General features: G+C 65.5%; 102 protein-coding genes, 2 tRNA genes and 2 pseudogenes (1 of these 106 cut by a window edge). 40 read left to right on the plus strand and 66 right to left on the minus strand.

The window, feature by feature from the left end; genetic code table 11:
* Positions 1-595 (minus strand): annotated as a pseudogene (locus AB4Y36_RS00005) (hypothetical protein); the annotation flags it as partial.
* A 90-nt stretch (positions 596-685) separates the two neighbouring features.
* A complete protein-coding gene (locus tag AB4Y36_RS00010) occupies positions 686-1,930 on the minus strand; it encodes an aminotransferase class I/II-fold pyridoxal phosphate-dependent enzyme (RefSeq protein ID WP_368682274.1) in 1,245 nt (414 codons plus the stop codon).
* 136 nt (positions 1,931-2,066) lie between these two features.
* Here AB4Y36_RS00010 and AB4Y36_RS00015 point away from each other — a divergent pair, with 136 nt between their 5' ends.
* Positions 2,067-2,945 carry a LysR substrate-binding domain-containing protein gene (locus AB4Y36_RS00015; RefSeq protein ID WP_069269346.1) on the plus strand — a complete coding sequence of 293 codons (879 nt, stop codon included), beginning with the start codon at positions 2,067-2,069 and terminating at the stop codon, positions 2,943-2,945.
* A 35-nt stretch (positions 2,946-2,980) separates the two neighbouring features.
* Here AB4Y36_RS00015 and AB4Y36_RS00020 read toward each other — a convergent pair whose 3' ends face one another.
* From AB4Y36_RS00020 to AB4Y36_RS00035, 4 genes are all read right to left on the minus strand, one after another.
* Positions 2,981-3,631, minus strand: coding sequence for a hypothetical protein (locus AB4Y36_RS00020; protein WP_069269347.1), 651 nt, complete (start codon positions 3,629-3,631; stop codon positions 2,981-2,983).
* 218 nt (positions 3,632-3,849) lie between these two features.
* Positions 3,850-4,545, minus strand: a complete 696-nt coding sequence (hutC, locus tag AB4Y36_RS00025) for a histidine utilization repressor (protein WP_368682048.1) — start codon at positions 4,543-4,545, stop codon at positions 3,850-3,852.
* 59 nt (positions 4,546-4,604) lie between these two features.
* The gene (gene hutH / locus AB4Y36_RS00030) at positions 4,605-6,140 is read right to left on the minus strand and encodes a histidine ammonia-lyase (RefSeq protein WP_368682049.1); all 1,536 of its coding nucleotides are present in this window, start codon (positions 6,138-6,140) and stop codon (positions 4,605-4,607) included.
* Positions 6,141-6,264: 124 nt separating this feature from the next.
* A complete protein-coding gene (locus AB4Y36_RS00035; protein ID WP_368682275.1) occupies positions 6,265-7,197 on the minus strand; it encodes a LysR substrate-binding domain-containing protein in 933 nt (310 codons plus the stop codon).
* Between the two features lie 115 nt (positions 7,198-7,312).
* Here AB4Y36_RS00035 and AB4Y36_RS00040 point away from each other — a divergent pair, with 115 nt between their 5' ends.
* Positions 7,313-8,227, plus strand: a complete 915-nt coding sequence (locus tag AB4Y36_RS00040; protein WP_368682050.1) for an NAD-dependent epimerase/dehydratase family protein — start codon at positions 7,313-7,315, stop codon at positions 8,225-8,227.
* A 106-nt stretch (positions 8,228-8,333) separates the two neighbouring features.
* On the plus strand, positions 8,334-8,516 hold the full coding sequence (locus tag AB4Y36_RS00045; protein WP_069262451.1) for a hypothetical protein: 183 nt from the start codon (positions 8,334-8,336) through the stop codon (positions 8,514-8,516).
* 75 nt (positions 8,517-8,591) lie between these two features.
* On the opposite strand, the gene AB4Y36_RS00050 is transcribed toward AB4Y36_RS00045, so the two are convergent.
* The 3 genes from AB4Y36_RS00050 to AB4Y36_RS00060 are packed head-to-tail and all read right to left on the minus strand — an operon-like array spanning position 8,592 to position 10,158.
* Positions 8,592-9,332: a DUF899 domain-containing protein gene (locus AB4Y36_RS00050; protein WP_368682051.1), complete on the minus strand. Its 741-nt coding sequence runs from the start codon at positions 9,330-9,332 to the stop codon at positions 8,592-8,594.
* 35 nt (positions 9,333-9,367) lie between these two features.
* Positions 9,368-9,772 (minus strand): SRPBCC domain-containing protein, encoded by a 405-nt coding sequence (locus AB4Y36_RS00055; protein ID WP_368682276.1) that lies wholly within the window; start codon positions 9,770-9,772, stop codon positions 9,368-9,370.
* Positions 9,706-10,158 carry an ArsR/SmtB family transcription factor gene (locus tag AB4Y36_RS00060; RefSeq protein WP_368604914.1) on the minus strand — a complete coding sequence of 151 codons (453 nt, stop codon included), beginning with the start codon at positions 10,156-10,158 and terminating at the stop codon, positions 9,706-9,708. The genes AB4Y36_RS00055 and AB4Y36_RS00060 overlap by 67 nt, the downstream gene beginning before the upstream one ends.
* A gap of 140 nt (positions 10,159-10,298) precedes the next feature.
* Here AB4Y36_RS00060 and AB4Y36_RS00065 point away from each other — a divergent pair, with 140 nt between their 5' ends.
* Positions 10,299-10,694 (plus strand): hypothetical protein, encoded by a 396-nt coding sequence (locus AB4Y36_RS00065; RefSeq protein WP_368682052.1) that lies wholly within the window; start codon positions 10,299-10,301, stop codon positions 10,692-10,694.
* A gap of 120 nt (positions 10,695-10,814) precedes the next feature.
* Here AB4Y36_RS00065 and AB4Y36_RS00070 read toward each other — a convergent pair whose 3' ends face one another.
* Both AB4Y36_RS00070 and AB4Y36_RS00075 read right to left on the minus strand, forming a co-directional pair.
* Complete coding sequence (locus AB4Y36_RS00070; protein ID WP_368682053.1) at positions 10,815-12,218, minus strand: NCS2 family permease; 1,404 nt, start codon at positions 12,216-12,218, stop codon at positions 10,815-10,817.
* A gap of 269 nt (positions 12,219-12,487) precedes the next feature.
* A complete protein-coding gene (locus AB4Y36_RS00075) occupies positions 12,488-12,664 on the minus strand; it encodes a hypothetical protein (RefSeq protein WP_368682054.1) in 177 nt (58 codons plus the stop codon).
* A gap of 62 nt (positions 12,665-12,726) precedes the next feature.
* Here AB4Y36_RS00075 and AB4Y36_RS00080 point away from each other — a divergent pair, with 62 nt between their 5' ends.
* The gene (locus AB4Y36_RS00080) at positions 12,727-13,791 is read left to right on the plus strand and encodes a PRC-barrel domain-containing protein (protein WP_368682055.1); all 1,065 of its coding nucleotides are present in this window, start codon (positions 12,727-12,729) and stop codon (positions 13,789-13,791) included.
* 11 nt (positions 13,792-13,802) lie between these two features.
* Complete coding sequence (locus tag AB4Y36_RS00085; RefSeq protein ID WP_141710589.1) at positions 13,803-15,053, plus strand: MFS transporter; 1,251 nt, start codon at positions 13,803-13,805, stop codon at positions 15,051-15,053.
* 214 nt (positions 15,054-15,267) lie between these two features.
* On the opposite strand, the gene AB4Y36_RS00090 is transcribed toward AB4Y36_RS00085, so the two are convergent.
* The gene (locus tag AB4Y36_RS00090) at positions 15,268-15,741 is read right to left on the minus strand and encodes a DUF3331 domain-containing protein (protein ID WP_083245099.1); all 474 of its coding nucleotides are present in this window, start codon (positions 15,739-15,741) and stop codon (positions 15,268-15,270) included.
* A gap of 762 nt (positions 15,742-16,503) precedes the next feature.
* Positions 16,504-17,412: a LysR family transcriptional regulator ArgP gene (locus AB4Y36_RS00095; protein WP_069262457.1), complete on the minus strand. Its 909-nt coding sequence runs from the start codon at positions 17,410-17,412 to the stop codon at positions 16,504-16,506.
* 144 nt (positions 17,413-17,556) lie between these two features.
* Between AB4Y36_RS00095 and AB4Y36_RS00100 the strand changes: the two genes are divergently transcribed.
* The 4 genes from AB4Y36_RS00100 to AB4Y36_RS00115 all read left to right on the plus strand — a co-directional run bounded on the left by AB4Y36_RS00100 (position 17,557) and on the right by AB4Y36_RS00115 (position 21,429).
* A complete protein-coding gene (locus AB4Y36_RS00100) occupies positions 17,557-18,174 on the plus strand; it encodes a LysE/ArgO family amino acid transporter (protein WP_342945549.1) in 618 nt (205 codons plus the stop codon).
* A gap of 347 nt (positions 18,175-18,521) precedes the next feature.
* The gene (locus AB4Y36_RS00105) at positions 18,522-19,514 is read left to right on the plus strand and encodes a hypothetical protein (RefSeq protein WP_069262459.1); all 993 of its coding nucleotides are present in this window, start codon (positions 18,522-18,524) and stop codon (positions 19,512-19,514) included.
* A 206-nt stretch (positions 19,515-19,720) separates the two neighbouring features.
* A complete protein-coding gene (locus AB4Y36_RS00110; protein WP_368682056.1) occupies positions 19,721-20,470 on the plus strand; it encodes an electron transfer flavoprotein subunit beta/FixA family protein in 750 nt (249 codons plus the stop codon).
* Between the two features lie 23 nt (positions 20,471-20,493).
* A complete protein-coding gene (locus AB4Y36_RS00115; RefSeq protein ID WP_368682277.1) occupies positions 20,494-21,429 on the plus strand; it encodes an electron transfer flavoprotein subunit alpha/FixB family protein in 936 nt (311 codons plus the stop codon).
* Positions 21,430-21,533: 104 nt separating this feature from the next.
* Here the strand turns inward: AB4Y36_RS00115 and AB4Y36_RS00120 are convergent, their stop codons facing one another.
* The 13 genes from AB4Y36_RS00120 to AB4Y36_RS00180 all read right to left on the minus strand — a co-directional run bounded on the left by AB4Y36_RS00120 (position 21,534) and on the right by AB4Y36_RS00180 (position 35,471).
* A complete protein-coding gene (locus AB4Y36_RS00120; protein ID WP_368682057.1) occupies positions 21,534-22,337 on the minus strand; it encodes a CoA ester lyase in 804 nt (267 codons plus the stop codon).
* A complete protein-coding gene (locus AB4Y36_RS00125; protein WP_368682058.1) occupies positions 22,334-23,713 on the minus strand; it encodes an MmgE/PrpD family protein in 1,380 nt (459 codons plus the stop codon). The genes AB4Y36_RS00120 and AB4Y36_RS00125 overlap by 4 nt, the downstream gene beginning before the upstream one ends.
* 45 nt (positions 23,714-23,758) lie before the next feature.
* Positions 23,759-24,937: a CaiB/BaiF CoA transferase family protein gene (locus tag AB4Y36_RS00130; RefSeq protein ID WP_368682059.1), complete on the minus strand. Its 1,179-nt coding sequence runs from the start codon at positions 24,935-24,937 to the stop codon at positions 23,759-23,761.
* 15 nt (positions 24,938-24,952) lie between these two features.
* Complete coding sequence (locus AB4Y36_RS00135; protein ID WP_368682060.1) at positions 24,953-26,116, minus strand: acyl-CoA dehydrogenase family protein; 1,164 nt, start codon at positions 26,114-26,116, stop codon at positions 24,953-24,955.
* A 37-nt stretch (positions 26,117-26,153) separates the two neighbouring features.
* Positions 26,154-26,999, minus strand: a complete 846-nt coding sequence (locus AB4Y36_RS00140; protein ID WP_368682061.1) for a MaoC family dehydratase N-terminal domain-containing protein — start codon at positions 26,997-26,999, stop codon at positions 26,154-26,156.
* 158 nt (positions 27,000-27,157) lie between these two features.
* Positions 27,158-27,946, minus strand: a complete 789-nt coding sequence (locus AB4Y36_RS00145; protein WP_133183498.1) for a citryl-CoA lyase — start codon at positions 27,944-27,946, stop codon at positions 27,158-27,160.
* A gap of 33 nt (positions 27,947-27,979) precedes the next feature.
* Entirely contained in the window at positions 27,980-28,849 is an 870-nt protein-coding gene (locus tag AB4Y36_RS00150) for a MaoC/PaaZ C-terminal domain-containing protein (RefSeq protein ID WP_069262468.1), read from the minus strand.
* Positions 28,850-28,870: 21 nt separating this feature from the next.
* The gene (locus tag AB4Y36_RS00155; RefSeq protein ID WP_368682062.1) at positions 28,871-29,662 is read right to left on the minus strand and encodes an enoyl-CoA hydratase/isomerase family protein; all 792 of its coding nucleotides are present in this window, start codon (positions 29,660-29,662) and stop codon (positions 28,871-28,873) included.
* Positions 29,659-30,795 carry a biotin/lipoate A/B protein ligase family protein gene (locus AB4Y36_RS00160; RefSeq protein WP_368682063.1) on the minus strand — a complete coding sequence of 379 codons (1,137 nt, stop codon included), beginning with the start codon at positions 30,793-30,795 and terminating at the stop codon, positions 29,659-29,661. Before AB4Y36_RS00160 ends, AB4Y36_RS00155 begins: the two co-directional genes overlap by 4 nt.
* On the minus strand, positions 30,792-31,967 hold the full coding sequence (locus tag AB4Y36_RS00165; protein WP_368682064.1) for a phenylacetate--CoA ligase family protein: 1,176 nt from the start codon (positions 31,965-31,967) through the stop codon (positions 30,792-30,794). Before AB4Y36_RS00165 ends, AB4Y36_RS00160 begins: the two co-directional genes overlap by 4 nt.
* 47 nt (positions 31,968-32,014) lie before the next feature.
* On the minus strand, positions 32,015-33,214 hold the full coding sequence (locus tag AB4Y36_RS00170; RefSeq protein WP_368682065.1) for an acetyl-CoA C-acetyltransferase: 1,200 nt from the start codon (positions 33,212-33,214) through the stop codon (positions 32,015-32,017).
* 59 nt (positions 33,215-33,273) lie between these two features.
* Entirely contained in the window at positions 33,274-34,566 is a 1,293-nt protein-coding gene (locus tag AB4Y36_RS00175; RefSeq protein ID WP_368682066.1) for an acetyl-CoA hydrolase/transferase family protein, read from the minus strand.
* Positions 34,566-35,471, minus strand: a complete 906-nt coding sequence (locus tag AB4Y36_RS00180; RefSeq protein WP_368682278.1) for an SDR family NAD(P)-dependent oxidoreductase — start codon at positions 35,469-35,471, stop codon at positions 34,566-34,568. The genes AB4Y36_RS00175 and AB4Y36_RS00180 overlap by 1 nt, the downstream gene beginning before the upstream one ends.
* Positions 35,472-35,764: 293 nt before the next feature.
* Here AB4Y36_RS00180 and AB4Y36_RS00185 point away from each other — a divergent pair, with 293 nt between their 5' ends.
* A complete protein-coding gene (locus AB4Y36_RS00185; protein ID WP_342945534.1) occupies positions 35,765-36,667 on the plus strand; it encodes a LysR substrate-binding domain-containing protein in 903 nt (300 codons plus the stop codon).
* Between the two features lie 41 nt (positions 36,668-36,708).
* On the opposite strand, the gene AB4Y36_RS00190 is transcribed toward AB4Y36_RS00185, so the two are convergent.
* The 4 genes from AB4Y36_RS00190 to AB4Y36_RS00205 all read right to left on the minus strand — a co-directional run bounded on the left by AB4Y36_RS00190 (position 36,709) and on the right by AB4Y36_RS00205 (position 43,497).
* On the minus strand, positions 36,709-37,866 hold the full coding sequence (locus tag AB4Y36_RS00190; protein WP_368682067.1) for an acyl-CoA dehydrogenase family protein: 1,158 nt from the start codon (positions 37,864-37,866) through the stop codon (positions 36,709-36,711).
* Positions 37,867-37,935: 69 nt separating this feature from the next.
* Entirely contained in the window at positions 37,936-39,468 is a 1,533-nt protein-coding gene (locus AB4Y36_RS00195) for a class I adenylate-forming enzyme family protein (RefSeq protein ID WP_368682068.1), read from the minus strand.
* Between the two features lie 269 nt (positions 39,469-39,737).
* Complete coding sequence (locus AB4Y36_RS00200; RefSeq protein WP_368682069.1) at positions 39,738-41,111, minus strand: MFS transporter; 1,374 nt, start codon at positions 41,109-41,111, stop codon at positions 39,738-39,740.
* A 46-nt stretch (positions 41,112-41,157) separates the two neighbouring features.
* Positions 41,158-43,497 carry a cytochrome P450/oxidoreductase gene (locus tag AB4Y36_RS00205; protein ID WP_368682070.1) on the minus strand — a complete coding sequence of 780 codons (2,340 nt, stop codon included), beginning with the start codon at positions 43,495-43,497 and terminating at the stop codon, positions 41,158-41,160.
* A gap of 163 nt (positions 43,498-43,660) precedes the next feature.
* Between AB4Y36_RS00205 and AB4Y36_RS00210 the strand changes: the two genes are divergently transcribed.
* Positions 43,661-44,545, plus strand: coding sequence for an IclR family transcriptional regulator (locus AB4Y36_RS00210; RefSeq protein ID WP_368682071.1), 885 nt, complete (start codon positions 43,661-43,663; stop codon positions 44,543-44,545).
* 65 nt (positions 44,546-44,610) lie between these two features.
* Here AB4Y36_RS00210 and AB4Y36_RS00215 read toward each other — a convergent pair whose 3' ends face one another.
* Positions 44,611-45,852 carry a cytochrome-c peroxidase gene (locus tag AB4Y36_RS00215; RefSeq protein WP_368682072.1) on the minus strand — a complete coding sequence of 414 codons (1,242 nt, stop codon included), beginning with the start codon at positions 45,850-45,852 and terminating at the stop codon, positions 44,611-44,613.
* A 76-nt stretch (positions 45,853-45,928) separates the two neighbouring features.
* The gene (locus AB4Y36_RS00220) at positions 45,929-47,806 is read right to left on the minus strand and encodes an alkaline phosphatase family protein (RefSeq protein ID WP_368682073.1); all 1,878 of its coding nucleotides are present in this window, start codon (positions 47,804-47,806) and stop codon (positions 45,929-45,931) included.
* 273 nt (positions 47,807-48,079) lie between these two features.
* Between AB4Y36_RS00220 and AB4Y36_RS00225 the strand changes: the two genes are divergently transcribed.
* A complete protein-coding gene (locus tag AB4Y36_RS00225; protein ID WP_368682074.1) occupies positions 48,080-49,441 on the plus strand; it encodes an NYN domain-containing protein in 1,362 nt (453 codons plus the stop codon).
* Positions 49,442-49,737: 296 nt separating this feature from the next.
* Here the strand turns inward: AB4Y36_RS00225 and AB4Y36_RS00230 are convergent.
* The 9 genes and pseudogenes from AB4Y36_RS00230 to AB4Y36_RS00270 all read right to left on the minus strand — a co-directional run.
* Positions 49,738-49,971 (minus strand): annotated as a pseudogene (locus AB4Y36_RS00230) (hypothetical protein); the annotation flags it as partial.
* Between the two features lie 64 nt (positions 49,972-50,035).
* Positions 50,036-50,842 carry a DUF4239 domain-containing protein gene (locus AB4Y36_RS00235; RefSeq protein WP_069262483.1) on the minus strand — a complete coding sequence of 269 codons (807 nt, stop codon included), beginning with the start codon at positions 50,840-50,842 and terminating at the stop codon, positions 50,036-50,038.
* A complete protein-coding gene (locus AB4Y36_RS00240) occupies positions 50,839-53,079 on the minus strand; it encodes a cation:proton antiporter (RefSeq protein WP_342945525.1) in 2,241 nt (746 codons plus the stop codon). Before AB4Y36_RS00240 ends, AB4Y36_RS00235 begins: the two co-directional genes overlap by 4 nt.
* Positions 53,080-53,091: 12 nt before the next feature.
* Complete coding sequence (locus AB4Y36_RS00245) at positions 53,092-53,679, minus strand: lactate utilization protein C (RefSeq protein ID WP_368682075.1); 588 nt, start codon at positions 53,677-53,679, stop codon at positions 53,092-53,094.
* The gene (locus AB4Y36_RS00250) at positions 53,666-55,060 is read right to left on the minus strand and encodes a lactate utilization protein B (protein ID WP_069262486.1); all 1,395 of its coding nucleotides are present in this window, start codon (positions 55,058-55,060) and stop codon (positions 53,666-53,668) included. The genes AB4Y36_RS00245 and AB4Y36_RS00250 overlap by 14 nt, the downstream gene beginning before the upstream one ends.
* Positions 55,057-55,800 carry a (Fe-S)-binding protein gene (locus AB4Y36_RS00255; protein ID WP_069262487.1) on the minus strand — a complete coding sequence of 248 codons (744 nt, stop codon included), beginning with the start codon at positions 55,798-55,800 and terminating at the stop codon, positions 55,057-55,059. Before AB4Y36_RS00255 ends, AB4Y36_RS00250 begins: the two co-directional genes overlap by 4 nt.
* A gap of 120 nt (positions 55,801-55,920) precedes the next feature.
* On the minus strand, positions 55,921-57,132 hold the full coding sequence (locus tag AB4Y36_RS00260) for a porin (protein WP_368682076.1): 1,212 nt from the start codon (positions 57,130-57,132) through the stop codon (positions 55,921-55,923).
* A gap of 139 nt (positions 57,133-57,271) precedes the next feature.
* Positions 57,272-58,726: an APC family permease gene (locus AB4Y36_RS00265; protein WP_342945523.1), complete on the minus strand. Its 1,455-nt coding sequence runs from the start codon at positions 58,724-58,726 to the stop codon at positions 57,272-57,274.
* Between the two features lie 310 nt (positions 58,727-59,036).
* Positions 59,037-60,053 carry an AraC family transcriptional regulator gene (locus tag AB4Y36_RS00270; RefSeq protein ID WP_368682077.1) on the minus strand — a complete coding sequence of 339 codons (1,017 nt, stop codon included), beginning with the start codon at positions 60,051-60,053 and terminating at the stop codon, positions 59,037-59,039.
* A gap of 207 nt (positions 60,054-60,260) precedes the next feature.
* Here AB4Y36_RS00270 and AB4Y36_RS00275 point away from each other — a divergent pair, with 207 nt between their 5' ends.
* From AB4Y36_RS00275 to crcB, 5 genes are all read left to right on the plus strand, one after another.
* Positions 60,261-62,243 carry a primary-amine oxidase gene (locus tag AB4Y36_RS00275; protein WP_368682078.1) on the plus strand — a complete coding sequence of 661 codons (1,983 nt, stop codon included), beginning with the start codon at positions 60,261-60,263 and terminating at the stop codon, positions 62,241-62,243.
* Positions 62,244-62,250: 7 nt separating this feature from the next.
* Positions 62,251-63,231 (plus strand): hypothetical protein, encoded by a 981-nt coding sequence (locus AB4Y36_RS00280; protein WP_368682079.1) that lies wholly within the window; start codon positions 62,251-62,253, stop codon positions 63,229-63,231.
* A gap of 83 nt (positions 63,232-63,314) precedes the next feature.
* The gene (gene styD / locus AB4Y36_RS00285) at positions 63,315-64,754 is read left to right on the plus strand and encodes a phenylacetaldehyde dehydrogenase StyD (protein ID WP_368682279.1); all 1,440 of its coding nucleotides are present in this window, start codon (positions 63,315-63,317) and stop codon (positions 64,752-64,754) included.
* A gap of 123 nt (positions 64,755-64,877) precedes the next feature.
* Positions 64,878-65,624: an SDR family oxidoreductase gene (locus AB4Y36_RS00290; protein WP_368616082.1), complete on the plus strand. Its 747-nt coding sequence runs from the start codon at positions 64,878-64,880 to the stop codon at positions 65,622-65,624.
* Positions 65,625-65,804: 180 nt separating this feature from the next.
* On the plus strand, positions 65,805-66,185 hold the full coding sequence (crcB, locus tag AB4Y36_RS00295) for a fluoride efflux transporter CrcB (protein ID WP_342945518.1): 381 nt from the start codon (positions 65,805-65,807) through the stop codon (positions 66,183-66,185).
* A gap of 67 nt (positions 66,186-66,252) precedes the next feature.
* On the opposite strand, the gene cfa is transcribed toward crcB, so the two are convergent.
* Positions 66,253-67,416, minus strand: a complete 1,164-nt coding sequence (gene cfa, locus AB4Y36_RS00300) for a cyclopropane fatty acyl phospholipid synthase (RefSeq protein WP_083245106.1) — start codon at positions 67,414-67,416, stop codon at positions 66,253-66,255.
* A gap of 234 nt (positions 67,417-67,650) precedes the next feature.
* Here cfa and AB4Y36_RS00305 point away from each other — a divergent pair, with 234 nt between their 5' ends.
* Complete coding sequence (locus AB4Y36_RS00305; protein WP_368682080.1) at positions 67,651-68,067, plus strand: HIT family protein; 417 nt, start codon at positions 67,651-67,653, stop codon at positions 68,065-68,067.
* A gap of 36 nt (positions 68,068-68,103) precedes the next feature.
* Here AB4Y36_RS00305 and AB4Y36_RS00310 read toward each other — a convergent pair whose 3' ends face one another.
* Both AB4Y36_RS00310 and AB4Y36_RS00315 read right to left on the minus strand, forming a co-directional pair.
* Entirely contained in the window at positions 68,104-68,775 is a 672-nt protein-coding gene (locus AB4Y36_RS00310; protein ID WP_368682081.1) for a nitroreductase, read from the minus strand.
* Between the two features lie 86 nt (positions 68,776-68,861).
* Positions 68,862-70,067 (minus strand): porin, encoded by a 1,206-nt coding sequence (locus AB4Y36_RS00315; protein ID WP_368616080.1) that lies wholly within the window; start codon positions 70,065-70,067, stop codon positions 68,862-68,864.
* A 220-nt stretch (positions 70,068-70,287) separates the two neighbouring features.
* On the opposite strand from AB4Y36_RS00315, the gene AB4Y36_RS00320 reads away from it, so the two are divergent.
* Positions 70,288-70,378 (plus strand) — tRNA-Ser (locus AB4Y36_RS00320).
* Positions 70,379-70,491: 113 nt separating this feature from the next.
* Here the strand turns inward: AB4Y36_RS00320 and AB4Y36_RS00325 are convergent.
* From AB4Y36_RS00325 to acs, 4 genes are all read right to left on the minus strand, one after another.
* Positions 70,492-70,854 carry a hypothetical protein gene (locus AB4Y36_RS00325; protein ID WP_083245108.1) on the minus strand — a complete coding sequence of 121 codons (363 nt, stop codon included), beginning with the start codon at positions 70,852-70,854 and terminating at the stop codon, positions 70,492-70,494.
* Between the two features lie 390 nt (positions 70,855-71,244).
* Positions 71,245-73,263, minus strand: a complete 2,019-nt coding sequence (locus AB4Y36_RS00330) for a VC_2705 family sodium/solute symporter (RefSeq protein ID WP_342945487.1) — start codon at positions 73,261-73,263, stop codon at positions 71,245-71,247.
* The gene (locus AB4Y36_RS00335) at positions 73,260-73,625 is read right to left on the minus strand and encodes a DUF4212 domain-containing protein (RefSeq protein ID WP_083245109.1); all 366 of its coding nucleotides are present in this window, start codon (positions 73,623-73,625) and stop codon (positions 73,260-73,262) included. The genes AB4Y36_RS00330 and AB4Y36_RS00335 overlap by 4 nt, the downstream gene beginning before the upstream one ends.
* A gap of 100 nt (positions 73,626-73,725) precedes the next feature.
* Complete coding sequence (gene acs / locus AB4Y36_RS00340; protein WP_069262501.1) at positions 73,726-75,708, minus strand: acetate--CoA ligase; 1,983 nt, start codon at positions 75,706-75,708, stop codon at positions 73,726-73,728.
* Between the two features lie 333 nt (positions 75,709-76,041).
* Between acs and AB4Y36_RS00345 the strand changes: the two genes are divergently transcribed.
* The 9 genes from AB4Y36_RS00345 (at position 76,042) to AB4Y36_RS00385 (ending at position 83,847) form a co-directional block, all read left to right on the plus strand.
* Complete coding sequence (locus tag AB4Y36_RS00345) at positions 76,042-76,938, plus strand: DMT family transporter (protein WP_368682082.1); 897 nt, start codon at positions 76,042-76,044, stop codon at positions 76,936-76,938.
* Between the two features lie 203 nt (positions 76,939-77,141).
* A complete protein-coding gene (locus AB4Y36_RS00350) occupies positions 77,142-77,786 on the plus strand; it encodes a TIGR00645 family protein (RefSeq protein ID WP_069262503.1) in 645 nt (214 codons plus the stop codon).
* A 53-nt stretch (positions 77,787-77,839) separates the two neighbouring features.
* A complete protein-coding gene (locus tag AB4Y36_RS00355) occupies positions 77,840-79,363 on the plus strand; it encodes a fumarate hydratase (protein ID WP_069262504.1) in 1,524 nt (507 codons plus the stop codon).
* Positions 79,364-79,564: 201 nt separating this feature from the next.
* Positions 79,565-80,044 carry a bacterioferritin gene (gene bfr / locus AB4Y36_RS00360; RefSeq protein ID WP_069262505.1) on the plus strand — a complete coding sequence of 160 codons (480 nt, stop codon included), beginning with the start codon at positions 79,565-79,567 and terminating at the stop codon, positions 80,042-80,044.
* Between the two features lie 70 nt (positions 80,045-80,114).
* Positions 80,115-80,975 (plus strand): glutamate racemase, encoded by an 861-nt coding sequence (murI, locus tag AB4Y36_RS00365; protein ID WP_256094518.1) that lies wholly within the window; start codon positions 80,115-80,117, stop codon positions 80,973-80,975.
* A 365-nt stretch (positions 80,976-81,340) separates the two neighbouring features.
* Entirely contained in the window at positions 81,341-81,595 is a 255-nt protein-coding gene (locus AB4Y36_RS00370; protein ID WP_028208420.1) for a bacterioferritin-associated ferredoxin, read from the plus strand.
* Positions 81,596-81,883: 288 nt separating this feature from the next.
* A complete protein-coding gene (locus AB4Y36_RS00375; RefSeq protein WP_342945483.1) occupies positions 81,884-82,615 on the plus strand; it encodes an energy transducer TonB in 732 nt (243 codons plus the stop codon).
* A gap of 47 nt (positions 82,616-82,662) precedes the next feature.
* Positions 82,663-83,409, plus strand: coding sequence for a MotA/TolQ/ExbB proton channel family protein (locus tag AB4Y36_RS00380; protein ID WP_069262508.1), 747 nt, complete (start codon positions 82,663-82,665; stop codon positions 83,407-83,409).
* Between the two features lie 18 nt (positions 83,410-83,427).
* The gene (locus tag AB4Y36_RS00385; RefSeq protein ID WP_028208423.1) at positions 83,428-83,847 is read left to right on the plus strand and encodes a biopolymer transporter ExbD; all 420 of its coding nucleotides are present in this window, start codon (positions 83,428-83,430) and stop codon (positions 83,845-83,847) included.
* A gap of 417 nt (positions 83,848-84,264) precedes the next feature.
* Here the strand turns inward: AB4Y36_RS00385 and AB4Y36_RS00390 are convergent, their stop codons facing one another.
* Complete coding sequence (locus tag AB4Y36_RS00390; protein ID WP_368604877.1) at positions 84,265-85,305, minus strand: LysR family transcriptional regulator; 1,041 nt, start codon at positions 85,303-85,305, stop codon at positions 84,265-84,267.
* A 121-nt stretch (positions 85,306-85,426) separates the two neighbouring features.
* Between AB4Y36_RS00390 and AB4Y36_RS00395 the strand changes: the two genes are divergently transcribed.
* The 4 genes from AB4Y36_RS00395 to hemP all read left to right on the plus strand — a co-directional run bounded on the left by AB4Y36_RS00395 (position 85,427) and on the right by hemP (position 87,788).
* Entirely contained in the window at positions 85,427-86,308 is an 882-nt protein-coding gene (locus AB4Y36_RS00395) for a pirin family protein (protein ID WP_069262509.1), read from the plus strand.
* A 136-nt stretch (positions 86,309-86,444) separates the two neighbouring features.
* Positions 86,445-86,843 carry an OsmC family protein gene (locus AB4Y36_RS00400; protein ID WP_069262510.1) on the plus strand — a complete coding sequence of 133 codons (399 nt, stop codon included), beginning with the start codon at positions 86,445-86,447 and terminating at the stop codon, positions 86,841-86,843.
* A 38-nt stretch (positions 86,844-86,881) separates the two neighbouring features.
* Positions 86,882-87,358: an SRPBCC family protein gene (locus AB4Y36_RS00405; RefSeq protein WP_069262922.1), complete on the plus strand. Its 477-nt coding sequence runs from the start codon at positions 86,882-86,884 to the stop codon at positions 87,356-87,358.
* A 169-nt stretch (positions 87,359-87,527) separates the two neighbouring features.
* On the plus strand, positions 87,528-87,788 hold the full coding sequence (gene hemP / locus AB4Y36_RS00410) for a hemin uptake protein HemP (RefSeq protein WP_069262511.1): 261 nt from the start codon (positions 87,528-87,530) through the stop codon (positions 87,786-87,788).
* A gap of 276 nt (positions 87,789-88,064) precedes the next feature.
* Here hemP and AB4Y36_RS00415 read toward each other — a convergent pair whose 3' ends face one another.
* The 6 genes from AB4Y36_RS00415 to uvrB form a co-directional block, all read right to left on the minus strand.
* The gene (locus tag AB4Y36_RS00415; protein WP_069262512.1) at positions 88,065-88,472 is read right to left on the minus strand and encodes a heme-binding protein; all 408 of its coding nucleotides are present in this window, start codon (positions 88,470-88,472) and stop codon (positions 88,065-88,067) included.
* Positions 88,473-88,614: 142 nt separating this feature from the next.
* Positions 88,615-90,042, minus strand: a complete 1,428-nt coding sequence (locus AB4Y36_RS00420; protein ID WP_368682083.1) for a 4Fe-4S binding protein — start codon at positions 90,040-90,042, stop codon at positions 88,615-88,617.
* The gene (locus AB4Y36_RS00425; protein ID WP_368682084.1) at positions 90,039-90,884 is read right to left on the minus strand and encodes an FTR1 family protein; all 846 of its coding nucleotides are present in this window, start codon (positions 90,882-90,884) and stop codon (positions 90,039-90,041) included. The genes AB4Y36_RS00420 and AB4Y36_RS00425 overlap by 4 nt, the downstream gene beginning before the upstream one ends.
* 66 nt (positions 90,885-90,950) lie before the next feature.
* Complete coding sequence (locus AB4Y36_RS00430; RefSeq protein WP_069262515.1) at positions 90,951-91,304, minus strand: cupredoxin domain-containing protein; 354 nt, start codon at positions 91,302-91,304, stop codon at positions 90,951-90,953.
* A gap of 82 nt (positions 91,305-91,386) precedes the next feature.
* A complete protein-coding gene (locus AB4Y36_RS00435; RefSeq protein WP_069262516.1) occupies positions 91,387-91,935 on the minus strand; it encodes an iron transporter in 549 nt (182 codons plus the stop codon).
* Positions 91,936-92,254: 319 nt separating this feature from the next.
* A complete protein-coding gene (gene uvrB / locus AB4Y36_RS00440) occupies positions 92,255-94,336 on the minus strand; it encodes an excinuclease ABC subunit UvrB (protein ID WP_069262517.1) in 2,082 nt (693 codons plus the stop codon).
* 344 nt (positions 94,337-94,680) lie between these two features.
* On the opposite strand from uvrB, the gene AB4Y36_RS00445 reads away from it, so the two are divergent.
* The gene (locus AB4Y36_RS00445) at positions 94,681-95,880 is read left to right on the plus strand and encodes an amino acid aminotransferase (protein WP_069262518.1); all 1,200 of its coding nucleotides are present in this window, start codon (positions 94,681-94,683) and stop codon (positions 95,878-95,880) included.
* A 123-nt stretch (positions 95,881-96,003) separates the two neighbouring features.
* Here the strand turns inward: AB4Y36_RS00445 and AB4Y36_RS00450 are convergent, their stop codons facing one another.
* Positions 96,004-97,284: a patatin-like phospholipase family protein gene (locus AB4Y36_RS00450; RefSeq protein ID WP_069262519.1), complete on the minus strand. Its 1,281-nt coding sequence runs from the start codon at positions 97,282-97,284 to the stop codon at positions 96,004-96,006.
* Between the two features lie 29 nt (positions 97,285-97,313).
* Positions 97,314-98,117, minus strand: coding sequence for a 3-hydroxybutyrate dehydrogenase (locus tag AB4Y36_RS00455; protein WP_368682085.1), 804 nt, complete (start codon positions 98,115-98,117; stop codon positions 97,314-97,316).
* 261 nt (positions 98,118-98,378) lie between these two features.
* Between AB4Y36_RS00455 and AB4Y36_RS00460 the strand changes: the two genes are divergently transcribed.
* A complete protein-coding gene (locus AB4Y36_RS00460; RefSeq protein WP_069262923.1) occupies positions 98,379-99,350 on the plus strand; it encodes an aldo/keto reductase in 972 nt (323 codons plus the stop codon).
* Positions 99,351-99,545: 195 nt separating this feature from the next.
* Positions 99,546-100,391 carry a 23S rRNA (adenine(2030)-N(6))-methyltransferase RlmJ gene (locus AB4Y36_RS00465; protein WP_069262521.1) on the plus strand — a complete coding sequence of 282 codons (846 nt, stop codon included), beginning with the start codon at positions 99,546-99,548 and terminating at the stop codon, positions 100,389-100,391.
* Between the two features lie 29 nt (positions 100,392-100,420).
* Here the strand turns inward: AB4Y36_RS00465 and AB4Y36_RS00470 are convergent, their stop codons facing one another.
* From AB4Y36_RS00470 to cueR, 3 genes are all read right to left on the minus strand, one after another.
* Entirely contained in the window at positions 100,421-100,810 is a 390-nt protein-coding gene (locus AB4Y36_RS00470) for a hypothetical protein (protein WP_368682086.1), read from the minus strand.
* A gap of 183 nt (positions 100,811-100,993) precedes the next feature.
* Positions 100,994-101,143, minus strand: a complete 150-nt coding sequence (locus tag AB4Y36_RS00475; protein WP_083245111.1) for a DUF3563 family protein — start codon at positions 101,141-101,143, stop codon at positions 100,994-100,996.
* Between the two features lie 297 nt (positions 101,144-101,440).
* Complete coding sequence (cueR, locus tag AB4Y36_RS00480) at positions 101,441-101,866, minus strand: Cu(I)-responsive transcriptional regulator (RefSeq protein ID WP_368682087.1); 426 nt, start codon at positions 101,864-101,866, stop codon at positions 101,441-101,443.
* Between the two features lie 161 nt (positions 101,867-102,027).
* On the opposite strand from cueR, the gene AB4Y36_RS00485 reads away from it, so the two are divergent.
* Together AB4Y36_RS00485 and AB4Y36_RS00490 are read left to right on the plus strand one after the other, a co-directional pair.
* A complete protein-coding gene (locus tag AB4Y36_RS00485; protein ID WP_069262524.1) occupies positions 102,028-102,231 on the plus strand; it encodes a heavy-metal-associated domain-containing protein in 204 nt (67 codons plus the stop codon).
* An 11-nt stretch (positions 102,232-102,242) separates the two neighbouring features.
* Complete coding sequence (locus AB4Y36_RS00490) at positions 102,243-103,169, plus strand: dTDP-4-dehydrorhamnose reductase family protein (RefSeq protein ID WP_368682088.1); 927 nt, start codon at positions 102,243-102,245, stop codon at positions 103,167-103,169.
* A 4-nt stretch (positions 103,170-103,173) separates the two neighbouring features.
* On the opposite strand, the gene AB4Y36_RS00495 is transcribed toward AB4Y36_RS00490, so the two are convergent.
* From AB4Y36_RS00495 to AB4Y36_RS00515, 5 genes are all read right to left on the minus strand, one after another.
* Entirely contained in the window at positions 103,174-106,656 is a 3,483-nt protein-coding gene (locus tag AB4Y36_RS00495; protein WP_368682089.1) for an error-prone DNA polymerase, read from the minus strand.
* A 34-nt stretch (positions 106,657-106,690) separates the two neighbouring features.
* A complete protein-coding gene (locus AB4Y36_RS00500; protein ID WP_368682090.1) occupies positions 106,691-108,289 on the minus strand; it encodes a DNA polymerase Y family protein in 1,599 nt (532 codons plus the stop codon).
* A complete protein-coding gene (gene imuA / locus AB4Y36_RS00505) occupies positions 108,198-109,055 on the minus strand; it encodes a translesion DNA synthesis-associated protein ImuA (RefSeq protein ID WP_368682091.1) in 858 nt (285 codons plus the stop codon). Before imuA ends, AB4Y36_RS00500 begins: the two co-directional genes overlap by 92 nt.
* A gap of 272 nt (positions 109,056-109,327) precedes the next feature.
* Entirely contained in the window at positions 109,328-110,950 is a 1,623-nt protein-coding gene (locus AB4Y36_RS00510) for an NAD(P)/FAD-dependent oxidoreductase (RefSeq protein WP_342945468.1), read from the minus strand.
* Positions 110,951-111,122: 172 nt separating this feature from the next.
* Positions 111,123-111,199: transfer RNA gene (locus AB4Y36_RS00515), tRNA-Pro, on the minus strand.
* Positions 111,200-111,362: 163 nt separating this feature from the next.
* Here AB4Y36_RS00515 and sixA point away from each other — a divergent pair.
* Positions 111,363-111,827, plus strand: a complete 465-nt coding sequence (gene sixA / locus AB4Y36_RS00520; RefSeq protein ID WP_342945467.1) for a phosphohistidine phosphatase SixA — start codon at positions 111,363-111,365, stop codon at positions 111,825-111,827.
* A gap of 240 nt (positions 111,828-112,067) precedes the next feature.
* The gene (locus AB4Y36_RS00525) at positions 112,068-112,886 is read left to right on the plus strand and encodes a GNAT family N-acetyltransferase (RefSeq protein WP_069262530.1); all 819 of its coding nucleotides are present in this window, start codon (positions 112,068-112,070) and stop codon (positions 112,884-112,886) included.
* A 109-nt stretch (positions 112,887-112,995) separates the two neighbouring features.
* Here AB4Y36_RS00525 and ppx read toward each other — a convergent pair whose 3' ends face one another.
* On the minus strand, positions 112,996-113,470 hold the 3' end of the coding sequence (ppx, locus tag AB4Y36_RS00530; RefSeq protein WP_342945989.1) for an exopolyphosphatase. 1,148 nt of this gene lie beyond the right edge of the window; only the last 475 of its 1,623 coding nucleotides appear in the window; the start codon falls outside the window, past its right edge; the stop codon is at positions 112,996-112,998.

Here is a 113,470-nt window from a genome sequence, read left to right on the forward strand (position 1 = left end):
CGTCCTTGCCGCTCGCGACCACGCGCAAGGTCGCGAGCGCGAGTTCCAGATCAATTTCACTCCAGGCGACCACCCCGGTCGCATGGTCCCGCTCTTGCGCGAGCGCGTCGGCGCAAGCGTGCGCCACGAGCGGCGCGAGCGCGCGCACCGGCGGCACCCGCGCGGCCCGCCAGCGGCGCGCGCCGGGCGCGAGGCCCGCGGCTGCGGCCTGCTCGTCGAGCCAGCCAGGGTCGTAGTGGAACGAGAGGCAGCGGTCGCCCGCCGCATGACGGTGGCCGCATTCGAAGCAGGCGCCGGTTTCCCCGAGCATGAGCGCGCCGGGCGTCATCAGCGCGCGCGCGTTGCCGCTGCGGTAGCCGAATACGCCCGCCGCCACGACGGCGAGGCACGCGCTCGTGTGGCGCTCCTCGTAAGGCCGGTCGCCGGGACCGAGCGTGCAGACGACGTCGTCGACCGACCAGCCGGCGCCCGCCCCGAGCGGGCGCGCCGTGGGCGCACGGCCGCTCGCGGCACGGCCTTCGCGCTCGCGCTGGGCGAGCGCGCGTTGCAATGAAACGGCGAGACCTTGCACGGCAACCTCGCGTGAAGTTGGCACGTTCGTTGGCTACGTTCGTTGACTACGTTCGTAGGCTACGTCTGCCGTTGTAACACATCGCCGCGAGCGTCGCCGGAGCGGCCCCGGCCGCTATCGCCGCCGTTCCTCGATGGCGCGCAGAAGCGACAGCGCGATGCCCTCGGCGGCAAGGCGCACCTCGTCGAGCGCCGGAAACGACGGCGCAATCCGCAGATGACTGTCGTGCGGATCGACGCCATACGGAAACGCCGCGCCCGCGGGCGTGAGGACGAGTCCCGCCGCCGCCGCGAGTTCGACCGTGCGGCGCGCGCAACCCTCGGGCGCATAAAGGCTGATGAAATAGCCGCCGCGCGGCACGTTCCAGCTCACGCCGGGCACGCCGGCGAGGCGCGCGCGGAACACCGCGTCGACCGCATCGAACTTCGGCTTGAGCAGCGCCCGATGGCGCGCCATCAACCCGGTGAGCGTCGCGCGGTCGCGCAGGAAGCGCACGTGGCGCAGCTGGTTGAGCTTGTCCGGCCCGATCGTGCGCACGGCTGAGTGCTTTTGCCACCAGGCCACGTTACGCGGCGCAGCGGCGAGCCACGCGAACGCCCCGCCGCCGAAGGTCACCTTCGAGAACGACGCGAACATCAGCGCGCGGTCTGCGTGGCCCGCCGCCGCGCAGGCTTCGAATACATCGAGCGTCGTGTGCGCTTCGTCGCTCAGATGGTGAAAGCGGTAGGCGTCGTCCCAGAAGAGCCGGAAATCGGGCGCGGCGGGCATGGCGGCCAGACGCCGGATCACCTCGTCGGACCAGATCGCGCCCGTCGGGTTGCTGTAGAGCGGCACGCACCACATGCCTTTGATCGACGCATCGTCGCGCACGAGCGCTTCTACGCGGTCCATGTCGGGGCCGTCCTCGTGCATCGGCACGGCGATCATGCGCACGCCCAGCGCTTCGCAGATCGCGAAGTGGCGGTCGTAGCCCGGCACCGGGCACAGGAATGCGATCTCGCCCTGCGCTCGCCATGGCGCGCCCACCTCTGCGCCCTCGCCCGCCGGCACGCCGTGCAGCAGCGCGAAAGTCAGCGCGTCGTGCATCAGTTCGAGGCTCGAATTACCCGCCGCGATCACCTGGGCGGCCGGCACGCCGAGCAGCCCGGCGCCCAGCTCGCGCGCCTCGGGCAAGCCGCTCGCCAGGCCGTAGTTGCGGCAATCGAAGCCATCGCGCGCAAGATAGCCCGCCTGTGCGGCTTCGTCGATGAGCGCCTGCGAGAGGTCGAGCTGTTCGGGCGAAGGCTTGCCGCGCGACATGTCGAGCCGCATCTGCAGTTGCTGGAATCGTTCGTAGGTCAAATCGACGGGCGGCGACATCAACATGGGCTTCTCCAGAAAGCGAAGGACGATGCGAAGAACAACGCGAAGGGTCGGTACGGCCCCAGTATCGGCGCGTCCCCGCGTTCAGACAAACGCGTTATATTGAAGCCTTCGATCAATTTTTCTTATACCAATGAAGACCCTCGACCTCGACGTGCTGGCCATGGTGGTGGCCGTCGCCGACGCCGGCAGCTTCGTGCGCGGCGCCGCGCTCGTGCACCGCTCGCAGGCGGCGCTCAGCATGCAGATCCGCGCGCTCGAGGAATCCATCGGCAAGCCGCTCTTTATCCGTGCACCGCGCAGCGTCACGCCCACGCCCGACGGCCAGACGCTCATCGCCTACGCGCGGCGCATGCTCGCGTTGCGCGACGAAGCGTGGGCCTCGCTCGCGCACCCGGAAGTGACGGGGCGCGTGTCGATCGGCGTGCCCGACGATTACGCGTCCTCGCTCATGCCGCCGGTCCTGCGCAAGTTCTCGGCGAACTGGCCGAAGGTGGAGATCCAGGTGATCGGGCTGCCGAGCAGCGCGCTCCTGCCGCTCCTGAAGGACAACAAGATCGACCTGGCCTGCATCACGCGTACGCGCGGCCTCGCGGGCGAGTTCATCCGCTTCGAGCCGATGGTGTGGGCCGCGCCCCCCGCGGCGGTGAGCGCGGCGAGCGGACGTGAGATCTGGCGCGAGCGGCCGTTGCCGGTCGCCCTCTTCGGCGGCGGCAGCGTCGCGCACACGAACGCGATCCAGGCGCTGGAGCGCGCGAAGATCGCCTATCGCACATCGTATGAAAGCCCGAGCCTGATGGGCCTGTGCAGCATGGTGGCCGCGGGTCTCGCCATCGCGCCGCTCGCGCGCTGCGCGGTGCCCGAGACGTTCGTCACGCTCGGCCGCCAGCATGGCTTGCCGGCACTGCCCGAACTGGAAGTGGTGCTCGCGCGCAGCGCACGCTCGAACCGTCCGCCGTGCGACTTTCTCGCCGACCAGATCCTCGCGGAACTGCGCGTTCAGGAGCGGTGATCTTCCGACGATGCTTCGGGCAACGAATCAGTCGATCAATCGTCGCCCAGCCGCGAAAGCAACGCGTAGAGGCGCGAGACATGCCGCAATAGCATTTCGCGATGCTTCTCGATCTGTTCGAGGCGGCCTTCGAGGTCGGCGCGCACGCGCTCGTCGGGGTCGGCGTAGTTGATCACGTCTTCGATACGCGAGCGCAGCACCGCGGGCTCGACCGGCGGCACGCTCAGGTAGCGCTCGAGCTTGCGCACGTCCTGCGCGGCGAGATCGCGGATCTTGCGCGTGCCCGCGAGACGCCGGTGCGCCTCGGGCGTCGCCGTCGCTTCCTCGCGCTTCGCGCCCTGGCCGAAGATCGGCTCGACGCGCAGCACAGGCGCCTTGCGTACCGGATGCGCGGTGCCGCGAAAGCGCGCGCGTGGCGTCTCGCTCGCGATCGCTTCGCGCGTCTCGTCGGGCACCTCGGCGCTGTCGTGCTTCACGTCCATCCAGCCTTCTGGCAGACCCGTGACGGCTTCCACGCCGCGCACGAACTCCGCGCTGAAGTCGCGCTGGCCCGACACGATCAGCTTCATGTAGCTCGCGGAAAACGTCATCATGCGCGCGAGCCGGGTGGCCGACCCGACCTCGCGCGTGAGCAGCGCCAGATTGGCACGCCACATCGGCATGAGCGTGGCGTTGGCATCGTCCATTGCGGAGCTCCTCCTTCGTTCGCGTCATCTGCCAATGATAAAGGCTGCGGCGCACCACGCGCGCTTTCGCGGGCCGTCTGCCCCATACGCGCGCTATCGTTAGCAATAGGGTCAGCTAACGGTAAAGGGAGCAAGGCACATGCCGACGACTGTCGGCCATGCACGGGGAAATGACTGAGGAAATGACGGCGAGCGGCGCGGCCGGACCTTGGCAGGCCTTAGAAATGGCCCGTGAAGCGGTAACGGCTGCCCGGATGCCAGAGATTGGCGACCGAGGCGACGAGCCCACGCGAGCGGGTGCGCCGGTGCAATACGAGGCACGGCTCGGCCTCCCCCATCGCGAGGCGCGCGCGCGTCTGCGCCTCGGGGGCGAGCGCCTCGATGCGATACTCCACGCCCTGCAGCGGCGCGACATGCACGAGGTACTGGTTCGGCGTAATGTGCGTGAAGTCCTGCGCCGCGTAATCGGGCGCGACGGCGGGATTGACCCAGCGCTCTTCTAGCTGCACGGGCTCGTCGTTTTCGAAGTGAAGCACCCGCGAGTTGAACACCTGATCGTTCGCGGCGAGCCCCATTTCGACGGCGAGCGCCTCGTCGGCGCGATGCACGCCGATCTCGAGCACCTCGGCGCGGTAGCGGTGCCCGCGCGCGAGGATTTCGTCGGAGATGCTGCGAATGGCGACGAGCGTCGATTCGTACTTCGGCCGCGCGACGAAGGTGCCCGCGCCCTGCACGCGCGTGAGCACCTGTTCCGCGGTGAGTTCGCGCAGCGCCCGGTTCACGGTCATGCGCGCGACCTTGAACTCGCGCGCCAGTTCGTTCTCCGAAGGCACCTGGTCGCCCTCGCTCCACTCACCGGCGTGAATGCGCGCGAGGACGAAGTCCTTGATGCCCTGGTATGCGGGAGCGTTCATCGCGTTGGCCCGTGCTTTGGCTTGGCGTCTGCTTGTGCGTGATCGCGCGTGCTTGCGCTTTACTGCGCCTCGGATTCGAATGCCAACGGGCTGTGCGAAGCGATGGCACCGTTCTGCACGAGACGCGCAATCGCTTCGATATCCGGCGCGAAATAGCGGTCGAGGTCGTAATGCGGCACCTCGGCGCGCACCGACTGCATCACGTGCGCGAGCGCCGGGCTCGTGTGGTGCGGCGCGCGCAGGTCCACGCCCTGGGCCGCGGCGAGCAGTTCGATCGCGAGGATGTTGGCCGTGTTGTCGGCGATGTCGGCGAGCTTGCGCGCGGCGAACGTCGCCATCGACACGTGGTCTTCCTGGTTTGCCGAGGTCGGCAGCGAATCGACCGAAGCCGGATGCGCGAGCGTCTTGTTTTCCGACGCCAGGGCAGCCGCCGTGACGTGCGCGATCATGAAGCCTGAATTCACGCCGCCGTCCTTCACGAGGAAAGGCGGCAGGCCCGAGAGCGTGGCGTCGATGAGCAGCGCGATGCGGCGCTCGGCCAGCGCGCCGATTTCGGCTGCGGCCAGCGCGAGATTGTCGGCGGCGAAGGCCACCGGTTCCGCGTGGAAGTTGCCGCCCGAAAGCACTTCGTTCGTTTCCGGGAAGATCAGCGGATTGTCCGACACCGCGTTCGCTTCGATGAGCAGCACCTGCGCTGCGTGACGCATCTGGTCGAGACACGCGCCCATCACCTGCGGCTGGCAGCGCAGCGAGTACGGGTCCTGGACCTTGCCGCAGTCGCGGTGCGAGAGGTTGATCGCCGAGCCTTCGAGCAGCGTGCGATAGGCCGCGGCCGCCTCGATCTGGCCGCGATGGCCGCGCAGTTCGTGAATGCGCGCGTCGAACGGCTTCACCGAACCTGCCGCCGCGTCCACGCAGAGCGCGCCCGAGACGAGCGCCGTGCGGTAGAGGTCCTCGATCGCGAACGTGTTGTAGAGCGCAAGCGCGGCCGAAGCCTGCGTGCCGTTGAGCAGCGCGAGACCTTCCTTGGCCTGCAGCGCGAGCGGCTTGAGGCCCGCAGCCGCGAGACCGGCTTCGGCGCTGGCGCGCTCGCCGCGGATGAACACTTCGCCGATGCCGAGCAGCACCGCCGACATATGCGCGAGCGGCGCGAGGTCGCCCGAGGCGCCCACCGAGCCCTTCACGGGAATGAGCGGCAGCACGTCGGCGTTGAACAGCGTGATGAGCGCGTCCATCACTTCGCGGCGGATGCCCGAATAGCCGCGGCCCAGGCTCGACAGCTTCAGCGCCATGAGCAGACGCACGACCGGGCGCGACATCGGCGCACCCACGCCCACGGCGTGCGAGAGCACCAGATTGCGTTGCAGCAGTTCGAGCTGGTCGCTCGGGATATGCGTGCTCGCGAGACGCCCGAAGCCCGTATTGATGCCATAGGCGGGCTCGCCCTTCGCCGTGATCTCGGCGACGGCGCCTGCGCCTGCGTCGATGGCCGCGAAGCTGGCCGGATCGAGCTCGAGCCGCACGGCCTCGCGCGCGATCTGGCGCAGTTGGGGCAGGGTCAGATGGCCGGGCGTGAGGCGAAGGGTCGGGAGCATGGTCGAATCCTGTCTATACAAGTCGCGAAAGTGGCCGAAGTCTAGCCTGGCGCGCCTGTCTATACAACTCCCCTTTGCGGCCCGTGTAGCCTGGGACTATCCATGAGAGCGCCGCCGGCGCGCGTCACGCGTCGAGTTGCAGCCTGCCCCCGATAAACGCGAGAAAGCATTGCACGCGTGCGGCGAGCGCCGCGCTGCGGTAGTAGACCGCGTGGATCGGCTGGCGCGATTCGATCAGCGCGTCGTCGAGCACGGTGACGAGGCGGCCCGCCTCGCGGTCGGCCGTCGTGAGGAAGTCGGAGAGGCACGCAATGCCGCTGCCGGCGAGCGCGAGCTGGCGGATCGTCTCGCCGCTCGAGGCCAAAAGCGCGGGCGCGATCGTGTAGCCGGGCTCGGTCGCCTGGGTCTTTGCGGCCGTGTGCGTTTCGTCGCCGGCCGCCAGCCGCAGCGGCCAGCCGTTCAGATGCGCGGGCGCCGTAAAGCCGATCAGCCGATGCTCGCGCAACGCGGCCACGCTGCCCGGCGTGCCGTGTGCCGCGAGATAGCCGGGACTCGCGACGATGCGCAAACGGCTCGTGCCGAGCGAGCGCGCGTGCAGCGTGGAGTCCTGCAGCGTGCCGATGCGAATGGCGATATCCACGCGCTGCTCCAGCAAATCGACGATGCGCTCGTTGTTCGTGAGTTCGAGTTCGATCTCGGGATACGCGTCGGCGAATGCCGCGACGTGCGGCACGATGCAGTGAAGCATGAACGGCGTGGCCGCATCCACGCGCAACCGCCCGGAGGGACGCTCGCGGTGGCGCGTGACGGCCTCCTCGGCGTCCGCCAGCGCCGCGAGAATGGCGCGGGCGCGATCGAGGAACAGCTCGCCCTCTTCGGTGAGTTGCAGGCGTCGCGTGGTGCGCAGGATCAGCGCGACACCGAGCTGCTTTTCGAGCCGCGTCAGCGCGCGGCTCACGCCCGAGACGGTCTGCTCGAGTTTTTCGGCCGCGGCGGTAATCGACCCCGCATCGATCACGGTGACGAAAACGAGCAGTTCGTCGGTCGACGTCTTCATCGTGGACATTCTTGATCCGCAGTCAATATTCATTTGAGACTAACACGGTTTTTGCAAAACCCGGATGTCCCGATACTGGCTTCCATCGCAATCAAGACAGGATCAGGAGCCCTTTATGAAAGTCTTCGTGACAGGCGCAGGCGGATTTATCGGCGGCTCGATCGCGGCGCATCTCGTGCGCGCGGGCCACACGGTGCGCGGTCTCGTGCGCAGGCCCGAGCAGTTCGCCGACCTCGAAAAGCTCGGCATCACGCCCGTACAGGGCGATCTCGACGACCGCGCGACGCTGATGGGGCAAGCACGCGACGCCGACGCCGTGGTCAACGCGGCGAGCAGCGACCACCGCGGCGCGGTCGAGGCGCTCATCGACGCGCTCGAAGGCTCCGGCAAGACGCTCCTGCATACGAGCGGATCGAGCATCGTGGGCGACGCGTCGGGCGGCGAGGCGACCGCGCACATCTATCGCGAATACGCCCTGCCCGAGCCGACCGCCGACAAGGCGCCGCGCGTGGCGATCGACAATCTCGTGCTCGCGGCCGCCGCGCGCGGCGTGAAGAGTGCCGTGCTCTGCAATACGCTGATCTATGGCGTGGGCGCGGTGCCGGGCGCCGCGAGCGTACAGTTGCCGCGGCTCGTCCGCCAGGCGCAGAAGAGCGGCGTGATGCGTCACGTGGGGCGTGGCCTGAACATCTGGTCGAACGTGCATGTCGACGACGTCGCCGAACTGTATCGCCTCGCGCTCGAAAACACGCCCGCGGGCACGTTCTACTTCGTGGAAAGCGGCGAAGCGAACTTCCGCGACATGACCACGGCGCTCGCAGACGTGATGGGTCTGGGCGCGCCGCAGGACTGGCCGCTCGAAGCCGCGATCGAAGAATGGGGCTACGAAATGGCGTCCTACGGCCTCGGCTCGAACAGCCGCGTGCGCGGCGAGCGCGCCCGTACGCTGCTCGGCTGGCAACCGCGGCGCACCTCGGTCACGGACTGGATCCGCAACGAGATGCTAAAAGCGCCGATCGCGCAAAAATAAGTGTTGTAGCGCACCTAATTGTTGCGTATCCGTAAGGTCGCTCCGCTAGAATCCGAGCGTCTTGCACTCGCCGCCGGCGCGCTGCGCGCCGGTACCGGATACGCCGATGCTCCTCGCGCTGAACTTCTACTGGCTAACCAACCTGCTGGCCATCCTGTTCATCGTCGCGTGCCTCTACGACACGCGCTACGACGAATATGGCACGCTGACGCTCGCCGCCGGCGCGATGGGACTCGTCGTGATGGCGATCGAAGTACTGCTGCGCCCCGCGTTCGACATGTCGCTGTAACGCGCTCTTTTCACGATTCATTCGCGACCGGCGCCGCTTTCTTTCGTTGCGCTAACGACTGTCCGCCCAGCGCATCTACTGCTTCTCGTGCGCACAGCACGACGCCGGCGCGGGCGCGTCTTCATAGCGATCGTGGTGGCGCATCCACTCGCGCATATCCTTCTCTTCGTTGCGTCCCTTTGCGGTCAACTCCAGCATCGCATAGGTGCCGATCAACATCTCTCCACCGCGCGCGTAGGTCGAATACGTGTGATACACGTTGCCCGCTTCGTCGCGATAAAACGCGCTGACGCCGGGCAGCTCGTCGCTCATGTAGTCCTGCTCGATGTAGTTGTAGATCGCCTTGCCGCGCGCCTTGTCGGCTTCGCTGAACGATACGTGATAGTCGAAGTTGAAGTCGCTCGCATGCGACGAAACCCACGGAAAACGCCAGCCCATGCGTTGTTTGAACGCTTCGATCTGCGCGAGCGGCGCGCGCGAAACGGCCACGTAAGTCACGTCGTGATGCTCCAGATGCGGCAGCATGCCGTCCACGTGATCGGACAGGAACGAGCAGCCCGGGCACCCCTCTTCCCACTCCGGCCCGAGCATGAAGTGGTAAATGATCAGCTGGCTGCGCGGCCCGAATAGCTGCGCAAGCGTGCGCGGGCCTTGCGGTGTCTCGAATGTATAGGTCTTCTCGACCTTCACCCACGGCAGTGCCTGGCGCTTGGCCACCAGCGCGTCGCGTGCGTGCGTGAAGGCGCGCTCTTCGGCGAGAAGCGCCTTACGGGCCTCAAGCCATTCGGTCTGCGAAACGATCTTGTGCGATTCCATCTTTCGATTCCTCCTTGCGCTTGAATGAGCGCCGTTCAGTCGAACAGCGCCACCAGTTGATCGATCGAACTCGTCCAGCCCTCGTTGTGCGAGTCGCGCGCCGCCTCGTCGAAGAAGCGTTCGTGCTTGAGCGTGAGGTCAGTGGCGGACCCGTCGGCGCGCAGCGTCACCGTGACGAGCGACTCGCGCTCCGGTGTACTGCGCCACGCCCACGTGAAGACGAGCTTTTCGTCGGGCACGACTTCGAGATACGTGCCGCTCACATCGTGGTCTTCGCCGTTTGCACCGCGCATGATCACGCGAAAGCGCCCGCCCTCGCGCACGTCGGCTTCGGCGTGAATGCAGGTGGTATCGAACGGGTGCATCCAGCGCATCAGTTGCGACGGCTGCGTCCACGCCGCGTAGACCTTCGCGGCCGTGGCGTTGAGACGTCGCCGGATGGTGAGGCTGGGAGCTTGCGGGGCGTTGCCAGGTCCGGCTGCGGGTTGGGTAGACATGCATCTTCCTCCACGAAAGCGGCGAGTCGATCGAGCGTTTCACTCCAGAAGCGTTGATAGTGCGCGAGCCACTGCATCGCGTCCTCCATCGGCCCGGCGGCGAGCCGGCACGCCACGGTGCGGCCGGTCTTCGCGCGCGTGACGAGGCCCGCCTGAGCGAGAACGTCCAGATGCTTCATGACCGCGGGCAGCGACATCGCAAATGGCTGTGCGAGCGCGCTCACCGAGAGCTCGTCGTGCTGCGCGAGGCGCGCCAGCAGCGCGCGCCGCGTGGGATCGGCGAGCGCCGCGAAGGTGCGGTCGAGGGTGGCGTCTTCATACTTAACCATGTGGTTTAGCATAGACGACGACCGAGCGATGTCAAGAGATGCGTAAGTCGTCCGCGAGCGGCGGTGCGCACGGCCGCATCGGCGCCACTAGAATGGCGATTTCTGCGCGCCGCGCCCCGCTATCTCCGCCCCATCACGCCATGCCGTCCAAAATCCGCAACTCACTGCTCTGGATCTTCGACGCCTTCGAGCGCGAGGCCGGCTATATCCGCAAGCCGATGTTCGGCTGCGACGCCGCCTATCTCGACGGCCTGCTGTGCCTCGTGGCCGCCGACCGCGACCCGCCCTTCAACGGCGTGCTGGTCTGCACGTCGCGGGAAAACCATGCGTCGCTCATCGAAGCGATGCCGGCGTTGCGAGTACACCCCGTGCTCGGCAAATGGCTCTATGTGCCGCAAGCCGATGCGGCGTTCGAAGATACGGCCGCGCAGTTGAGCGCGCTCGTGCTCGCGCACGACCCGCGCATTGGCGTGGAGCCCAAGCCACGCAAGCCGCGCAAAGCGGCCAAGGCTCGCAACAGCGTGCTGCCCGGGTAGCGCGCCAGAACATAGCGCGCAAAAGCCACACGGCCCGCGCCGCCGTGAAGCGACGCGGGCCGTGCAGCCGCCCGGGCGGGCCGCCATGGCCGCCGGGCGAATGACCGGGTCATCCGATGATCAGATGGCCCAGCCGCCCAGGTAGAACGCGGCCAGCACGCCGGCGATCACCACCGTGCCCACGTTCAGCTTGCGGATCTCGCCGCTCACCACGCGGCCGATCACGAGCGTGCAGAAGCCCAGCATGATGCCCGTGACGATGTTCGCCGTAAGCACGATGAACACGGCGCATACGAGACCCGACATCGCGTCGACCATATCGGCCATGTCGAGGCGGCTCACGCTCGAGAGCATCATGAGGCCGACGTACATCAGCGCGGGCGCCGTCGCATACGAGGGCACGAGGCCCGCGAGCGGCGCGAAGAACATCACCGCGAGGAACAGCACGCCCACCGTGGCGGCGGCGAGGCCCGTCTTCGCGCCCGCGGCCACGCCCACCGTCGATTCGATATAGGCCGCCGCCGGCGCGCCGCCCAGGAAGCCCGAGAAGATCGAGCTGACCGAGTCGGCCGTGAGCGCGCGCCCGCCGTTGACGATGCGCCCGTTCGCGTCGAGCTGGCCCGCCTGCCCTGCCACGGCGCGGATCGTGCCGGTCGCGTCGAACACGGCCGTCATCACGAGCGCCAGCACGCTCGGCAGCACGGCGAGCGAGAGCGCGCCCTTGATGTCCATCGCGCCGATCAGCGAGGCATGGCCCGGCGCCGACAGCGAAGGCCACGCGAACACGCCATGAAAGCTCACGGCCGGATCGATGGCGAGACCGAGCGCGGAGATCGCGACGATCACGATCAGGATCGAGCCCGGCACGCGGCGGTGCACGAGGCCGAAGATCGCGGCGAGGCCGACCACGGAAAGGATCACGGGCAGCGAGGTGATATGGCCGAGCGAGACCGGCAGGCCCGCGCCCGGATTCTTGACCACGAGGCCCACGTCATTGGCGGCGATCAGCAGCAGGAAGAGGCCAATGCCGATGCCCGTCCCATGCGCGATGCCGTGCGGCAGGTTGCGCAGGATCCACGAGCGCACGCCCGTCATCGAAATGCCCGTGAACACGAGGCCCATGAGGAACACCGCGCCGAGCGCGACTTCGGGCTTCAGGCCCTTGCCGAGCACGAGGCCGAAGGCGGTGAACGCCGTCAGCGAAATGGCGCAGCCGATGGTGATCGGCAGGCGCGCCCACAGGCCCATGAGCAGCGAGCCGAACGCCGTGGTCAGGCACACGGCCACGAACACGGCGCTGGTGTCGAAGCCCGCCTTGCCGAGCATGCCCGGCACGACGAACACGGAATAGACCATCGCGAGGAAGGTGGTGACGCCCGCAATCGTCTCCTGACGCAGCGAGCTGCCGCGCTCGGCAATGTCGAAATAACGGTCGATGAAACCCGAGGCCGGGCCCAATGAATCCGGGGACTCGACTTCGGCGGCGGTCGCACCGGCGAGCGGCTGCGCGTGGGGTTCGATCATGGTGAGTGCCTCCTTTATCAGCATGCTGAAACGGTTCACGGCTCACCAGCCCGATCCGTCATCAGGTTCGTCTCGAATTGAATTAGTCGTGTCGACGCGTTGCCGGCGCCTTCTTCCACTTCCAGGCGCTCATCGTTTTGACATCTCTTATGGATGGAGCGAAGGTTAGGCGAACACGATTTGCGCTCCCATCGCACGAACCGCATTGCGTTCATGCCGCGATGCTTATATGCCCGTGTACAGGCACGGCGCGGAGGCCGGCCCCGCGTTTACACCTGGGCGTGAAGCGGGCCGTTGCCGCGCGCGCCGGGGCCGGTTTCGTATGACGAAGCGCGATCGTCCCGGCGCGGCGCTTGCGGCGAGTCGACCAGCCGGCCGCCCACGCCGGTCGCCTTGACGCCGTCATGAATGCGGATTGGGCCGGTGCGCGGGTTACACTCACGCATCCCGACCCGGTTTCCCCCTGCCGCGCGCGCGTCGCGACGGCTGCTCCAAGGAGTTTCAGTAGATGAGACGCGGCTTCCTGCGTTGCGCACGTCCCGTTTTTCACTTCCCGTACGCCCTTACGCTGCTGATGCTGCTCACGCTCTCGGGCTGCAGCCTGTTCCGGCCGGCCCCGCCGCCCGAGCCGGAAGCGCCCGTAGCCACGGAGCCCGAGCCGGCCGCGAGCGAGCCCGAGGCCGCATCCGCGCCCGAGATGGCGAGCGAGCCGGAAGCGGGGGGCACGGCGAAGCCGGCGCCGAAGAAGCCGCGCCCCGCGCCGGTGCACCGCCGCCGTCCCGCGCCGGCGCCGCCCGCGCCCGCCAGCGCCCCGCCGGCGCCACCCCCCGCGCCCATCGTGCAGGTACGCACGCTCGAGCGCGGCACCTTCCGCACGCTGCTCGACAGCGAAGTGCAAAAGACCGACGGCAAGGTCGTGGGCCGCGCCGTCGACATGGTCACGGGCCCCGGCGGCAAGCCCGTCGACGTCGTGGTGAACCTGCAGGGCTTCATGGGCATTGGCGACCGCAAGGCCAACTTCCCGTGGAGTGGTGTGCGCGTGAATACCCAGGCGAAAACGCCCGCCATCACGCTCGCCCTGCCGGCCAGCCAGCTGCAGGTTCCCGACCGGCCCAAGGCCGGTGCGCCGCAGCCCGGCAACCCCGAGGCGAGCGCGACGCGCCTGCCCATGCTCGACGCGGACGTGGAACGCGCCAACGGCGGCAAGGTCGGCCGCGTCGTCGACGTGCTGCTCGACGGCAGCGCCGCCCCGCAGGCCGTCGTGCTCGACGTGAGCGGCACGCTCGAGAAACGTCATACGATCGCGGCCGACTGGTCGGCGCTGCACTTCGTCACGAAGAACAACACGCTCGAAGCGCAGCTCGAAATGAGCGACCAGCAGGTGGATGCCTCGCCGCCCTACGCACCCGACCAGCCGGTGCACGCGGTCACGCCCGCCGCCCCGCCGCCGCCGGCCCCGGCCCCGGCCCCGGCCGCTTCGGCCGCTTCCGCCACTTCGGCTGCTTCGGCTGCGCAAGCCGCGCCCGCTGCATCGCCCGTCGCCTCGGCGGCCAATGCCCACGGTGCCAAATGACGGACGGCACCATGCAACAACCCAATCCAGGCCAGCGCAGCGTGCGCGCGCTCGACTGGCTGAACTTCTTCGTGGCGAACGTACAGACGGGCTTCGGGCCGTTCATTGCGTCGTATCTGGCATCGCACAAGTGGACCCAGGGCGAGATCGGCCTGGCGCTTTCGGTGGGCACGATCAGCGCGATGGTGAGCCAGGTGCCGGGCGGCGCCGCTGTGGACGCCCTGCGCAACAAGAAGGCCGCCGCCGCGTGGGCGATCATCGCGATCATCATCTCTGCCGTCCTGCTCGCCGCGAGCCCGACCGTCGTGGCGGTGATGGCCGCCGAGGTCTTCCACGGCTTCGCCAGCTGCATGCTCGTGCCGGCCATGGCGGCGCTCGCCCTCGCGCTGGTGGGCCGCCAGAACCTGGGCGACCGGCTTGGCCGCAATGCACGCTGGGCCTCGATCGGCAGCGCGGTGGCCGCCGGCCTGATGGGCCTGTGCGGCGAGTACTGGTCGCCGCGCTCCGTGTTCTGGCTGACGGCTGCGCTCGCGTTGCCCGCGCTCGTCGCGCTCGCGATGATCGAGTACGACCAGAACGCCGCCTACGCCAAACCCGCGGCCAGGCCCGGCAAGGCCGCCGCGGCAGTTGCCGGCGAACCGCGCGAAACGATCCTCGACCTGCTGCGCGACCGGCGCATGCTGACCTTCGCGGCCTGTGTGGTGCTGTTCCACCTCTCGAACGCCGCGATGCTCAACCTCGCCGCCGGCGAAGTGACGGCCGGCATGGGCGACAACGTTCAGCTCGTGATCGCGGCGTGCATCATCGTGCCGCAAGCCATCGTCGCGTTGATGTCACCCTGGGTCGGCCGCACCGCGCAGGCCTGGGGGCGCCGCCCCGTGCTGATTCTGGGCTTTTGCGCGCTGCCGCTGCGGGCGCTGCTGTTCGCCGCCGTGGGCAACCCCTACTTCCTCGTCCCGGTGCAGATGCTCGACGGCCTGTCGGCCGCCGTGTTCGGCGTGATGCTGCCGCTCATCGCCGCCGACGTGGCGGGGGGCAAGGGCCGCTACAACCTGTGTATCGGGCTCTTCGGACTGTCGGCGGGGATCGGGGCGACGCTTTCGACGGCCCTTGCCGGCTTTATCGCCGATCACCTGGGCAATACGGTGAGCTTCCTCGCGCTCGCGAGCGCGGGCGCCGCCGCCGTGCTGCTGGTTTGGCTTGCGATGCCCGAGACGCGCGACGCGCTCGAAGAGGAAAACGCCCGCGACGCCACCGTGTGAGCAGTGCGCCGCCGGGGCGGGCGCCCGTTGCGCCTGCGCCGACGGATGGCGGCGACCCGCCTTTCACCCTGCAAACGAACAACGGCGCCCTTGAGGCGCCGTTTTGTTCTTGTGCAGTTCATGACATGAGCATGACGAGGTGTGACCAGCCACGTGGCATGTGAGCGGCGGGTGGCATACCCGCGCGGGCGACCGGTGCGCCCTGGGACGCCGCTCAGGCGGCCAGCGCCTCGTCCAGACGCGCCGCGACCACGGCGTTGGGCAGGTTGTCGAGCTTGCTCGCGAGGATCATCGCGTCGGCATTGGCCGGGCGGTGACGGCGATTGGGGCTCGGCCGGAACACCGCGTCGCCGCGGCGGATCTTCTCGCCGGTCAGCGCACAAACGGCGCTGCGGCGCGCCGTGCAGACCCGCCACAACTGGTCGGAGTAACGGCCATAGGTGGCGTCGCTCCAGCAAACGGTGATGCTGTCCGGATCATGCCGCCGGATCAACGTGATGCCCTGCGCATCCCACGAACGGACGGTGGCACGCCGCCGGTTCGCCGCCTCCGATGCGCCGCGTGTGATGGGTACCGGTTTGCAGCTTCTGCCGCCTTCGAATTCGCCGTCCAGGCTTAACGGCTCGGAAGCCGCGGACAGAAGGTCAATGGTTTGTTGCCAAACGCTGCCGGTATCTAATTTCGTCATAATGCACCTCGTGCACGTGGAAACGATTCAAATATGCCGGTCGAATAAGCACTCTGCCACGTCCGGATTATAGCGTGTCCAACTCGCAATCCACAGGAAAAACGCAATTTTCACACGATAATGCGAAACGCAAAAGACGAGACGGCAGAGCTTTCAGTTCCGGCTGTACGCCTCCAATGTTGGTTTCTTTACATCCGTGAACTTTTTTGCCGATTTGATGATACTTAACAATCTCACCGCGGAAAAAATAACCGGTTTCAGGCCTGGATGTCACGCGTCGCGCGACTTTCCACATAACTGAATTGTTACAGCGCCCGCTGCGCCACGCGCACGCATAAAGCCCGAAATGCCCGCCCATGGCCGGTCTCGCGGTCTTTACCGGCATCGCGACGGCTCCACTCTTACACACGGGACGTGACCGATCAATGAAACGCAATGCATCTATTCGACATCGGTGCATCAGACATATCACATACTAAACGTCAGTCTATTGGACGCGAAATTCTCGCACGAAGCTTGCATTCTCCACACCCATAGAATATCGAAGCATTCCACTATTCGAAAAGCAATTAATGGATTTCGGATATTGCTTTAGATGCATTGCCGCGACCCAATGCTGACATTGTGCAACTCGCAGGAGAGAAATAGCAACAAAACGGTGATGTTACGAGCCCTGTCGTGCGCACCGAAAGTCAGCACACTAATCCACCATTGAATCCGTGGATAAAGACAAACGAATGAAGCTATCGCGCGGCGCGCATCTTATGTCCCGCGGCCCTGATCGAGAAATTCGCCGGCGCGCACCTTGAGCATGGCGCCGAAGTCGTCGAGCCAGCCAATGGAAAGCCGCCAGCTTTGCCAGTACAGTTCGACGTCGAGCGCGCGGCCGGGCGTGAGCTCGACGAGTTCGCCACGCGCGAGATGCGGCGCGATCATGCGCTCCGGGCACATGCCCCAGCCCAGACCGTTCAGGCAGCAGCGCAGAAACCCGGCCACATGAGGAATCCAGTGCAGCGGCGCGTCGATCTGCGCGCGCGTAATGCGGCGAATGAAGCGCTTTTGCAGTTGATCCTTGGGATTGAACTCGACGCACGGCGCGTGGCGCAGCGTGTCGCGCGTCACCCCTTGCGCGAAATGCCGCTCGAAGAACGCCGGCGAGCACACCGCGAGGTAGCGCATGCGCCCGAGGCGCGTCGAGCGGCAGCCCTGCACGGGCTCGGCCTGCGTCGTGACGGCGCCCTGCACGCTCCCGTCGCGCATGCGTTGCGCGGTGTGATCCTGGTCGTCGATCACGAGGTCGAGCAGAACGCCGCGCTCGACGCAGAAGCCCGCCACGGCGTCGATGAACCAGGTACCCACGCTGTCGTCGTTCACGGCCACCCGTAGCGTCGGCCGCGCCGCCCCCAGCGCGCTCGTGAAGGTCGGCATCGCTCCGCCCAGCTCCGCCTCGAGCAATTGCACGCGCTCCGTGTGACGGCACAGCAGCGCGCCGGAAGCCGTCGCGACACAAGGCTGGCCGCGCTTCACTAGCACAGTGCCCACGCGCTCCTCCAGCAGCTTCACGCGCTGCGAAACCGCCGAGGGCGTAACGTTGAGTGCGCCCGCGGCGCGATCGAATGAACCATGCCGCACGACTGCGGCGAGCGCATCGAGCAAGGCATAGTCGAGCATTAGCGTTCCTTAATCCGGTTAATGAAAATGAGCTTTGCTTATGCGGCTCCTGGCGGCAGACTAACGCCATTCCCTGTCGATGTCCAATGACCGCAGGCGCTGCGCACCGCGCCGCCCGCGGCGCCTACTTTCTTCGCAACCGTCATGAACTGGCTCGCTTTCACTCACGGCGCGGCGCTCTGCGCCTCGCTCATCGTCACGATCGGCGCACAGAATGCGTTCGTGCTGCGTCAGGGCATCCTGCGCTCGCACGTCGGCAAGATCGTCCTGCTCTGCACACTGTCCGATTTCGTGCTGATCGGCGCGGGGGTAGGCGGCGCTTCGGCGCTCGTCGAGCGCTATCCGACCTTCGTGCACATCGTGCTGTACGTGGGGCTCGCCTGGCTCGTGTGGTTCGGCATCGGCGCGCTGCGCCGTGCGGTGCGCCCGTCGCACGCGGTGCTGGACAGCCATGCCGCGGCGGATGCGCCCGAACAGCGCGCCTGGCCGATCATCCTCATGACGCTCGCGTTCACCTGGCTCAATCCGCACGTGTATCTCGACACCTTCCTGCTGATCGGCACGGCTGGCGCGAGAGAACCGCAAGGCAGCCGCCTCGCCTTCGCGATCGGCGCGATGTCCGTGAGCGCGGTGTGGTTCGTCGCGCTCGGCTACGGCGCACGCGTGCTTGCGCCGCTGTTCCGGCGTGCGGGTGCATGGCGCGTGCTCGACGGCGCTATCGGCGGGATGGTGCTGTTGATCGCCTTTGCGCAATTGCGTTGAAGTCCACGAAAGCGCGATGCGCGGCGAGCGCACTTGCCGCGTGTGCCGCGTTTTACATGACGACCCGCTACCCCACGCGGCAAGCGTGCCGCACCGCCATGCTCAGGCCCGCTCGTTCGCGCCGCGATTGTTCAACGATTCGATATGGGGCGGCCCGTTATTGCGCCGAACGAGACAGACTCGATCGGAAGCGGCAGTCGGCCTTCTTGCGCGACGTCTGAACGATAGCTAACGATTCGACGGCACGTCGCGCTCATCGCGCATCGCGCCGGTTCGAAGTAAGCTCTTGCGACGACTGCAATCTCTTCTGCACTGCGTGCCTTTGCCGCCAGCAAAAGAACAGCGAGATGGACGACCTGATCCTCGACGCCTTCGATGCGTCGCAACTGATTCCCGGCTTCCACGCGCCAGCGCTGCCCGTCGAGCGTCCGGACCGCGAAACGCTCGACGCCGCCGAGCGCAACACGCGCCACTGGACGAGCCGTGTCACCGGTGCGCTCACGCCGGGCTCCGACGTGCATCGCGACGAAATGTGCCGCATGTTCCGCGAGACCTTCAATCCTTACCGGCCCTCGGTACTCGATTGGCCGCAGCTCGAAGCCGCGGCGCTCAAGCGCATTACCGATCTGCCCATCTGGGACATCGCCGTGCAAACGGAAGGCCGCGCGCGCCTGCGCATGGCCGCCTATGCCGCCTCGCTCGACGACGCCGTAATGCGCGACGCGCTCGCACTCAACGCGTGGGAGGAGAACCGCCACAAGGAAGTGCTCTCGCGCATGGTGGCGGCGTACGGCATCAAGCTCGCGAGCGAGCCGCCCTACGTCTACCCCAAGGACGCCGAATGGGCTTACCTCGTGACGGGCTACAGCGAATGCGTGGACAGCTTCTTCGCGTTCGGCCTCTTCGAAGTGGCGCGACGCTCGGGCCTCTTTCCGCCCGAACTCATCGACACGTTCGAGCCCGTCATGCAGGAAGAATGCCGCCATATCCTGCTGTTCGCGAACTGGGTGGCCTGGCACCGAGTCCGGCTCACCTGGTGGCAACGCATTCGCTTCGAGTTGAAGGTGGCCGGCGTCTGGGCCTTTCTGGCGTGGGAACGCGTTGGCCTCGCGCGCGCCATGGATGCCGAGGGCAACGAACACCGGCACGACAACAACTTCACGATGAACGGCGCGCAGCAGGTGACGGACGTGGACATCAGCGTACCGGAACTCATGCACCTGTGTCTCGCCGAGAACGAGCGGCGCTTTGCGGGCTACGACAAGCGTCTGCTGCGCCCGGTGACCATGCCGCGGCTCGTGCGCTTCGCACTGCGCTTCGTGCGCGACAAGAAGCACTGACGCTCCCCCCTTCCCCTGCACGCGCGCCGCTTCGTTCGAACGGACGATTGCGACGCGCGCTGCTTTCATGCGACGCTTCGCGCCCATGCAGGTTGCGCGGTGCCGCTTTAGCGTGCTCGAAGCACGCCTTCCGCAAAGCTGAATTCCGCGCAGCTCACGCGTCTGTCACAGTGACGAAAGCATTGCCCCTATCGAGGAGAGAGAGCTTGAAAATTCTGGTGCCCGTCAAGCGCGTGGTCGATTACAACGTGAAGGTCCGAGTGAAGTCGGACGGCACGGGGGTGGATATCGCCAATGTGAAATTTTCGATGAACCCGTTCGATGAAATTGCCGTTGAAGAAGCGGTGCGTCTGAAGGAAGCCGGCGTGGCGACCGAGGTCATTGCCGTTTCGTGCGGTGTTTCGCAGGCCCAGGAAACGCTGCGCACGGCCCTCGCTATCGGCGCGGATCGTGCCGCGCTGGTGGAGTCGAACGACGATCTGCAGCCGCTCGCCGTGGCGAAGCTTTTGAAAGCGCTCGTCGAGAAGGAACAGCCGTCGCTGATCATCCTCGGTAAGCAAGCCATTGATGACGATTCGAATCAGACCGGGCAGATGCTCGCTGCGCTGGCAAACTTGCCGCAAGCGACGTTCGCCTCGAAGGTGGTCGTGGCTGACGGCAACGCGACCGTGTCGCGCGAAGTGGACGGTGGCGCGGAAACGCTGTCGCTCAAGCTGCCCGCGGTCGTCACCACGGACCTGCGCTTGAACGAACCGCGCTACGTCACGCTGCCGAACATCATGAAGGCGAAGAAGAAGCCTTTGGAGACGCTCAAGCCTGAAGACCTGGGTGTCGACGTCGCGCCGCGTCTGAAGACGCTGAAGGTTGCCGAGCCGCCGAAGCGTTCGGCAGGCTTGAAGGTGCCCGACGTTGCGGCGCTGATCGAGAAGCTGAGAACCGAAGCCAAGGTGCTGTAAGGGGAGCGAAACAAATGACGAATCTGGTGAATCTGGCAATAGCCGAACACGACAATCAGTCGATCAAGGCTGCAACGCTGAACACGGTCGCCGCAGCACAGAAAATTGGCGGCGACGTGCACGTGCTGGTCGCGGGCCACAATGCGCAAGCCGCAGCGGATGCCGCCGCGAAGATCGCAGGCGTCGCAAAGGTGCTGCTTGCCGACGCGCCCCAACTCGAACAAGGTCTCGCGGAAAACGTCGAAGCGACGATCCTTGGCATTGCAAAGAACTACACGCACATCCTGGCTCCGGCAACGGCAGCGGGCAAGAGCGTCACGCCGCGTGTCGCCGCGAAGCTCGACGTCGCCCAGATCAGCGACATCATCGTGGTGCACAGCGCCGACACGTTCGAGCGTCCGGTCTACGCGGGCAATGCCATCGCGACGGTGCAGTCGGTCGATCCGATCAAGGTCATCACGGTCCGTTCGACGACGTTCGATGCAGTCGCTGCCGTTGGCGGCAACGCAGCGATCGAAAAGATCGAAGCCGCAGCCGACAGCGGACTTTCACAATTCGTGAGCCGCGAAGTGACCAAGCTCGACCGTCCGGAACTCACGAGCGCGAAGATCATCGTCTCGGGCGGCCGCGGTCTCGGCAGCGGCGAGAACTACACGAAGGTTCTCGAACCGCTCGCGGACAAGCTCAACGCCGCACTCGGCGCATCGCGCGCGGCGGTGGATGCTGGCTACGTGCCGAACGACTACCAGGTCGGTCAAACCGGCAAGATCGTCGCGCCGCAGCTGTACGTGGCCGTCGGCATCTCGGGTGCGATCCAGCATCTGGCCGGCATGAAGGACTCGAAGGTCATCGTCGCGATCAACAAGGACGAAGAAGCGCCGATTTTCAGCGTGGCCGACTACGGCCTCGTGGGCGACCTGTTCACGGCCGTACCGGAACTCGCTCGGGCAATCGGCTAATACCGCCGCCAGGCTGGCAGCAAAAAACGGAAGGCGCCTTTGTGAAAACAAGGCGCCTTCTTTATCGACTTCATCGCAGCAACTTCTACGACGACGGCAAGCGTTCAAGCACCCAGAATCCGCCGCGCCTTGAGGATCACCGGCATGTCGACCATCTTGCCTTCGAGCGCCACCGCCGCCCCGCCGCTCGCCTGCACCGCATCGAGCACGCGCTGCGCCCATGCGCGCTCCGCCTCGCTCCATGCGTACGCGCGATGCACAGGCTCGATCTGCTTCGGATGAATGCAAAGCTTGCCGCCGTAGCCGAATCGCCGTCCACGCCGTGCTTCACGCTCGAGAAGACCGGCATCGTCGAATACGGTCGAAACACCGTCCACGGGCGCCGCAATGCCCGCAAGGCGCGAGGCCAGCACGATCTGCGAACGGAACGCGTCGAGTTCCTCGCCGTCGCCGTCGATACCCATATCCACCTGAACGTCGAGCGTGCCGAACGCGACGCGCAGCACGCCTTGTGCGCGACACACTGCGTCCAGGCCCGCAATGCCGCGCGCCGTTTCCACGATCGGCAACAGGTGTAGCGCGCCGTGCGCGCCTGAGCGCACCGCCGCGACCTGCTCCGCGCTTTCCGCCTTCGGCAACATGATGCCCGCCACGCCCGCATGTCCCGCGAGGGCGGCGACATCATCGGCGAACCAGGGCGTGTCGGTGCCGTTCACGCGCACCCACACGGGGCGCACGGGGTCCAGCGACACAAGCACGGCGTCGCGCGCCGCGCCCTTCTGGTCCGGCGCAACCGCATCTTCCAGATCGAAGATCACGGCATCCGCCCCTGCGCCACGCGCCTTCTCGAAGCGCTCGGGCCGGTTGCCCGGTACGAAGAGATACGAGCGGGAAAGCACGGCGCTCATACACCCATCCTCTCGCCGAACAGCGCGCCCACGCGCTGCGCCTCGGCAATGCCCCATGCCGCGTCGAGCAGACGCTGCGCATCGCTTTCGCTCGCTGCGCCCGAAAATGCCGCGAGCCGCACGAACTTCGCGCCGATCTCCTCGCGCGAGAGCGTATTGCCCGGATCGCCCTTCGGCTCGTCCACGCGGCCCTGCAACGTCCGGCCGTCGCGCGTCGTCACGCTCACCTTGCCGATCCAGCGGGCGGGATATGCGCGATCCACTTCCTCGTCCAGCGCCATCGTCACGCGTTCGCGAAACGCGGCGATATCGTCCGCCGAGGAGTCGCGCTCGAACTCGTTCACGCCTGCATAGCCGCGATAGGCGACCAGTCCGAGCACCGTCCCCATGTTGAATTTCGCCTGGTGAACGGTGCTCGGCACGACCACGCTGCCGAGCACGTCGATGGCGCCTTGATGCACATGCGCTGTCACGCCCGCGATATCGTCGGGATTCAGACCGTGCGCTTCGATCACGGAAAGCAGCGCGTCAGCGGCCGGATGTGTGTGACGGCACGCCGCGTGATACTTGAACGACGTTTCGACCGTGGCCCAACGCTCGCCCAGGCGATCGACCAGCTTCGCGGGATCGGCGTCGCTCGACATACCCGCCGCCATGCCCTGTGCACCTTCGAGAATGCGCTGCGCGCCGCGAAACCCGTCCGCCGCGAGCTGGGCGGCCATCAGGCCATTCGCAGCCGCCATGGCCGTGTGCAACTGCTTCGAGTCGGCCGCGTCGCGCAGGAACTCCCACAAGCCGCTCGCCTGCGTGCCCGCCGATCCGAATGCGTCGAGCAGCTGCTCAGGTGTGAGCTTGAGCAGACGGCCCGCGGCGGCGGCAGCCGCGATCGTGCCCACGGTGCCAGTCGTGTGAAATATCTTGTAGTGCGAACGTCCCATGAATTCGCCGACGCGGATGCCCACCTCGTAACCCGCCACCGAGGCTGCGATGAACTCGTGTCCCGAGGCGCCCAGTGCCTGCGCGAGTGCCAGCGTCACCGGAAACACGACAGTAGCCGGATGCAGCACCGAGCCGTTGTGCACGTCGTCCTGCTCGACGAAATGCGAAGCGGCGCCGTTGGTCATCGCGGCGAAATACGCCGTGGTGCGAGTGCGGTCGATGATGATGTCGCACGGCCCCTGCGCGTCGGTGCCACCGCGCGCGGCACGTGCAAAGCGCGCAATCGTTTCGACCGGACGCGCGCCCTTTCCGCCCAGCGCGGAGCCGAGCCAGTCCACGTAAAGATTGACGGCGCGCTCGACCACGTGAGTCGGAATCGCGTCGAAGCGCAGTTGCGAGGCGAAGGCCGCGAGCGCGCGGCTGGGATGATCTGTCATGGCAGCGTAGTTCAGTGGAGTCGGTTTGCGAAGCGCGAGACGCGATCAGATGGCTCCGGCTTCGCGCAGCGCGCCGATGCGCGCCGCGTCATAGCCAAGCTCACGCAGGATTGATTCGGTATGCTGACCGAGCGCGGGCACCGCATCCATGCGGGCGTCGAATGCGCAAGGCACGCCCGGCGGCAACAGCGCCGGAACGGTCCCCGCCGAGGTCTGCACCTCGCGCCAGCGCTCGCGTGCCTGCAGTTGCGGGTGCGCCCAAACATCGGCCATCGTGTTCATCTGGGCGTTGGCAATGCCGGCGCGGTCGAGCCGTTCAATGACCTGCGCGGCGGTCAGCTTCGAAAACGCATCGACGATCAGCTCGCGCAGTTCCGCACGGCGCGCGGAACGCTGGGAGTTCGCGGCAAAGCGCTCATCGGTGGCGAGTTCCGGCTGCAGCAGCACGTGCTCGCAAAAGAGCTTCCATTCGCGATCGTTCTGCAGGCCGAGCATCACCGACTTGCCGTCGCCGGCGGGAAACGGCCCATAAGGATAGATCGTCGCGTGCGAAGCGCCTGCGAGTGGCGGAGGCCTTTGCCCGTCGATCGCGTAGTAGAGCGGATAGCCCATCCACTCCACCATGCTCTCCAGCATCGAAACGTCGATGCGGCAGCCGCGCCCGGTACGACCGCGCATCAGCAACGCACTGAGGATGTTCGAGTAGGCATACATGCCTGCGGCGATATCGGCGATCGAGCAGCCTGCCTTCGCGGGCTCGCCGGGCGACCCCGTGATGGAGAGGAAGCCCGATTCGCTCTGGATCAGCAGGTCGTAGGCCTTGCGCTCGCGATAAGGGCCGTCGTCGCCGTAACCGGAGATGTCGCACACGATCAGCTTCGGGTAACGCTCGCTGAGCGCTTCGTAGCTCAGCCCAAGTCGCGCGGCGGCGCCCGGGGCGAGATTCTGCACGAGCACGTCGGCGTCGGCGAGCAGCGCGTCGAGGATCGGCGCGGCCTCTTTGTGCTTGACGTCGAGCGAGAGGCTTTCCTTCGAGCGGTTCGTCCACACGAAGTGCGATGCGAGTCCATGCACGCGCTCGTCATAGCCGCGCGCGAAGTCCCCGACGCCAGGCCGCTCGATCTTGATCACGCGCGCGCCGAGATCGGCAAGCTGGCGCGTGCAGAAAGGCGCAGCGATCGCGTGTTCGAGCGTGACGACCTTGATACCGTCGAGTGGTCTCATGGCGCGCGCCTCCGGTCAGAACGAACGCGGCAGGCCGAGCACATGCTCCGCCACGTACGAAAGGATCAGGTTGGTCGAGATCGGCGCGACCTGGTAGAGGCGCGTCTCGCGGAATTTGCGCTCCACATCGTACTCGCAGGCGAAGCCAAAACCGCCGTGGAACTGCAGGCATGCATTCGCGGCTTCCCACGAAGCGTCGGCGGCGAGCAGCTTCGCCATATTGGCCTGCGCGCCGCAGGCCTCGTGCGCGTCGAAGCGGCGCGCGGCCTCGAAGCGCATCAGGCTCGCGGCTTCGACGTTGACGAACGCGCGCGCGATGGGAAACTGCACGCCCTGGTTCTGTCCGATCGGCCGCCCGAACACGATGCGCTCCCTGGCATAGGCGCTCACCTTGTCGATGAACCAGTAGCCGTCGCCGATACACTCGGCCGCGATCAGCGTGCGCTCGGCGTTCAGGCCGTCGAGGATGTACTTGAAGCCCATTCCCTCCTCGCCGATCAGGTTTTCCGCCGGAATTTCGAGGTTATCGAAGAAGAGTTCGTTGGTCTCGTGATTGACCATGTTGAGAATCGGCTGCACGGTGAGGCCGTTGCCGATCGCCTCGCGCAGGTCCACCACGAAAACCGACATGCCTTCGGACTTCTTCTTCACGTCGGCAAGCGGCGTGGTGCGCGCAAGCAGGATCATGAGGTCCGAATGCTGCACGCGCGAAATCCACACCTTTTGCCCGTTGATCACGTAGCGGTCGCCCTTGCGTACCGCCGTCGTCTTGATCTTCGTGGTATCGGTGCCCGTCGTGGGCTCAGTCACGCCCATCGATTGCAGGCGCAGTTCGCCGCTCGCGACTTTCGGCAGGTACTTGCGCTTTTGCTCGGCCGAGCCGTGGCGCAGCAGCGTGCCCATGTTGTACATCTGGCCGTGACAGACACCCGAGTTGCCGCCCGAGCGGTTGATCTCTTCCATGATGACCGAAGCTTCGGTCAGGCCCAGACCCGATCCGCCGTACTCCTGAGGAATCAGCGCAGCGAGCCAGCCCGCTTTCGTGAGTGCGTCGACGAATGCCTCGGGATAGCCTCGCGCCTCGTCGATCTTGCGGAAGTATTCACCGGAGAACTGCTGGCACAGATCGCGCACGGCTTCGCGGATGTCCTGAAACGAATCTTGTTGCGTGGTTTGCATGATCGATATGAATTCGCTATGTAGTTCGTGTTGCCGTTCAGGCCAGCGTGGCGGTGGCCTGCATCGTCAGATAGCCGTCGTGGTCCTTCGCCCAGAGTTCGACCGAGCGCGCGTCGTCCGCGAGCTTGCCGCACAGCGTGAACGCGTGGCCTGCGAACGTGGGCCGTACCGCGCGAAACGCAAACGTTGCGATGGTGGCGTCGGGCCGCTCGCGGTGCACGAGGTCGAGCAGCAGCGTGGCGATGAGCGGGCCGTGCACGACGAGGCCCGGATAGCCCTCTTCCTGCGTGACGTACGGGAAGTCGTAGTGAATGCGATGACCGTTGAAGGTCAGCGCGGAATAGCGGAACAGCATGAGCGCACTGGCGGTGAGCGTTCGCGACCATGTCTCGCCTTCGGGTGTCACTACCGGCTTGGGCGCGCTCGCGCCGGGTTGCGGCGCGTCGCGATAAACGATGTCGTGCTCTTCCTCGATGCACAGCGCCCCGCCGCTCTCGTAGCGATGCTGCACGGTCACGAACACGAGACGGCCGCTACGGCCGGTCTTATCCTCGATGTTCGCGATGGTAGAGGTGCGCGCGGCCTCGCTGCCCGCGCGCAGCGGCGCGTGAAAGGTAAGGCGTCCGCCCGCCCACATGCGGCGCGGCAGTTCGACCGGCGGCAGAAAGCCACCGCGTTTCGGGTGGCCATCGGGACCCGCTTGCGCGAGCGGCGAGACGGGCAGAAAATAGAGCCAGTGCCACAGCGGCGGCACGGCGCTATCGGGGGCTTCGCGATCGAGCGTGGCCGCGAGGGCGCGCAGCGGAAACGCGGTGATATCGTCGGTGAGCGTTTCGGTCTTGTCGAGCCACGCACTGAGCGTTGGCGTTTGCGATTCCGGCATGGCGTTTCTCCGATTCGAGACTGTTGGCCATACTATGAACGGCTCACATCGTTTCGCGAAGTTGCCTTTGCCGAATCGGCCCTTTCGCTTTCGTTAATCCCCCGACCATCGCGGCCCGATACTTGCACGCGGCTTTCAACCACGGCCGCGCGCAGGCCTCACGCTTCGCCGCGCAGATGGGCGGAGGCTTCGTCTTCCACGCGCTGCCACAACTCGAACGACATGGGGCGCTCGCCTTCTTCGAGCAGATGACCCACGAGGCCAATGGCGCGCGCCATCACACCGAAGCCGCGCACGATACGCCACGGGAAGCCGAATTCGCAGCAAATCGCGCCGATCGCACCCGTCGCATTGATCGGCAGTGCTTTGCCCGACGCACGCTCGGCCTCCGCGCCAATGAGTTGCATGAGCGTCACATAGCGCCCCGACATGCCGTTTTGCGCGGCCAGTTCAAAAAGGCGCGGCGTGCGGGGATCGATGGGCTTGTGCAGCGGATGGCCGAGCCCCGGAATCGGCGTACCGCGCGCGCGCCATGCGGCGACGGTATCGACTGCGAGTTTCTCCAGGTCGTCGCACTGGCCGTCATAAGGCAGCGTTTCGGATAGCATGCGGCACGCGCCTTCCATGCTGCCGACGAACACCGAGCCGAGGCCGCATAGCCCCGCGGCGACAGCCGCCTGCAGCGACTCGGGCGCGCCCGCATAGGTCATGCGCGCGGCGATGGCGCTTGGCGTCATGCCGTGCTCGACGAGCGTGATGACGATGGCGTTGAACATCGCGGACTGCTGCGGCGTGGCCGCCTTGCCCGTGAGTTGCAGAAACGCGAAGTCGCCGAGATTCATGTGGCCGAGCACTTCGTCGGGCAGACTCTTGCCTCGCACGACGATACGATCGGGCGTGCTGTACGCGATATCGGAGCGCACGAGCGGTTTCGGTTGACGGGCCATAGTCCTGATTTCCTTCGTTATACAGAATAGCGCTCAGCGCAACTGCGCGCGCCCATGGTTGAGCACGAGCACGTCGCGTTCCAGCACGCGCGCGCGAAAACTCACTTCGTCGCCATCTCGCCACATCTCGGTGCGGATCGTCTCGCCCGGATACACAGGTGCCGTAAAGCGTGCGTGAAACGCCACGAGGCGTTGCGGGTCGCTCGCGCACATCGTCTTGAGCACGGCATGCGCGGCCACGCCCCACGTGGCGAGCCCGTGCAGGATAGGCCGTTCGAAACCCGCCGCGCGTGCGACCTGCGGGTCGGCATGCAACGCGTTGTCGTCACCGCACAGGCGATAAATCAGCGCCGTTTCCGGGCGCGTCGGCAGATCGCAATGATGATCGGGCGCGCGCTCGGGCATCGGCGGCGGCGGCGCGGGCGCTTCGTCGCTCAAACCGTTGTCCGCGCTGAAGCCGCCGTCCCCACGGCAGAACGTGAGCTGCGTGACGGTGGCATACAGGTCGCCGCTTGCCTTGTCGGTAATGCTACGCTGGATTTCGAGCAGCGCGCCCTTGCCTGCGCCTTTATCGACCACCCGCGTGATACGCGAGCGGCCGATCACCGTTGCGGCCGGCGGCAGCGGCTTGTGCATCACGAGGCTCTGCTCGCCGTGCAATAGCCGCACCCAGTCGATGCCCGAGCGCGGGTCGCGCGCCCAGAAGCCGGGAAAGCCGAGCACGACGGCAAGCGTCGGCGGCACGCGCAACTCTTTTTCGTAGACGAATGCCAGGTCGTCCGGATCGACGGGATTGGCGCCGTATCCCACAGCGAGGCTGTAGAGCATGGCGTCGCGCGCGGTATAGGTTTGCTCGACGTCCTTGAACGGCCAGTTGCGCAGGGTGTGATAGTCGATCGTCATGGCGGTGCGTGGGATGAAAGATCAGGCCTCGGCGGCGGGCCACTTGAAGAGCGGGTCGGCCTTCTCGCGAAAGCGCTTCACGGCTTCGCGATGGAATTCGGTCGTGAACGCAATGCCCTGCGCCGCCGACTCGATTTCGAGCATCGCGCGCAGGTCGCTGCCAAGCGACTGATTCAACGCGCGCTTGGCCAGACCGAACGCAATGGGCGACGCCGTCGCGAGACTGGCCGCGACCTGCGTAGCGCGTGCATGGAGCTGTTCGGGCTCGACGACTTCGAGCACCGCGCCGATCTCTTTCGCTTCTGCGGCGCGTACCTCGCGCGCCGTAAAGACGAGATCCTTCGCGCGCGCGAGTCCCACCACGCGCGGCAGCGTATAGAACGCCCCGCAATCGGGCACGAGACCGACTTTCATGAAAGGCATGCAAAAGCGCGCCCGCGTGCTGGCAATCACGAAATCGGCGGCGAGTGCGAAGCTGAAGCCCGCGCCGTAGCACACGCCATCCACGGCCGCGATCACCGGGCGGTCGAGGTCGATCAGCATGCTCACCCAGCCATGCAGGTCGTCGATCCGGTCGCGTCCCGTTTCGGCGCTCGTCACGTTCATGCCGCGCACGTCGCCGCCCGAGCAGAAGTCATCGCCCGCGCCGCGCAAAATGACCGCACGCACGCCGCGGTTGGCACGTATGCGCTGCACGGCATCGAGCAATTCCACGCGCATCTCACCGCTGAGGGCGTTCTTCGCTTCCGGACGATTGAACGTGAGCGTCGCGACGCCCGCGTCCTGTTCGACCAGCAAGGTTTTTTCGCTCATGCGCTCACCCCTACGCTTGCGAGTTCAGCGAGCGCCTTGTCGAGCGCCGTGATGAGATGCACCGGCTCGACGCCTGCGAACTCCACGTCGGGACGCGCGAGAAATGCCTCGATATGCGCCGCGCAGGCTTCTCGCGTGGCGGCAAGTCCGGTGAAGCCGTCTTCGAGCCAGGCGACCGAAGCCAGCGGACGCGGGTGCCAGTCGCCGTTGACGATCGCCTTGACCACCGTGCCGTCACGCACGAGCAGACTCAGCCAGATCAGCCCGGCCGGCGCCTTTTCGCGTCCGCGCACGATACGGTCTCCCAGCGCGCTGATTGGACTGTAACGCGCGGCCTCGCTCTTCTCATGGAACCAGCTCTCTTCGTGCAACTCGCGCTCGTATTGCTGGGCAAAAACGAGTTCTTCACTGCCGAGCGCGCCAGATACGAGCGCCACTTCCCCGAACGTGCGGCGAACGCAGGCCGTGACCCACGCGGTCAACTCATCGGCGCTCACCTCGCGGCCGAGTTCCTGCTCCAGAAACGTGTAGCGCGACCCGAGATCCTTGTGCTTCTTGTCCTTCACCTTCTCTGGCGCCATGGGCATGGCGCGCGCCGCGATTGCCGTGTCGATCGCCTTCACGTTCAGCAAAATGCGGAACGTCAGCACGCCGCCTTCGATCTTCAGCGATGTGGCCACGAGCTTGCGTCCGTCGATCTCGACGTCGTTCAGCGGCCGATAAGCGGCTTGCAGGCCGAACACATCGCGTAGCGCTTCGGCGACGTGGCCCAGTATCGTCTGAAACGCTTGCGCCGCCGTTTGGGGCACGCCGGGCAGACCGATGGGCAGATAGAACGCGAGAAATGCCGAGCCGCGCCCCGCGTAAATCGCGCCGCCGCCGCTCACGCGCCGCCGCGCGAGCACGTTGTTGTCGCGGCAGAACGGCAGATCGAGCACCTGGTTCGGATCTTCGTTCACGCCTACGGTGATGCTGTCTTCGTTGAAGACGTTCAGATAGACCGTGGGCGGTACGAGATTCTCGGCCACGGCGCGCTCGACGGCCGGCGACACCGAAATGGAAAAGTCCGCGTAGCTGTGGCCGCCTACGACGAGTCGCCACGGGGTTGGGGTGTGCGTTGCGCTTGCATTCATGTCGTCTCTCTCCGTTGATCTTCTACGAGTGCCGCGCCTTCGAGCTTCGCGACCGTCTCGATGACGTCCGCGTGTATGAGCGTCTGGCGCTTGAAGCGCTCGGCTATGGCCTCGATCGCACCGCCCTGCACCGTCCCTTCCACCTGCAGCGTCAGATGGTCGCCACCATGAGTCTTAGTGCCGACCACGAGCCGATAGGCGCCCGTCGCGCCCTCCAGGCCCAGCGGCACCGTCTTCAATTCGGATGGGTAGACCTTCACGCCCTTGATCTTCACCATCGAATCTGCGCGGCCGAACACCACGCGCGGCAGCGACACCGTGCGCCCATGCACGGGCGCAGTGCGCTCGAGCATGGTGAGGTCGCCAGTGCGATAGCGCACGAGCGGTTGCAGTTCCTTGTTCAGATGCGTGAGCACGAGTTCGCCACGTTCGCCCTCGGCAACCGGATTGCCGGTGTCCGGGTCGATGACTTCGGCGTACAGCAGTTCGTCGAACACATGCACCCCCGTACCACCGGGGAATGTCCGCGCCACCGGCAGGCATTCGGAAAGCGAGTAACTGTCGATCAACAACGTGCCCGGCATCGCTTCGCGCACGCGGGCGTACAGCGCGGCATTGCCCGTGAACGCTTCGCCACCCGCGAAGAACACGCGCGGCACGGGGCACCCCGCTTCGATGAGCTTGAGCGCATGCGACGGGTTGCCGGCCAGCACCGTCACGCCGCATTGCTGCGCGACACGTGCCGCGCGCTCGGTCTCGCCCGGGCCATGCGGAATGCACGCCACGCCGCGCGCTTCCATCTGGGTCTGATAGAAAAGCCCCGCAACGAAGAGGTGATAGCCGAACGTCACCATGCACACGTCGCCGGGACCGATGCCGCACGCGTCGAGATGCTGCCCACACGCGGCTTCGATGGCACGCAGATCGGCCGCGCTCTGCAGGATCGGCACCAGCGTTGCGCCCATCGGTGTGAGGTGAACGCGCACCGGCGGAACGGCCGGCGCAAACGCGCCGTAGCCGGGGCAATGCATCTCGGCCACCAGTTCGGCGCGCGTCATGAGCGGCACGCGCTCGGCGAACTCCGCCGCGCTCGCAACGCTGCCCGGAAGACGTCCCGCATAGAACGGATGCGTTTGCAGCCGGGCGAGCTGCGCGTTGAGTGCATCGAGCATCGTCTCCTCCTTGTTATGTTCCGTAGGGATGCGAAGAGCGTTCGTACTCAAGCCGCCCGCTCGAAAATCGCCGCGATGCCCTGGCCGCCGCCTACGCACATGGTTTCGAGGCCATAGCGGCCCTTGCGGCGCTGCAGTTCGTAAAGCAAGGTCGTGAGCATACGTACGCCGGTCGCGCCGATCGGATGACCGAGCGAAATGCCCGAGCCGTTCACGTTCAGCCGCGCTTCGTCGTGCCAGCCCCAGCCCTTGAGCACCGCGAGCACCTGACACGCGAAGGCCTCGTTCAGTTCGACGAGATCGAGTTGATCGAAGGTGAGCCCGGTCTTGTGCAGCAGCTTTTGCACGGCCGGCACCGGGCCGATGCCCATCGTCGCGGGCTCGCATCCCGAAGCTGCCCAGCCCGTGAGGTAACCAAGCGGCGTGAGGCCCAGTTTGTCGAGTTGGTCTTCGGCGACGATCAGGCACGCAGCCGCGGCGTCGTTCTGCTGGCTCGCGTTGCCCGCCGTCACCGTGCCGCCTTTCATGAGCGGCTTGAGCTTCGCGAGCGACGCCTCGCTTGCGTCGGCGCGCACGCCTTCGTCGCGTGCGAACAGCACCGGGTCGCCCTTGCGTTGCGGCACCGAAACCGCCACCACCTCGTCGGCGAAACGGCCCGACTCCCATGCCGCCGCGGCGCGCTGGTGGCTGCGCACGGCGTACGCGTCCGCTTCCTCGCGCGTGATGCCGTATTCCTTCGCGAGGTTTTCAGCCGTTTCGATCATCCCGGAGATGTAGCCGAAGCGCGCTTCGGGCTGCGAGCGTTCGCGGCCACGCTCGAGACGATCGTGCATCTTCACCGAGCCTGCGCGAGCGCCCCAACGCATGTCGGTCGTGTAGTACTCGATATTGCTCATGCTTTCCACGCCGCCGGCCACGACCACGTCCGCCGCGCCGCTCTGCACCATCATCGCGGCGGTCACGACCGCCTGCAGCCCGCCGCCGCAACGGCGATCGAGCTGCATGCCGGGCACCTGCACGGGCAGCCCCGCTTCGAGCGCGGCCCAGCGGCCGATGCAAGGCGTTTCGCTGTTCGCATACGATTGCGCGAAGACCACGTCCTCGATGCGTGCCGGGTCCAAGCGGCTGCGCGCGATGGTTTCGCGCAGCACCGTGGCCGCGAGCGTTTCGACGGAAACAGGGCGCAGGCTGCCGCCGAACGTGCCGACCGGCGTGCGTACGGGTGCGACTATCGCTGCTCTTCTCATTTCGGATTCCTTTGCATGGTGTCTGGTTGTTGTTCGCCGCGTCGTGTGCCTGCGTACCGTCAAACCGCTATCGCATCCCGCCGCGCATGGTGTTGCGCGGCCAGCTGTTCGCGCCAGTCTGGCGGCGCGATGGCGAGCATGCGCTCAGCGCGCTGTGCGAGCGTAAGCCCTCGCAGGTCCGCCACGCCGTGCTCGGTGACGATCACCGCTGCGTCGCTGCGCGGCGTGCTGACCGGCCCCGAAAGACGCGCGACGATGCGACTGCCATGCCGCGTGCTGGCTGCGAGCGCGACGATCGCGACGCCTCCGTGCGAGCGCGCCGCGCCGCGCATGAAATCGAGCGCCCCGCCCACGGCGCCCACATAGCGACCGCCGGCAGCTTCCGCATTGACCTGCCCCGTCAAATCGACTTCGAGCGCCGAGTTGATCGCCACGAACCGGTCGAGGCTGCCGAGCACGTCGATGTCGTGCGTATAGGCCGTGGCGCGAAACTGAATCTGCGCATTGCGGTGCGCATGCGCGTAGACCTTGCGCGTGCCCATCATCGTGCCGGCCACGCTCACGCCTCGATCGCGCGGCTTGCGGGCATTCGTCACCACCCCCGCTTCGATCAGATCGACCACGGCGTCGCCGATGGTGCCGCTATGCACGCCAAGGTCGCGCCGGTCGCGCAACTGCGCGACGATGGCCTCGGGCAGCGCGCCCAGCCCGAACTGGATTGTCGAGCCGTCTTCGATCAGGGATGCGGCGTGCTGCGCGATGCGCCGCTCGATGTCGCCGGCCTGCGTGGCAGGCGCTTCCAGCGGCGCGCGGTCGGTATGGATCAGCACGTCGAAATCATCGCCGCACAACATGCGCTCGCCGAAGGTCCACGGCGCCACCGCATTTACCTCCGCAATGACCACGCGCGCACTGTCGATCAGCGGCACGAGATACTCATGGGCGATCGAGAGGCTGTAGCGGCCCGCCTCATCGGCGGGGGCAACTTGCAGCAGCAACACGTCGATGCGGTTCGGACCCGTCGTCAGCACGCTGCGAAACTGCGAGTAGTGACACGGCAGGATGTCGAGCACGCCTTCGCGTTCGAGCCGCCGGTTCGTACCCGATGCGCCATAGGCCATGAAGTCCACGCAGTCGGCATACGCGGGCTCGAGCGTGTCGGACCACGACGCGCCCACGAACACGCGAAAGCGCCCGCCTATCGCCTTGCGCTGCGCCATCAGCAGCGCCGTGAGCGTGCACGGCTCCGCACCGCACTGGCCCCATGCGAGCGTGTCGCCCGGGCGCACGTACTGCGCGAAATCGAGCTGCGCGGCGTCGACGATGCGCGCCGCGCGCGGGCCGCGCGTCATCAGACGGGGTCCCAGCTGAAGACATCGGCGGAAACATCGAGCGTATGGAACGACTTGCGCAGCGCCGGCATGGCATGCTCGGCGATCGTCTCCGGCGTCCAGCCTTCGCCGCGATGCACCGAACGCACGGGGCGCGGCTGGCTCATCAGGAAGATTTCGTTGTTGCGGACCGCGAAAATCTGGCCCGTCACGTCGGCGGCCTGTTCGCTCGCGAGGTAGACGGCGAGCGGCGCGATCTTCGCGGGCGTCATCTGCTTGATCCTGGCGACGCGTGCTTCCTGTTCCTGCGAATCGATCTTGATCGAGTTGATCATGCGGCTCCACGCGAACGGCGCGATGCAGTTCGAACGGACACCGAACTTTTCCAGGTCGAGCGCGATGGATTTCGACAGGCCCGCAATGCCGAGCTTCGCGGCGCTATAGTTGGCCTGCGCGAGATTGCCGATCAGCCCGGACGTGGACGTCATATGCACGAACGCCCCACTGCGCTGCTCCTTGAAGTGGTCGGCGGCGGCGCGCGAAACGTAGTAAGAGCCGTAGAGGTGAACCTTGAGCACGGCGTCCCACTCTTCTTCGCTCATCTTGTGGAAAAAGCGGTCGCGCAGGATGCCGGCGTTGTTCACCACGCAATCGATACGGCCGAACACGTCCAGCGCGTTCTGCACGATGCGGGCGGCGCCGGCGGCGTCGGCCACGCTGTCGGTGTTCGCCGTGGCCTGGCCGTCGAACGCCGTGATCTCGTTCACCACGGCTTGCGCGGGGCCGTCGTTATGGCCCTCGCCGGTGAGCGTGGCGCCCACGTCGTTCACCACGACTTTCGCGCCGTGGCGCGCCATCATGAGCGCGATATCGCGGCCAATGCCGCCGCCCGATCCTGTCACCATCACGACCTTGCCGTCCAGCATTCGTTGCGTCGTCATCGTTTTCGCTCCTCCAGCCCGCGTTGCGCCGGGCATTCATTCGATTTGAATCGTGATGCGGCAAGCTGTGCCGTTCGTGTTGCAGCTTGACGCATCGGCCAAAGCGGCACAATTTGGATATGCCGAACGCCTGTTTCGGCCAGGATTAACCCGTACTATCGCTAATGGCGTGCGTTGCGCCGCGGCGCAATAATGGCTGGAGTCTGCTCGCCCCTCATGTTTTTCGCATCCCTCTAACGAACGAGCTGACGGACATTGGAGTCACGGCAAGTCAACCCATGCATTTCGATCTCGTCGACCTGAAGCTCTTCACCCACGTAGCCGAGGCGAGCAGCCTCACGCGCGGCGCGGAACGCGCGCACCTGTCGCTGCCCGCGGCGAGCACGCGTATCAAGAATCTCGAAGAACAGGTGGGCGTGAAGCTCTTGAGCCGCACGAGCCAGGGGGTCACGCTAACGGGCCCCGGCGAGACGCTGCTCGCCCACGCGCGCCGCGTGCTCAAGCAACTCGAGCAACTCACGGGAGACTTGCAGGAATATTCGCAGGGGGTGAAGGGCCATGTGCGCGTGTTTGCGAACACCACGGCGATGAGCGAGTTCCTGCCTGCCGTGCTGCGCACCTACCTGATCAATCATCCCGACGTGTACGTGGACATTCACGAGCGCCTTTCGCCCGATATCGTCCGCGCCGTGCAGGACGGCACGATCGATATCGGCATCGTGGCCGGCAATGTGCGCACCGAGGGACTGCAGGTGCTGCCCTACCGGCGCGACCGGCTCGTGCTCGTCACCGCGCTCAGCCACCCGCTTTCGCAAGCGAGCGAGATGGCGTTTGCCGATACGCTCGACTACGACTTCATCGGGCCGCCCGACGAGAGCGCGATTTTCTCGTTTCTCAAGCGCGCCTCATCGGATCTGCAACGCACGATACGCTGGCGCATCCAGATCGGCAATTTCGAAGCCGCGTGCCGCATGATCGAGGCGAACATCGGCATCGGCGTGCTGCCCGAAGGTACGGCGCGCCGCCACGCGCAAACCATGTCGCTCAAGATCGTACCGCTCACCGACGAGTGGGCCGTGCGCAAACTGCAGATCTGCATGACCGACCGCGATGCGCTGCCGCTGTTCGCGCGCAAGCTCGTCGATCTGCTGGTGGCCGACGGCATCGGCCGCCTCGAATAGCCCCATGACGCGGCGCGCGTGCTGCGCGCCGCCCCTCTCGACTAGCGCCCGCCGGCCGCCCGAATCATATTGCGCGCAATGACGATCTGCTGGATCTGGCTGGTGCCTTCGTAGATGCGGAAGATGCGCACATCGCGGTAGAAACGCTCGATGCCATAGTCGGACATATAGCCCGCGCCGCCGAAAATCTGCACCGCGCGGTCTGCCACCCGCCCGCACATTTCGGATGCGAAGAGCTTCGCGCACGCGGCCTCGGTGCTCACGTTCTGGCCGGCATCGCGGCGGCGCGCCGCGTCGAGCACCATGCAGCGCGCCGCGTAGAGTTCGGTCTGGCTATCGGCGAGCATGGCCTGCACGAGCTGGAACTCGGCGATCTTCTCGCCGAACTGCTCGCGCTCCATCGCGTAGCGCAGCGCGTCGTCGAGCATGCGCTGCGCCACGCCCACGCAGATCGCCGCGATATGAATACGCCCCTTGTCGAGCACCTTCATCGCGGTCTTGAAGCCCACACCTTCTTTGCCGCCGATGATGTTTTTCGCGGGCACCTTCACGTCCTCGAAGATGACGTCGCAGGTATGCGCGCCGCGCTGGCCCATCTTCTTGTCGCGCTTGCCGAAGCTGATGCCGGGCGTTTTTGCGTCGACGATGAACGAGGTGATGCCGCCCGCGCGCGGCTCGTCGGGATTGGTGCGCGCCATCAGCGTAAACATGCCGGCCTGCGGCGCGTTCGTGATGAAGCGCTTGGTGCCGTTCACCACGTAGTGGTCGCCGCGCCGCTCGGCGCGCGTCTTGATGGAGGCGGCGTCCGAGCCCGCGCCCGGCTCCGTGAGCGCGAAGCTCGCGATGATCTCGCCGCTCGCAAGCTTCGGCAGCCATGTTGCCTTTTGCTCGTCGGTGCCGTCGATCACGATGCCCTGCGAGCCGATACCTACCGTCGTGCCGATGATCGAGCGAAACGCGGGCGAAGTCTTGCCGAGTTCGAACATCACGAGCACTTCTTCTTCCATCGTGAGATCGAGCCCGCCGTACTGCTCCGGGATGGTCAGGCCAAAGAGGCCCATGGCCTTCATGTCATCGACGATATCGGCCGGAATTTCATCGGTTTCGGCCACGCGCTCTTCGTTCGGCACGAGACGCTCGCGCACGAAGCGCGCGACGTTGTCGAGCAGAACGTTCATCGTTTCCTGGTCGCGAATCATGGTGTATGCCCTGCAATCGTTGATCGGGCGGCACGACGCCGCCCGTGAGGATGACAAAAACAGGAATGCTCAGTGAGCGCGCACGGCGCGTTTGGCCATTTCGCGCAGTGGCTGCTTTTGCAGCTTGCCGCTGGCCGTGGTCGGAATCATGTCGATGGTCACGATTTCCGAGGGGCGCTTATAGGCCGAGAGCCGCTCGCTCAGATAATGGGCGAGATCGGCCGTGTCGATCGTCGCGCCGTCCTTCGCTTCCACGAACGCCACGACTTCCTCGTTGCCTTCGGCGTCGCGCCGCCCCACCACGGCGCTCTGGCGCACCGCTGCGTAGGTGTTGATGACCGACTCGACTTCGATGGGATACACGTTGAAGCCCGAACGGATGATGAGATCTTTCGAGCGGCCCACGATGAAGAGCGCGCCGTCCGCGTCCAGCCGGCCGAGGTCGCCGGTCTTGAGCCAGCCTTCCGCATCGAGCACTTCGGCGGTCAGGCCCGGCTCGCGGTAGTAACCGTGCATGACGCCGGGACCGCGCACCCACAACTCGCCCGCTTCGCCGCGCGGCACATCGTGACCGTCGGGCCCGACCACGCGCAACTCGGCACCCTCGACGATCTCGCCCGAAGACACGTCCTTGCGCGGACGGTCCATGCGTGTGATGAATAGCGAGCCCGCGTACTCAGTCATGCCGTAGCCGTGATGCAGCGGCATGCCGAAGAGCGCTTCGACCTGCTGCTTGAGCGTGGGATCGAGCGGACCTCCGCCCGTGTACAGGTAGCGCAAACGGGGCGCATGTACCGTGCCGCCGTGCTCGCGCACATAGGCGACGATGCGCGTGAAGAGCGTCGGCACCCCCTGCAGGATGGAGATTTCGGAGGCGGCGAGCGCTTTCACGACCTCCTCGGCCGAAAAGCGCGCGGCCAGATGCAGGCTCGCGCCCGCCTCGAAGGTGGCGAGCAGCAGCGTGGCGAGTCCGAAAATATGCGACATCGGCATGACCGCGTACGCGCAGTCCGCCTGTGTCATGTCGCGCGATGTCGCCGAGACATGCGCGAAATGCAGCAGGCCGCGATGCGTGGCCATCACGCCCTTGGGCTGGCCCGTCGTGCCCGACGTGTAGATGAGCACCGCGACCTCGTGCGCGAGCGCTTCGGCCTCACGCACGGCGTTGAGATCGGGCGCGGCCATCATCAGCGGACCGAGCCCGGCGGGCGCGATCTCGCGCGCGCGATAGCGCACGCCATGACGCAGCGCGTCGGGCGAAGCACCATGCGTAAACAGCATGAGACGCGGCCCGCAATGGGCGCGAATCGTCTCGATCTCTCGTTCCGAGAGCCGCGCATTGACCACGGCCGGCCACGCGCCGATTTCGGATAGCGCGAACAGCAGCGTCACCACGGCCGCGCAGTTTTCGGCCACGACGAGCACGCGGTCACCCACGTCTACGCCCTGCTCGCGCAAAAACCGCTGCGCCTGCCCCACGTCGCTCCAGAGCTGCCCGAAGCTCGTCACCTTTGCTTCTTCGCGTATCGCCACGGCTTCGGGCGACGCCTGCGCCCAATGCCGCGCGATATCGCTGATCTTGCGCGCCGCTCGCCTCACCACTGTCACCTCCCGTCGTTGCTCTTTGACTGCGTACGGCGCGCCGTGGCACGCCGCATCGCGACAGGTATCAGTGTGGTTCAGGCGCGGCCTGCCAACAATTCGTTTTCGATAAAGCCGGCATTCGTCTGCCGAGAAGTCGGAATTCACCCCGATGGCCGGGGCTTCGAGGCGATTATCTTCTCGACCGGGAGCGTGCTCGGCGGGCGCTCAGCCCTCGTGGGTGACGCGTGCGAGGCGCCGGTGCGGCCCTGCGCAGGCGCTGCCGCCAGTCACTCCATCTGCGCCGCCGCACGCTCGCCTCCCATCGTGCCCCTGGAAGCGCTATTCGCCCGATGAATCGCCACGATGCCCGCGAGCGACACACAGGCCGGCACGGCCGCCGCGAGAAAGAGCGCCGACGACGACCACTGCAGGTGCAGGAGCGCGCCGCCCAGCACCGGGCCGACGACCGAGCCGATACGCCCCACGCCGAGGCTCCAGCCGATGCCGGTCGAGCGCAGCGAGGTCGGATAGTAGGTCGCGGCGAGCGCGTTGAGCGCGGGCTGGCCGCCGATGATCGTAAAGCCCGTCACGAAGATCGCCACGAAGATCGCGGCCACGGAGACCATCACAGCGGGATTGCCGATGGCGGCCGTCGAGACGATGGCGATCAGGAACGTCGTGGCGAGCACGCGCGTGAAGCCCGCAAGGTCGATGATGCGCCCGAGCAGCAGCGTGCCGATCACACCGCCGCCCCACAACGCCGTGCCGGCGAACACGGCGGTCCGGGTCGAATAGCCGGCGTCGCGGATCACGGTCGGCAGCCAGTTCGAGAGGAAATACATGGCGAGCAGGTTCGAGAAGTTCACGACCCACAGCAGCACGGTCACCCGCGCGCGCCCTTCCTTGAACAGCTCGACGAACGGCACGCCGCGCGAGCGCGTTTCCACGCTCGTGAACTGCACGCCGGCCGGCAACGCGAGCGCAGGGGCCACGCGGGACAGATTGCGGCGCACGCGCGCCTGCGTGCGCTCACCACGGCCGCGAAACAGGAGGAACTGGATCGACTCGGGCAAGGCGAGCCACATCAGCACGCCGAGCACGAGCGGAATCGCGCCGCCCACGAAGAACACGGCGCGCCACCCGAACGCGGGGATCAGCGCCGCGGTAATCAGGCCACCCACCACGCCGCCCAGCGTGAAGCCGCACGAGACGATCATCATGAGCGTGACGCGCATGCGGCGCGGGCTGTACTCGCCCGCGAGCGCCATCGCGTTCGGCATGATGCAGCCGAGACCCAGCCCCGCGACGAAGCGCCAGGCCACCAGTTGCGCGATCGAATGCGCGAAGCCCGTCGCGACCATGCACGCGGAAAAGAACAGCGTCGCGCCGATCAACACCGGGCGGCGGCCGATCTTGTCGGCGAGCGTGCTGAACGTGAGCGAGCCCACCAGCATGCCAAAGAGGCCCGCACCGAACACCGGCGAGAGCGTCTCCTTCGCGATGCCCCACTCGCGGATCACGACCGGCGCCACGTAGCCCATCGCCTGCACATCGAAGCCGTCCATCACGAGGCACAATGCGCAGAGCGTGACCACGAGGAGCTGATACGGCCCGAACCGGCTTTCGTCGATGATGCCGGTAACCTCCACCGCCTTGTTCATGCAATGTCTCCAATATTGTTTTGTCGTCTCGATCGCTCTACGGCGATTAAAGTTCGAGTACCAATCGCCCGCTTTTCGCTCGCGAGCAACAGGTCATCATGCGGGTTTGCGTGTCGCGTTCGGCGCGCGTGAGCACTACGTCGCGATGGTCGATCTCGCCCGCCAGCACGCGCACCTCGCACGAGCCGCACAAGCCTTCTTCGCAATCGCTTTGCACGTCGATGTTCGCGCGGCGCAGCGCGTCGAGCACGGTCTGGTCGGCGCCCACGTTGAGTACGAGCCCTGAGTCTTTCAGCTCGACTTCGAACGCCTGCTCCCGCGAGGGGTCGAGCTTGCCGCCGGTCGCCGCGAAATGCTCCACGCGCAGTGCATCCTCGGGCCACGCCTCGCTGCACGCTTCGAGTGCTTCGAGCATGCGCGCCGGTCCGCACGCGTAGACGCGCGTATGCTCGTCGACGTACAGCGCGGCAAAATCGTTGCGCGAGTCTTCGTCCGAAACGTGCAGATGCAGGCGCTCGCCGTGCAGCTGCGCGAGTTCGTCGACGAGCGCCATCGTCCTGCGCGAGCGCCCGCTATAGTGCAATTCGTAGTCGATGCCCAGTTCGCGCGCGCGGCGCGCCATGGCGCTTACCGGCGTGATGCCGATGCCGCCCGCAATGAAGATCGCGCGCCGCCCCTCTTCGTCGAGCCGGAAGTGGTTGCGCGGGCCGCGTATCTTCAGGCGCATGCCTGCGTGCAACGTGTCGTGCACCCAGGCCGAACCGCCGCGGCTTTGCATTTCGCGTAGCACGGCGATCTCGAACGCGCCCGTGTCGGCGGGGTCCGAGCACAGCGAGTACTGGCGCGAGATGCCGGTGTCGCCGCACTCCACGTCGATATGCGCACCCGCCGCCCAGCGCGGCAGCGCGCCGCCCTCCGGCGCGACGAGGCGCACACGGACGACGCCTTCTGCCACGGCGTCCACACGCTCGACCACCACAGGCCGCGAAAGCGCGTGCGCCGACGGCTCGCCAATGCGCACCGCCACGTGCGCGCCGAGCAGCGCCGGATTCGCGCGCTCCGGGTTTTGCGCGGGGTCCCATTCCACGAAGACATGCTCAGGACCCCGGAACGACGTGTTGGGCACATACGTGAACGTCTGCTCGGCCAGACGCATGTGCGGCAAGCGGCGCGTGAATTCTTCGAGGAAGATCTGCATCTCCATACGCGCGAGGTTCTTGCCCATGCACTGGTGCGAGCCATAGCCGAACGTGACGTGGTCGCTCGCGTTGTCGCGGCGAATATCGAACAGGTCGGCATCGGCGAAATGGCGCTCGTCATGATTCGCCGAGGACGTCACGATGAGCAGCTTCGAACCCGCCGGAACGTCGATGCCGCCGATTTGCACGTCTTTTGTTGCGAGGCGCCGCCAGGCCGCTACCGAGCCGTTGTGGCGCAAGCACTCCTCCACCGCGTTCGGAATGAGGCTCGGGTCCTCGCAGATCTCGCGCCACGCATGCGGGTGCTGCAGCAGCAGCTTCATCGCGTTCGCCGTGGCGTTGGCCGTGGTCTCGTGCGCGGCCACGATGCCGGCCATCATCATCGAATGCAGATAGGAGTCCGTGACGACTTCGGGATGTGTCTTCTGCTTGCGAATACCGTATTGCATCCAGCCCGGGCCGTCCGGATTCTGGCGCATCTTGTCCAGCACCTTGCCCGCGAACCGCCAGAAGTTGCCCACCGCGTGCGCGACCTCGACCTGCTCGTCGGGGCGCGGCCGGCCCCACGTATTGACCGTGTGCGCAATCGAATACTTGCGCAGCAGGTCCATGTCCTCCTCGGGCACGCCCAGAAAATGCAACGCCACGGTGAGTGGCACTTCCCAGAGCATCTGGTCCACGAGGTCGGCACGCCCTGCGTCGATGAAACGGTCCACGTACTCGCGCGTGAGGCGCCGCACCATCGGTTCGTGGTGCTTGAGATGTTCGGGCGTGAACGGCTCCATCAGCGCGCGGCGGCGCGGCATGTGGGCAGGCTCGTCCTCGTTCACGAGCGTTCGGTTCATGGCGTAGCCGTACGAGTCCAGCACCGCGTTCGCCTCGGGACCGGTGGGCGTGATCTTTTCGAGCGCAATGGAGGGCGAGAACGTGAGGTTGTCGCGAAAGATCGCCTTGATGTCGTCGTAGCGCGTGACCACCCAGTAGCCAAGCTGCGGGCTGTAGAACACGGGTTCCTGCTCGCGCGCCCAGCGCACGTACTCGGGCGGGTCCTGCTGGTAGCCGTCGCTGAAGGGGTCGAATGCTGCGGCATTGGGACTGACCGGGCAGCGCGACGTGGCGGCCGACGTCCGGTTCGCGGCGTGGGGAAACGGGCAGCGGCCCGTCGGTGGGGAAGGTGTCTCGCTCATATGCCTCTCCTGCATCCTGCGTGCATTACGTTTTGCGTAACTCTAGTACGCGTTGCGTAATTACGAGATAGGGGTTAACGTGCAAGGTCAGCAGGCACTATGCCGCCCCTACGCGCCCTAAAATCCGCGTGAACCCAACCGATATCCCAGCGTCCCGTCCAGTATGGAAAGCAGGAAAACCACTCCCCGTCGCACCACGGCCAAAGTGGCCGACGCTTCGACGTCGCCCAAAGTCGCGCAAGAGACGAGGGCCGTAGCCGCGCCGCGAGAGCGCCGCCAGCGCGTGCAATCCGCGCAAACCGGCATGGCCGTGCTCAAGGGTCTCGCGCGCCTGGGCGGCCGCGCGAGCCTCTCGGGTCTCGCCGCTTGCGTGGGCGAGAGTCCCGCAAAGGTGCATCGCTATCTCGTGAGCCTGATCGAGGAAGGCCTGGTCGCGCAGGACACCGCCACCCAGCAGTATCGGCTCGGCGTCGAGGCGATGATGATCGGCGTGGCCGCCATGCGTCAGGCCGATCCGGTGCGCATTGCGGAGCCCGCGCTCGTGCGCCTGCGCGAGACGCTCGAAGTGACGTCGTTCGTCGCGGTGATGGGCAACAAGGGACCCACGATCATCCGTTTCGAGGAACCGGGGCTGCCCGTGACCGTCAACGTGCGGGTGGGCTCGGTGATGTCGCTGCTATGGTCGTCCACGGGCCGCGTGTTTCTCGGCCTGCTCGACGACACGCGCGTGCTCGCGCAAGCTGAAGAAGAACTCGCCCACGCCGATGCTTCGTTGCGCGCTCAACTGAGTGCAAGCGATCCGATCGGCACGCTGCGGCGCGACGTGCAGCAAGCACGCTGCGCGAGCGTGCGCGACACGAATCTCAAGGGCATCAGCGCCGTTTCGGCGCCGCTCTTCGATCACACCGGCAAGCTCTGCGGCGTGCTCACGGCGCTGGGCGCCACCGGCGGCTTCGACGCCACGCCCGAGGGCCCGAACGGTCGCGCCGTACGCCGCGAAGCGGACGCCGTGAGCGCCCTCCTCGGCTACGTGGCGAGCAGCGCTTAACGCTTCGTCAGCGCATAAAAAACCCGGTTCAAAACTGACCGGGTTTTTCCTTTTTCTGAACGACGTTAGCGAGCCACCGTCTTTGCGTCCGCGTCGGTGAGGGTATCCAGGAACGCCATTACGTCGCGGATATCCGAGTCTGACCAGACCGGTTTGCCGCCCAGGTGATTCGTCAGCGGCTCCGTCCTGGTATCCACATTACTGCGCAGATTCTTCGGCAGGTCGTCAAACTTCATGACGTGGCCGTGCGCGTCTTTCGAATACCACTTCTCCGGGTTCGTGTCGCGCTCGACATAGAAGCGTAACGAATCTTCCAGCGTATGGTACATGCCATTGTGAAAGAAGACGCGTCGCGTGGCGACGTTGCGAAGCGTGGGCGTGCGGAACATCCCGCAGAACCACTTCTGCTGCTTCGCCTCGTCTTGACGCAGCGGCCCACATAACCCCATATCGAAGAAGTTCGGATCGCGGTTGGCCGGAATTTCCATGTTGCGCGGCACACCCAGCGTCTGAAAGTTGTAATCCGTCAATGCCGGATGCGCGCCGTGAGCGCCTTTGTTGATCGGGTGACAGCTTGCACAGTTGCCCTTGTCCGGGTCGCTGAACAGCGCCAATCCGTGCGCTTCCTGTGGCGTGAAATGCTCCTTGCCGTCGAGCACCCGGTCGAATTTGCTGGAGTACGGCGCGAACGACGGATCGTTGAACTGGAATGCCTGCAATACCTTTCCGAGGTCCGCCAGCGCCTGCGTCGGCCGCGAGAAAATGTCCTGACCGAATGCTTCGCGGAACTGCTGTGCGTAGGCGCTTTTGCTCAGCTTCTGCGCCACGTCATCCGCGCTGCTGTTTGCCATTTCATCCGGATTGAGCAGGGGAAATGCAGCCTGATCCGCGGGGGAGTTGTAGCGTCCATCCCAGGTGTATCCGCCGCTGGGCTGATTATCGCCGTCCTCGAGACGCTCTTTCAGGCTATTTGCCTGCGTGAACGTCCAGTAAGGCACAGCACGCAGATAGCGCAGCGACGGCGCCGAGCGCAGTCCGGCTCGATCGAGGTTTGGACCACCCAACTGGACTGCCAGACCGTTCGGCGGCCCATAGGCATTCTCAGGGCTGTGACAGGAGGCGCATGACTGCTTGCCGGAAGCCGACAGCGACGGATCGAAGAACGCTGCCTTGCCGATGGCTGCCAGATCAGGCGCAGGTGCTTTGACCGCGGCTGCCTGAGCGTCCGGTGCATGTTGGTCGCATGCGCAAAGCAGGCAAATGCAAAGGGCCGTTGTGAGAACAGCCCTTAGAGGAAATTGGCGCATGACGGATCAAGAAAAGAGCCCGGTTCGAGCCGAGAACCGGGCCAGGACAACAAAGTTCTTGTGAGACCGCTACGGATTAGCGGTTATCGATGTTGGCCGATGTGAAGATCGGCTTGAGCGATGCATCATCTGCGTAGCCGAGATACGAGCCGATGCCGAAGTTGTCTTCGAGCGAACGCAGCAGCGCGTAGTGGTTGTAGCCCGTACCATCCACGTGACCGCCCTTGATGAACGGCGACAGCAGAAGCGTACCGATCTGATCGCCACCGACTCCGAGGTAGTTCAACGCAATCGACACGCTGCGCACGGATGCAGGCAGCGTCGCCGGGTTGATACCGAGCAGGGCTGCTTGAGCCACCGGCAGCGTGGACATCGTGACCTGTTCCGGACGCGTCACGTTCGGACCCGTTTGCTGGTTGCAGCCCGGGCACTGGTTGCCCATTTCCGGCTCCAGCAGGGAAAGCGTCGTGCCATCTGCGCTGAGCGACGTTGTCGGCGTCAGTCCGGTCACGACGCCTTCGTCCGTCGTGATGATGATCAGGCCGTCCTGCTTGTAGGCGGGCGAAGCCTGAATCAACGGGATCGTGTTCTTCAGGAACGCGTCGATCGAAGCCAAACCGCCAGGCTGACCGTTTTTGCAGCCCTTGCCCGCCGCGCCCGTACCGTCACCATCATGGCCGTCGTTACACAGGTTCGGCGTGATGAAGGAGAAGTTCGGCGTAGTGGCAATCGACTGAAGATCCGTTGCCAGGTTGTCTTGCAGGTTGACCACGTGCGCGTCGCAGTTGGCCAGATCATCGATGGTCGAATGGAAATACGGGAACGGATTGTGACGCGTTGCGTACTCATCGCCTGCCACGTCACCCGAAGCCGAAGGCGCCTGCGCGGCCTGTGTGCCGTCCACAGCCTTCGCCGGGTCCGAGCCCGCAAGCTGCGCGGTACGGCGCGGGAACGAACAGGTTCTCGTGCCGTCACGGTTCAGGTCGTTGCCCATGTCCTCGTTGTAGCTGCGCCACGTGAGCTTGGCCTGTTCCATCTGGTTGCCAATATGCTGCACGCGGGCCGGGAACACGCAGCCGCCGCTCGCGTGGCCGTTTGCGTCCGTACCTGCCTTGAGAACCTTGGGGTTCGCCGAGTCGTTGCCGGCATCCACGATATCGGACCACAGCTGGAAGCAGTCCGTTTCGGTGTCGTGCGTCGACGGCTGACCCGACACCATCGATATGTAATTGTCCAGCGAAACGTGGCCGGTGCCGTAGTAGTTCGAAAGGAACGTGCCCTGCGGCATCAGCGATTTCAGGTACGGGTCCTGGTTCGAATCCGAGGCCGTCGTGCCGTACGTCGATTCCGCGCTCTTGTTTTCGAGCACGATAACCCAGACGTGCTTGATCGCCTTGCTCGAAACGACGGTTGCAATGTACTGATCGCTCGCGGCCTTCACCACGTTGTTGCCGTTGGTATTGAAGTCGCCCAGCAGGGCGTCCGGCGTCGTGCCGATCTTGTTCGCCAGTTGCGTTTGAGCATCCGACTGCGACAGGCCGCTGTCAATCAGTTGCGAGAGCTGCGTCGTGATCGCGCTGACGGAACCGACGCCACGCGGCGAACGGAACGTAGCCGTGCTGTTGAACGCCGTGCCCATGTTCTTGCCCGATGCGTCGTTCTCCGTTGCGCCGCTCAGGTCGGCCACGATGTACTTCCACGACCCCTTGCTCGTATCGGAGATCGAGAACTTGCCCTGGGCATCCGAGCGCGCGACCGGCTCGCCCTGGTCGCACCTGCCGTTGTTGTTCACATCCAGGCAGACTGCCGCATTCTGGATATAGCTGCCGAGCACCTGACCGGTGACCTTCGGTCCGCCATCTGAGCCGTTGCTTCCGCAACCAGATAACCCCGCCAATACGCCGATGCTCGCCAGCATCGCGAGCGCACCCCTGCGCGACTTTATTTTCTTCACAACCGTCCCTCGTTATAAGTCGGACACACCCGACGGATTTTGACTCGCGGAAAGCTTATGAAAGTTGTGTTACACGCTTGTTAAGAAGTTGTTGGGTAAACATAAAATGACTGCGTTTTACGGCTCCACGTTCGAAAGTCGTTCAAAATAATCATGCTTGCGCACACAAACACATGCCGCACGGGGTGAGGCGCCGCTATCGCGATTCCCGGCCCGCCGCGATGCAACCGGCTATCATGTGAATTCACACCGTAGATGGAACGAATCAATCACATGGCTTCCCCCCAGGAAAACATCAGCATGGCGGTGTTCTGCGACTTCGAGAACGTCGCGCTCGGCGTGCGCGACGCGAAGATCGACCGCTTCGATATCAAGCCCGTGCTGGAACGGCTCTTGCTCAAGGGCAGCATCGTCGTGAAGAAGGCCTATTGCGACTGGGAGCGCTACAAGGGCTTCAAGGCCGCGATGCACGAGGCGAGCTTCGAGCTGATCGAAATTCCCCACGTGCGCCAGTCGGGCAAGAATTCGGCCGATATCCGCCTCGTCGTGGACGCGCTCGATCTCTGCTATACGAAGTCGCACGTGGACACGTTCGTGATCGTGAGCGGCGACTCCGACTTTTCGCCGCTCGTCTCGAAGCTGCGCGAGAACGCCAAGAAGGTGATCGGCGTGGGTGTGAAGCACTCCACCTCCGACCTGCTCGTCGCCAATTGCGACGAATTCATCTTCTACGACGACCTGGTGCGCGAACTCGAGCGCGAACAGCACACGCACGGCAGGGGCAAGAACAAGGACGGCGGCGGTGCGAAACGCCAGGGCGGCGACGAACGACAGCCGAAGCAGGACGGCGACGAGCGCAAGTCGAAGGCCGTGGCCTTTGCGATCGAAACGCTCGACGCGCTCGTGCTCGAGCGTGGCGAAAGCGGCAAGATCTGGGCTTCGGTGCTCAAGAGCGCCATCAAGCGCCGGCGGCCCGACTTCAACGAAACGCGCTACGGCTTTCGCGCATTCGGCAATCTGCTCGAAGAGGCGCAGTCGCGCGGGCTGCTCGAAGTGGGCCGCGACGACAAGTCGGGGACCTGGGTGTCGCGGCTGAACCCGCCCCCGCTCGCGGCTGCCGCCGCCAGCGTGTCAGCGCCGGAAAGCACGGCGGCGCGTGCCGAGGAGCCGCGCGGCAGGCGCAAGGGCCGTCGCAATGGCCGCGGAGGCGGCGCGGCGGACGTGCGCGAAACCGCAGTCGAGCAACCGGTCGAGGCGCAAGGCGAAATTCCGTTCGAGCCGGTCGAGGCGCTCGCGCAAGCAGCGCATCGGTACGAAGCCGCGCCGCCCTTCTCCGTCGAGCCGTTCGACGCGAACGAGAGGACCCATTCGCCGCAAGAGGCCTACGAGGCGCATGCGGCGCCCGAACCGGCCGCCGATGTCGAACCCACCGCGCCCGCCCCCGCGCGAGCGCGCAAGACGGCAGCTCGCAAGAGCCCCGCGCGCAAGAAGACAGCGAAGAAAGCGGCAGAAACACCGGCCAGTTCCGTTGACGAACCGGCGAGCCCGGCAGCAGCGCCGGCTGAGCCCGCTGCCAGGAAGGCGCCGTCGCGCGCGCGTCGCGCGCGCAGCAAGGCCGCAGCGGAAGAAAGCTGACAATGGCGTGACGCGCGCTGCTCTAAGTTGGGCGGCGCGCAGCGCATCCGTCAATCGCCGAACGGATTCGCGGGGCGTTTGCCCTTCGCAGGCGGCGCATCTTCACTCGCGGGCGCAGTATCGCCGAAAGGATCCTGCTTGCCCGACGGCCCCGCCACTCCAAACGGGTTCGCGGCCTGCGCGGGTTTCGATCCGCCAAATGGATTCTCAGCGCCGGCGCGCTTCGCTCCCCCGAACGGATCGCACGTGCCGGCCTGCTGGCCGACATCGTCCTCCACGGCTTCATCCTTTGCCTGCGCGAGGTTGTACTCGGCCTGCACCTGCTCCAGCACGCGCGCCACGCTCGCTTCGAAGCCAGCCGCGTTGTGAAAGTGCTGCATCGTCCAGTTGCAGCCGCTGCGGTCGGGCTCCTGCAACTGCGGGCGCGGCACGCCGATCTTCACGCCGTCTTCGACCACCTCCTGCAGCTTGTGGATGCGCCGATGCACTTCCTCCTGCAGCCGCGAAGCATTGAGCGTCTTGCGCAACATTGCAAACCTCCTTTCCTGTACGCGTCACGTCGCGCGAGTCTAGCGCAATGACTCGCTCGCGTCGCTACGTGGCCGACGCGTTCATGTGCGCGAGCGCATCGCGCATCGAATCGCTCGGCACCACGAGTTGTCCCGTGAACGGCGTATCGAGGTCGGCGATCACGTAGACGGCCGACGAAATCGACACCGCACCAAGGAAGATCAGCACGATCGCCAGCGCGTTATGCGGCGCGACGAGCCCGAAGCTCAGGAAGATCAGAATCAGCCAGAGCGCGAGCATCGTGAAGAACGGCCGCGAAATCGTGCCATGCGCCTCTTCGATCAGACGCCACCGCGTATCGGTCACGCGGTCGAACATCTGTGAGAGCGGGCCCACGAGCGCCTGGTGATAGGCGTCGCGTGGCGCGAGCATTTCGATTTCGTGCCCGACTGAGTTGAGCAGCGCGCCGAGCGGCCGGCTTTCGAGTTCGTCATTGCCGACGCCCGGATCGTGTGGATAGTAGTTTCCCGGCGGCGGCTTTTCCTGCGCCCAGGTCGAGGCGATGGCGCTTGCCGTATACGCGCGCAGCAAGGTGCGCGCCGCGGCCGCGTCGGGACCGTATTCGCGCAGGCGTTGATCGAGCTGAATCAGGTCGGCGGCGTAGGCGCGCATGTCGTTGGTCGCCGTATCGAAGCTCGATTTCGCGGACGCGGTGAGCAGGCTCAGCACGAGCGCCGCAAACGTCACCAGCATACCGATCACGAGTTGCACGAGCTGCACGGTTTCATGCTTGCGATGCTCCTCGGGCAATAACGGCCGCAGCAGCACGCCGAGGCCCGTACCGCCGAGCAGCAGCGCGAACACGAGCAGCGCCGACTGGATTTCGGTCATGGCGACGGCCTGCGCTCCCCGGCTGCGGCGTTTTCCATCGGCGCGACGGTGTCGGTGTGCGGCGCTATGGGTGCTGGGGGCTGCGCATGCGCATCGGCGCCGCCAACGCTCAATGCGTCGATGCGCGTATGAATCTCCTTCGCGTGCGTCTCGCCCGGCACGAGGTCCGGATGCGCCCGCGGCACGGCGAGCTTCCACGCGGCGTCCAGCTCGCGCCGGATCGAATCGTAGATCTCCTTCGAGATCGAGCGGTCCTCGTACATGGCCTGCACGCGTTCGCGCCCTTCACGCAGCGCGTAGAGCAGCAGCATGCGCCGCTCGAGCACGTCCGAAGCCTGGCCGAAGCAACGGCGCACGTCCGCGAGCCCATGCTCGGCGGTCGCGATGCGCGCCTTGAGGATCGTCTTGAGCAGCGCCGCGAGACGCTCGCCCAGCAGCGGCGTGAGGCTGCGGTCGTTGAAGACGATCAGCTGATGCAGCACCACGCGGCGACACATCAGGAGTTCGAAACGATCGGCGAGCGCGTCGCCGTACGGCTGCCGCACGCGCAGCCAGCGATAAAGCAGGCGCGCGACGCGCATCTCGATCGTGTCGGCCAGTATTTTTGCGGCCGCGCGCTGATAACCAAGCCGCCCGCCCACGCGCGCCTCTTCGATCATGGCATCGGTGTTGCGCATCATGGCGTCCAGATTGCGGATCGTAATGATGCCGCTGCCATACTGCGGAATGAGGTCGCGCTCCTTCGCCGCGAGCGTCACGAGGCCGATGACGAGACGCTCGCGGTCCGAGAGCGCCGCCTCGAAATCGAATGCCGTCGCGCTGATGTCCACGCTGCGCCGGAACGTATGGCAGGCCTGGTCGGCGATCGCATCGGGAATGTGAAAGGTGCGTGCCGCCATATGCACGCGCTCGGATACGCCGATCGACGAAAGCTGCACCGCCTTTTGCTGCAGCGCCTGCTCCTGGGGCGACAGCAGATCGAGGCGCAGCCGCCGGATCAGCAGCTTGAGCGACGTGCCGTTCACGATGAGGCTCACGAGCACGAAGCCCGTCGCGAGGATCGCGACGAAGCGGCGCGTGGAATCGGGCAGCGCCGTGTCCTGCGCGAGGCCCAGCGCGAGCACGAGCGTCACCGCGCCGCGCAGCCCACCCCATGCAATCACGAGCTTGTAGGCCGCGCTCACGGGCTCGGTGAGCCGCAGGCGGCTCAGTAGCGGCAGCATGCCGAACACCACGACGACGCGCGCCGCGAACGCCGCCACCACCACGACGGCGAGCGCGACGAGATCGATCCATTGCGCATCACGCAGCGTGGCCGGAATCTGCATGGCCGCGAGCAGAAAAATCGCTGCGCCCGCCATGGCCGCGATCTGTTCCCAGATCAGTTGCAGATGCTTCCAGTTCACAGGCGACAGGCGCGTGCTCCCCAGCCCGCTGATGACGAGCCCGGCCGCGACCACGGCCACCACGCCCGAGACGTGCAACATCTGGTCGGCGAGGAGATAGAGCGGATACGGCAGCGCGAAACTGAGCGAGATCTCGGCTTTGCCCTCGCCGCCCAGCGCCGGCAGGAGCCACGCGAATGCGCGCCCGGCCAGCGCCCCGACCAGCAGCCCGCCGCCGAGCGCGATGCCGAGCGCACGCAGCGCGGCCGTTGCCGAGACATTGGCCGCGTCTCCTGTGATCGCGGCGATCAGCACGCCGGCGATGGCAATGGCGGCCGCATCGTTGAGCAGGCTCTCGCCTTCCACGAGGCGCACGAGCCGCTCGGGTGCACCCACTTCGCGGAACACGGCGAGCACGGCGGAAGGGTCGGTGGTCGCGATCATCGCACCGAGCAGGAGACCGTCGGCAAGCGGACCGAGGCCCGTGAGCCGGACTGCGCCGCCCACCATGCCGGTCGCCACGAACACGGCCACCACGGCAAGCAGCAGAATCGGCGCCGCGTCGCCGAGCATCTCACGCACGTTCACGCTGAGCGCGGCCTGAAACAGCAGCGGCGGAAGGAAGATCCAAAGGTAAGCTTCGGGCGGCAGCCGAGGCGCAAGCGCGGGCATCACGAAGTTCGCGGCGAGCGTGGGCCAGGCTTCGCCGCTCACGAGGTAGATGCCGCCCAGCGTGAAACCCCACCCGGCGAGCAGCACCGATTCGGAAATCGACCAGCGCAGGCTCACCGCCTGCACGAGCGCGATGCTCGCCAGCAGAAAGCCGCTCAGGAGAAGGACGTGGATGACCATGGCGTGCAACCGTCACGGCGCCGGCAGCCACACCACCGTCAACGACCTCACCCCTTGTGCCCCCTGGATCAACACACCTTCGATATCGGCCGTCGCGGACGGCCCTGTGACGAGCGCCGCGTAGCGCGCGCTGCGAAAATCGTCGCGCCGGTACGCGTCCTGCAGCCCCGCCACCAGCTGTGCGGGATCGAGCAGCACCACGAGATGCTGCACGATATAGCCGAGCGCGTTCACCACGTACTCGCACTCGCTCAGCCATAGCGATCCCGTTTCCGCCACGCCGAAGCGTGCGCGCACCACGCCCACGTCGACGTCTTCGAGCGAGGCCGGCTTCGTGACGGCGCTGATCTCGCGCGTGCCCTGGACCTCCGGCGTGGCCGACGCGATACGCGCCTCGCTGCCAAAGCGGCGCAGGATCATGGCGCGCACCTCGGCCCCGCTTTGCACCTGCGTGTCGCTGCCGCCCATCAGTTTGAGCGCGGCGCCAAAGCGCTCGCGCAGATCGCCGGCGGGCGCTTCGAACAACGGCACCTCGGGCAACGGTTCGTGCGCGGGTTGCGCGGCGCGCACGCGCGCGAGAAACGCCTCACGATCCGCCATCGCCGCCTCCCTTGCGGTTTTTCCGGTACCACGCATGGAACGTCGTGTGCGGCACGTGCGGCAGATCGCGCTGCTTGCCCCAGATATTGAGCGGGTTGTAGAGCATGAAGTTGGGCAAGCGCCGCAACGCGCCCTCGAGCGATTTCACCGTGCCGCGATAAAGCGTCGGACTGCCGAGCAACCGGCCAGCCATCTTCAGCACTTCCTGCTTCACGAATGGCACCTCGTGCTGTGCCGCGATGACCTGTCGCCACTGGTAGATCTGCTCGTGAATATTGATCTTCACCGGGCACACGTTCGTGCAGCTGCCGTTGAGCGTCGAGGCGAACGGCAATGCGCTGAAGCGTTTGAGGTCGAAGGTCGGATTGATGATCGCGCCGATCGGCCCCGCATAGGTGCTGCCGTACGAAAGCCCGCCGCTGCGCCGGTACACGGGACACGTATTCATGCACGCGCCGCACCGAATGCACTTGAGCGAATACCAGAACTCGGGCATGGCGAGCCGCTCGGCCCGGCCGTTGTCGACGAGCACGAAATGCATTTGCGCACCGGGCCGCGGCGCGCGGAAATGCGAGGTGTATTGCGTGATTGGCGAACCGAGGGCGCTGCGCGAGAGCATGCGCACGAATACGCCGAGATCGGAAAGGCGCGGAATCAGCTTCTCGATGCCCATCGAGACGATGTGCAGCGGCGGCACGTTGGCGGAAAGGTCCGCGTTGCCCTCGTTGGTGCATACCACCACCGTGCCCGTTTCCGCCACCGCGAAATTGCAGCCGGTCATGCCCGCCGTTTTCTCGCGCACGAACCACGGCCGCGTATTCATGCGCTGGCTTTCCGCCAGATAGTGAATGTCGTTGTTGTGCGGGTCCGTGCCGATGGTGCGGCCGAACACTTCGGCCACGTCGTCGCGCAGCTTGTGCACGGCGGGCACGACGATATGGCTGGGCGGCTGCTTGTCGAGCTGCTGGATGCGCTCGCCAAGGTCGGTCTCCATCACCGAAATGCCGCGCGACTCCAGATACGGACGCATCTCGCACTCGTCGGTGAGCATCGACTTGCTCTTCACGAGCGCCGTCATACCGCGCTCGCTCAGGATGCGATAAACGATTTCGTTGTGTTCCTCGGCCGTATCCGCAAAATGGACCTGCACGCCATTGGCTTGCGCCGTGCGCGTGAAATGGTCGAGGTAGTCGGCGAGATGCGAGAGCGTATGCGCCTTGATTTGCGAGGCGAGCGTGCGCAGCATTTCCCACTCGGGAATGGCATGCGCCTGGGCGTCGCGCTTCGAGCGCAAGTCCCATAGACGCTTGTCGTGGAAGGCGACATGCTCCGGCCGCGAGAGAAACGTGCCGGCGAGCTTCGCGTGTTCGACTCGCTTCATTCGCGCGCTCCGTTGAGCACCTGGGCAATGTGGATGAAGCGGATGTCCGCGCTCATGCGCTCGGCGCAGCCCTGCTGGTGCATGAGGCAGGACATGTCGGCGGAAACGATGTATTGCGCGCCCGCGCTCACGTGATCGACCACCTTGTCCTGGCCCATGCGCACCGACACCGCCTCTTCGGTCACGGCGAACGTGCCGCCGAAGCCGCAGCATTCGTCGGGGCGCGCCGGCTTCACGAATTCGATGCCCTTCACATGTTCGAGCAGCGCGAGGGGTTTCGAGAACGTCGGACCCGCGATTTCCGAAACCGAAGCTTCCTTCAAATGGCGCAGCGCGCTGCAGCTATTGTGCAAACCCACGCGCCAGGGAAATTCGGCCCAGGGGAATTCGCGCGCGCCCAGCACGTCGTGCAGAAACTCGACGAGTTCATAGGTGCTCTCGCGCACCTTACGTACGGTCTCGGTCTGCTCGATCGCGGTGAAGTGGTCGCGCACGTGATTCACGCAGCTCGCCGACGGGCCGACGATATAGTCGTAGCCCGCGAACGCGCGCGCAAATACCCGCTCCGCGCCGGCTGCCTCGGCCTGCGCACCGCTGTTGGCCATGGGCTGGCCGCAGCAGGTTTGTTCGAGCGGATAGTCCACCTCGCAGCCGAAACGCTCCAGCAGTTCCAGTGTGGCGATTGCCACCTCGGGGTAGAACGCGTCGATGAAGCAAGGGACGAACAAGGCAACTTTCATGCGCGGGCTCACACGAAAAGCGGACCCGAACATTCTACTGCCGAACGGCGCGGGCGTCGCGCGAAGCGTGTATGCGCTGCGCGTTTCCGCGGTGCATCATGCTGCGCCGCGGCTTTTCAATCAGAAGTTGTGGCGAATGCCCGCGATCACGGCAAGCTGCTTGTCGGAGTTCGAATTCACGAGGTTCGGAATCTGCGCCAGATTCTGCGTCGCTCCGCTCGCGGCATCGATCCCGAGACCCGCCCCCGACGACTTCTGGCCGATCGCCACCGCATAAACTGCCGTGCGCTTGGAGAGGCTGTAGACCGCGCCCAGATTGATCTGGTGAAGCCGTGTGGATGAGCCGCCGTCCGGGTGAGCGTCGTTGAAGATATAAGCGAAGCCGAACTGCAGCGCGGGCGAGTATTGCCACGACGTATTCAGCTCGGCGATATCGAACGAGATGTCCGCGCCCTGCGGCCGTGCCGCATCCGCGAAATACTGGCTCTGCGAAAGAAGCGTATGGGTATAGCTGAGCGCCACGCTAACCTTGTCGAACGCGTACGAGCCGCCCGCGCCGAAAATGCTCACGCGCTGCGCATTCTGTAGTTCGCAGTACGACGCATTCGGATTGCTGCAACTGAAGTCGCCGATATAGCCGCTCTCCCCGCCCAACGCCGCCTGCAGCGGATTGCGCAACTCGAGGTAGCCGGCAGAAAGCGAAAGCGGCCCGTTGGCGTAATTCGCCGCCACCGACCAACCGCGGTTCTGCGAGAAATTCCCCGCCACGCCGCCGAAACTGAACTGACCGCCTATCGTGAGGCCGCCGAAACTCGGGCTCACGTATTTGATCGAGTTATTGAAGTTGAACGCTTCGTTGAGATTGTCCACGTCGCCGAAGTGCGAGCCATAGAGCGTTGCCCAGTTATTGCTCGACACATAGGCGCCCAGATCGTCGGAAAACGGATCGTACTGGCGACCCAGCGTGAGCGTGCCGTAGTGGCTGTTCGCCACGCCCACCCAGGCGTTGCGGTTGAAGAGCGTGCCGCCCTGCAGGAGTGCGCCGTTCTGCGAGAAGAAGCTGTTTTCGAGCGTGAAATTGACGCTCGTGCCGCCGCCAATGTCCTCGCTGCCCGTGAGACCCCAGCGCGACGGCACGAGGTTGCCGCCGCCCAGTTGCCAGTTGGCGTGGCCGCTCGTGCTGCCGTCTGCGTGCGTGGTCTGCTGGTTGGTCGAATAGATGAGGCCCGCGTCCACCGTGCCGTAAAGCGTGACTGAAGATTGCGCGAGTGCGCTCGTCGCGAGGGCGCACGAAGCCAGCGCCAGCGCTGTGCGCTTGACGAGATTTGCCATGTCGTTGTCTTGTCGAAGAGAGATGGGCCGCTGCGCTGCATGCGCGTGCGCGGCCGAAGCGCGGCGCCGGGAGCGCGCCGCACGAGTCAGGAACTGCGGGAATCGAGGGCTTGACGCGAGACGCGTCCCGGGCAAGTCGTTATTGGCCGAAGCGCGCGTAGATGTCCGGCCGCGAACGCTTGAGCACGAAAGCAATCAGCACGCCGATCAGCGCCACCGCGAGCACGACCCACGGGAACGCACGTACGACCGGGCTATCGGAACCGGCGAGCGCGTCGAGATTGCCGATCAGCACGATGCCGATGGAGAGCAGACCGCAGCCGCCCAGCACCGGCGCGAGGAACGCGTGCCACAGTCGCGTGTCCTTCTTCGTGGCGCGGAAAAACGCCGCCACCGAAAAACTCGTGACCGCCTGCAGCATGACGATGCCGATGGTGCCGAGCGCCGAGCCCCAGCTGAACACGATGTTGAACGGATCGCTGCCCGCGAGAACGAAAAGGCCCACCGGCACAGCGACCGAAAGTGTCTGCAGATAGCTCGCGAGATACGGCGATCCATACTTCGGATGCAGGCGATCGAGCACCGCGGGAAGAATCCCCTCGCCCGCAAGCGCGTGGATGTAACGCACGATCGTGTTGTGGAACGACAGCAGGCTCGCGAAGATGCTGGAAAGCAGCAGGAAGCTCATCGTCGTGGTCATCGCGCCGCCCAGGTACTTCGTCGACTGGATGAACCAGAAGTCGCCCGGCTGTTTCGTCGCGACGTCCGTGACGTTGCTGATGCCATAGGCGCAAACGATGGCCCACGTGACGAACGCAAAAAACACGAGAATCAGCGTGACGGAAACATAGGTGGCGCGCGGCACCGTCACCTTCGGGTCGCGGCACTCCTTGCCGTAGATCGCCGTGGCCTCGAAACCGATGAACGACGCGAGCGCGAACATCACCGCGATGCCGAGGTGGCCGCTGAAAACGTGGCGCGGCGAAAACGGCTCGAGCGTCAGGCCATCCGGTCCACCATGATGAATCACGATCGCGAGGCTCAGCAGCAGGAGGATGCCGAGTTCGAGACACATGAGCACGCCGAGCAGGCGGCTGTTCAGGTCGATACCGCGAATGCCGGTGAACTGCACGACGACGAGGCACGCGAATGAATACGCGTACCACGGCAGCGAACTATGCAGCAGTGGCCCGAGCACCACCGTGCAGAAGAAACCGAACAGGCCGTACAACGCGATCTGGATGCTCGTGTACGAGAGCAGCGCGACGAGTGCGCCGGCCATGCCAACAGGTCGGCCGAAACCCGCCGTGATGTACGCGTAGAACGCACCGGCACGCACGATGTGGCGGCTCATTGAAGCGAAGCCCACGCTGAACACGAGCAGCACGACGCCCGCGATCACGAATGCGCCGGGAATGCCCGCGCCATTGCCAAGGCTGATGGCGGGTGGCACCGCGCCCAGCATGCCGGTGAGCGGCGCCGCCGCGGAAATGACGAGAAAGACGATCTGCCAAAGCCCGAGCAGGCTGCGCTGTGAGTCCACTGCCGCGTTGTCTCCAACGAGGTGAGCGGGAGAAGAATACGGTTCGTTCATCGTTGCCTCTGCGGGTGTCTGTTCTGGGTTCGCCATACGACACGATGAAGAACCGCGTGCCTCCGGCGCTCGACGAATCGAATTTCCCGATTCGGATTGAGCGCATGGTAGGCAGCTAATAAACTCGCCGGCTTGGCGCAACGCGCCAATTACTCGATAAAGTGCGCCAGGGCTGGAGCGGGTTTTCACTTAACCGCGCTGAAGCGGCCGATATTACCTTCGGCATCCTGATTAATGCCGCGAGCCGGGAATCCGTACTTCAGCCCACAAGCTTACTGAAAGCCGTCAATTCTCTTTCACGATTTGCGCGCTAGCGGGGTCGCTTGGCGCCTGCACGGCCCCAGTTGCGCGTCGCACGCCATAGCACGGTGGCGTCGGCATAACCCACGGCGCGGGCCACGGCCGCGTTGGTCATGCCCTCCTGCTCGCGCAGCACCGCCACGCTGCGCTCGCGCTCTTCGCGAATGATCTGGCGCACAGAGGTCCCGGCGTCGGCGAGATGCCGCTGCAAGGAGCGGTCCGAAAGCCCGAGGTCCTTGGCGATATCGCCGACCACGAGCTTTTCGCGCGCGAGCCGGCGCGTCACGAGATCGCGCACCTGGTCCACGAGCGTATGCGGAATCGTGTCGCGGGAAATCAGGTCGGTGGCGTGGCGCTCCATCATGCGCGCCATCTGCACGTCGGCGCTCTTGAGCGGCGTGTCGAGATCGTGCGGGTGCAGGACCACACCGTTGGCCGGCTGCTGGAAGCGCACGGGCACGCGAAAGAGGCGCAAATAAGGCTTGAGGTCCTCGGGCGCGGCGTGCTCGAAATGAATCTCGCACGGCGTCCATGCTGCGCCTCGCACCTGGCGAATCATGTGGCACATGGCGGAGACGCTGTACTCGGCGTCCTGCCGGCGCGGCCAGATTTGCGTATGCGCGATGCGATAGCTCCACATCGGCCATGCGTTGTCGCTCACGAGATCGACGGCCGTCGCGCTTTGCCACGAGCCGAGCGCGTCGGTGAACTTACGGATTGCGGCGCCGAGTGTAGGCGACGACATGAACACGAGGCCAGCCGGCCCCAGTTCCGTGAGCTGCAATTCGGCGCCTAAGCGCAGGCCGAGAAAGGGTTCGTCGAGGACCTGCGCCGCGCGTTCGAACGCGCCCACGTAGCGCCCGAGCGCCACGATTTCGTACGGATTGGAAAGCTGCCGGCGACTCAGGCCGAACTCGGCCAGTAATGCATCGCAGTCCGCACCGGCGGCGTCGAGTGCACGCACGATGGGACCCATCACGGCACCGCGAATCATCGGGAAACCGCTATTGACAGGCACTCTTTTCATGTCTCGCTCCATTAGGGCCTGTATGCGCCGACGGATTTAACAGTCGATCGTCTCTGGCGCACTCTATCGCCCCTTTGGCGCGTTTTGCAAGCGCGAAAAAAATGCGGCGTTTCTACGATTGACCCATCGACATCGCATGAGACGAATGCGGTTTCTTCATACCGTCCCATGCCCTGTTGCGCCCAACGCCATCCTTACGAAATGCTTATGAACACGAATCCGAACGCGCATCCGCTCGACCCGTTGAGCCTCGCCGAAATGCAGCTGGCCTGTGACATCGTGAAAGCCGCCGAGCAGCTCGATGATTTTGGGCGCTTTCCTGTCACCGAACTGTGCGAGCCGCCCAAGGCGGAAGTGCTCGCGTACAAGCATGGCGATTACTTCTCGCGCCGCGCCTTCGTCATCGTGATCGATCGCACCCGCAGCCAGACGCTCGAATTCGTGGTGGACCTGCGCGAGAAGAAAGTGGAATCGCGTAAGGCGCTCGCCTTGCAAAACGCGCCCTATGGCCAGCCGCCCGTGATGATCGAAGACTTCATGAACGCGGAGCGCATCGTCAAGGAAGACGCAGCATGGCGCGAGGCCGTGAAAAAGCGCGGCCTCACCGAAGACGAACTCGAGCGCGTGCAGGTCGATCCGTTCTCCGCCGGCGCGTTCGACCGCCTGAACGAGAATGGCCGCCGCCTCGTGCGTTGCGTAAGCTACTACCGGGAATCCCTGACCGACAACGGTTACGCGCACCCCATCGAAGGCGTCGTCGCCGTGGTGGACCTGCTCGCGCACAAGGTGATCGAGCTGATCGACGACGGCCGCATCATCCCCATTCCGCGCGCCAGGCACAACTACGACACGCCGAGCCTCGGCAAGCCGCGTGACACCGTCAAGCCGCTCTCAATCAGTCAGCCCGAAGGCCCGAGCTTCACGATAGACGGCTGGCAGGTTAGCTGGCAGAACTGGAAATTCCGCGTGGGTTTCACGCCGCGCGAAGGGCTCGTGCTGCACCAGATCACATGGGACGACGGCAAGAGCGCGCCGCGCCCGATCGTCTACCGCGCGAGCGTGACCGAGATGTGCGTGCCCTACTCGGACCCCACCACGAACCATTACTGGAAAAGCGCGTTCGATGCGGGCGAATACGGACTCGGCAAGCTCGCGAACCAGCTCGAACTGGGCTGCGATTGCCTCGGCACGATCCGCTATTTCGACATTCCGTCCGCCGACGACTTCGGCAACGGCTTCGCCATGAAGAACGCCGTGTGTCTGCACGAAGAGGATTACGGCACGCTCTGGAAGCACTACGAGTTCCGCACCGGTGTGTTCGAGATGCGCCGTTCGCGCCGCCTCGTGATCTCGTTCTTCGCAACAGTGGGCAACTACGATTACGGCTTTTACTGGTACTTCTATCAGGACGGTACGATCCAGCTCGAAAGCAAGCTCACGGGCATCATCCAGACTTCCGCGGTGGCGGATGGCGACAGTTACCCGTGGGGCGGCATGGTCACCGAGAACCTGGGCGGCCCGACGCATCAGCACTTCTTCAACGCGCGCTTGCACATGATGGTGGACGGCGAGAAGAACTCTGTCACCGAGCACGAATTCGTGCCGCGCGCGATGGGTGCCGGGAATCCATACGGCAACGTGTTCGATACGACCAGGCGCGTGCTCAAGACCGAGCAGGAAGCGGCGCGTAACGCCAGTGGTCAGACGGGGCGCTTCTGGAAAGTGGTGAACCCGAACGTGAAGAACCGCGTCGGCGCGAATCCGGGCTACAAGCTCATCATCAACGACTCGCCGCTCATGCTCGCCGATCCCAACTCGAAGGTGCGCCAGCGCGGCGGCTTCGCCACGCGCCACGTGTGGGTCACACCGTACGACACGACGCAGCGCTACGCGAGCGGCGACTACCCGAACCAGCACGCCGGCGGCGACGGCCTGCCGCTCTATATCGAGGCGAACCGCAACGTAGAGAACGAGGACATCGTGCTGTGGCACAGCTTCGGCCACACGCACGTGTGCAAGCCCGAGGATTTCCCCGTGATGCCGGTGGAGTATGCGGGCTTCATGCTCAAGCCCAACAACTTCTTCTACGGCAATCCCGCGATGGACTTGCCGGGCGGGCGCGATCCGCACAGCGTGCAGGACCGCGCAGACGCGCCCGAAGCAAAATCGTGCTGCCACGGCAAGCAGTGAGCGCGCGATGATGCCGCGCGAGCGCCGCCTCGATGTAATGCACGCCGCACGCCTGCTGTGCGTCTGGGCGTCGATCACGGGCGGCGCGAGCGCGCTTGCGGGAGGCGTCATGATCGCGGCGATGTCGGCCGGCGCGCCGTTTGCCGCATTCGCCGCGAGCGCGCTTGCCCTGCCTGCGATGTCGTTGATTCCGGGCGTGCTTGCGCGCAGCTTCGCCACGCACCCCACGGTGCCGATCGCGAGCGCACTCGCACTCACGATGGCGGCAATGGGCGCCGGCGCGCACGCAGGAGCAACGCTCGCGCAGACGCCGCTCATCCTGGGCGGCGTCGCCTTGATCGCCGCGGCGTGCATGCACTTGCGGCGCACGCGCGATAGCGCGGCAAGGTCGGTGCATACGCACGCAACGGCGCCCGTGTGGCGCAACGGCATGCTGCTCATCGCACCCGCGCTGCTTGCAGGCCTGTCGAGCGGCGTGCTCGCGCGCTTCCAGTTTTTTGCGCTCTGCGGCGGCACTGCGATGTCCGTGACGAAGGTTGTGACATCACTCGCCGTGGTGAGCCTCGCGGGCTGGCTCGCCGATCGCGTCGATTACCGACGCGCACTGCTCGCGCTCTTCGTATTGCGTGGCGGACTGCTCGCCGCGCTGACGTTCGATTGCCTCGCGCCGTGGGCTGCGCTTGCTGCCCCCGCATTCGCCGTGCTCGACTACCTGACGCTCCCCACGCTCATACGCGGCGGGCGAGCGTCGCGCGCTTCGGGTATCGGCTGCCCGGGCCTCGCACATCACGCGGGCATGCTGGCAGGCGCGGCGCTCGCCACCACGGCATGGGGCTTCGGACAGGGCTTTTACGCGCTGTTCATCGTTGCGGGCGCGCTCAATCTTGCATGCGCATACGCATTCGCAATGCCACGCCGATTCCGTGCACACACGCCCTACCCTGCGTCAGCCGCCCTCGCTACGGGCAGCACAATCGACTTACGCTGAAACACCGAAAAACGTTCGCATTACTACCGAAATCAGGAGACGGTATGGACTGCCAGGACTTCACGCACACGATCCGCACACAAATGTTCGTCGACGGACGTTTTAGCGAAAGCGGCAACGGCCGCACGTTTGCCGTATTCAATCCCGCCACGGGCGCGGAGATCGCGCAGGTGCCCGACGCCAGCGACGCCGACATCGACGCTGCCGTCATTGCCGCGCGCCGCGCCTTCGAAGCCGACACGTGGCGGCGTATGGCGCCCGCCGCGCGCGAGCGCCTGCTGCTCAAACTCGCCGACCTCGTCGAACAGCACGGCGACGAACTTGCTGCGCTCGAAACGCTCAACCAGGGCAAGCTGCTCGCCTTCTCGAAGATGCTCGAAGTGGGCGGCAGCGTGCAATGGCTGCGCTATATGGCCGGCTGGGCCACGAAGATCGAGGGCAGCACCGTGGATCTCTCGCTCGCTTTCCCGCCCGGCGCGCGCTATAACGCCTCCACGCGGCGCGTGCCTGCGGGCGTGGTCGCCGCGATCGTGCCGTGGAATTTCCCGCTGCTGATGGCGGTCTGGAAAATCGCGCCCGCGCTCGCCTGCGGCTGCACCGTGGTGCTCAAGCCCGCCGAAGAAACCCCGCTCACGGCCATCCGCCTCGCCGAGCTCGCGCACGAAGCCGGCTTTCCGCCGGGCGTGTTCAATGTCGTCACGGGCCAGGGCGAGACGGCGGGCGCAGCGCTAGTTCGTCATGCGCAGGTGGACAAGGTCACTTTCACGGGCTCGACCGAAGTGGGCCGCCTCATCGGCAAGCAATGCGCGAGCGATCTCAAGCGCGTCTCGCTGGAACTGGGCGGCAAGAGCCCCGTGATCGTGCTCGACGACTGCGATCCGCAGCGCGCGATCGAAGGCGCAGCCGGCGCGATCTTCTTCAATCACGGCCAGGTCTGCACGGCAGGCTCGCGCCTGTATCTGCCGCGCGCGCGTTTTGAGGAGATCGTCGATGGCATCGCTAAGGTTGCGCGCGCAACCGTGCTCGGCTCGGGTTTCGATGCGGCCGCGCAGATGGGCCCGCTCGTTTCGGCGCGCCATCGCGCCAAGGTCGCCGGCATGATCGCGCAGGGTCGCGACGAAGGCGGCGAGGTCGTGGCGGGCGGCGGCGGCGGCAATCGGCCCGGCTTCTTCATCGAGCCCACGGTGATTGCGAACGCGACCAACAAGCCGCTTACCGTCGTGCGCGAAGAGGTGTTCGGGCCGGTGCTCGTCGCCATGCCGTATGACGACGTCGAAGAAGCCGTCGCGGCGGCGAATGCTTCGGAGTACGGTCTGGGCGCGAGTGTCTGGACCAACCAGCTCGACCGCGCGCTGCGCGTCGTGGACGGCGTGCAGGCGGGCACGGTATGGGTCAACACGCACAACATGGTCGACCCGGCATTGCCCTTCGGCGGCTTCAAGGCCTCGGGTATCGGGCGCGAGCATGGCCGCGCGATCATCGACGCGTACACGGAGACGAAATCCGTCTGCATCGCCTACTGAGCGCCGCCGTGCAGCATTGTTAATCGAAATGGAATGATGAAACCCGGCGGCGCGCAATGATCGCCGCCGCGGTTTCGTCCATGATCGAGCCCGTTCTCACCACTTACGAGAAGGACTCCGATCATGAATGCCTCCACGAATTCGCGCGGCGTCGCCATCGTCACGGGCGCCTCGCGCGGCATCGGCGCCGCCATTGCCGAACGTCTCGCGCGCGACGGCTACGCCGTCGTCATCAACTACGCTTCGCGCAGCGCCGAAGCCGAGGCGCTCGTCGCGAAGATCGCGGCGGGCGGCGGTCGCGCGATTGCGGTGCAAGCGAACGTCGCGAAGGCCGACGACGTGCGCCGTCTCTTCGACACCACCGCCGAAACGCTGGGCCAGCCCACACTGCTCGTGAATAACGCGGGCATCATGAAGACGGTGACAGTTGCCGATTCAACCGACGCGATCTACGACGAAACGTTCGACATCAACGTGCGCGGCACGCTCAACACGCTGCGCGAAGCGGCGACGAAACTCGCGGATGGCGGCCGCGTGATCAACTTCTCGACCTCCGTGCTCGCGATGAATCTGCCGGGCTACGCGCTCTATACGGCCAGCAAGGCGGCCGTGGAGACGATCACGCGCGTGTTCGCACGCGAGCTGCGCGGCCGCTCGATCTGCGTGAACGCGGTGGCGCCGGGGCCGGTGGCGACAGAGCTGTTCCTCAGCGGCAAGACCGAAGAACAGGTCCAGCATTTCGCGAACATGCCGCCGCTGCAGCGCCTCGGGCAACCCGACGACATTGCAAATGTCGTGTCGTTCCTCGCGGGCCCGGACGGCGGCTGGGTCAACGGCCAGGTGCTGCGCGCGAACGGCGGGATCGTCTGACACGCCGCCCGGCGTGGCTTCGCGGCAGAACCCGGGCGGAACGTGGTCTCAGGGCAAACCGCTGCGGCGTGAAACCGGCGGTCCCGGCCGGTGCTACACTCCGTGGTCGAAAAACGGTAGAAAGACAGAGCCGGAGGCATGGCGCGCCGGCTCATATTGCGCCCTCAACCACTCCAGACCATGTATCTGTCCATCCTCGCCGTCGGCATTGGCGGCGCGCTCGGCTCGCTGCTGCGCTGGGTCCTCGGGCTACGCCTGAATGCCCTCTACCCTGACCTGCCGCTCGGCACGCTTGCGTCGAACATCATCGCGGGCTATGTGATCGGCGTCGCAGTCGCCTATTTCGGGCGCATGCCCCAACTCTCCGCCGAATGGCGCCTCTTCGTCATTACCGGCTTGATGGGCGGCCTCTCCACGTTCTCGACCTTCTCAGCCGAAGTCGTTTCGCATCTACAGCACGGACGTTTCGGCTGGGCCGCGGGCGAAATCGCCATTCACGTGTGCGCCTCGGTCGTCATGACGATCCTTGGCATTGCAACGGTATCGGCACTGGTTCGCTGATCGGCAACGAAAACGGCCGCGTTCGCCATTCGCGAAACGCGGCCGCATTAGTGATGCGACGGGAAGATCAGGCAGGACGCTGATACCCGCCCAGCAAACCGTTCTTCGAAAACACCCACTGCCACAACTGGATGTCGCGCGCACGGAACGCTCCGGCGCACGAAAGCAGGTAGTAGCGCCACATGCGATAGAAGCGCTCGCCCATCTGCGCCTTGAAACGCGGCCACGCGGCCTCGAAATTCGCGTGCCAGGCCATCAGCGTGCGGTCGTAGTCGGCGCCGAAGTTATGCAGGTCTTCGGCCACGAACAGGCCGCCCGAAGCGTCGGCGATCTGGCCGATGGTCGGCAGCTCGCCGTTCGGGAAGATGTATTTGTCGATCCACGGATCGGGCGTGGTGTCGCGGCGGTTCTTGCCAATGGTGTGCAGTACGAACAGACCGTCGTCGGCAAGACAGCGGTGCGCGACTTCCATATAGGTGCGATAGTTCTTCGGGCCCACGTGCTCGAACATGCCCACGCTCGCAATGCGGTCGAACTTCTCGTCGAGCAACCGGTAGTCCTGCAGGCGGAATTCAACCGGCAGATCCTTGCAGCGCTCGGCGCCGAGCGCGGCCTGCTCCTTCGAGATCGTCACGCCCACGCACGACACGCCATAGTGTTCGGCCGCGAACTTCATAAGGCTGCCCCACCCGCAGCCGATGTCGAGCAGGCGCATGCCAGGCTTCAGGCCCAGCTTGCGGCAGATGAGATCGAGCTTGGCGTCCTGCGCCTCGTCGAGCGTTTTCGCGCCGCCCGACCAGTAGCCGCAGGTGTAGGCCATGTTCTTGTCGAGCATGGCCTCGTAGAACTCGTTGCCGATGTCGTAGTGCTGCTGGCCCACTTTCCATGCCCTGCGCACGGTCTGGCGGTTCATGAGGCGCGCCTTGAGCGCGTAGAAGACGAGACGGGAGGGATCGATCTGGTCGTCTAGATGCGCGCGCAACACATGTGCGAAGAATTCGTCGAGTTGCTCGCAATCCCACTGGCCGTCCATGTAGGCCTCGCCGAGGCCCAGGTTGCCGAGCGCCAATACGCGCTCGGGTAACTGCGGATCGTGGATGCGCATGTCCCACGGCCGTGTGCCGTTGAATTTCACGTCAGCGCGCGCCAATAGCTGGGCTATAAACCGCCAGGCCCCGGAAACGGTGGCCTCACGAACGGGTTGAGCTGCTTCGAGATCAGTCGTTGCCATACGTGCTCCATGCGGCAGGAGTCGGGTCCTTGGTACCTTGCTCCGATGCCATTCAAGAGGTTGCTATCAAGACATTCGTCGTCGCGCGCGCTGCGAGAAACTCTATGATGCACCTACTTCAAAAATTGTGCAGGAACACGCACAAGCCATACGGGGCGGGCCATAATCGCAAACTCGACGAAACCCATCGCCCTGGCGCCAGCAAACGGCGCGCCCGAACTGGAGATACCGACAATGGCCTACGACGACAAGAACATCTTCGCGCGCATCCTGCGCGGCGAGGCACCCTGCATCAAGGTGTACGAGGACGACGCTACGCTCGCGATCATGGACGTCATGCCTCAATCCGAAGGCCACCTGCTCGTGCTGCCGAAGGAAGGCGTCGAGTTCATCTATGAGCTTTCACTGGAAGCCGGCGCCGCCGCGATGGCGACGGTGCAGAAGATGGCGGTCGCGATGCGCAAGGTGCTTGCGCCCGAAGGCCTCTTGATCGCGCAGTTCAACGGCGCCGCCGCCGGGCAGACCGTACCGCACGTGCACTTCCACCTGATTCCGCGCCGCGCGGGCGAAGAACTGCGCCCGCATGCGCGTGAAATGGCCGACATGGCGCAGCTCGAAGCGCTGGCCGCGCGCATTCGCGCTGCACTGTAAGCAATATGTATTGCTAACGTTAGCTATTCTTGACGCTTAAACGCCGTCGAATTGCACGAATTCGTCGAGCGGGACCCGCGCCGAGCGCCACTGGTTGATGGGCGCGTCCGGGTCTTCGTGACCGATCGCCATGCCGCAGAACACCATGCTTTCGCGCGGCAACGCGAGAAACTGGCCAACGCTTTGCGCGTAGCGCGCCCAGCATTCCTGCGCGCAGCTATGCAGGCCGGCTTCGCGCAGGAGCAGCATCACCGTCTGCAGGAACATGCCGAGGTCGGCCCATTGCGGCGGCCCCATCTGACGATCTACGCTGCAAAAGAGCGCGAGCGGCGCGTCGAAAAACGCGTAGTTGCGCGCGAATTGCCGTAGCCTGCCCGGCCGGTCCTCGCGCCCGACGTCGATGCTGCGGTAAAGATCCTCGCCCACCTGATAACGACGCTCGCGATATGGCGAACCCAGCTCGCGCGGATACACGTCGTACTCCATCGGCTCGCCCGCAGGCACCTGCGCAATGCGATCGGCCATGATCGACTTGAGCTTCGCGAGCGATTCGCCGCCCACGACATGAACATGCCACGGCTGCAGATTGCCGCCCGAAGGCGCGCGCGCAGCGGTATCGAGTACCCGGCGAATGACGGCGGGGTCCACCGGATCGGGCAAAAACTGGCGCACGGACTTGCGGCTCGTGACGGCTTCGCTGACCTTCAAGCAGATTCTCCTCGGGGGCTCGACGAAGCATTATCGGCGATCCCCCGCGCGGCTGCCGACGCACGCCGCTTGGCTCCGTTCTGGCGTCAGAACTTGTGACGGATACCCACTACGACAAGCGCCTGATTGCCGGCGCCCGAACTCACGCCGAAGTCGCCGATCGATGCCTGCGCAACGACACTCGAACCCTTTGCGTCGAGCGTGTGGCCACTCGCCTTCTGGTAACCGGCGAGCGCGTAGAGATCGGTGCGTTTGGAGAGCGAGTAGTCGCTGCCGAGGTTCACCTGGTTGTAGTGCGCTGACGAGGGCCCGGTGAGCGACGTGTAGTTGTAGCCCGCGCCCGCGCGCAGCGCCGGTGTGATCTGGTAATTCAGGAACGCCGAGCCGCTATTGAATTTGGCGGTTTGGTGGAAGGTCGAGTACGCATCGTTTGCGTATTGGGTGTTCGAGTAGGCCAGCCCGAAGCTCAATGCGCCCACCGCATAGCTGCCGCCTGCGCGCACGATCTGGATGGAGGTTGCGCTCGCAAAGCCCTGATTGATGACCGTGTTGAAGAGGCTATCCGAGCTGCTCGTCCAGCTGCGCACGCCGGCAGTGAGCGTGCTGCCGCCATTGGCGAAGAAATAGCCGGCCGCGAGCGAGAGCGGCCCGTTCGAGTAGGCGGCGCCGAAGCTGTAAGTCTGGCCGCTGCCGCTCGCGCCGGCCACGCCGCCAAAACCGTACAGCGCCTCGAACTGCAGCCCTGCGACGAGCGGGCTCGCGTACTTGACCGAGTTGCTCACGCGCAGGCTGTTGTCGTAGTTGTCGAGGTCGCCAGGCGTGCCGAACACGCCGCCGAACGGACCGTCAGCGGTGAGCGGCTGCACGAGATCGACGAGCGGATCGTACTGGCGGCCGAGCGTGAGCGTGCCCCACGTCGTGCTGGCAAGACCGACGATCGCCTTGCGCCCGAATTCGCGGCTGCCCTGCCCGAGCGCGCCGGTACCCACGTTGAAGCCGTTTTCGAGCTGGAAGATGGCGGCGAGGCCGTTGCCGAGATCCTCGGTGCCGCGCAGGCCCCAGCGGCTGCCCGAAAGGTTGCCGCTGCTGAGCTTGACGAGCGTGGACTGGTTCAGGCCGTTCGCGCCCTGGGCGTTGTGCACGTAAGCGAGGCCCGCGTCGACGATGCCGTAGAGTGTGACGCTGCTTTGCGCGTGGGCACTCGTGGCGATAGTGGCGCCCGACGCGGCGAAGGCGAGCGCGAGAGCGGCGGTTAGCGGGCGGCGTGTGAAAGAGGCGTTTTTGTTGTTCATGCGGGGCGTTCCGTTGCGTGTGGTGGTTGTCGCTACGCGGTCCTTGCGAGGCGGCTGCAAGGCCGGTGCGGCAACGTTACGGAATGCCCGGCAAGCGGGGAACGAACGAATTCTGCGTTGCTTAGGGTGCGCGAGGGACTTTGCAAAGCGCAGATCGTGCCAGGCGCTGCGCGAGCGCTTTCCTCCGGCGCGCGGAGTCTGCTATAATTCGCCTCCCGCCGGAGAGATGGATGAGCGGTTTAAGTCGCACGCCTGGAAAGCGTGTATAGGTTAATAGCCTATCGGGGGTTCGAATCCCCCTCTCTCCGCCAGGACAAAACGCCGAAACCCCGTAAGCGCAATGACTTACGGGGTTTTGTTTTTCCAGCCCATCAAATAGCCCGCCAGAGAGGGGATAACGTGCGCGGGGCACGTCCGAACGCCCTCAATTACACCCGCTCACAGTGCAATACTTGTTGTACACGAGCCCTTTGCCATCCATCCCCGAGATCGTTCGCGTGCCGTTGCCGTAGTTCGTGATCGTCTCGGTCCACGTCGACCCATCGGCAGCCTGCCCGGTGATGAACGTCGTGTCGCCAATCGACGCGCCGGTCTGCTCCCAGGCCTCGCCCGGCAGCTTCTGCTGATACCCGTTGACGGTAGACGTATTGCCGAAGCGCTGCACCGTGTACGAATTGCCCGATTCGTCGACGCAGTTCTGGAAGGCATCGTTGCCCCAGCATTTGGCAAAAGCGGCGGGCGCCGTAAAGGCGCCGAAAATGATCAGGCTGAGTGCAACGCGCTTCAATGATTTCCCCGAGAAAACGCCCTTTTTCGGCTCGATTCACCACGAGTCCGAGGCCGGCGGCGCGCGAAATTGTACCGTAGCCGCCAGGGCGATCTACGGATGCGCCGGACACGCGTGCATCGCACGCTCCCGCTAGTTATCGGACAAAAAACGGATGACTTGATGGGCGCAACGAGAACAGCAGCGCCGCCGGTCGTTGAACACGCAACGTTGGAAGGAAGTCCGAATCGACCAGAACAGGCAAGCAGAAAAAGGCGTCGGGCCGCAGCCCGACGCCGAATTCCCGCGTACTGCTTCGAGGACCGGCGCGGGAACGAGAGGACTTCAGTATCGCCTCGCCCGCCCGTTTTTTAAGTGCTCGACCGCACACCGGCAATCAGGTCCCCACTCTCACGGATGGCGGATATAGTCCACCAGCGCGAGCGTATACGCGTCCGGCTTGCGATCGATGAGACTCACGCCGATCGCCACGAGAAAGCCTGCGGGCACACCGAACACGCCAGAGCTGATGGGCTCGATGCCAAACCATCGCGGGCCCGCGAAGCCCGTGAGCTGCGTGAAGAACGGGTACGTCGAGACGATGTAATAGACGCACACGGTCAGGCCCGCGATCATGCCGGCCACGGCGCCCAGGCGCGTCGTGCGCTTCCAGAACACGCCGAGCACAAGCACCGGAAAAAGACTCGACGCCGCGAGCGAAAACGCCGCCCCCACCAGAAAAAGAATGTTGCCCGCGTTGAGCGACGCCACATACGAGGCGAACAGCGCCACGCCGAGCAGCAGGATCTTCGACATCGTCACGCGCCGCTGGCTCGACGCGCCCGGACTGACCATGTGGTAGTACACATCGTGTGAGAGCACGTTCGAGATCGTGAGCAGCAGACCGTCTGCGGTCGAAAGCGCAGCCGCGAGCGCACCCGATGCGATGAGCCCCGACATCACATACGGCAACCCCGCGATTTCCGGCGCAGCGAGTACCACCATGTCAGGCTGCATCTGGATATCGCTCCAGCGCACCACGCCGTCGTTGTTCATATCCGCAATGCTGATGAGGTATGGCTCGACGCGCCGCCATTGCATGACCCATTGCGGCAGATCGTCGAAGCGCTGCCCCACCAGATGCGTGAGGATCTCGAACTTGATCAGCACCGCGAGCACCGGCACGGTCAGATAGAAGAGCGCGACGAAAAACAGCGTCCAGCCCACCGAGCGCCGAGCCGAGGCCACCGAGGTCGTCGTGTTGTAGCGAGTGAGGATGTGCGGCAGGCTCGCCGTGCCAAGCGAAAGACACAGGAGCAGCGACAGGAAGTTGCGTTGATGAATGCGCCGCTGGGCATCGTCGTCGGCGGGAAACGGTTCGTTCATCGGCACGGGCGGCGCGGCGCGCTCGAGCAGGTCGTCGCGCTGGCGCGTCCACACCATGCGTGCGGCATCCACGTCGCGCGGGAAGGCGCTCAATTCACGTTCGAGCGAATCGATATCGCGCAGCGGGCCGTTGTGACGGCGCAGGTTCGCAAGCGATTCGACGAGGTGCGTCTTCTCCGCAACGTACGACTGCGGCAGCGTGTCGAGCCGCGTCTGCCATTGCGCCGCGCGCTCGCGGTAAGCGTCGCGCACGGTGGCTTCGGTGCTTGCACCGCGCACGTCATGCTCGAGCGCTTCCACGCGCTGCATCACGTTGCCGTAGTCGACTTGCGGCAGCCAGCCGAGGCCGTCGCGATGCGCGATCAGCGAAACCGGAATCAGAATGGCCGCGATGAGAATGATGTATTGCGCGACCTGCGTCCACGTCACGGCGCGCATGCCGCCGAGAAACGAACATACGAGAATGCCCGCCAGCCCGCAGAAAATGCCGATGGCGAAATCCACGCCGATGAAGCGCGTGGCGATCAGCCCCACGCCCTGGATCTGCGCAACGAGATAGACGAACGAGCAGAGGATGGTCGCGAGCACGGCGAGCGCACGCACGAGGTTGCTCGAAAAGCGCGTGCCGAGGAAGTCGGGGATCGTGTAGCGCGCGAGCTTGCGCACATACGGCGCCAGCAGGAAGGCGACGAGGCAGTAGCCGCCCGTCCACCCCATCAGGTAAGCGAGGCCATCGTAGCCGCTCGCGTAGAGCGAACCCGCAAGGCCGATGAACGACGCGGCGGAAAGCCAGTCGGCGGCCGTCGCCATGCCGTTGAAGAACGACGGCACACGCCGCCCCGCCACGTAGTATTCGACGAGGTCCGAGGTGCGCGAAAGCAGCCCGATCACCGCATATACCGCGATCGGCACGAACAGGAACACATAGCCGATCCACATGCCGGGGCCGGTGGAAAGCTCGATACGCCACATCACGTAGACGAAGGCGAGAAAGCCGAGCGTGTACAACGCATAGGAGCGTATGAGCCGGTGCGCAAGCCTCATCGTTGCTGTGCCTTGCTGGCTTCGCGAATGGCGATGTCGGCTTCGAGCGCGGCTTGCAGTACGCGGTCGGCGCGCTGCATCAGCACGATATAGATCGCCACGAGCAGCACGTAGAGCAGGATCGCGCCCTGTGCGCCGAGGTAGAACGGCAGGCTGAAGCCCGCGAAGCGCAGGTCGGCGAGCTGCCGCGCAAAGAGCGGCGCGACGAACGAGACCAGGAAGCCGATCGTCATGAGCACGGCGATCAGCGCGAGATTGAAGCGCCAGTAGCGCCGATGCGCGCGCGCCATCGCCTCGCTCACCGGAGGTGGCTCAGGCAATGGATTGAGATTGTTCTGCGGAGTCGTGTGTGGCGCGGCCATGCGCCTGTGTAGCAAAAACGCGTAGGGCCGGCAATCGGGGGCAATGCGGGGATCGATGCGGCGCGCGGCGCCAGGCAAGGCGCCGCGCGAGCCTCGGCGTTTAGAGCGATTCGCCGAGCTGGTCCAGAATCGCCGGGTTTTCCAGCGTGGAGACGTCCTGCGTGATCGCCTCGCCCTTCGCGAGCGAGCGCAGCAGACGGCGCATGATCTTGCCCGAGCGCGTCTTCGGCAGGTTCTCGCCGAAGCGGATGTCGCGGGGCTTGGCGATCGGCCCGATCTCCTTGCCCACCCAGGCGCGCAGATCGTTGGCGAGCTTCACGGCCTCGTCGCCCTGCGGACGCGTGGCCTTGAGCACCACGAACGCCACCACGGCTTCGCCGGTGGTGTCGTCGGGGCGGCCCACCACGGCGGCTTCGGCCACGAGCGGATTCGCCACCAGCGCCGACTCGATCTCCATCGTGCCGAGGCGGTGGCCCGAGACGTTCAGCACGTCGTCGATACGGCCCATGATCGTGAAGTAGCCCGTGTCCTTGTCGCGCACGCTGCCGTCGCCGGCCAGATACAGCTTGCCGCCGAGTTCCTCGGGGAAGTAGCCCGACTTGTAGCGCTCGGGTTGTCCCCAGACGTTGCGGATCATCGCGGGCCACGGACGCTTCACGACGAGAATGCCACCCTGCCCGTTCGGCACGTCCTGGCCGGTTTCGTCGACGATCGCGGCCATGATGCCCGGTAGCGGCAGCGTGCACGAACCCGGCACGAGCGGCGTCGCGCCCGGCAGCGGCGTGATCATGTGGCCGCCGGTTTCGGTTTGCCACCACGTGTCGACGATCGGGCAGCGCTTGGCGCCCACGTTTTCGTAGTACCACATCCACGCTTCGGGATTGATCGGCTCGCCGACCGTGCCGAGAATGCGCAGCGAAGAAAGATCATAGCTCTTCGGGTGCACCTTCGCGTCGGCTTCGGATGCCTTGATGAGCGAGCGGATCGCCGTGGGCGCGGTATAGAACACCGTGACCTTGTGCTTGGCGATCATGTCCCAGAAGCGGCCGGCGTTCGGGTACGTGGGCACGCCTTCGAACACGACCTGGGTCGCGCCGATCGTGAGCGGGCCATAGGCGATGTAGCTGTGGCCCGTGATCCAGCCGATGTCGGCCGTGCACCAGAACACGTCCGAGGGCTTGTGATCGAAAGTCCACTTCATCGTTTGCGCGGCCCACAGCAGGTAGCCGCCCGTGCTGTGCTGCACGCCCTTCGGTTTGCCCGTCGAGCCCGACGTGTAGAGGATGAAGAGCGGGTGTTCCGCGCCCACCGGCACCGGCGCGCACGTGTCGCTCTCGGCTGCCGAAAGCTCGTGCATCCACTGGTCGCGGCCTTCGTGCCATGTAACCTTGCCGCCCGTGCGCTTGTAGACGATCACGCTGTGCACCGCTTCGCAGCCGCCCATGGCGAGCGCTTCGTCGGCGATGTTCTTCAGCGGCAGCGCCTTGCCGCCGCGCATCTGTTCGTCGGCGGTGATGAGCGCGACCGCGCCCACGTCGACCATGCGTTCGTTGAGCGACTTCGACGAGAAGCCGCCGAACACGACCGAGTGCGTCGCGCCAATGCGTGCACAAGCCTGCATCGCGACCACGCCTTCCACCGACATCGGCATGTAGATGACCACGCGGTCGCCCTTCTTCACGCCGCGTTTCTTCAGCGCATTGGCGAAGCGCGACACCCGCGCGAGCAGGTCCTTGTACGTGACGTTCGTGACGGTGCCGTCGTCGGCTTCGAAGACGATCGCGACGCGCTCGCCATTGCCCGCCTCGACGTGGCGGTCGAGGCTGTTGTACGAGGCATTGAGTTCGCCGTCTTCGAACCACGTGTAGAACGGCGCCTTCGATTCGTCGAGCACCTTCGTGAAGGGCTTTTGCCAGCTCAGGGTTTCGCGCGCGAGGCGCGCCCAGAAGCCTTCGTAATCGCGTTCGGCTTCGGCGCACAGCGCCTTGTATGCGTCCATGCCGGACACCGTGGCGCCAGCCACCGTTTGCTCGGAAGGCGCAAAGACGCGGCGTTCCTGAAGAACCGATTCAATCGCAGACATCGACAACCCCTTGGTGAAGATGAAACGTCAAACTCGTGGACACGCATGAGCATCTTCAATGCCCGTGCGCGCCGTCTCCGTGCGCCGCCGCCCGCATGCGGGCACGGCGCTATTGGCTTGCGCCGGGAGCCGCCATTGTGGCATCCGGCATGCATGGGCGCGCGATACAGGCACGATCGTGCGCGATCTTCGCAAACTACCCATGCCGGCAAGATTAAGCGTAGCAACTTACCAGCCACTTACGCGCCCATGCAGACCATGCAGCGGCGCGCCATGGCACGCAAGTAAGCAGACATTTAGAATGCTAACTGAACTGCGCACCCGTATTCCAGCTTGAATCGCTATTCCCTGTTTCTCATTGCCTCGATGCTGCTCGTGGGCAGCAACGTCGGCATCGGCAAATCGATTGTCGCCTTCATTCCCGTTCCCCTCTTCGCGCTGCTGCGCTTCGTGATCGCGCTCGCGGTACTGGGCCCGCTCTTGCGTCGCTCCAAAATGCAACAGGTGAAGCGCGGCGAATGGATCAATCTGTTCCTCCAGGCGCTGTTTGGGACATTCGGGTTTACGCTGCTGATGCTCGGCGGCGTGCATCGCACGAGCGCGGTCGCGGCCGGCGTCATCACGAGCACGATCCCCGCCGTGGTCGCCCTCTTCTCCTGGCTTTTCCTGCGCGAGCGCCCCGACGCACGCGCACTCGCTTCCATCGTGCTCGCCATTGCGGGCATCGCGGTCATCAATTTCGCGCACGTGGGCGGCGGTGGCGACACCGGCGCCAGCTCGTTGATCGGCAACCTGATGGTGCTCGGCGCGGTGTGCTGCGAATCGCTCTATGTGATCCTGTCGCGCCGTCTCACCCAAACGCTCGCGCCGCTCGACATCTGCGCGTACACACACCTGTTCGGGCTTTTGCTGATGCTGCCCGTGGGTCTGCGGGGCGCACTGTCGTTCGATTTCGCGAGCGTCCCTTCGGGCATCTGGTGGCTGGCGCTCTGGTACGGGCTTTCGGCAAGCGTGTTCTCGTTCTGTCTCTGGATGACGGGCATACGCCATGTGCCGGGCAGCATCGCCGGCGTGTTCACGGCCGTGCTGCCGGTCGCGGCAGCCGTGTACGGCATCGCGTTTCTCGGCGAGCGCCCCACGCCCGCGCACGGCATTGCTCTCGCCTGCGTGGTGGCCGGCATCGGCCTCGCGAGCCTCAAGATCAGGCGCCTGCCGCCGGTGGCCTCGTGACCATTCCGTAATGCGATTGAAAGTATCGGGCGCGGGCGGCGCTGCCGCAATCCCGGCGAGCCCTTCCTGCGACGCTGTACAATAGCGCCCGCCCGGCCCCTCGCGCGCGCCTTCTGGCCCTAACCAGACGGCCCCGCTTGAGCAGCCCCGCTTAGGCAGCCCCACTTAGGCAGCCCCGCCCGAATTCGCCATCGTGATTGCCCATGTCCGCCGCACGCCCCCAGCCGCCTTCCGCCGCCGCCCCGGGTAAAGCCCGTCGCCGCATGCGTCCGTTGCCCAGCATCATCTTCATGAGCCGCTGGCTGCAGGTGCCGCTCTACCTGGGCCTGATCGTCGCGCAAGCCGTGTACTGCGTGCTGTTCCTCAAGGAGGTCTGGCACCTCGTGAGCCACGCCACCACGCTCGACGAAACGAGCATCATGCTGGCCGTGCTCGGCCTGATCGACGTGGTGATGATCTCGAACCTGCTCATCATGGTGATCGTGGGCGGCTACGAGACCTTCGTCTCGCGCCTGAATCTCGAAGGCCATCCCGACGAGCCCGAATGGCTCGACCACGTGAACGCCGGCGTGCTCAAGGTGAAGCTCGCCATGGCGCTCATCAGCATTTCGTCGATCCACCTGCTCAAGACCTTCATCAATCCGGACGCCGCTTCGGCGCATACGGTGATGTGGCAGGTGATCATCCACGTGGCGTTCCTCGCCTCCGCGCTAGTGATGGCGTGGATCGACCGCATCACCACGCATACGCACCCCGAACACTATCAGGAGCTCGCCGCGCGCCATCCAGCGCCAGGCGGGCACGCCGCTGCGCGTCGAGCGGTTCCCGAGCACGCCGAGTCCGACTGAACCGCGCACACGGCAGACATGATTCAAAACACCCGTCCCCACAGAAGCTAGCCATGACCGTCATCAAACAGGAAGACCTCATCCAGAGCATTGCGGATTCGCTGCAATACATCAGCTACTACCATCCGCAGGACTACATCGAGGCGCTCGGCCGCGCCTACGAACTCGAAGAGAGCCCGGCCGCGAAGGACGCGATCGCGCAGATCCTCACCAACAGCCGCATGTGCGCCGAGGGCCGTCGCCCGATCTGCCAGGACACCGGCATCGTCACGATCTTCGTGAAGGTCGGCATGGACGTGCGTTGGGACGGCGCCACGATGGGCGTGACCGACATGATCAACGAAGGCGTGCGCCGCGGTTACCTGAACCCGGACAACGTGCTGCGCGCCTCGATCGTGAGCCCGCCCGAAGGCGGCCGCAAGAACACGAAGGACAACACGCCGGCCGTGATCCACTACGAGATCGTGCCGGGCGACAAGGTCGACGTGCAGGTCGCAGCCAAGGGCGGCGGCTCGGAGAACAAGTCGAAGTTCGTGATGCTGAACCCCTCCGACTCGATCGTCGACTGGGTGCTCAAGACCGTGCCGACGATGGGCGCGGGCTGGTGCCCGCCGGGCATGCTCGGCATCGGCATCGGCGGCACCGCCGAAAAGGCGATGCTGATGGCGAAGGAATCGCTCATGGAATCCATCGACATCCAGGACATCATCAAGCGCGGCCCGAAGGACTGGATCGAAGAGCTGCGCGTGGAACTGCACGAGAAGGTCAACGCGCTCGGCATCGGCGCCCAGGGCCTGGGCGGTCTCGCCACCGTGCTCGACGTCAAGATCATGGCCACGGCCACGCACGCGGCTTCGAAGCCCGTCGCGATGATCCCGAACTGCGCCGCCACGCGCCACGCGCACTTCGTGCTCGACGGCTCGGGCCCGGCAAAGCTCGAAGCGCCCTCGCTCGACGCATGGCCGAAGGTCAACTGGGAACCGAACACGGAAACGAGCAAGCGCGTCGACCTCAACACGCTCACGCCGGAAGAAGTCGCTTCGTGGAAGCCGGGCCAGACGCTCCTGCTCTCGGGCAAGATGCTCACGGGCCGCGACGCGGCGCACAAGCGCATCGCCGACATGCTCGCCAAGGGCGAGAAGCTGCCGGTGGACTTCAAGAACCGTGTGATTTACTACGTCGGCCCGGTCGATCCGGTGCGCGACGAAGTGGTCGGCCCGGCAGGTCCCACCACGGCCACGCGCATGGACAAGTTCACGGAGCTGATGCTCTCGCAAACGGGCCTCATTTCGATGGTCGGCAAGGCCGAGCGCGGCCCGGTCGCCATCGAGGCGATCAAGAAGCACAAGGCGGCTTACCTGATGGCGGTGGGCGGCGCGGCTTACCTCGTGTCGAAGGCGATCCGCGGCTCGAAGGTCCTCGCGTTCGAAGACCTCGGCATGGAAGCCATCTACGAGTTCGACGTCCAGGACATGCCGGTGACGGTCGCCGTGGATTCGTCGGGCACCTCGGTCCACAAGACCGGCCCCGCCGAATGGCAGGCGAAGATCGGCAAGATTCCGGTCGCCACGGTTTGATGTCTGCTTGATGCCTGTTTAAAAACCGGGGCCGCGCGCCCCGGTTTTTTTTGCATCACGCGAGGCGTACTGAGATTAGTTCCCAGCACTGAGTAAATCGCCGATATACACCGCAATTCAATGTGGATTCGGCCTTGGCTTTTGTGTATTGAGCGTTTATTGTTGGAAACCAGTCACCGCCCCACAAAGAAAGGAAAGACTATGCAAGGCGACAAGAAGGTCATCGAATATCTGAACGCGCAGCTCAAGAACGAGCTCACGGCTATCAATCAGTATTTCCTGCATGCCCGCATGTACAAGCACTGGGGCCTCGAGAAACTCGGCAAGCATGAATATGACGAATCGATCGGCGAAATGAAACATGCCGATATGCTCATCGAGCGTATTTTCATGCTCGACGGTCTGCCGAACCTCCAGGACCTGCATAAGTTGTTGATTGGCGAAGAAACCAGGGAAATTCTCGAGTGCGATTTGAAGCTCGAACAGATTTCCCAGTCCACCTGCAAGGAAGCCATTGTTTATTGCGAATCGGTGCGCGACTTCGTTTCGCGAGAGATTTTCGTGACGATTCTCGAAGACACCGAAGAGCACATCGACTGGCTCGAAACGCAGATCGACCTCATCGGCAAGATCGGCATCCAGAATTACCAGCAGTCGGCCATGGGTTCGGTAGAATCCTGATCGCGCGCCTCGCGCCCGCGCGCATCCGTCCGCCTTGCGGGTGCGCCTCAACCCTTTTGCGCCCATCCCCGTGAACCTTCCGGCCTCATCCAGCGCTGCGCCCATCGGCATCTTCGACTCTGGCCTCGGCGGCCTGTCGGTGCTGCGCGCCGTGCGTGCGCTACTGCCCGCCGAGCGGCTAGTGTATGCCGCCGACTCGCGCTACGCCCCCTACGGCCAGCGCGACGACGACTTCATCGCCGACCGCACGCTCGCGATCTGCGAATGGCTCGTGGCGCAGGGCGCGAAGGCGCTGGTGGTGGCCTGCAACACGGCGACGGCGCAGTCCATCGCGCTCGTGCGCGAGCGGCTCTCCATCCCGCTCATCGGGGTGGAGCCGGGGATCAAACCGGCGGCGCTGGTTTCGAAATCGCGCGTAGCGGGCGTGCTCGCCACCCAGGTCACGCTGCGCAGCGCGCGCTTTCAGGCGCTCGTGGAGCGCCACGCAGCCGACCTGCGCGTGCTGTGCCAGCCGGGCCATGGCCTCGTGGAGGCCGTGGAGCGCTGCGACATCGGTTCGGCCGACTTGCTCGCGCTACTGCGCGCATACGTCGAGCCCATGCTCGATGCGGGCGCGGACACGCTCGTGCTCGGCTGCACGCACTACCCGTTTCTCGACACGGCGATCCGCTCGATCGTCGGGGAACGGATGACGCTCGTCGACACGAGCGTCGCCATCGCGCGGCAGCTCGAACGCGTGCTCGACCAGCACGGCCTGCGCGCTAGCGGCGAGCCTGCCGGCGCGGGCGGCGACGAGATTCGCTTCTGCTCGACGAGCGACGGCGCGCACCTGCACGAACTGGCGGCCGCGCTGCTGGGTCTCGACGCCCCTGTCGAGCGCGTAGTCATCCCCTCGCGCCGCTCGCGGGAACTGGAAGCGAACGCCGCCTGACGCACCGGCGCCACACACCGCGCGTGATACGAAGTTCGCGATTCGCGCCTCCCCCGGAAGAGCGCGTTTCAACCCCGTTTCCGCCTATCTGACTCACCCGCCTCGTTCCGCTTGGCTCCTGCCAGGAGTCTCCTGGTGAACTCCCGCGGCAATGCTCAATCCTGCTGACAGTCACGCAACGGCTAACCGCTAGCCGGCCCGTCAAACGCCTTGACGAGCGCTCTACAAGGCTTGCCTTTTCCTGACGCAAAGCAAAACCCCTGCTAACCATCCGGTTTTGTTACAAAAAATCCGCCTCCGCGCTTGCCAAACCCAGCAAACATAATGATAATAATTCGCATTAACTCTCTCTATTGCGGTCCATCATGATTGTCTGCGTTTGCAAATCCGTCTCCGACCGGACGATCCGCGCCTCCATTCAGGAAGGCATGGATTCTTTCGACGAGCTGCAGTTCGAGCTCGGCGTCGCGACCTGCTGCGGCAAGTGCGAAGAATCCGTTCGTGACGTGATGGCGCAAAGCGGTGTCTGTGCGAGCCGCTGCGGGGTCACGCAACCGGCGCACCCCGCCGTGGTCCCCCATGCGGTTCCGCTCACGTTTTACGAGCGCAAGGCTGCCTGAAGCCATGGCGCGCATCCGGCCACCGATGCGCGCCCGCCCCGTCCGCCCGTTTAGCCGGCGGCGCCTCAGGCGCCACGCGCCGCGGACGTCAAATCGCCGCCGACAGCAAGCCCGTCTCCCGACCAGCCAGCTACCGCTCGTACCCCTCAAAGGAGGTCGTGATGGAATTGCTGCTCGGATTCGTAACGACGTTGTGCATCTCGCTGTTGATCTTTCGCAAATAAAGCTGCCCGACACGACGCGTAGGTTTGCCTGCGCGCCGTCGTCCGCATGGCAGCCACGCTAAACATGCAGGCTTTCCAAACCACCGCTGGCACGCTGCCGTCTCCCTCCGTTCGCGTCAACCGCCGTGTCGTCACCGCGAGCGCGATCGTGGTCGCGCTGCACGCCGCGCTCATCGCCGTCGTGCTGATGAAGCGCGAACCCGTGACGCCCGTCGCGCTCCAGTCGCAGACGATGATGGCCGAACTGCTCAAGCCCGAACCGGTCGCCGCCCCCGCTGCGATTCAGTCCACGCCCACGCCGCCTCCGCCCAAGCCGGTCCCGCACGTGACGCGCGAGAAGCCGAAAGTACAGCCCAAGCCCAAGCCAACACCGCTGCCCGTGGCCGAAACGCCCTCGCAGCACGCGATCGAATCGGCCGCGCCCACGGCACCCACGCCGCCGGCTCCCACGCCGCCCGCACCGGCACCGCAAGCCGCGGCGGCCACCGACGCCAGGCCGACCATGGCGCTCTCGGCGCCGAAGAACGTCTCGCACCTCGACTGCCGCATCGTGCAGCCCGACTATCCGACGCTCTCGCGTCGGCGCGGCGAAACCGGCACGGCATTCGTGCACTTCGTCGTGGGCCTCACGGGCAAGATCGAGAACATCGAGCTGAAGAAGTCGAGCGGCTCCACCCGCCTCGATGACGCCGCGCTCGACGCGATGCGCCAAAGCTCGTGCAAGCCGTACCTGGAAAACGGCGAAGCCGTCCGCGCGGCCTACACGCAACCATTCGAGTTCAGCCTGAACAATTGACGGGCTGAAGTCACACGCTTTCATGAATTGAATAAAGAGGATCAGGAATGCAGAACTACGGTATCGCCCACGTGTGGGCGCAAGGGGATTTCGTGACACGCGGCATCGCGCTCGCGCTTTTGATAATGTCCGTGCTGTCGTGGTGCGTGATCGTCGTGAAAGGCTGGAATGTCGCGCGCCTGAAACGCCTCACGAAGAACGCCGAGCAGCAGTTCTGGCATTCGGACGATCTCGCCGACGGCGTGAAGAAGCTCGGCAGCGGCTCGCGCGAAGACAACCCGTTCCTCGCACTTGCGCTGTCGGGCCAGGAAGCCGCCGACCACCATCACCAGACCCAGCCGCATCTGCACGACCGCATGGACGTGTCGGACTGGGTCACGCGGTGCCTCAAGGACACGATGGACGAGTCGGTCGCGAAGATGCAAAGCGGTCTCGCCATTCTCGCCTCGATCGGCAGCACGGCGCCGTTCGTCGGCCTGTTCGGCACGGTGTGGGGCATCTATCACGCACTGCTTACGATCGGCGCGACGGGTCAAACCTCGATCGACGCCGTGGCGGGTCCCGTTGGCGAAGCGCTCATCATGACCGCCTTCGGCCTCTTTGTCGCGATTCCCGCCGTGCTCGGCTACAACGCCCTCACCCGCGCCAACAAGGCGATCGTCACGAAGCTCAACCGCTTCGCGCACGGCCTGCATGCCTTCTTCGTGACGGGCGCGCGCCTCACCTCCACCGCACGCGGCGGCGCGAAGGAAGGCAACACGAGCAACCTGCGTGTCGCTGCGCGCAGCCACTAAAGAGCGGAGGCAAGCATCATGGCGATGAGCCCCTTTGCCAGCGACGACGACGATGGCCTGATGAACGAAATCAACATGACGCCGCTCGTCGACGTCATGTTGGTTCTCCTGATCGTTTTCATGGTGACGATTCCGGTGATCCGTCACGCCGTGAAGATCGACCTGCCGCATGCGAGCAGCCAGAAGGAAGACGCGAAGCCCGCGCAGATCAATATCTCGATCGAAGCGGACGGTACCGTGCTGTGGGACGGCACGCAGGTCGACGACGCGGCGCTGAACCAGAAGATCGCAGCCGCGGCGCAAACCACGCCGCAACCGGAACTGCATCTGAACGCGGACCGCAAGGTGCAATACGAACGCGTGGCCCAAGTGATGTCTGCCGCGCAAAGCGGCGGCCTCACGAAGCTCGGCTTCGTCACCGACCCTGCGCATCACTGATCGCGTCACTGCACGCAACGCGCAAAATTGAGCGGTACAAAGTAAAAGGCCTTCATCGTCAGATGAAGGCCTTTTTTCGTGCGCACGCGGCGCATTCGGGCGGTGGCGGCGACTCCCCGACAATCGATCGGTTCACGCCGGCACATGCGACTGCCGTGGGCAACACGGACTGCGCTTTCGGCCCTGAAGGCCCACTATGATAGCGGCCATCAATTCCCGCTCAAGACCGGTGCTTGGCGAGAAGGACTTCAATATATTCCTCTCGCTTCGCACCTTCAAGAGCCAGGCCATTGAAAGTAGCGATGGCCGCTCACGCTTGAATGCCTAAAAACAAATGGCGCTATACGTTGCGCACGAATGCACTGCCTGAAAACTCAAGTTTCATACAAGCGCACGTGCCTGCACGTTCGCAAAGCTTCATGCAGTTTCGATCTTGCTCGCGCTCTTTGTGCGCGAGAGCCCAACCTGCCCGGCGGGTGCACTCTGCCCTTGCGCTTTCGGCGCAAGCGCGGCGATGTCGCTTTTCAGCGGACATTCCTGCTGCAAGCCCTTATCGGCATCGAGCACTTCGACGAGGTAATCGACGAAGGCACGCACGGCCGGAACCATGCCCTGGCGCGAGAGAAATACCGCATAGAGCTGCGGCACCGGCAGCGTCCAGCCCGGCATCACCGGTGAAAGCTTGCCCGAGCGCAGCGCGGCGCCGTACATCATCTCCGGCAATGCCGCGATGCCGAGGCCTTCGAGCGCCGCTTCACGGATCGTCGTGAGGTCCGCGGTGATGAGGCGCGGCTCGTGTTCGTGCGAGTGGCGCGTGCCGTCGGGTGCGATGAGCTGAAACACGTGGCGGCCGTCGCCCGTGGGCGTGTCGAGCGTTTCGAAGCGCGCGAGGTCTTCCGGCGTGAGCGGCGGCGCGTTCTGCGCGAGCAGGCTCGGCGCGCCCACCAGCATCTGCTCGGTGCGCCACAGCGGACGCACCACGATATTGGCGTTCTGCGGCGGCTCCGAGCGCACGCGCAGCGCAATATCCACGGAGTCTTCGAACAGGTCGATCACGCGGTTCGTCACGCGCATCACTACCCGCACTTCGGGGTAGCGATGCATGAATTCCGGAATGACCTGCGAAAAGATCGTTTGCGAAAGCGTGACGGGCACGCTCACGCGCACCGTGCCGCGCGGCGACGACCGCAGCGACTGAACGACGTTCACCGCGGCCTGCGCTTCCGCGAGCATCGAGCGGCAATGCTGGTAAAAGAGTTCGCCCGCTTCGGTGAGCGCGAGCTTGCGCGTGGAGCGCTGCAGCAGGCGCACGCCGAGCGAGGCCTCGAGTTCGCTCACCCGCCTCGACAGACGCGACTTCGAGATGCCGAGCACGCGTTCGGCAGCGGAAAAGCCGCCATGCTCGATCACCTGCGAAAAGTACATCAGGTCGTTGAGATTATGCGAATCGATTTTCATGTCGTCGTTCCAGCGATGGGACAATCCATTGCGATGAGGCCATAAAACAGGCCAAATTGGCTACCTATAATAGCGGTTTGTTTCGCATATAACGCAATTCCCACAATTCGAGGTGATATCCATGACCATGACCCGTACGATCGAACGCGTGTATCCCGCGGTTCGCACCACCGAGGGTGGCGGATTCATCGTCCATCGGCCGTTTCCGACCCGCCAGCTGATGGACTTCGATCCGTTCCTGCTGCTCGACGAAATGGGCCCCGTCGATTACGCGCCCGGCGAGGCCAAGGGCGCGCCCGACCATCCGCACCGCGGCTTCGAGACCGTCACCTATATGGTCGAAGGCCGCTTCGGCCACAAGGACTCGGCGGGCCATTCGGGCACGCTGCGCCCCGGCGACGTGCAATGGATGACGGCCGGCGCAGGCGTGATCCACAGCGAGATGCCCGACCCCGAATTCACGCGTACGGGCGGCCGCATGCATGGCCTGCAGCTGTGGGTGAATCTGCCCGCGCGCGACAAGATGATGGCGCCGCGCTACCAGGAGCTGCCCACGGAGCAGATTCCGGTGGGCCGCTCGAAGGACGGCAAGGTCTCGGTGAAAGTGATCGCCGGCGAAGCGCTGGGCGTGAAGGCCGCGATCGAAACGCGCACACCCATCCTCTACCAGCACTTCACGCTCGCGCCCGGCGCGCGCGTGGAGCAGCCGGTGCCGAGCGACTATCGCGTGTTTGCGTACGGTCTTTCTGGCACGGGTCTGTACGGGCCCGATGCGCAAGCGATCGATGCCCAGCAGATGGTGACCTTCGCGAGCGACGGCGACACCGTCACGCTCGCCGCCCCGGCCGACGCGAGCGCGCCGCTCAGCGTTCTGTTGATCGGCGGCGTGCCGCTGAACGAGCCGGTCGTGCGCTACGGCCCGTTCGTGATGAACACGGAGCAGGAGATCCGCCAGGCCGTGCTCGACTATCAGGCCGGGCGCATGGGGCGCATCGCTCACTGAAACCGGGTTGCGCGGGGACGAGGCTTCCGAAGCATCGCTACAGGGCGGCCCGGTTTCCGTCACAATAAGGTTTCTGGGGCGCGCATCGCAGGTAGCGCGCCCGTCCCTCTTTAACCGTCCCGCCCGCGAGGAGCGCATGGCCGAACCCGCAGTCACCGCACACATTGGCTCGACGAACTACCAGGTCCAGTTCGACGACGGCACCCACACCTGGATCGCCGACGAACCCGCCTCGCTCGGCGGCGGCGACCGCGGACCGTCGCCCTTCTCGCTCTTGCTCTCGAGCCTTGGCGCCTGCACCTCCATCACGCTGAAGATGTACGCGCAGCGCAAGGAGTGGCCGCTCGAAGGCGTACGTGTGAAGCTCGCGATGGAAACCGGCAGCGAAGGCACGAAGATCGATCGCCAGATCGTGCTCGAAGGCGCGCTCACCGACGAGCAGCGCGAGCGCCTGCTGCAGATCGCCAACGCCTGCCCGGTCCACAAGGTCCTCACGAATACGATCACGATCCGCACGGGTCTCGCCGTCGCTTGAGCGACCGCGCGCGGACACAGACACAGGAAGGCGACGCCTTGAATTTCGAACACCTCATCCAGATCAACGATCCGCTGAACCCGCTCGTCGAGGCCATGACGCGCGAGCAGCTCTGGGAAGGGCTCGTGCTGCGCGCCGAGCAGCCGCAGCTCTTCGTGATCGGGCTCGACAGCTGCACGATCCTCTCGCGCACCGAGAGCACGATGGAGCGCGAGTTGCACTATGGCCACGCCACGGTACGCGATCGCGTCACGCTCACGCCCAACGAGAGCGTGCGCTACGACATCATGGCAACCGCCGAGTACGTGGGCGGCTCGCTCACGATGACGATCGAGCAGCCCGATCCGCTACAGCTCTTTCTGCGCTTCGAGTACCGCACGACGCTGCCGACCGCCGATACCGAGGACGACCGGCAGACCTCCGAGATCGTGAAGTCGGCCTATCGCGAGTCGGACATCGACACCGTGCGTCTCATCCGCCAGTTCGTGCAGGGCGACGGCAGCGCGCTGCACTGACGCCCCCCGTGCGCTTGCCCTATCGCCCTGCGCGGCGCGGCAAGCGCCGATTCAGCGCGCTTCGGCTCAGGCTATCGGCATTCGATTTCGATGAATATCTCGTAGTTGCAAATACGAACTATTATCATTTAGAATTCATCCATCGAATCGAGACAAAGACGTCACGTTCATGACCGAACTGAACCGCACCTCCACGCTTAGCTTGCGCCGCAACGGCAGCTCGGCATTGACCAGCGCGCGACCCAGGCCTGCCGTCACACAGCCCCAGCCGCGCAAGGGCGCCGAACCGGCGGCCGCCGCGGCAAGCGACGAGAGGAAACTGGATAGCGCGGCGCTGCTGCAAGGCCGCAGCCACGTGAGCATCATGCACAACGGCGAAACGTATCAGCTGCGGGCCACCCGGCTCGGCAAGCTGATCCTGACGAAATAGGCTTTACGCAGTTTTCAACCGGGTATTGTGGGGACCGCCTCCACCGAGAGGCGTTGGGGCATTAGCCAGCAACGACGGCTTGCACGCGAGATCTAGACCCCTTCGTGCAGACATCCTTCAAGCTTCAGCCAGCCGTCGAAGCAAGCCACGCCATTTTTTTGTTCTCATACCAGATCGGGGCGGCGCGCGAAGCGTGAGCCGCCCGGGACAAACGCCGCGGCATCCGTCCGCGGCTTTTGTTTTTTCCGGCGCCGCCCGGCGCGGCAAAGGATTGGCTTACTCCACCTCCAGCGCCGCGATGCCCGCGCGCGCGATGGCGGCATCCTGGTCGGACTTCACGCCCGAGACCCCGACCGCGCCAATCACATCGCCGTTCACGCTCACGGGTACGCCGCCTTCCAGCATGCCGGTGAGCGGCGCACTCAGGAACGCCGTGCGGCCCTGCTTGATCACGTCCTCGTACACCTTGCTCTCGCGGCGGCCCAGCGACGCGGTGCGCGCCTTGGCCACGGCGATCTCCGCGCTGATGGGCGCTGCGCCGTCGAGGCGGCGCAAATGCAGCAGATGGCCGCCATCGTCGACGATGGCGATCGTCACGTGCCATTCATTCGAACGGGCGTGCGCGACGGCTGCCTCGGCTACCCGGATCACGTCTTCATCGGTCAGTACTGCTCGCGTTCGCATGCGTCTCTCCGAAAAGTCAAAAACCGGATTTGGCGAAATCGCCAACCCGGTTTTGAGAGTAACACCCAGACTTGTGCCGCGACGCGCTGATCCTTCGTATGTCGCCTATATCAGCGGCAGATGAAGAAGCGTCGAAACAAGCTCAGCGCACCCAGCCCCAGAACATGAGCCACCAGGCGCTGTCCACCACGGCGAGCGCCAGCGCAAAGCCCGCGAGCGCGAGCGCGCGCTGCCAGAACCGCGAGCTGTAGCGCCCTGTCACGCGCCACGCGAGCCACGCGCTCCAGAGGTTCGTGATGACCAGAATCGCAATGCGCACCTCGGCGGCCCAGTCGAGCGGCACGTGCTCCGCGCGCAGCAGCGAGAGCGTCGTGGCGGACAGGCCGAGGAACACGCCGGCCCCCGCCAGCGGGATCAGCGACTGTGCGAAGTGATGCAGACGGCGCATCTCGAAACGCCCGAGCACGGCAATCGAGCCCGCGAGGATCGCGAGCAGCACGGTGCCATAGACGAGCCCCGTCGCGACGATATAACCGACGATCATCGCGCCGTCGAGCCACGAAAAGACGTCGTTCTGCGCGGGGTAATGCGTGAGCAGGAACCACGGCGCGTTGGTATCGAGCGGCCAGGTGATGTCGCGGTCGATGAGCCAGCCCGCGAGCCACTGCTTGATGCCAATGAACCACGGCGAGCCGGTCCAGTGGAACGCGCCGATCGCCACCCCGAGCAGGCCGTAGAGAATCAGCGCCGTGTCCCACCCGCTGGCCTGGCTGTCGCCGAGTTCGACCACCTCTTGCGCCGGCGATCGCCACGAGAGCGCGATGGCGTCGCGGTGGCCGCTGCAGCGGCCGCACATGTGGCACTGCGCCGCGCCTTTCATGTTGCGCAGCGGCACGAGCGGCGCGCAGTTCACGGGAATCACGCGATGCCCGCCGTGCTCGCCGTGCGTATAGGAGTTGCGCCAGGCGTCTTCGTCGACCTTGTAGCGAAACGGCGCGAGGCGCGCCAGAAGCGCGAAAACCCCGTTCACGGGGCAGAGATACTTGCACCACACGCGCTTTTCGCGCCCGTACAGAAAGCCGATCACCATCGCGCCGAGCGTCGATCCGCCCAGCACCAGCAACACCGCCTTGGGGTACTGGTAGACGCTCACCATCTGTCCGTAGATCGTGGTGAGACCGAAGGCCACGAAAGGCCAGCCGCCCCAGCGCATCCAGTGCGGGATGGCGCGGCCGCGGCCGAACTTGCTCGCGAACTCGGTGAGCGCGCCTTCGGGGCACAGCACGCCGCACCACACGCGGCCGAGCATCACCATCGAGAGCAGCACGAACGGCCACCAGATGCCCCAGAACACGAACTGCGCTGCGAGCGTGAAGTTGTTCCACAGGTGCGCCGTGTCGCCGGGCAGCGGCATCGCCGCCGGCACGAGAATCAGGAATGCGTAGACAGCGACCACGACCCACTGCACGGCGCGGATCGCCGCGCCGTTACGTTGCATCCACTGGCCCGCCTGGGCGAGCTTGCCTGGGCGACCCGTTGCCTGCGTCGGGCGAGCGGATGCACAACTCATGCTGCCTTCCTCTTCGCAACCGCACCCGCGCGGCCAGTGGCGCGCCGCACGAGGAACCACACCACGAGCCAGTACACGGCATAGGCGATCAGGTTCATGAGCGCCGGATGCGCGCGGTAGCCCGTAAGCGTCGCGACGAGCGAGCCGAAGGTGCTCGAGTCGTCGAGGATCGCCGAGGAGTTCCACACCTGATCGACGATGGTCGGCAGGATTTCCTTGTCGATCAGCTTGTCCACGCCGGTCTGGAACAGGCCCGCGCCGAGGAACAGCAGCATGATCTCGGTGATGCGGAAGAAGTGCCGCCACGAGAAGATCTTGCCGCCCAGCTGCAGGAGATAGAACGTGAGGAACGCGAGCGCGAGGCCGATCAGCACCGCGAGGTACTGACTCGCGTCCACATGGCCCGACTGGCCGAAGCCGAGGCCGTAGAGAAAGATCACCGTCTCGCTGCCCTCACGCGCGATGGCAAGCGTGACGAGAATCGTTATGCCCCACCAGTTCGCGTCCTGCGTGCTCTTTTCCAGCGACTCTTCCATCTCGCGTTTGAGCGTGCGGCCGTGCTGCTTCATCCACAGCACCATCTGCACGATCAGCACGCACGCCACCAGCACCATGCCGGTCTGGAAGTAGTCCTGCGCATCGCCCGACAGCACTTCGGTAAAGCCGACCAGCGCCGCGCCGAGGCCGATGGCGGCAAGAATGCCGAGCGCCACGCCGCCCCACAGGTACGGCACGCCGCGCCGCGCATCCGAGTCGCCGTTTTTCAGCCACGCATAAAGAATCCCGACGACGAGCAGCGCCTCGACGCTCTCCCGCCATACGATGAACATCACCTGACCCATTCAACACCTCCCGCTACCGGCGCTACGCGCCGGCGGCCTGACTTCTCAATGCCCATTTGGCGACGCTCATTTGGCGACGATCACGCCCTGCGCCTGCTGATGGAAATCGTCGAAAAACTTGTACTCGCCCGGATCGAGCGGCGCGATCACGACGAAGGAGTCCGCGCCCGGCGCCAGGACTTTTTCCTTGCGCAGCTGAACGCTCTCGAACTCCGCTGCGCCCTTGCCCGTATTGCGCACCTCGATCTTGATGCGCTTGCCCGCCGGCACTTCGATGCGCGCGGGGTTGAGCTTGCCGTCGGCCATTTCGAGCTTGAACGTGGGCAGATCTTCGGCGTGCGCCGTCGTGGCCACGCCCGCCAGCGACACCGCAAACGACGCGCTGAGTGCGAGCGCCGCAAACTTCCGCATTCCAGTCATTGGTTTTACCTGCTCCTTGCTGCCATTCATGCGGCGGCGCTGCACGCGATGCGCGCCGCCGCCCGAGCTGCTTCGCGACGGCTTAGTAGCCGCCCTTCTTGCCGATGCCCGCGAACGGGAAATCGTATTCCAGCGTGATGGGCTTGAACCACGGGCCCACGCCCGTTTCCTTGTCGACGTGACGGCCGAACGCCATGTGGCCCGTCTGCATCGGCGCGTCCACGATCAGCTTGAGGTGGTACTTGCCGGGACCGGCCAGCTTCACGTTGTCGCCATAGTGCGGGCCGTCGTTCGCGACCATCGGCATCAGGTCGCCCTTTTGCGCATAGCTCGACCCCGGCTTCGTCAGTTCGTAGTGAACCTGCAGATACGGCATCCAGTCGCCTTCGGCGAAACCGGTCGGGTTGTTCTTGACCGCGTGGATATCCGATTCGAGGTGAATATCGGAATCCGATGCCTTGCGCATCATGCCTTCGGGCTCCATCGTGATCGGCTGCAGATAGACCGCGCCGATCTCCATGCCGCCCTGGATGGCCTGCTTGCCGATCGGGTATTCAGCTGCGTTGGCGGCAAATGCCGCCGTGGCGGCCGCAATGACGGCAGTGCCGCGCACGAGAGTGTGAATCCGCATCGAAACTCCTGGTTTTTATATGAGGGTGACTTCCCACTGAGCCTGCCGCATGCACATAAGAAAGTTAATGCGAACAATTCTCAATAATGGCGAAGTTTAACACCGATGCAGATGAGGGACAAATTCGGCGCCAGGAAAAGCCTCAGTGGAACAGGGTTTTAGCAGCGCCTGGTTAACACAGGCTTAGGGCGCCTTACAGCGGGGTTCCCGGGCCGGGAATACACGAAAGGCAATCGAAGGAATACTCGGGGGCGAGACAGGCGCAGGGTGGCGCCCATGCCGCCCTGCCCGCCCGAGGGGATAGCCCGCTCGACGCCCATCAGATCGGATGATCGCCCACGTTCGCCCCGAACACGCGCCGGCGCAGCACGGCGAGCTGGTCGCGCGTCTGTGCGGCCTTCTCGAATTCGAGGTTCTTCGCGTAGTCCATCATCTGCTTTTCGAGCTTCTTGATTTCCTTCGCGATCTGCTTCTCGGACATGTCCTCGAACTTCGCGCGCTCCTGCTCCTCGCGCAGTTCGGCGCGAGCTTCATCGACGTTGTAGACGCCGTCGATGATGTCCTTGATGCGCTTCACGACGCCGCGCGGCACGATGCCGTGCTCTTCGTTGAAGTGCATCTGCTTGGCGCGGCGGCGCTCGGTTTCGTCGATGGCACGGCGCATCGAATCCGTGATGCGATCGCCGTAGAGGATCGCCTTGCCGTTCACGTTACGCGCTGCACGGCCGATCGTCTGGATGAGCGAGCGCTCGGCGCGCAGGAAGCCTTCCTTGTCGGCGTCGAGAATCGCCACGAGCGAGACCTCGGGAATGTCGAGGCCCTCGCGCAGCAGGTTGATGCCCACGAGCACGTCGAACGTGCCCAGACGCAGGTCGCGGATGATCTCCACGCGCTCGACCGTGTCGATGTCGCTGTGCAGATAGCGCACCTTTACGCCGTGGTCGGCGAGGAACTCCGTGAGCTGCTCGGCCATGCGCTTGGTGAGCGTGGTCACCAGCACGCGCTCGCCCGCGGCCACGCGCTCGTTGATCTCGCCGAGCACGTCGTCGACCTGCGTCGATGCGGGCCGCACTTCGATCACCGGGTCGACGAGGCCCGTGGGCCGCACGACCTGCTCGGCGATCTGCCCCGTCACTTTCTTCTCGTAGTCGGCCGGCGTGGCCGAGACGAATACCACCTGGCGCATCTTGCGCTCGAACTCGTTGAACTTGAGCGGCCGGTTATCGAGCGCCGAAGGCAGCCGGAAGCCGTAATCGACGAGATTCTCCTTGCGCGCGCGGTCGCCGTTGTACATGCCGTTGAACTGGCCGATCAGCACGTGCGACTCGTCGAGAAACATCATGGCGTCGGTCGGCAGGTAATCGACGAGCGTGGGCGGCGGCTCGCCGGGCAGCGCGCCCGAAAAGTGCCGCGAGTAGTTCTCGATGCCCTTGCAGAAGCCCAGCTCCTGAAGCATTTCCAGATCGAAGCGCGTGCGCTGCTCGAGGCGCTGCGCCTCCACGAGCTTGCCTTCCGTGTGGAAGAACTCGAGGCGCTCGCGCAATTCCGACTTGATGGTTTCGACGGCGCGCAGCACGGTCTCGCGCGGCGTGACGTAGTGCGACGACGGGTACACCGTAAAGCGCGGAATCTTCTGGCGCACGCGGCCCGTGAGCGGATCGAAGAGCTGCAGCGTTTCCACTTCGTCGTCGAACAGTTCCACGCGCACGGCCATTTCGGCGTGCTCCGCCGGGAAGATGTCGATGGTATCGCCGCGCACGCGGAAGGTGCCGCGCTGGAAGTCCTGCTCGTTGCGCGTGTATTGCATGGCGATCAGGCGTGCGATGACGTCGCGCTGGCCGAGCTTGTCGCCGTGGCGCAGCGTGAGAATCATCTGGTGGTATTCGGACGGATTGCCGATACCGTAGATCGCCGAAACCGTCGCGACGATCACCACGTCGCGCCGCTCCATGAGGCTCTTGGTGGCCGAAAGCCGCATCTGCTCGATGTGCTCGTTGATCGACGAATCCTTCTCGATGAAGAGATCGCGCTGCGGCACATAGGCTTCCGGCTGGTAGTAGTCGTAGTACGAGACGAAGTACTCGACGGCGTTGCGCGGAAAGAACTCGCGGAATTCGGCGTAGAGCTGCGCGGCGAGCGTCTTGTTCGGCGCGAACACGATGGCCGGGCGGCCGAGGCGCGCGATGGTGTTCGCCATCGTGTAGGTCTTGCCCGAGCCCGTCACGCCGAGCAGCGTCTGGAACGAGAGGCCGTCTTCCACGCCTTCCACGAGCGTTTCGATGGCCGTAGGCTGGTCGCCGGCCGGCGGGTACGGCTGGTAGAGCTGGAACGGCGAGCCTTCGTAGTGGACGAATTTCGACTCGTCGAGCGCGGGCGCGTCGGCGACGGTGTGGTCGGACATGGGGGCATCCTGTGCGCGGAGCAAACAACTATTCTAGCGTCTCGCCGCCTCTTGCCGAGGGGCGAGCCTGGGTGGGTCTGACTGAACCTTGGGGGGGTCTGGATGCTAGATGGGTGCGGCGGCCGGCTCTGCAAGGGCTACGCGCCCAGACGACGATCGGCGGCCGGCGAACGCTGCGCAACGACACCGCAGAAATCGCCCAATCGTGCCGAAATAGCCCTCAAAACGGCGCGGAGAATGGCAAATCCGCGGAAATCCTGCTTGAGGATTCGTTACAATAGCGAGTTCCGTGGCCGGTGCAGCATGCGGCCCAACCGATCTTCCTTCACTCTAGCCGAACGATCATGTCCCTCTTTTCCGCTGTCGAACTCGCCCCCCGCGACCCGATCCTGGGTCTGAACGAAGCCTATAACGCCGATGCGCGCGCGACCAAGGTGAATCTCGGCGTGGGCGTGTACACCAACGAAGAAGGCAAGATTCCGCTGCTGCGCGCGGTGCGCGAAGCAGAAAAGGCCCGCGTGGAAGCCGGTCTGCCGCGCGGCTATCTGCCGATCGAAGGCCTCGGCGCCTACGACGCCGCGGTGCAAAAGCTGCTGCTCGGCGACGACTCGCCGCTGATCGCCGCGGGCCGCGTCGTCACGGCGCAGGCGCTGGGCGGCACGGGCGCACTCAAGATCGGCGCGGACTTCCTCAAGCGCGTGAACCCGAGCGCCAAGGTCGCGATCAGCGACCCGAGCTGGGAAAACCACCGCGCCCTCTTCGAAAGCGCGGGTTTCGAAGTCGTCGCGTATCCGTACTACGACGCGCTGACCAACGGCGTGAACTTCGAAGGCATGCTGAGCGCGCTGAACGGCTACGCCGCCGGCACCGTCGTCGTGCTGCACGCGTGCTGCCACAACCCGACCGGCGTGGACCTCACGATCGACCAATGGAAGCAGGTCATCGAGGTCGTGAAGGCCCGAGGCCTCGTGCCGTTCCTCGACATCGCCTATCAAGGCTTCGGCGACGGCATCGCGGAAGACGGCGAAGTCGTTCGCCTCTTCGCCGCTTCGGAACTCAACGTGTTCGTCTCGTCGTCGTTCTCGAAGTCGTTCTCGCTGTACGGCGAGCGCGTGGGCGCGCTGTCGATCCTCACCACCAGCAAGGAAGAGTCGGCGCGCGTGCTCTCGCAACTCAAGCGCGTGATCCGCACGAACTACTCGAACCCGCCGACGCACGGCGGCTCGGTGGTCGCAGCCGTGCTCGGCTCGGCCGACCTGCGCGCCATGTGGGAAGCGGAACTCGGCGAAATGCGCAACCGCATCCGCGCGATGCGCACGGGCCTCGTCGAGCGCCTCACGGCCGCCGGCGTGGACCGCGACTTCAACTTCATCAACGTGCAGCGCGGCATGTTCTCGTACTCGGGCCTGACCGCTGCCCAAGTCGACCGCCTGCGCGAAGAGTTCGGCATCTATGCCGTGAGCACGGGCCGCATCTGCGTGGCCGCGCTGAACACGCGCAACCTCGACGTCGTGGCGAGCGCAGTCGCACAAGTGCTGAAGTAAGCGCGTTCGGGGGCAAGACAGGCCGCTGCGCAGCGGCTTGCCGGCGCGATAAAAAAGGCGTCCGTTCTTTCGAACGGACGCCTTTTTCTTTGGTGAAGACTGCGGAAAACCCGCCGGCAAGTATCAGCCGCCGTGGCCTCGCGAATCGCGATGGATATCGTGCGTGACGAAGCCCGAGTCGTTGTCCGGCTTGTCGAGCCAGTCCGGCTGCGCGAGCGAGGCGCGGATATCCTGCAAGCCGCTAGCCCAGTGCTCGTGCATGGTCGAGAGGCCGAACTGGTAGTCCTTGAAGTGCCCCTCGTATTCCTTCTGCCGGTAGATGAGGTGGATCACGTTGTACTTCTTCGAGCACGAAAGCTCGTCCGCCAGCGCGACCCACGGGTCATTGCGATGCTCGGGCGCGACGCGGTCGAGAACCTCGCGCAACACATGCCGGTAACGCTGCGAGCGCTGCAGGATATCGGTCACGAGGCGCGTGCGGCTCGAATACTGAATGTCCTTCACGCGCCCCTGCACGTCGATGAGGTTGTCGGGCACCGGCCCGCGCGCGCTCCAGAGATCGACCTGGAACGCGAGTGTGTCGCGCCGCGGTGTAGTCTGGATCACCTCATAGAGCGGCGTGTTCGACATCAGGCCGCCGTCCCAGTAGTACTCGCCGTCGATCTCCACCGCCGCGAAGCCCGGCGGCAGCGCGCCCGAGGCGATGAAATGCTCGGGACGCAAGGTCGTGGTCTTGTTGTCGAAGTAGACGAAGTTGCCGCTGCCCACGTTGACCGCGCCCACTGACACGCGCGTTTCGCCCGAGTTGATGCGCTCGAAATCGCACAAGCGTTCCAGCGTGGCCTTGAGCGGCTTCGTGTCGTAGTAGCTGGCCGTTTCGGGCGAACCCGATCCGTTGGGCAGCGGCGGCGGGAAGCGCGGCACGAAAAAGCCCTTCTGCCCCTCCACGATCGCGCCTGCCGCCTGCATCGCCGTGAAGGTCTTGCGCACGGCGGCGTTTGCATTGAAGAGCGCATGCTCGACGAAGGGCGGCAGCGGGAAGCTGAAGGCGGGCTGGCAGATCGTCTCCCAGAACTCGCGCAGCCGCGCCACGCGATGTTCGGGCGCATTGCCCGCGATGACGGCGGTATTGAGCGCGCCGATCGAGATACCCGCGATCCAGTTCGGCGCGATGCCGGCCTCGACGAGCCCTTCGTACACGCCGGCCTGATACGCGCCGAGCGCACCGCCCCCTTGCAGCGTGAGCGCGATGGTTTCCCATTCTTTCGCTTGCGCGCCGCAGTTCGAAACATGCGGCTGCGGTGCGTTCCCCTGCGGTGCGTTCCCGACACGCGCGCCGGTATGCGCGCCGACCTCGTCGTCGACTGCGCTCGACTGGACCTGCCCCTTCTTGCGTTGCGCCATTGCCGCGCCTCCTCGGCCCGATGCCTGCGTTATTGCATGAACCAGCCGTGGCTCACCACGAAAGACTGGCCGGTAAACGCAGCGCTCGGGAACGCCGAGAGGAACAGCACGGTTTGCGCGACGTCTTCGACGGTCGTGAAGATGCCGTCCACCGTGCCGCCGAGCATCACGCGCTTGACCACTTCTTCCTCCGAGATGCCGAGTTCCTTCGCCTGCTCGGGAATCTGCTTTTCCACGAGCGGCGTGCGCACGAAGCCCGGACACACCACATGCGAGCGCACGTTGTGCTTGCCGCCTTCCTTGGCGAGCACGCGCGCGAGGCCGAGCAGCGCGTGCTTGGCCGCGACATAGGCCGACTTGAGCGGCGACGCTTCGTGCGAGTGCACCGAACCCATGTAGATCACGACGCCGCCGCGGTCGTCCTTGTACATGTGCTTGAGCACCGCCTTGGTGGTGAGGAACGCGCCGTCCACGTGGATGGCCTGCATCTTCTTCCAGTCGGAGAACGCGTAGTTTTCGATCGGGTTCACGATCTGGATGCCGGCGTTCGAGATAAGGATGTCGACCGGTCCGAGTTCGGCCGCGACGCGGTCGATGCCCTGATTCACGGCCTCTTCACTCGTGACGTCCATGGCGACGCCGATAGCCTTGCCGCCTGCGCCCTTGATCTCTTCGGCCACGGCATCCGCGCCGCTCTGGTTCAGGTCGGCGATGGCGATCGCGGCGCCCGCCTGCGAGAGCGTGAGCGCGATCTGCTTGCCAATGCCGCTGGCCGCGCCGGTAACGACGGCGACCTTGCCATCGAGTTTCGTGTTCAGAGAGAGAGACGACATCGGGCACCTCCAGGTGAGTGAACGGGACAGGATGAAACCTCGGAGCGCGCGCCGTCAAACCTGACGAATGGCTTATGCCATCCGGCCGGATGTTGCGTCGCGGCCAACGAGGCTATTGTGCATGAAGGCGCCTCGTCGAAGCATCGAGCAGGACAGGCAAAAGGATTTTCGCCGCACTGCAAGGCGCGGCGCGCACGGCGCAAGCCGTTCAGCAGCGACGGCCAAGTCGTGCTAGCTTTATCGGCTCACAAGGAGGCGTTCATGAACTATCGGCGACTGGGCCGCTCAGGCCTGCAGGTAAGCGAACTGTCCATCGGCTCGTGGGTCACCTACGGCAACCAGGTCGACGCCAGGCTCGCGCGCGAATCGCTCGCGGCGGCGCGCGACGCCGGCATCAACTTCTTCGACAATGCCGAGGCCTACGCCGGCGGCAAGTCGGAAGCGCTCATGGGCCAGGCGCTCAAGGAACTCGCGTGGCCGCGCGTGAGCTATGTGGTCTCGACCAAGTTCTACTGGGGCTTGAACGAAGCGCCCAACCAGTACCACACGCTCAACCGCAAGTACCTCATGAACGCCATCGACGGCTCGCTCGAGCGGCTGCAGCTCGAGTACGTCGATCTCGTGTTCTGCCACCGCCCCGACCCGAACACGCCGGTCGAGGAAACCGTCTGGGCAATGAGCGACATGATCACGCGCGGCAAGGCGCTCTACTGGGGCACCTCGGAGTGGAGCGCCGACGAAATCCGCGCCGCGTGGGAGATCGCGGAGCGCCATCACCTGCACAAGCCGGTCATGGAGCAGCCGCAATACAACCTGTTTCACCGCACGCGCGTGGAAGACGAATACCGCCGGCTCTACGAAGACATCGGCCTCGGCCTCACCACGTGGAGCCCGCTCGCCTCGGGTCTGCTCACCGGCAAGTACCGCGGCGGCGTGCCGACGGGCAGCCGCGCGGAACTGCAGGGCTACGACTGGCTGCGCAAGAACGTCACCGACCCCGACAAGAACGAGATCGTCGGCAAGCTCGCCGAGTTCGCGAAACAACTCGACTGCTCGGTGGGGCAACTGGCGCTCGCGTGGATCCTGAAGAATCCGCACGTGAGCACGGTCATCACCGGGGCCTCGCGCATCGAGCAGATCGGCGAAAACATGAAGGCGCGCGACGTGGCGGAAAAGATCACGCCGGACGTCAAGGCGCAGATCGAGGCGATCGTCGGCGACGCTTACGACTGACGTGGAGCGCGTACCCGCGAGGCGCGGCGCACCCGACACCGCGGGGCGGATTCGCGCGCAGGCATAGCCGGACGGACGGCGTACCGCGGGTCGCGTCTTGCGGTGGCGTACAATACGCGGCCTCGCGGGCGGCGCAGTCATCGCGCCGCCGCTGCCGTCTTCCCCGTATTCACCGGACCTCGTGTCCCGTCCATCATGCTGAGCTACCGTCACGCCTTCCACGCCGGCAATCATGCCGATGTCCTGAAACACGCCGTTGTCGTGCAACTGCTGCATTACCTCGGCAAGAAGGACAAGGCGTACTGGTACATCGACACTCACGCGGGCGCCGGCGCCTATGCATTGCGCGAAGGCTACGCGACGAAGAACGCCGAGTTCGACACGGGCGTCGGCAAGCTGTGGGGCCGCAACGACCTGCCTGCGGCGCTCTCGGACTACGTCGACGAAGTGGCGGCGCTGAACCCCGACGGTGAGTTGCGCTTCTATCCCGGCTCGCCCTATCTCGCATGGCGCCTCATGCGCGAGCAGGACCGCATGCGGCTGTTCGAATTGCACAGCACGGAAATCGACGTGCTGCGCCACCGCTTCCACGACGCGGGCCGCCGCGTGATGATCTATGCGGGCGACGGCTTCGACGGCATCAAGGCGCTCCTGCCCCCGCCGCCGCGCCGGGCGCTCGTGCTGATCGACCCGTCTTTCGAGGACAAGCGCGACTATGCGCGCACGCTGACGTGCGTCGAGGAAAGTCTCAAACGCTTCGCGAACGGCACCTATGCGGTCTGGTATCCGCAGGTCACCCGTCCCGAATCGCAGCGCTTCCCGGAGCAACTCAAGCGCCTGCAGAACAAGAACTGGCTGCACCTCACGCTTTCGGTGAGCAACCCGCCCGAAGACGGCTTCGGCCTCTACGGCAGCGGCATGTTCATCCTGAACCCGCCGTACACGCTCGAAGCGGCGATGAAAGAGGCGCTCCCGTGGCTCGTGAAAAATCTCGGCCAGGACGCCGGCGCGCAATTCAGGATCGAGTCGCGCGGCGACTAAGCCCCGGACTCAAACCCGCCTGAACGGCGTCACTGCCCGGACGGTAGCGGCTGGGGAAGCGGCGGGTTTGGGCGATGAGGGGGGCGCGGCGGCCGCGGCGGTGTCGGCCTCCCGCCGCCCTGCTGCACTTCCACGTACGGCGCGACGACATACGGCTGCGAAGAATCCGGCGCGAGACCCGCCGGTTGCGTCGCCTGAACCATCGGCTCGTGCGAGAGCGGCGCGTTTTGCAGCACCAGCCCCGGTTGGCCGTCGCTGATCCCTCTTTGTGTATCCAGAATGAGCGACTGCCCGGCATGCGCGCCGGCGCTGGCGCACGCCACGACGACGACGATCAGGCCCGCACGCGCAACAGAAAAACGACGCAACGCGCGGCGCGGCAACACAGGCATGCGGTGGGAAATGCGGTCTAGCACCATGAACGGCCCCCGGAGAGAAAGCGACACCATTGCTATGACGGCTTGTCGCAAAAAGACTTTACCTTACCCCGGTGGGAAGGCTCAGACTCGGTTCCATCGGCGGTGCAGAAACGACAAAGCCCCGCCAATGCGGGGCTTGAGATCGTGCTGCTTCAACCGGACTGAAGCCCGGTCAAAGCTGGCTTACAGCGAGTTGTAGCCGTTCGTTTCGATCGAACGAAGGCGCTGCTCGAGCTGGACGATATCGGCCGACGAGGCGAGATACGCTTCGCGGCGACGACGTTCGGCAGTTTCAAACCAGTTGCTCAGCTTTTCAAGAAGGAATGCAAACATGACGGTGTGCTCCAAGGATTCGGTTCGGCGATCCCCGGTGAATTCGCATCAGGGATAACCCTCATCAGGGATAACCCGTATTGTAACGGTTGCACCGAACTTTGCCAGTGAATTGCCCGAATACTGTGCATTCCATTTTGGAATGGCCCCTAAGTGCGAATCGGCAACATCATGTTCTATCGACACATTTTTCAGCGAATTCGCGGAGACTTGACGGCAACCACGTTACATCGCACCAATACGGTGCAAACAGCCCATGTGGTTGCGTCAATTTGCCTGCCGCGGTTGCACCTGCGCTCAGTGCACGTGGCCGGGCTCGTGGCACTCTGTAGTCGCGGCGTCGGCAAGCCGTTCGATGATCGGGCAGTCGGGCCGGTCGTTGCCCTGGCAGTGCGAGGCCAGGTGGGCGAGCGTGTCGCGCATCTGGGAGAGTTCGGCGATGCGCTGGTCGAGTTCCGCGACATGTTCGAGCGCGATCGATTTGACCTCGGCGCTCGCGCGGGAGCGGTCGTGCCAGAGCGCCAGCAGGCGCCGGATGTCCTCTACCAGAAAGCCGAGCCGGCGCGCCTGGCGGATGAAGCGCAGCGAATGCACCTCCTCCGCGCCATAGACGCGGTAGCCGGACTCCGTACGCCCTTTGGGCGCGAGCAGCCCGACACTCTCGTAGTACCGGATCATTTTTGCCGTAACGCCCGATTCGCGCGCCGCTTCACCGATGTTCACGCCGTTCTCCCGCTGTCTGGTCGATCGTTTGATCAATTCACTGATCGTACACCTTCCCACGATGGGAAGGTCCAGCGCGGCATCCAGTCCCCGCTGGCATAATCCGCCGACGGCCTCATATCGAGTAGGAAAAGCCTCAATCTCTGAAAAAGGAACACACGATGATTCAGTTCAACGTCGAAGGCATGAGCTGCCAGCACTGCGTAGGCGCCGTCACGCGCGCGATCCACGAACACGACGCGCAAGCCCGGGTCGAGATCGATCTGGCCGCCGGCCGCGTGAAGGTCGAATCGAGCCAGAGCGCCGAAGTCCTGAAAACGGCGATCGACGAAGCCGGCTACACCGTCGTCGGTACGGCCAGCTGACGGTCCGGGCCATGTTCAAGGTTGCCGTGATCGGCGCGTCTGGCCTGCTTGGGCGCGCCGTGGTGCGCGAACTCGCCGCCGATACCGCCTGGCAAGTCGTGCCGACCGCGTTCCGTCACGGCGGCCCGCAACAGACTGTGCTCGATGTGCGCGATACGCAGGCCGTGAACGCGTTCGTCGAGCGCGAGGCGCCCGACGCGATCGTGCTGGCCGCTGCCGAGCGCCGCCCCGACGTGTGCGAGCACGATCCGGCAGCGGCGCGCGCGCTCAATGTCGATGCGGTGCGCAGCGTCGCCGCGGCGGCGCGGCAGCGCGGCGCGTGGGTGCTCTCGATCTCCACCGACTACGTCTTCGACGGCACCGAGCCGCCCTACCGCGTCGACGACACGCCGAATCCGCTCAACGCCTACGGCCACAGCAAGCTCGAAAGCGAACGGGCCTTGCTCGAAACCAGCGACAACGCCCTCGTGCTGCGCCTGCCGTTGCTGTACGGGCCGATCGTCGGCTGGCACGAATCCGCGGTCACGAGCCTCGTGCCGGCCATCGTCGCTTCGGGAGAGACCGGGGCGCAGGCGGCGCCGATGGACGCGTGGGCCACGCGCTACCCCACTTTCACGCCCGACGTGGCGTTCGTGATCCGCGAACTGTTGCTGCGCTGCGCAGACGGCAACGCGGTGCGCGGGGTCGCGCAGTGGTCCGGCGACGAGCCGATGACGAAGTACGACATCGCCCAACGGATCGCGCAGGCGCTTGGCGTAGAGGCGCGTCTGCTCGCACAGCCCACGCCCACCGACGCCACGCCGCGCCCGCGCGACTGTCATCTCGATTCGAGCCGCCTCGAAACGCTGGGGATGGGCCGCCGCACGCCGTTCGACGTGGCGATTCGCGCCGTGCTCGACGCTTTCATGAGAGACGGCGTGCCGGCCGCTCGCCAGTGAAAATTCAGTGAAAATTGCGGCTCTCTGTGGCGAGCCGCCCGAGCAGCCGGCTGTGGTCCTCCAGCCGGTGCGCCACGAGGTGCACGACCTCGCCCTCGCGCTGCACCACGCCCGCCACCGCCAGCAGCGAAGACCCTAGCAGTTCCTTGCGCTGAGACTCGACGAGCGACGCGTGCACGATCACGTTGACGCTGCCGGTCTCGTCCTCGAGCGATACGAAGATCGTGCCGTTTGCCGTGCCCGGCCGCTGGCGCACCGTCACGATCCCGCACACGCGCGCGAGCATGCCGTGCCGGCAATGCGCCAGCTGCTCCGCCGTGCGAAAACGCTGCTTCGCGAGGCCGTGGCGCAGCAGTTCGAGCGGATGGCGATTGAGCGTGAGACGCAGGCTCGCGTAATCGGCGACGATTTCCGCACCTTCAGAAGCGCGCGGCAGCGCGAGCGGCGCCTCGGCAACGGGCGCGTCGCGCAAAAGCGCAGGCACCGCGTGCTGCGCGGTCACGGCCCACCATGCCTCGCGCCGGTGGCCCGCGATGCTCTCGAGCGCGTTCGACGCCGCCAGCGCCTCCAGCTCGCGTCGCGTGAGCGCCGCGCGGCGCGCGAGATCGTCGACGTCGGTGAACGGTGCGCGCTCGCGCGCCTCAATCACACGCCGCGCGGCATCTTCGGAAAAGCCCTTGATGAGACTGAAGCCGAGGCGCACGGCCGGCCCGCCGCGTCCATAGCGCTGCGGCGCAAGCGCAATGCGCAAGTGCACGACGCGCTTGAGGCCGTCCATGAACCTGTGCCGCCGGCCGCCGCGCTTGAGCGTGCCCCTGCGCGTCAGCACGGCCGCACCCAGCAGCGCGCGATAACGCAGCACCTCGGCGGTGCGTGCGCGAACCGCCTCGCCATCGAGCCGCTCGCCGGGTGCGCCGCGCTGCTCCAGCACCGACGCCCAGTCGCTCAACGCGATATCGGGCGCGCGCACCTGCACGCCGTGACGCTTCGCATCCTGCACGAGCTGGGAAGGCGAATAGAAACCGAGCGGCTGACTATTCAGCAGTCCTGCCAGAAATGCGGCGGGCTCGTAACGCTTGAGCCACGAACTCGTGTAGACGAGCAGCGCGAAACTCGCCGCATGGCTTTCCGGAAAGCCGTAGTCGCCGAAACCCTCGATCTGCTTGCAGATGCGCTCGGCGAATTCCGGCGAGTAGCCCTTCTTGAGCATGCGCTTCGTGAGATCGGCCTGATACGGCCGCAGATCTCCATCGCGCCGCCATGCGGCCATCGCGCGGCGCAGCTTGTCGGCTTCCTCGCCGGTGTAGTCCGCGGCGACCATCGCGAGATGCATCACCTGCTCCTGGAAGATCGGCACGCCGAGCGTACGTTCGAGCACCGGGCGCAATTCTTCCTTCGCATATTCCACTGGCTCGTCGCCGTGCCGGCGCTTGAGGTACGGATGCACCATGTCGCCCTGAATCGGCCCCGGTCGCACGATCGCCACCTGGATCACGAGGTCGTAGTACGTGCGCGGCCGCAAACGCGGCAACATGCTCTGCTGCGCGCGCGACTCGATCTGGAACACGCCGACCGTATCGGCCCTGGCGCACATGCGGTACACCGCCGGGTCCTCGACCGGAATGTCCTGCACGCGCATCTCGGGCAACCCGCGCCTGAGCGCCACGAATTCGAGCGAGCGCCGGATCGCCGAGAGCATGCCGAGCGCGAGCACGTCCACTTTCAACAGCCGCAGCGCGTCGATATCGTCCTTGTCCCACTCGATCACGTAGCGGTCCTTCATCGCCGCGTTTTCGATCGGCACGAGGCGCGAGAGCTTGTCGCGCGCGATCACGAAACCGCCCACGTGCTGCGAAAGATGGCGCGGAAAACCGCGCAGCTCGCGCGTGAGGCGGATGAGCTGCTGCGTCACGTGCGAGTCGGGCGAAAAGCCCGCTTCCTCCAGATGGCGCGCGATCGAATCGGGGCCGTCCCACCACTGATGCGCGCCCGAGAGCTTTTCGACGAGCGCATTGTCGAGGCCGAGCGCCTTGCCGACATCGCGCAACGCGCTGCGCGAGCGATAGGTGATGAGCGTCGCGGCCAGCGCGGCGCGGCGCGTGCCGTACTTGCGGTAGATGTACTGAATGACCTCTTCTCGGCGCTGATGCTCGAAGTCGACGTCGATATCGGGCGGCTCGTTGCGCGCGCGGGAGAGAAAACGCGCCACGAGCATGTTCATGCGCACGGGGTCGATCTCCGTGATCTTCAGGCAGTAGCAAACCACCGAGTTCGCCGCCGAGCCTCGCCCCTGGCACAGGATCTTCTGATCGCGCGCGAAGCGGACGATGTCGTGCACCGTGAGGAAGTACTTCTCGTACTTCAACTCGTCGATGAGCCCGAGCTCCTGCTCGATCTGATCCCGGCGCTTGTCGTTCAGGCCGTCGGGCCAGCGCTCCAGTGCGCCCTTCATCACGAGCTTGCGCAGCCACGACTGGGGCGTCTCGCCGGGCGGCACCAGTTCCTCGGGATATTCGTAGGCCAGCTCGCCGAGCGAAAACGTGCAACGGCGCGCGACGTCGAGCGTCGCGTCGAGCGCCTCGCGCGGATAAATCGCGCCAAGCCGCACGCGCGAGCGCAGATGCCGCTCTGCATTCGCTTCCAGCGCGCGCCCGCACGAAGCGAGCGGCTTGCCGATACGGATCGCGCTCAGCGTATCCTGCAACGGCTTGCGCGAACGGGCGTGCATCAGCACACCGCCCGCCGCGACGAGCGGCAGGCCGCTCTCCTGCGAGACATGGCGTAGCACTTCGATCTGCGTGTCGTCGCCGCCGGTCTGCCAGAGTTCGAGCGCGAGCCAGGCGCGCTCGGCCGCGAAGCCCGCGAGCCAGTGCGCGGCGCGCAGCGTTTGCGCGAGCGTGGCCGCGCGTTGCGGCACGAGCAGCAACACGCACTCGCGCAAGTGCTTCAGATGTTCGAAACCGGGCTCGGGCTCGGTGAAATCGGCGGGATGCACGCGATAGCTGCCCTTTGCCGCCCGCGAGCGAGCCAGCGTGATCAACTCGCAGAGATTGCCGTAGCCTTCGCGTGTCGTTGCGAGCGCAACGATCGTGCAGAACGGGGCGCCATGTTCGTCGACGAGATTCAGCTCGCTGCCGATCAGCAGGTGCAGCGACGGCTCGAACGGGCCCAGCGCCGCGGCGGCGGCATGGCCGCCGCGTTCGCGGGCCTCGCGCACGGCTTCGTCATACGCCTTTTTGCGCGCCTCGTCGTATTCGTTGAGCGCACTCCAGGCGCGCACGACGCCCGCGAACGAGCATTCGTCGGTGATCGCGAGCGCGCGGTAGCCGTGGCGGATTGCCTGCTCGACCATCTCGCCCGGGCGCGACGCGCCGTGCAGGAAGGTGAAATTGGTCAGGCAGTGCAGCTCGGCGTAGTCAGGCAGCTGCGCGGCCAACTGCGCCGGCAACTGTGGAGGCGACGACGCGCCCGTCCCGCTGATCGACATGATTCCTGAAACCCGAAAGAACGACGAATAAGCGCTAGCCGAACAGCCCTTGCAGATACCACTGGCCGCCAATGCGCTCGCGATACAGCCAGAACATGCGGCCCTGGTCGTCGGCGGCGACGTAGTAGTCGCGCCCGACGCCCTCGCCGTCCCACCAGCCGGACTCGATGCGCTCGGTGCGCGTGAGCGTCTTCAGCGGCCGGCGATAAACGGGCCGATCGCCGCGCGTCGCGAGCTTGAGCGGCTTTTCGAGCAACCACGCCGGACGCGGCTGGGTCGGCAGCGGCACCTCGGGCAGATCGAAGGCGCTTTGCACGGGCGCGCTCGCGCCGGCTTCCTGCTGCGGCTTGCCTGCCTTGCGCGGCTTGCGCGTACGCTTCGCGCCGCTCTCGCGGTAAGGCCGCGCCGACATCGCCAACTCGGGCCGGTGATCGTCCTCGACGAAAAGCTGCAGCACGTTCTGCTCGCCAAGCCGCGCGCCGATGCGCTCGAAGAGCTGCCCGAGCGACGCCTCGGCGGCCTCGGCCATCGGAAAGAGCGTGTCGGTGGGCGCCGCGTATTCGCTCACCTGCGAGGCGACGAGCGCAAGGCCGATCACGGGCGCGGCAAGCTCAGTCTGATTCAGGCGCTCGCGAAGCAGCCACAGCAGATGCTCGGCGTCGCGCGAAGGCGATGCCCAGGCGATCGTGAGCGTCGAAGTGCGCGGCGCGTGACGCGAAGCCAGTTCGTGCTCCAGGCGCAGTTCGAAGCCGCTCAACGCCGCGTGCTGCGCCGCCAGCCAGCCGGCCAGCTGCATCACGAGCCGGCGCGCGGCAAAGAGCAGCGCCTCGGCGCTCTCCACGCGCGCCTGCAATTCGAGCGACGCGTGAAACGACGGCGGCGCGGCAAACCAGACGCGCGGATCGGGCGCCTCGCCGCGCGCCTGCGCGAGCCAGCCGAGCACGCCGTCGCCGAAACGACGCACGATGCCGTCGCGCGGCAACCGCCGCAAATCGCCGAGCGTCGCGCAGCCGATCTGCGTGAGCGCGTGGTCGTGCTGCGCGGCGAACGGCGCAAGCGTGACCGGCAGTGAGTCGAGCGCGCGCGCGAGCGTTGTTTCCTTGAGCACATGCCAGCGGCGCGACGAACGCGTGACGCGCGCCTGCGCGAGCGTCCACGCCCCCCACGCCGTGGGCGCACACGCCATGCGCGCGGTGTGCCCGCAGCCGGCCACCGTCGCCGCGACCCTGGCGAGCAGCGCACGCACGCCGCCGAACAGACGCAAGCTCGAGCCGACTTCGAGCAGCAGCGTGTGCGACTGCGCGAACGACACCTTGGGCGTATAGGCGAGCAACGCGAGCGCGAGCGCCTCGAACGCGCGGGTCTCGCGCGCCGGATCGGCTTCGAGCAGCACGAGCCCCGGCGCGAGCGCGAGCGCATGCGAGCGCGTGTTGCCGGGCTCGACGCCTGCGCGCAGCGCGTCGAGATCGGCGATCAGGATGCGCGTGTGGTCGGCGAGCGCGTAGCAGCGCGGCGCGCTGGTGACATGGGCATCGACGCTTTCAGGCAGGAGCGGCGTTGACGGCGCCGGCGGCATCAGAGGTCTGACGGCCTCCAGCGGCAACAACGGCAAGGTGACGGCGATCCACAGCATGATTGACCCCGGGCCACGGCATGACGACGGAAGCTGCGTCCGGCTGGGGCAGCACCGCATCCTGCAGCGGCAATGTAATGACGAGTGGCTGGGCGGGCGGCGGCCCGCGGCGCTTGAAAATATCGACGGAGAGCGCGGCGAACTGCATCCATTGCCGGCGGTTCAGGCTCGCGTCGTCGGGCGGCGGCACCGGCGAGCAGGTCATGCGCAGCGGCGCCGGCGACGACTGGTTGCGCGCGGCGAGCGGCCGCACGAGAAATGCGAGCGCCTGCGAATCCTGGGCGGCGACCTGTAGACGGCGCACGGCGTCGGCGCGCGCCTTCGCCTGCCAGAGCAGCACGGCGCCCAGGCCTTCCTGCTTGAGCGCCTGTTCGGCCACCCAGGCGGCTTCGTCTTCGGCCGCGCGCACCCAGATCACGCGATCGAGCGCGAGCCCCCACGCCTTGAGCGCGCAGGCGTATGGGCGCCACGGCGGCGCGACGAGCAGCACGTGCCGGCCCGCCTGCGCGGTGAGCGCGCGCAGCGCCGGCGCGACGAGTCGCATCTCGCCCACGCCGCCCTGTTCGACGAGCAGCTCGGTCAGGCTGCCCGAGGGCCAGCCGGCGCCGGGGAGCTGGGCGTCGAGCGTCGCGTGGCCGCTCGGCACCGTGCGCTCGCTGGCGCGCGCGAGCTGATCGCCTTGCCACACGCGGCTTTGCAGCCGGGGGGGCAAGTGCGCGGCGAGTTGCGCGGTGGTCTGCGCAGTGGTCTGGGCTGCTGCTGCCATGTTCGTGGCCTGATTGATGGGAACGCTTCGCCCTGCCCGGCAAGAAATGGGGCATCGGCAAGAAGGAGGTCGACTCGCCTCCACCTGTATATTTATACAGTATTTTGAGAGATTGGAGGAGGCGGAAATTGGGGGCGGGTCACTTTGCGATCGCCGAGGGGCGACCGGACCGCCGCCGGACGTCGCGCTGACGTCCGGGGCAAACGCTGCTTAATACACACCGCCAGCCCGATGTGGGCGCTGTGCGATAAGGGCGGCAGAGCTTGTTGCTATCAAGACGCCTGCGCCGACGTCATATCGAGCGCCACGGCTTGCGCCACTTCGATGCCGTCGATGGCCGCCGAGTAGATACCACCGGCATACCCGGCGCCTTCGCCCGCCGGATACAGACCTTCGACGTTCATGCTCTGGTAATTGTCTTTGCGACGAATGCGCAGCGGCGACGACGTGCGCGTCTCCACGCCGGTGAGCACGGCGTCGTGCATCGCGAAGCCTGCGATCTTCCTGTCGATCTGAGGCAGGGCTTCGCGGATGGCTTCGATCACGTAGTCGGGCAGCGCGGTGCTGAGATCGGTCGGGTGCACACCCGGCTTGTAAGACGGCACCACGGAGCCCAGCGACGTCGACGGACGACCGGCGATAAAGTCGCCGACCAGTTGGCCCGGCGCCTGGTAATTGCCGCCGCCGAGTTCGAACGCCCGCTCTTCCCACTTGCGCTGGAAGGCGATGCCCGCGAGCGGACCGCCCGGATAGTCCTCCGGCGTGATGCCGACGACGATGCCCGCATTCGCGTTGCGCTCGGCCCGCGAATACTGGCTCATGCCATTGGTGACCACGCGGCCGGGTTCGGAGGTCGCCGCGACCACCGTGCCGCCCGGGCACATGCAGAAGCTATAGACCGCCCGTCCATTGTTGGCGTGATGCACCACCTTGTAGTCGGCCGCGCCGAGTTGCTTGTGGCCCGCAAACTTGCCGAAACGGCTGCGATCGATCAGCCCCTGCGGATGCTCGATCCGAAAGCCCAGCGAAAACGGCTTGGCTTCCATGAACACGCCGCGATCGTGCAGCATCTGGAACGTGTCGCGGGCGCTGTGGCCGACGGCCAGCACGACGTGGTCGCACGGCAGCGTCTCGCCGTTCGAAAGCTTGAGCGCGCGCACCTTGCCCTGTTCGATCTCGATGTCTTCGACGCGGGTTTCGAAGCGCACTTCACCGCCCAGCTCGTGGATGGTGGCGCGCATTTTTTCCACCATGCTGACGAGACGGAACGTGCCGATGTGCGGCCGGCTCAAGTACAGGATATCCTCCGGCGCGCCCGCCTTGACGAACTCCTCGAGCACTTTGCGGCCGTAGTGGTGCGGATCCTTGATCTGGCTATACAGTTTGCCGTCGGAAAACGTCCCGGCCCCGCCTTCGCCGAACTGCACGTTGGATTCGGGGTTGAGCACGGACTTGCGCCACAGCCCGAAGGTGTCCTTGGTGCGCTCGCGCACGGCCTTGCCGCGTTCGAGGATGATGGGACGAAAGCCCATCTGCGCGAGGATCAGTCCCGCGAACAGGCCGCATGGCCCCATGCCGATCACCACCGGACGCGGATGCGTCGAGTGCTCGGGCGCCTTGGCGACAAAGCGGTAGGTCATGTCGGGCGTCACCCCGCAATGCGGCTTGCCGGCGATCCGCTTGAGCGCGGCCGCTTCGTCCTTGACTTCGACGTCGACGATATAGGTCAGCTTGATATCCGAGCGCTTGCGTGCGTCGTGCGCACGGCGGAATACGGTGTAACGCACGAGCGCATCCGCCCCCACGCCGAGTTCCGCGAGACGTCCCCGAATCGCGGCTTCAAGTTCGCTTTCGGCGTGGTCGAGGGGGAGTTTGACTTCGGATAAACGTAACATGGCTGCCAGGGTGCGATCGCCACGGGAGTTGTGGCCGATCCGTATTTTATAGGCTCGGTGGCTTTTCAAAGGGAACGCAAGCCGTACGACGAGACGCGAGCGCGTATGACCCAACATGGGAGAAAAAGAAAAAGGGGCTACAGGCCAATGGCGTGTAACCCCTCGGTATTGCTGGTCGGAGCGATAGGATTCGAACCTACGACCCTCTGATCCCAAATCAGATGCGCTACCAGGCTGCGCTACGCTCCGACGAATCAGCGATTGTATCGGCACTGATGCCACGCCGTCAAATCTGAGTGAGCCATAGCGACGAAAAGCGATCCACATCACGCGCTTGCCGCACACCGGCCTGGCGTGCACCATGACAGGACACGCCGCACGTGCATCCCATACCGCCAAAAAAGGAGACGCCATGCACCTCATCCTCTGGCGCCACGCCGAAGCCGAAGACATCGCCGCCAGCGACCTCTCCCGCCAGCTCACCACACGCGGGCGCAAGCAGGCGCAGAACGTCGCGCGCTGGCTGCGCGCGCGCCTGCCCGACGACGCCGTGATCCTCGCCAGCCCCGCCGCACGCACCATCCAGACCGCCGAGGCGCTCACCGACCAATATCGCGTCGTGCGCGAACTCGCCCCCGATGCGAGCGTCGAGGAGGTGCTGACCTCCGTCGGCTGGCCCAAGGGCCTCGCGTCCACGGTCGTCGTGGTGGGCCATCAGCCCACGCTCGGCGAGGTCGCGGCGCGGCTGCTCTCGGGCGGCGCCGATTCGCGCAGTTGGGCCGTCAAGAAAGCCGGCGTGCTCTGGCTCGCGAGCCGTGAGCGCGACGGCGGTGACCAGGCGGTCCTCCACGCGGCCATCACGCCCGATCTCGTCTAGCCCCGACCCCGCCTGCGTCTGCCCACCGGGCCGCCTGCACGCGGCCCCTACAGCGGTTCAAGCGCGGTTCAAGCGCGATTCAAGCGCCCTTCAAACGCGCCCGCCGCCCCCCGCCTTTCTGGCCACCTCGTCCGTCTGCCTGACGCCACGTCATCGAATCGTCATTGCGTTTTCATGGAAACGTAACCGCGTATTACTACATTGCCGGAAAAGTTCTCTTACTTCCGACCAGGACGCCCTATGCGAGATCTGCCGACGCCCACCCTGCCGTTCGCCTCGACGCTGTTCGAGTCGAACCGACGCTTGCCGCGTGCCGAAGAAACGGTCACCGCGCAGCATCGGCTGCAGGTGGCCTGGGCTCGCACCGACGAGGAGCTGCGCGAAGCCCAGCGCCTGCGCTACCGCGTTTTCGCCGAAGAGATGGGCGCACGCCTGACCGGCCCCGCCGGCCTCGACGTCGACGCCTTCGACGCCTACTGCGACCACCTGCTCGTGCGCGACCTCGACACGCTCAAGGTCGTCGGCACCTATCGCGTGCTGCCGCCGCACCAGGCGGCGCGCATCGGCCGCCTCTATGCCGAAAGCGAATTCGACGTCTCGCGCCTCGCGCATCTGCGCCCGAAAATGGTCGAGGTGGGCCGCTCGTGCGTGCATCCCGACTACCGCAGCGGCTCGGTCATCATGTCGCTGTGGGGCGGTCTCGGCGGCTATATGCAGCACAACGGCTACGAGACGATGCTCGGCTGCGCGAGCGTGGCCATGGCTGACGGTGGCCACTACGCGGCGAACCTGTACTGCGCGCTCGGCGCGAACGCGCTGACCGCGCCCGAATACCGCGCGTTCCCGCACACGCCGCTGCCCGTCGAGGAACTGCGCACCGGCACGCCGGCCGTGCCGCCGCCGCTCATCAAGGGCTATCTGCGCCTCGGCGCGAAGATCTGTGGCGCGCCCGCCTGGGACCCCGACTTCAACACCGCCGACTTCCTTACGCTCTTCCGCCTCTCGGAAATCAACGAGCGTTACGCGCGCCACTTCCTCGGCGAAGCCGTCACGCGTTAAAACCTCATCCGCTCCTCAGTGGGCAGGATGAGTCAACAAAAAAAGCCCGGCTCACGAACGAGCCGGGCTTTTTTATCGGCGCAGTCAGACGAGGCGCAGCGCGCTACGCTCACTCTTCCGTATAGACCACGCGATACGGAATGCCGATCTTGCCCCATTCCGCCGCTTCCTGAACGAGGTTGTAATCGGTGAGCGGATTGTTCTGGACCCAGGCATTGGGCAGCAGCACTTCGTAGCCGCTGCCCTCCTCCTCCACCTTGATGTGCGGCAGACCGACATCGGCGCGGCGGCGCGTCAGCAGCGCGGCGAGACGCAGACAGAACAGCAGCGTCCATTCCACATCGCGCGTTTGCGAGAGCTTGCCGAGCTTGCCCACGTGGCCGAGCACCAGCGCGGCGAGGCGCGCCTGGTCGGTGCGCGAGAAGCCGGGCATGTCCGCGTTGCTGGCGATGTAGGCCGAATGCTTGTGGTACGCGCTGTGCGAGATGGAAAGCCCGATTTCGTGCAGCGACGCCGCCCACGTGAGGAACATGCGGTTCTCTTCGCGGCGCTCGTCGTCGGGCTCCTCGAACTGATCGTAGAAC

It is taken from the genome of Paraburkholderia sp. BR10936, assembly GCF_040965735.1.
Lineage (GTDB): Bacteria > Pseudomonadota > Gammaproteobacteria > Burkholderiales > Burkholderiaceae > Paraburkholderia > Paraburkholderia nodosa_A.

What these genes read in the sequence shown, in the direction of transcription:
- AB4Y36_RS00010 (WP_368682274.1), bottom strand. Translation starts at nt 1,930, where the DNA reads ATGTCGCCGCCCGTCGATTTGACCTACGAACGATTCCAGCAACTGCAG.
- AB4Y36_RS00015 (WP_069269346.1), top strand. Translation starts at nt 2,067, where the DNA reads ATGAAGACCCTCGACCTCGACGTGCTGGCCATGGTGGTGGCCGTCGCC.
- AB4Y36_RS00020 (WP_069269347.1), bottom strand. Translation starts at nt 3,631, where the DNA reads ATGGACGATGCCAACGCCACGCTCATGCCGATGTGGCGTGCCAATCTG.
- hutC (WP_368682048.1), bottom strand. Translation starts at nt 4,545, where the DNA reads ATGAACGCTCCCGCATACCAGGGCATCAAGGACTTCGTCCTCGCGCGC.
- hutH (WP_368682049.1), bottom strand. Translation starts at nt 6,140, where the DNA reads ATGCTCCCGACCCTTCGCCTCACGCCCGGCCATCTGACCCTGCCCCAA.
- AB4Y36_RS00035 (WP_368682275.1), bottom strand. Translation starts at nt 7,197, where the DNA reads ATGAAGACGTCGACCGACGAACTGCTCGTTTTCGTCACCGTGATCGAT.
- AB4Y36_RS00040 (WP_368682050.1), top strand. Translation starts at nt 7,313, where the DNA reads ATGAAAGTCTTCGTGACAGGCGCAGGCGGATTTATCGGCGGCTCGATC.
- AB4Y36_RS00045 (WP_069262451.1), top strand. Translation starts at nt 8,334, where the DNA reads ATGCTCCTCGCGCTGAACTTCTACTGGCTAACCAACCTGCTGGCCATC.
- AB4Y36_RS00050 (WP_368682051.1), bottom strand. Translation starts at nt 9,332, where the DNA reads ATGGAATCGCACAAGATCGTTTCGCAGACCGAATGGCTTGAGGCCCGT.
- AB4Y36_RS00060 (WP_368604914.1), bottom strand. Translation starts at nt 10,158, where the DNA reads ATGGTTAAGTATGAAGACGCCACCCTCGACCGCACCTTCGCGGCGCTC.
- AB4Y36_RS00065 (WP_368682052.1), top strand. Translation starts at nt 10,299, where the DNA reads ATGCCGTCCAAAATCCGCAACTCACTGCTCTGGATCTTCGACGCCTTC.
- AB4Y36_RS00070 (WP_368682053.1), bottom strand. Translation starts at nt 12,218, where the DNA reads ATGATCGAACCCCACGCGCAGCCGCTCGCCGGTGCGACCGCCGCCGAA.
- AB4Y36_RS00075 (WP_368682054.1), bottom strand. Translation starts at nt 12,664, where the DNA reads ATGCGTGAGTGTAACCCGCGCACCGGCCCAATCCGCATTCATGACGGC.
- AB4Y36_RS00080 (WP_368682055.1), top strand. Translation starts at nt 12,727, where the DNA reads ATGAGACGCGGCTTCCTGCGTTGCGCACGTCCCGTTTTTCACTTCCCG.
- AB4Y36_RS00085 (WP_141710589.1), top strand. Translation starts at nt 13,803, where the DNA reads ATGCAACAACCCAATCCAGGCCAGCGCAGCGTGCGCGCGCTCGACTGG.
- AB4Y36_RS00090 (WP_083245099.1), bottom strand. Translation starts at nt 15,741, where the DNA reads ATGACGAAATTAGATACCGGCAGCGTTTGGCAACAAACCATTGACCTT.
- AB4Y36_RS00095 (WP_069262457.1), bottom strand. Translation starts at nt 17,412, where the DNA reads ATGCTCGACTATGCCTTGCTCGATGCGCTCGCCGCAGTCGTGCGGCAT.
- AB4Y36_RS00100 (WP_342945549.1), top strand. Translation starts at nt 17,557, where the DNA reads ATGAACTGGCTCGCTTTCACTCACGGCGCGGCGCTCTGCGCCTCGCTC.
- AB4Y36_RS00105 (WP_069262459.1), top strand. Translation starts at nt 18,522, where the DNA reads ATGGACGACCTGATCCTCGACGCCTTCGATGCGTCGCAACTGATTCCC.
- AB4Y36_RS00120 (WP_368682057.1), bottom strand. Translation starts at nt 22,337, where the DNA reads ATGAGCGCCGTGCTTTCCCGCTCGTATCTCTTCGTACCGGGCAACCGG.
- AB4Y36_RS00125 (WP_368682058.1), bottom strand. Translation starts at nt 23,713, where the DNA reads ATGACAGATCATCCCAGCCGCGCGCTCGCGGCCTTCGCCTCGCAACTG.
- AB4Y36_RS00130 (WP_368682059.1), bottom strand. Translation starts at nt 24,937, where the DNA reads ATGAGACCACTCGACGGTATCAAGGTCGTCACGCTCGAACACGCGATC.
- AB4Y36_RS00135 (WP_368682060.1), bottom strand. Translation starts at nt 26,116, where the DNA reads ATGCAAACCACGCAACAAGATTCGTTTCAGGACATCCGCGAAGCCGTG.
- AB4Y36_RS00140 (WP_368682061.1), bottom strand. Translation starts at nt 26,999, where the DNA reads ATGCCGGAATCGCAAACGCCAACGCTCAGTGCGTGGCTCGACAAGACC.
- AB4Y36_RS00145 (WP_133183498.1), bottom strand. Translation starts at nt 27,946, where the DNA reads ATGGCCCGTCAACCGAAACCGCTCGTGCGCTCCGATATCGCGTACAGC.
- AB4Y36_RS00150 (WP_069262468.1), bottom strand. Translation starts at nt 28,849, where the DNA reads ATGACGATCGACTATCACACCCTGCGCAACTGGCCGTTCAAGGACGTC.
- AB4Y36_RS00155 (WP_368682062.1), bottom strand. Translation starts at nt 29,662, where the DNA reads ATGAGCGAAAAAACCTTGCTGGTCGAACAGGACGCGGGCGTCGCGACG.
- AB4Y36_RS00160 (WP_368682063.1), bottom strand. Translation starts at nt 30,795, where the DNA reads ATGAATGCAAGCGCAACGCACACCCCAACCCCGTGGCGACTCGTCGTA.
- AB4Y36_RS00165 (WP_368682064.1), bottom strand. Translation starts at nt 31,967, where the DNA reads ATGCTCGATGCACTCAACGCGCAGCTCGCCCGGCTGCAAACGCATCCG.
- AB4Y36_RS00170 (WP_368682065.1), bottom strand. Translation starts at nt 33,214, where the DNA reads ATGAGAAGAGCAGCGATAGTCGCACCCGTACGCACGCCGGTCGGCACG.
- AB4Y36_RS00175 (WP_368682066.1), bottom strand. Translation starts at nt 34,566, where the DNA reads ATGACGCGCGGCCCGCGCGCGGCGCGCATCGTCGACGCCGCGCAGCTC.
- AB4Y36_RS00180 (WP_368682278.1), bottom strand. Translation starts at nt 35,471, where the DNA reads ATGCTGGACGGCAAGGTCGTGATGGTGACAGGATCGGGCGGCGGCATT.
- AB4Y36_RS00185 (WP_342945534.1), top strand. Translation starts at nt 35,765, where the DNA reads ATGCATTTCGATCTCGTCGACCTGAAGCTCTTCACCCACGTAGCCGAG.
- AB4Y36_RS00190 (WP_368682067.1), bottom strand. Translation starts at nt 37,866, where the DNA reads ATGATTCGCGACCAGGAAACGATGAACGTTCTGCTCGACAACGTCGCG.
- AB4Y36_RS00200 (WP_368682069.1), bottom strand. Translation starts at nt 41,111, where the DNA reads ATGAACAAGGCGGTGGAGGTTACCGGCATCATCGACGAAAGCCGGTTC.
- AB4Y36_RS00205 (WP_368682070.1), bottom strand. Translation starts at nt 43,497, where the DNA reads ATGAGCGAGACACCTTCCCCACCGACGGGCCGCTGCCCGTTTCCCCAC.
- AB4Y36_RS00210 (WP_368682071.1), top strand. Translation starts at nt 43,661, where the DNA reads ATGGAAAGCAGGAAAACCACTCCCCGTCGCACCACGGCCAAAGTGGCC.
- AB4Y36_RS00215 (WP_368682072.1), bottom strand. Translation starts at nt 45,852, where the DNA reads ATGCGCCAATTTCCTCTAAGGGCTGTTCTCACAACGGCCCTTTGCATT.
- AB4Y36_RS00225 (WP_368682074.1), top strand. Translation starts at nt 48,080, where the DNA reads ATGGCTTCCCCCCAGGAAAACATCAGCATGGCGGTGTTCTGCGACTTC.
- AB4Y36_RS00235 (WP_069262483.1), bottom strand. Translation starts at nt 50,842, where the DNA reads ATGACCGAAATCCAGTCGGCGCTGCTCGTGTTCGCGCTGCTGCTCGGC.
- AB4Y36_RS00240 (WP_342945525.1), bottom strand. Translation starts at nt 53,079, where the DNA reads ATGGTCATCCACGTCCTTCTCCTGAGCGGCTTTCTGCTGGCGAGCATC.
- AB4Y36_RS00245 (WP_368682075.1), bottom strand. Translation starts at nt 53,679, where the DNA reads ATGGCGGATCGTGAGGCGTTTCTCGCGCGCGTGCGCGCCGCGCAACCC.
- AB4Y36_RS00250 (WP_069262486.1), bottom strand. Translation starts at nt 55,060, where the DNA reads ATGAAGCGAGTCGAACACGCGAAGCTCGCCGGCACGTTTCTCTCGCGG.
- AB4Y36_RS00255 (WP_069262487.1), bottom strand. Translation starts at nt 55,800, where the DNA reads ATGAAAGTTGCCTTGTTCGTCCCTTGCTTCATCGACGCGTTCTACCCC.
- AB4Y36_RS00260 (WP_368682076.1), bottom strand. Translation starts at nt 57,132, where the DNA reads ATGGCAAATCTCGTCAAGCGCACAGCGCTGGCGCTGGCTTCGTGCGCC.
- AB4Y36_RS00265 (WP_342945523.1), bottom strand. Translation starts at nt 58,726, where the DNA reads ATGAACGAACCGTATTCTTCTCCCGCTCACCTCGTTGGAGACAACGCG.
- AB4Y36_RS00270 (WP_368682077.1), bottom strand. Translation starts at nt 60,053, where the DNA reads ATGAAAAGAGTGCCTGTCAATAGCGGTTTCCCGATGATTCGCGGTGCC.
- AB4Y36_RS00275 (WP_368682078.1), top strand. Translation starts at nt 60,261, where the DNA reads ATGAACACGAATCCGAACGCGCATCCGCTCGACCCGTTGAGCCTCGCC.
- AB4Y36_RS00280 (WP_368682079.1), top strand. Translation starts at nt 62,251, where the DNA reads ATGATGCCGCGCGAGCGCCGCCTCGATGTAATGCACGCCGCACGCCTG.
- styD (WP_368682279.1), top strand. Translation starts at nt 63,315, where the DNA reads ATGTTCGTCGACGGACGTTTTAGCGAAAGCGGCAACGGCCGCACGTTT.
- AB4Y36_RS00290 (WP_368616082.1), top strand. Translation starts at nt 64,878, where the DNA reads ATGAATGCCTCCACGAATTCGCGCGGCGTCGCCATCGTCACGGGCGCC.
- crcB (WP_342945518.1), top strand. Translation starts at nt 65,805, where the DNA reads ATGTATCTGTCCATCCTCGCCGTCGGCATTGGCGGCGCGCTCGGCTCG.
- cfa (WP_083245106.1), bottom strand. Translation starts at nt 67,416, where the DNA reads ATGGCAACGACTGATCTCGAAGCAGCTCAACCCGTTCGTGAGGCCACC.
- AB4Y36_RS00305 (WP_368682080.1), top strand. Translation starts at nt 67,651, where the DNA reads ATGGCCTACGACGACAAGAACATCTTCGCGCGCATCCTGCGCGGCGAG.
- AB4Y36_RS00315 (WP_368616080.1), bottom strand. Translation starts at nt 70,067, where the DNA reads ATGAACAACAAAAACGCCTCTTTCACACGCCGCCCGCTAACCGCCGCT.
- AB4Y36_RS00330 (WP_342945487.1), bottom strand. Translation starts at nt 73,263, where the DNA reads ATGAGGCTTGCGCACCGGCTCATACGCTCCTATGCGTTGTACACGCTC.
- AB4Y36_RS00335 (WP_083245109.1), bottom strand. Translation starts at nt 73,625, where the DNA reads ATGGCCGCGCCACACACGACTCCGCAGAACAATCTCAATCCATTGCCT.
- acs (WP_069262501.1), bottom strand. Translation starts at nt 75,708, where the DNA reads ATGTCTGCGATTGAATCGGTTCTTCAGGAACGCCGCGTCTTTGCGCCT.
- AB4Y36_RS00350 (WP_069262503.1), top strand. Translation starts at nt 77,142, where the DNA reads ATGTCCGCCGCACGCCCCCAGCCGCCTTCCGCCGCCGCCCCGGGTAAA.
- AB4Y36_RS00355 (WP_069262504.1), top strand. Translation starts at nt 77,840, where the DNA reads ATGACCGTCATCAAACAGGAAGACCTCATCCAGAGCATTGCGGATTCG.
- bfr (WP_069262505.1), top strand. Translation starts at nt 79,565, where the DNA reads ATGCAAGGCGACAAGAAGGTCATCGAATATCTGAACGCGCAGCTCAAG.
- AB4Y36_RS00370 (WP_028208420.1), top strand. Translation starts at nt 81,341, where the DNA reads ATGATTGTCTGCGTTTGCAAATCCGTCTCCGACCGGACGATCCGCGCC.
- AB4Y36_RS00375 (WP_342945483.1), top strand. Translation starts at nt 81,884, where the DNA reads ATGCAGGCTTTCCAAACCACCGCTGGCACGCTGCCGTCTCCCTCCGTT.
- AB4Y36_RS00380 (WP_069262508.1), top strand. Translation starts at nt 82,663, where the DNA reads ATGCAGAACTACGGTATCGCCCACGTGTGGGCGCAAGGGGATTTCGTG.
- AB4Y36_RS00385 (WP_028208423.1), top strand. Translation starts at nt 83,428, where the DNA reads ATGGCGATGAGCCCCTTTGCCAGCGACGACGACGATGGCCTGATGAAC.
- AB4Y36_RS00390 (WP_368604877.1), bottom strand. Translation starts at nt 85,305, where the DNA reads ATGAAAATCGATTCGCATAATCTCAACGACCTGATGTACTTTTCGCAG.
- AB4Y36_RS00395 (WP_069262509.1), top strand. Translation starts at nt 85,427, where the DNA reads ATGACCATGACCCGTACGATCGAACGCGTGTATCCCGCGGTTCGCACC.
- AB4Y36_RS00400 (WP_069262510.1), top strand. Translation starts at nt 86,445, where the DNA reads ATGGCCGAACCCGCAGTCACCGCACACATTGGCTCGACGAACTACCAG.
- hemP (WP_069262511.1), top strand. Translation starts at nt 87,528, where the DNA reads ATGACCGAACTGAACCGCACCTCCACGCTTAGCTTGCGCCGCAACGGC.
- AB4Y36_RS00415 (WP_069262512.1), bottom strand. Translation starts at nt 88,472, where the DNA reads ATGCGAACGCGAGCAGTACTGACCGATGAAGACGTGATCCGGGTAGCC.
- AB4Y36_RS00420 (WP_368682083.1), bottom strand. Translation starts at nt 90,042, where the DNA reads ATGAGTTGTGCATCCGCTCGCCCGACGCAGGCAACGGGTCGCCCAGGC.
- AB4Y36_RS00425 (WP_368682084.1), bottom strand. Translation starts at nt 90,884, where the DNA reads ATGGGTCAGGTGATGTTCATCGTATGGCGGGAGAGCGTCGAGGCGCTG.
- AB4Y36_RS00430 (WP_069262515.1), bottom strand. Translation starts at nt 91,304, where the DNA reads ATGACTGGAATGCGGAAGTTTGCGGCGCTCGCACTCAGCGCGTCGTTT.
- AB4Y36_RS00435 (WP_069262516.1), bottom strand. Translation starts at nt 91,935, where the DNA reads ATGCGGATTCACACTCTCGTGCGCGGCACTGCCGTCATTGCGGCCGCC.
- uvrB (WP_069262517.1), bottom strand. Translation starts at nt 94,336, where the DNA reads ATGTCCGACCACACCGTCGCCGACGCGCCCGCGCTCGACGAGTCGAAA.
- AB4Y36_RS00445 (WP_069262518.1), top strand. Translation starts at nt 94,681, where the DNA reads ATGTCCCTCTTTTCCGCTGTCGAACTCGCCCCCCGCGACCCGATCCTG.
- AB4Y36_RS00450 (WP_069262519.1), bottom strand. Translation starts at nt 97,284, where the DNA reads ATGGCGCAACGCAAGAAGGGGCAGGTCCAGTCGAGCGCAGTCGACGAC.
- AB4Y36_RS00455 (WP_368682085.1), bottom strand. Translation starts at nt 98,117, where the DNA reads ATGTCGTCTCTCTCTCTGAACACGAAACTCGATGGCAAGGTCGCCGTC.
- AB4Y36_RS00460 (WP_069262923.1), top strand. Translation starts at nt 98,379, where the DNA reads ATGAACTATCGGCGACTGGGCCGCTCAGGCCTGCAGGTAAGCGAACTG.
- AB4Y36_RS00465 (WP_069262521.1), top strand. Translation starts at nt 99,546, where the DNA reads ATGCTGAGCTACCGTCACGCCTTCCACGCCGGCAATCATGCCGATGTC.
- AB4Y36_RS00470 (WP_368682086.1), bottom strand. Translation starts at nt 100,810, where the DNA reads ATGGTGCTAGACCGCATTTCCCACCGCATGCCTGTGTTGCCGCGCCGC.
- AB4Y36_RS00475 (WP_083245111.1), bottom strand. Translation starts at nt 101,143, where the DNA reads ATGTTTGCATTCCTTCTTGAAAAGCTGAGCAACTGGTTTGAAACTGCC.
- AB4Y36_RS00485 (WP_069262524.1), top strand. Translation starts at nt 102,028, where the DNA reads ATGATTCAGTTCAACGTCGAAGGCATGAGCTGCCAGCACTGCGTAGGC.
- AB4Y36_RS00490 (WP_368682088.1), top strand. Translation starts at nt 102,243, where the DNA reads ATGTTCAAGGTTGCCGTGATCGGCGCGTCTGGCCTGCTTGGGCGCGCC.
- AB4Y36_RS00495 (WP_368682089.1), bottom strand. Translation starts at nt 106,656, where the DNA reads ATGTCGATCAGCGGGACGGGCGCGTCGTCGCCTCCACAGTTGCCGGCG.
- AB4Y36_RS00500 (WP_368682090.1), bottom strand. Translation starts at nt 108,289, where the DNA reads ATGCTGTGGATCGCCGTCACCTTGCCGTTGTTGCCGCTGGAGGCCGTC.
- imuA (WP_368682091.1), bottom strand. Translation starts at nt 109,055, where the DNA reads ATGGCAGCAGCAGCCCAGACCACTGCGCAGACCACCGCGCAACTCGCC.
- AB4Y36_RS00510 (WP_342945468.1), bottom strand. Translation starts at nt 110,950, where the DNA reads ATGTTACGTTTATCCGAAGTCAAACTCCCCCTCGACCACGCCGAAAGC.
- sixA (WP_342945467.1), top strand. Translation starts at nt 111,363, where the DNA reads ATGCACCTCATCCTCTGGCGCCACGCCGAAGCCGAAGACATCGCCGCC.
- AB4Y36_RS00525 (WP_069262530.1), top strand. Translation starts at nt 112,068, where the DNA reads ATGCGAGATCTGCCGACGCCCACCCTGCCGTTCGCCTCGACGCTGTTC.